Annotated in this window: 99 protein-coding genes, 4 tRNA genes, 1 pseudogene and 1 riboswitch (1 of these 105 running past the window's edge); of the genes and pseudogenes, 68 read left to right on the top strand and 36 right to left on the bottom strand. The window is 67.3% G+C overall.

Annotated features, from left to right (window positions below; translation table 11 throughout):
- From ACFVVC_RS05575 to ACFVVC_RS05565, 3 genes are all read left to right on the top strand, one after another.
- Positions 1–139, top strand: partial view of an exonuclease SbcCD subunit D gene (locus tag ACFVVC_RS05575; RefSeq protein WP_387450037.1) — the 3' portion only. The gene continues 1,040 nt to the left of window position 1, outside the view; only the last 139 of its 1,179 coding nucleotides appear in the window; the start codon falls outside the window, past its left edge; its stop codon occupies positions 137–139.
- Positions 136–3,240 (top strand): AAA family ATPase, encoded by a 3,105-nt coding sequence (locus ACFVVC_RS05570; protein ID WP_387450035.1) that lies wholly within the window; start codon positions 136–138, stop codon positions 3,238–3,240. Before ACFVVC_RS05575 ends, ACFVVC_RS05570 begins: the two co-directional genes overlap by 4 nt.
- An 83-nt stretch (positions 3,241–3,323) precedes the next feature.
- Positions 3,324–4,667: an MFS transporter gene (locus tag ACFVVC_RS05565; RefSeq protein WP_387450033.1), complete on the top strand. Its 1,344-nt coding sequence runs from the start codon at positions 3,324–3,326 to the stop codon at positions 4,665–4,667.
- Between the two features lie 31 nt (positions 4,668–4,698).
- Here ACFVVC_RS05565 and ACFVVC_RS05560 read toward each other — a convergent pair whose 3' ends face one another.
- On the bottom strand, positions 4,699–5,433 hold the full coding sequence (locus ACFVVC_RS05560; RefSeq protein WP_387450031.1) for an IclR family transcriptional regulator: 735 nt from the start codon (positions 5,431–5,433) through the stop codon (positions 4,699–4,701).
- Positions 5,434–5,684: 251 nt separating this feature from the next.
- On the opposite strand from ACFVVC_RS05560, the gene ACFVVC_RS05555 reads away from it, so the two are divergent.
- Positions 5,685–7,019 carry an MFS transporter gene (locus ACFVVC_RS05555; protein WP_387450029.1) on the top strand — a complete coding sequence of 445 codons (1,335 nt, stop codon included), beginning with the start codon at positions 5,685–5,687 and terminating at the stop codon, positions 7,017–7,019.
- 28 nt (positions 7,020–7,047) lie between these two features.
- On the opposite strand, the gene ACFVVC_RS05550 is transcribed toward ACFVVC_RS05555, so the two are convergent.
- The 3 genes from ACFVVC_RS05550 to ACFVVC_RS05540 form a co-directional block, all read right to left on the bottom strand.
- A complete protein-coding gene (locus ACFVVC_RS05550; RefSeq protein ID WP_387450027.1) occupies positions 7,048–7,749 on the bottom strand; it encodes a phosphoribosyltransferase in 702 nt (233 codons plus the stop codon).
- A gap of 68 nt (positions 7,750–7,817) precedes the next feature.
- A complete protein-coding gene (locus ACFVVC_RS05545; RefSeq protein ID WP_387450025.1) occupies positions 7,818–8,645 on the bottom strand; it encodes an alpha/beta fold hydrolase in 828 nt (275 codons plus the stop codon).
- Between the two features lie 79 nt (positions 8,646–8,724).
- Positions 8,725–10,122, bottom strand: a complete 1,398-nt coding sequence (locus tag ACFVVC_RS05540) for an amino acid permease (RefSeq protein WP_387450023.1) — start codon at positions 10,120–10,122, stop codon at positions 8,725–8,727.
- 276 nt (positions 10,123–10,398) lie between these two features.
- On the opposite strand from ACFVVC_RS05540, the gene ACFVVC_RS05535 reads away from it, so the two are divergent.
- Genes ACFVVC_RS05535 through ACFVVC_RS05515 form a run of 5 tightly spaced genes read left to right on the top strand, consistent with a single transcriptional unit; the run spans position 10,399 to position 16,313 of the window.
- Positions 10,399–11,109 carry an NUDIX domain-containing protein gene (locus tag ACFVVC_RS05535; RefSeq protein ID WP_285247595.1) on the top strand — a complete coding sequence of 237 codons (711 nt, stop codon included), beginning with the start codon at positions 10,399–10,401 and terminating at the stop codon, positions 11,107–11,109.
- Positions 11,106–12,410 (top strand): quinolinate synthase NadA, encoded by a 1,305-nt coding sequence (nadA, locus tag ACFVVC_RS05530; protein WP_387450020.1) that lies wholly within the window; start codon positions 11,106–11,108, stop codon positions 12,408–12,410. Before ACFVVC_RS05535 ends, nadA begins: the two co-directional genes overlap by 4 nt.
- Positions 12,410–14,236 (top strand): L-aspartate oxidase, encoded by a 1,827-nt coding sequence (gene nadB, locus ACFVVC_RS05525; protein WP_387450018.1) that lies wholly within the window; start codon positions 12,410–12,412, stop codon positions 14,234–14,236. Before nadA ends, nadB begins: the two co-directional genes overlap by 1 nt.
- Positions 14,229–15,143 (top strand): carboxylating nicotinate-nucleotide diphosphorylase, encoded by a 915-nt coding sequence (nadC, locus tag ACFVVC_RS05520; protein WP_387450016.1) that lies wholly within the window; start codon positions 14,229–14,231, stop codon positions 15,141–15,143. The genes nadB and nadC overlap by 8 nt, the downstream gene beginning before the upstream one ends.
- Positions 15,144–15,146: 3 nt before the next feature.
- Entirely contained in the window at positions 15,147–16,313 is a 1,167-nt protein-coding gene (locus tag ACFVVC_RS05515; RefSeq protein WP_387450014.1) for a cysteine desulfurase family protein, read from the top strand.
- Between the two features lie 17 nt (positions 16,314–16,330).
- Here the strand turns inward: ACFVVC_RS05515 and ACFVVC_RS05510 are convergent, their stop codons facing one another.
- Both ACFVVC_RS05510 and ACFVVC_RS05505 read right to left on the bottom strand, forming a co-directional pair.
- Positions 16,331–16,819: a GtrA family protein gene (locus tag ACFVVC_RS05510; RefSeq protein ID WP_387450012.1), complete on the bottom strand. Its 489-nt coding sequence runs from the start codon at positions 16,817–16,819 to the stop codon at positions 16,331–16,333.
- Positions 16,820–16,919: 100 nt separating this feature from the next.
- Positions 16,920–17,582 (bottom strand): DUF1684 domain-containing protein, encoded by a 663-nt coding sequence (locus ACFVVC_RS05505; protein WP_387450010.1) that lies wholly within the window; start codon positions 17,580–17,582, stop codon positions 16,920–16,922.
- Positions 17,583–17,730: 148 nt separating this feature from the next.
- Between ACFVVC_RS05505 and ACFVVC_RS05500 the strand changes: the two genes are divergently transcribed.
- Together ACFVVC_RS05500 and ACFVVC_RS05495 are read left to right on the top strand one after the other, a co-directional pair.
- Positions 17,731–18,537, top strand: coding sequence for a hypothetical protein (locus ACFVVC_RS05500; protein WP_387450008.1), 807 nt, complete (start codon positions 17,731–17,733; stop codon positions 18,535–18,537).
- Positions 18,538–18,608: 71 nt separating this feature from the next.
- Positions 18,609–19,415 (top strand): transglutaminase family protein, encoded by an 807-nt coding sequence (locus tag ACFVVC_RS05495; RefSeq protein ID WP_387450006.1) that lies wholly within the window; start codon positions 18,609–18,611, stop codon positions 19,413–19,415.
- Between the two features lie 28 nt (positions 19,416–19,443).
- On the opposite strand, the gene ACFVVC_RS05490 is transcribed toward ACFVVC_RS05495, so the two are convergent.
- The 8 genes from ACFVVC_RS05490 to bcp all read right to left on the bottom strand — a co-directional run bounded on the left by ACFVVC_RS05490 (position 19,444) and on the right by bcp (position 29,500).
- A complete protein-coding gene (locus ACFVVC_RS05490; protein ID WP_387450418.1) occupies positions 19,444–19,911 on the bottom strand; it encodes a MarR family winged helix-turn-helix transcriptional regulator in 468 nt (155 codons plus the stop codon).
- Positions 19,911–21,020: an LLM class flavin-dependent oxidoreductase gene (locus ACFVVC_RS05485; protein ID WP_387450004.1), complete on the bottom strand. Its 1,110-nt coding sequence runs from the start codon at positions 21,018–21,020 to the stop codon at positions 19,911–19,913. Before ACFVVC_RS05485 ends, ACFVVC_RS05490 begins: the two co-directional genes overlap by 1 nt.
- A gap of 189 nt (positions 21,021–21,209) precedes the next feature.
- Positions 21,210–24,443 carry an efflux RND transporter permease subunit gene (locus ACFVVC_RS05480; protein WP_387450002.1) on the bottom strand — a complete coding sequence of 1,078 codons (3,234 nt, stop codon included), beginning with the start codon at positions 24,441–24,443 and terminating at the stop codon, positions 21,210–21,212.
- Between the two features lie 66 nt (positions 24,444–24,509).
- The gene (locus tag ACFVVC_RS05475; protein ID WP_387450000.1) at positions 24,510–26,012 is read right to left on the bottom strand and encodes a malate:quinone oxidoreductase; all 1,503 of its coding nucleotides are present in this window, start codon (positions 26,010–26,012) and stop codon (positions 24,510–24,512) included.
- A gap of 79 nt (positions 26,013–26,091) precedes the next feature.
- Positions 26,092–27,759 (bottom strand): ABC transporter substrate-binding protein, encoded by a 1,668-nt coding sequence (locus ACFVVC_RS05470; protein WP_387449998.1) that lies wholly within the window; start codon positions 27,757–27,759, stop codon positions 26,092–26,094.
- A 163-nt stretch (positions 27,760–27,922) separates the two neighbouring features.
- The gene (locus ACFVVC_RS05465; RefSeq protein ID WP_387449996.1) at positions 27,923–28,615 is read right to left on the bottom strand and encodes a fasciclin domain-containing protein; all 693 of its coding nucleotides are present in this window, start codon (positions 28,613–28,615) and stop codon (positions 27,923–27,925) included.
- 232 nt (positions 28,616–28,847) lie between these two features.
- Positions 28,848–28,929: transfer RNA gene (locus tag ACFVVC_RS05460), tRNA-Leu, on the bottom strand.
- Positions 28,930–29,026: 97 nt separating this feature from the next.
- A complete protein-coding gene (bcp, locus tag ACFVVC_RS05455; RefSeq protein ID WP_387449994.1) occupies positions 29,027–29,500 on the bottom strand; it encodes a thioredoxin-dependent thiol peroxidase in 474 nt (157 codons plus the stop codon).
- Positions 29,501–29,596: 96 nt separating this feature from the next.
- Here bcp and ACFVVC_RS05450 point away from each other — a divergent pair, with 96 nt between their 5' ends.
- Complete coding sequence (locus ACFVVC_RS05450) at positions 29,597–30,052, top strand: MarR family winged helix-turn-helix transcriptional regulator (RefSeq protein ID WP_387450416.1); 456 nt, start codon at positions 29,597–29,599, stop codon at positions 30,050–30,052.
- A 139-nt stretch (positions 30,053–30,191) separates the two neighbouring features.
- On the opposite strand, the gene ACFVVC_RS05445 is transcribed toward ACFVVC_RS05450, so the two are convergent.
- The 3 genes from ACFVVC_RS05445 to ACFVVC_RS05435 all read right to left on the bottom strand — a co-directional run bounded on the left by ACFVVC_RS05445 (position 30,192) and on the right by ACFVVC_RS05435 (position 32,863).
- Entirely contained in the window at positions 30,192–30,836 is a 645-nt protein-coding gene (locus tag ACFVVC_RS05445) for a hypothetical protein (RefSeq protein WP_387449992.1), read from the bottom strand.
- A gap of 470 nt (positions 30,837–31,306) precedes the next feature.
- A tRNA-Lys gene (locus tag ACFVVC_RS05440) sits at positions 31,307–31,382 on the bottom strand.
- 515 nt (positions 31,383–31,897) lie between these two features.
- Complete coding sequence (locus tag ACFVVC_RS05435) at positions 31,898–32,863, bottom strand: hypothetical protein (protein ID WP_387449990.1); 966 nt, start codon at positions 32,861–32,863, stop codon at positions 31,898–31,900.
- Positions 32,864–33,119: 256 nt separating this feature from the next.
- Between ACFVVC_RS05435 and ilvD the strand changes: the two genes are divergently transcribed.
- The 10 genes from ilvD (at position 33,120) to ACFVVC_RS05385 (ending at position 48,093) form a co-directional block, all read left to right on the top strand.
- Positions 33,120–34,838 (top strand): dihydroxy-acid dehydratase, encoded by a 1,719-nt coding sequence (ilvD, locus tag ACFVVC_RS05430; protein WP_387449988.1) that lies wholly within the window; start codon positions 33,120–33,122, stop codon positions 34,836–34,838.
- A gap of 295 nt (positions 34,839–35,133) precedes the next feature.
- A complete protein-coding gene (locus ACFVVC_RS05425) occupies positions 35,134–37,041 on the top strand; it encodes an acetolactate synthase large subunit (protein WP_387449986.1) in 1,908 nt (635 codons plus the stop codon).
- A gap of 2 nt (positions 37,042–37,043) precedes the next feature.
- The gene (ilvN, locus tag ACFVVC_RS05420; RefSeq protein WP_018760055.1) at positions 37,044–37,556 is read left to right on the top strand and encodes an acetolactate synthase small subunit; all 513 of its coding nucleotides are present in this window, start codon (positions 37,044–37,046) and stop codon (positions 37,554–37,556) included.
- 83 nt (positions 37,557–37,639) lie between these two features.
- Complete coding sequence (gene ilvC, locus ACFVVC_RS05415; RefSeq protein ID WP_285243951.1) at positions 37,640–38,665, top strand: ketol-acid reductoisomerase; 1,026 nt, start codon at positions 37,640–37,642, stop codon at positions 38,663–38,665.
- 125 nt (positions 38,666–38,790) lie between these two features.
- Positions 38,791–40,380 (top strand): phosphoglycerate dehydrogenase, encoded by a 1,590-nt coding sequence (gene serA / locus ACFVVC_RS05410; protein WP_109045023.1) that lies wholly within the window; start codon positions 38,791–38,793, stop codon positions 40,378–40,380.
- A gap of 217 nt (positions 40,381–40,597) precedes the next feature.
- Positions 40,598–43,396, top strand: a complete 2,799-nt coding sequence (locus tag ACFVVC_RS05405) for an ABC transporter permease (protein ID WP_387449984.1) — start codon at positions 40,598–40,600, stop codon at positions 43,394–43,396.
- Positions 43,393–44,148, top strand: coding sequence for an ABC transporter ATP-binding protein (locus tag ACFVVC_RS05400; protein WP_018760051.1), 756 nt, complete (start codon positions 43,393–43,395; stop codon positions 44,146–44,148). Before ACFVVC_RS05405 ends, ACFVVC_RS05400 begins: the two co-directional genes overlap by 4 nt.
- A 36-nt stretch (positions 44,149–44,184) precedes the next feature.
- Positions 44,185–45,738 (top strand): methionine--tRNA ligase, encoded by a 1,554-nt coding sequence (gene metG, locus ACFVVC_RS05395; protein ID WP_387449981.1) that lies wholly within the window; start codon positions 44,185–44,187, stop codon positions 45,736–45,738.
- Between the two features lie 85 nt (positions 45,739–45,823).
- A complete protein-coding gene (locus tag ACFVVC_RS05390; protein WP_387449979.1) occupies positions 45,824–46,876 on the top strand; it encodes a 3-isopropylmalate dehydrogenase in 1,053 nt (350 codons plus the stop codon).
- A 104-nt stretch (positions 46,877–46,980) separates the two neighbouring features.
- The gene (locus ACFVVC_RS05385) at positions 46,981–48,093 is read left to right on the top strand and encodes a branched-chain amino acid aminotransferase (RefSeq protein WP_285247621.1); all 1,113 of its coding nucleotides are present in this window, start codon (positions 46,981–46,983) and stop codon (positions 48,091–48,093) included.
- A 76-nt stretch (positions 48,094–48,169) separates the two neighbouring features.
- Here the strand turns inward: ACFVVC_RS05385 and ACFVVC_RS05380 are convergent, their stop codons facing one another.
- A complete protein-coding gene (locus ACFVVC_RS05380; protein WP_387449977.1) occupies positions 48,170–48,763 on the bottom strand; it encodes a hypothetical protein in 594 nt (197 codons plus the stop codon).
- A 136-nt stretch (positions 48,764–48,899) separates the two neighbouring features.
- Between ACFVVC_RS05380 and ACFVVC_RS05375 the strand changes: the two genes are divergently transcribed.
- From ACFVVC_RS05375 to ACFVVC_RS05360, 4 genes are read left to right on the top strand one after another with little or no spacing between them, the layout of a single operon-like run.
- Positions 48,900–49,727, top strand: coding sequence for an MBL fold metallo-hydrolase (locus ACFVVC_RS05375; protein WP_387449975.1), 828 nt, complete (start codon positions 48,900–48,902; stop codon positions 49,725–49,727).
- A 5-nt stretch (positions 49,728–49,732) separates the two neighbouring features.
- The gene (locus ACFVVC_RS05370) at positions 49,733–50,509 is read left to right on the top strand and encodes a fumarylacetoacetate hydrolase family protein (protein ID WP_387449973.1); all 777 of its coding nucleotides are present in this window, start codon (positions 49,733–49,735) and stop codon (positions 50,507–50,509) included.
- Between the two features lie 57 nt (positions 50,510–50,566).
- Positions 50,567–52,081 (top strand): glutamate--tRNA ligase, encoded by a 1,515-nt coding sequence (gltX, locus tag ACFVVC_RS05365; RefSeq protein ID WP_387449971.1) that lies wholly within the window; start codon positions 50,567–50,569, stop codon positions 52,079–52,081.
- Positions 52,081–52,827 (top strand): HAD family hydrolase, encoded by a 747-nt coding sequence (locus tag ACFVVC_RS05360; RefSeq protein ID WP_387449969.1) that lies wholly within the window; start codon positions 52,081–52,083, stop codon positions 52,825–52,827. The genes gltX and ACFVVC_RS05360 overlap by 1 nt, the downstream gene beginning before the upstream one ends.
- Before the next feature lie 21 nt (positions 52,828–52,848).
- Here the strand turns inward: ACFVVC_RS05360 and ACFVVC_RS05355 are convergent, their stop codons facing one another.
- Positions 52,849–54,408 carry a hypothetical protein gene (locus tag ACFVVC_RS05355; RefSeq protein ID WP_387449967.1) on the bottom strand — a complete coding sequence of 520 codons (1,560 nt, stop codon included), beginning with the start codon at positions 54,406–54,408 and terminating at the stop codon, positions 52,849–52,851.
- 299 nt (positions 54,409–54,707) lie between these two features.
- Here ACFVVC_RS05355 and ACFVVC_RS05350 point away from each other — a divergent pair.
- The 4 genes from ACFVVC_RS05350 to ACFVVC_RS05335 all read left to right on the top strand — a co-directional run bounded on the left by ACFVVC_RS05350 (position 54,708) and on the right by ACFVVC_RS05335 (position 58,547).
- Positions 54,708–54,779: transfer RNA gene (locus ACFVVC_RS05350), tRNA-Gln, on the top strand.
- 128 nt (positions 54,780–54,907) lie between these two features.
- Positions 54,908–54,983, top strand: a tRNA-Glu gene (locus tag ACFVVC_RS05345).
- 187 nt (positions 54,984–55,170) lie between these two features.
- Positions 55,171–56,934, top strand: coding sequence for a dynamin family protein (locus ACFVVC_RS05340; RefSeq protein ID WP_387449965.1), 1,764 nt, complete (start codon positions 55,171–55,173; stop codon positions 56,932–56,934).
- A complete protein-coding gene (locus ACFVVC_RS05335) occupies positions 56,931–58,547 on the top strand; it encodes a GTPase (RefSeq protein ID WP_387449963.1) in 1,617 nt (538 codons plus the stop codon). Before ACFVVC_RS05340 ends, ACFVVC_RS05335 begins: the two co-directional genes overlap by 4 nt.
- On the opposite strand, the gene ACFVVC_RS05330 is transcribed toward ACFVVC_RS05335, so the two are convergent.
- Together ACFVVC_RS05330 and ACFVVC_RS05325 are read right to left on the bottom strand one after the other, a co-directional pair.
- Positions 58,544–59,092, bottom strand: coding sequence for a DUF1697 domain-containing protein (locus tag ACFVVC_RS05330; RefSeq protein WP_387449960.1), 549 nt, complete (start codon positions 59,090–59,092; stop codon positions 58,544–58,546). The two genes, ACFVVC_RS05335 and ACFVVC_RS05330, sit on opposite strands and share 4 nt — an antisense overlap.
- 55 nt (positions 59,093–59,147) lie before the next feature.
- Positions 59,148–59,867, bottom strand: a complete 720-nt coding sequence (locus tag ACFVVC_RS05325; protein ID WP_009356552.1) for an IclR family transcriptional regulator — start codon at positions 59,865–59,867, stop codon at positions 59,148–59,150.
- Positions 59,868–59,980: 113 nt separating this feature from the next.
- Here ACFVVC_RS05325 and leuC point away from each other — a divergent pair, with 113 nt between their 5' ends.
- The 6 genes from leuC (at position 59,981) to ACFVVC_RS05295 (ending at position 66,515) form a co-directional block, all read left to right on the top strand.
- Positions 59,981–61,453, top strand: coding sequence for a 3-isopropylmalate dehydratase large subunit (gene leuC / locus ACFVVC_RS05320; protein ID WP_387449958.1), 1,473 nt, complete (start codon positions 59,981–59,983; stop codon positions 61,451–61,453).
- Positions 61,454–61,462: 9 nt separating this feature from the next.
- Positions 61,463–62,065, top strand: coding sequence for a 3-isopropylmalate dehydratase small subunit (gene leuD / locus ACFVVC_RS05315; RefSeq protein WP_387449956.1), 603 nt, complete (start codon positions 61,463–61,465; stop codon positions 62,063–62,065).
- Positions 62,066–62,212: 147 nt separating this feature from the next.
- Positions 62,213–63,538 carry a UDP-N-acetylglucosamine 1-carboxyvinyltransferase gene (murA, locus tag ACFVVC_RS05310; protein ID WP_285243968.1) on the top strand — a complete coding sequence of 442 codons (1,326 nt, stop codon included), beginning with the start codon at positions 62,213–62,215 and terminating at the stop codon, positions 63,536–63,538.
- Between the two features lie 9 nt (positions 63,539–63,547).
- A complete protein-coding gene (locus ACFVVC_RS05305) occupies positions 63,548–64,318 on the top strand; it encodes a lysophospholipid acyltransferase family protein (protein ID WP_387449954.1) in 771 nt (256 codons plus the stop codon).
- A complete protein-coding gene (locus ACFVVC_RS05300) occupies positions 64,315–65,364 on the top strand; it encodes an NAD(P)H-dependent glycerol-3-phosphate dehydrogenase (protein ID WP_387449952.1) in 1,050 nt (349 codons plus the stop codon). The genes ACFVVC_RS05305 and ACFVVC_RS05300 overlap by 4 nt, the downstream gene beginning before the upstream one ends.
- A 2-nt stretch (positions 65,365–65,366) precedes the next feature.
- Entirely contained in the window at positions 65,367–66,515 is a 1,149-nt protein-coding gene (locus tag ACFVVC_RS05295; protein ID WP_387449950.1) for a D-alanine--D-alanine ligase family protein, read from the top strand.
- Between the two features lie 49 nt (positions 66,516–66,564).
- On the opposite strand, the gene ACFVVC_RS05290 is transcribed toward ACFVVC_RS05295, so the two are convergent.
- Positions 66,565–67,068 (bottom strand): DUF3515 domain-containing protein, encoded by a 504-nt coding sequence (locus tag ACFVVC_RS05290; RefSeq protein WP_387449948.1) that lies wholly within the window; start codon positions 67,066–67,068, stop codon positions 66,565–66,567.
- 69 nt (positions 67,069–67,137) lie between these two features.
- Here ACFVVC_RS05290 and thiL point away from each other — a divergent pair, with 69 nt between their 5' ends.
- Genes thiL through rsmD form a run of 4 tightly spaced genes read left to right on the top strand, consistent with a single transcriptional unit; the run spans position 67,138 to position 72,110 of the window.
- Positions 67,138–68,184 (top strand): thiamine-phosphate kinase, encoded by a 1,047-nt coding sequence (thiL, locus tag ACFVVC_RS05285; protein ID WP_387449946.1) that lies wholly within the window; start codon positions 67,138–67,140, stop codon positions 68,182–68,184.
- Between the two features lie 22 nt (positions 68,185–68,206).
- A complete protein-coding gene (locus ACFVVC_RS05280; protein ID WP_387450414.1) occupies positions 68,207–69,193 on the top strand; it encodes a DAK2 domain-containing protein in 987 nt (328 codons plus the stop codon).
- Positions 69,183–71,453 (top strand): ATP-dependent DNA helicase RecG, encoded by a 2,271-nt coding sequence (locus ACFVVC_RS05275; RefSeq protein WP_387449944.1) that lies wholly within the window; start codon positions 69,183–69,185, stop codon positions 71,451–71,453. The genes ACFVVC_RS05280 and ACFVVC_RS05275 overlap by 11 nt, the downstream gene beginning before the upstream one ends.
- 42 nt (positions 71,454–71,495) lie before the next feature.
- On the top strand, positions 71,496–72,110 hold the full coding sequence (rsmD, locus tag ACFVVC_RS05270; protein ID WP_387449942.1) for a 16S rRNA (guanine(966)-N(2))-methyltransferase RsmD: 615 nt from the start codon (positions 71,496–71,498) through the stop codon (positions 72,108–72,110).
- A 4-nt stretch (positions 72,111–72,114) separates the two neighbouring features.
- On the opposite strand, the gene ACFVVC_RS05265 is transcribed toward rsmD, so the two are convergent.
- Together ACFVVC_RS05265 and ACFVVC_RS05260 are read right to left on the bottom strand one after the other, a co-directional pair.
- Positions 72,115–72,903, bottom strand: a complete 789-nt coding sequence (locus ACFVVC_RS05265; RefSeq protein WP_387449940.1) for a spermidine synthase — start codon at positions 72,901–72,903, stop codon at positions 72,115–72,117.
- Positions 72,903–74,132, bottom strand: a complete 1,230-nt coding sequence (locus tag ACFVVC_RS05260) for an aminotransferase class I/II-fold pyridoxal phosphate-dependent enzyme (protein WP_387449938.1) — start codon at positions 74,130–74,132, stop codon at positions 72,903–72,905. Before ACFVVC_RS05260 ends, ACFVVC_RS05265 begins: the two co-directional genes overlap by 1 nt.
- Before the next feature lie 43 nt (positions 74,133–74,175).
- Here ACFVVC_RS05260 and coaD point away from each other — a divergent pair, with 43 nt between their 5' ends.
- The 5 genes from coaD to mutM all read left to right on the top strand — a co-directional run bounded on the left by coaD (position 74,176) and on the right by mutM (position 77,283).
- Complete coding sequence (gene coaD, locus ACFVVC_RS05255; protein ID WP_026264218.1) at positions 74,176–74,676, top strand: pantetheine-phosphate adenylyltransferase; 501 nt, start codon at positions 74,176–74,178, stop codon at positions 74,674–74,676.
- Positions 74,677–74,798: 122 nt separating this feature from the next.
- Positions 74,799–75,323, top strand: coding sequence for a YceD family protein (locus ACFVVC_RS05250; protein ID WP_387450412.1), 525 nt, complete (start codon positions 74,799–74,801; stop codon positions 75,321–75,323).
- A 36-nt stretch (positions 75,324–75,359) separates the two neighbouring features.
- Entirely contained in the window at positions 75,360–75,563 is a 204-nt protein-coding gene (gene rpmF, locus ACFVVC_RS05245; RefSeq protein ID WP_009356569.1) for a 50S ribosomal protein L32, read from the top strand.
- Positions 75,564–75,583: 20 nt separating this feature from the next.
- Positions 75,584–76,312: a ribonuclease III gene (rnc, locus tag ACFVVC_RS05240; RefSeq protein WP_387449935.1), complete on the top strand. Its 729-nt coding sequence runs from the start codon at positions 75,584–75,586 to the stop codon at positions 76,310–76,312.
- 5 nt (positions 76,313–76,317) lie between these two features.
- Positions 76,318–77,283: a bifunctional DNA-formamidopyrimidine glycosylase/DNA-(apurinic or apyrimidinic site) lyase gene (gene mutM, locus ACFVVC_RS05235; protein ID WP_387449933.1), complete on the top strand. Its 966-nt coding sequence runs from the start codon at positions 76,318–76,320 to the stop codon at positions 77,281–77,283.
- A 25-nt stretch (positions 77,284–77,308) separates the two neighbouring features.
- Here the strand turns inward: mutM and ACFVVC_RS05230 are convergent, their stop codons facing one another.
- The 3 genes from ACFVVC_RS05230 to ACFVVC_RS05220 are packed head-to-tail and all read right to left on the bottom strand — an operon-like array spanning position 77,309 to position 82,025.
- Complete coding sequence (locus ACFVVC_RS05230; RefSeq protein WP_387449931.1) at positions 77,309–78,304, bottom strand: NAD-dependent epimerase/dehydratase family protein; 996 nt, start codon at positions 78,302–78,304, stop codon at positions 77,309–77,311.
- On the bottom strand, positions 78,301–81,009 hold the full coding sequence (locus ACFVVC_RS05225; protein WP_387449929.1) for an alpha/beta fold hydrolase: 2,709 nt from the start codon (positions 81,007–81,009) through the stop codon (positions 78,301–78,303). The genes ACFVVC_RS05230 and ACFVVC_RS05225 overlap by 4 nt, the downstream gene beginning before the upstream one ends.
- The gene (locus ACFVVC_RS05220; protein WP_387450410.1) at positions 81,003–82,025 is read right to left on the bottom strand and encodes a 3-oxoacyl-ACP synthase III; all 1,023 of its coding nucleotides are present in this window, start codon (positions 82,023–82,025) and stop codon (positions 81,003–81,005) included. The genes ACFVVC_RS05225 and ACFVVC_RS05220 overlap by 7 nt, the downstream gene beginning before the upstream one ends.
- Positions 82,026–82,250: 225 nt before the next feature.
- Between ACFVVC_RS05220 and smc the strand changes: the two genes are divergently transcribed.
- Together smc and ftsY are read left to right on the top strand one after the other, a co-directional pair.
- Positions 82,251–85,838 carry a chromosome segregation protein SMC gene (smc, locus tag ACFVVC_RS05215; RefSeq protein WP_387449927.1) on the top strand — a complete coding sequence of 1,196 codons (3,588 nt, stop codon included), beginning with the start codon at positions 82,251–82,253 and terminating at the stop codon, positions 85,836–85,838.
- Positions 85,839–85,922: 84 nt separating this feature from the next.
- Positions 85,923–87,128 (top strand): signal recognition particle-docking protein FtsY, encoded by a 1,206-nt coding sequence (ftsY, locus tag ACFVVC_RS05210; RefSeq protein WP_387449925.1) that lies wholly within the window; start codon positions 85,923–85,925, stop codon positions 87,126–87,128.
- A gap of 66 nt (positions 87,129–87,194) precedes the next feature.
- Here ftsY and ACFVVC_RS05205 read toward each other — a convergent pair whose 3' ends face one another.
- A complete protein-coding gene (locus ACFVVC_RS05205; RefSeq protein WP_387449923.1) occupies positions 87,195–88,436 on the bottom strand; it encodes an MFS transporter in 1,242 nt (413 codons plus the stop codon).
- Between the two features lie 225 nt (positions 88,437–88,661).
- Between ACFVVC_RS05205 and ACFVVC_RS05200 the strand changes: the two genes are divergently transcribed.
- Both ACFVVC_RS05200 and ACFVVC_RS05195 read left to right on the top strand, forming a co-directional pair.
- A complete protein-coding gene (locus ACFVVC_RS05200) occupies positions 88,662–90,017 on the top strand; it encodes an ammonium transporter (protein ID WP_387449921.1) in 1,356 nt (451 codons plus the stop codon).
- On the top strand, positions 90,014–90,352 hold the full coding sequence (locus tag ACFVVC_RS05195; RefSeq protein WP_285243988.1) for a P-II family nitrogen regulator: 339 nt from the start codon (positions 90,014–90,016) through the stop codon (positions 90,350–90,352). Before ACFVVC_RS05200 ends, ACFVVC_RS05195 begins: the two co-directional genes overlap by 4 nt.
- Positions 90,353–90,478: 126 nt before the next feature.
- On the opposite strand, the gene ACFVVC_RS05190 is transcribed toward ACFVVC_RS05195, so the two are convergent.
- On the bottom strand, positions 90,479–91,897 hold the full coding sequence (locus ACFVVC_RS05190) for a glucose-6-phosphate dehydrogenase (RefSeq protein WP_387449919.1): 1,419 nt from the start codon (positions 91,895–91,897) through the stop codon (positions 90,479–90,481).
- Positions 91,898–91,981: 84 nt separating this feature from the next.
- Here ACFVVC_RS05190 and ffh point away from each other — a divergent pair, with 84 nt between their 5' ends.
- Both ffh and ACFVVC_RS05180 read left to right on the top strand, forming a co-directional pair.
- Complete coding sequence (ffh, locus tag ACFVVC_RS05185) at positions 91,982–93,565, top strand: signal recognition particle protein (RefSeq protein WP_387449917.1); 1,584 nt, start codon at positions 91,982–91,984, stop codon at positions 93,563–93,565.
- Positions 93,566–93,607: 42 nt separating this feature from the next.
- A complete protein-coding gene (locus ACFVVC_RS05180; protein WP_387449915.1) occupies positions 93,608–94,342 on the top strand; it encodes an alpha/beta fold hydrolase in 735 nt (244 codons plus the stop codon).
- On the opposite strand, the gene thiC is transcribed toward ACFVVC_RS05180, so the two are convergent.
- Positions 94,339–96,177, bottom strand: coding sequence for a phosphomethylpyrimidine synthase ThiC (gene thiC, locus ACFVVC_RS05175; RefSeq protein ID WP_387449913.1), 1,839 nt, complete (start codon positions 96,175–96,177; stop codon positions 94,339–94,341). The genes ACFVVC_RS05180 and thiC overlap by 4 nt on opposite strands.
- Positions 96,173–96,280, bottom strand: a riboswitch (TPP riboswitch). (Overlaps the previous gene by 5 nt.)
- An 80-nt stretch (positions 96,281–96,360) precedes the next feature.
- On the opposite strand from thiC, the gene ACFVVC_RS05170 reads away from it, so the two are divergent.
- The 17 genes from ACFVVC_RS05170 (at position 96,361) to ACFVVC_RS05090 (ending at position 109,691) form a co-directional block, all read left to right on the top strand.
- A complete protein-coding gene (locus ACFVVC_RS05170) occupies positions 96,361–97,443 on the top strand; it encodes an amidohydrolase family protein (protein WP_387449911.1) in 1,083 nt (360 codons plus the stop codon).
- Between the two features lie 101 nt (positions 97,444–97,544).
- Entirely contained in the window at positions 97,545–98,420 is an 876-nt protein-coding gene (locus tag ACFVVC_RS05165; RefSeq protein ID WP_387449909.1) for a VOC family protein, read from the top strand.
- A 161-nt stretch (positions 98,421–98,581) separates the two neighbouring features.
- A complete protein-coding gene (locus ACFVVC_RS05160) occupies positions 98,582–99,037 on the top strand; it encodes a hypothetical protein (RefSeq protein WP_387449907.1) in 456 nt (151 codons plus the stop codon).
- Between the two features lie 219 nt (positions 99,038–99,256).
- Positions 99,257–99,679 (top strand): 30S ribosomal protein S16, encoded by a 423-nt coding sequence (gene rpsP / locus ACFVVC_RS05155; protein WP_018768286.1) that lies wholly within the window; start codon positions 99,257–99,259, stop codon positions 99,677–99,679.
- Between the two features lies 1 nt (position 99,680).
- A complete protein-coding gene (locus ACFVVC_RS05150; RefSeq protein ID WP_018759999.1) occupies positions 99,681–99,923 on the top strand; it encodes an RNA-binding protein in 243 nt (80 codons plus the stop codon).
- A gap of 102 nt (positions 99,924–100,025) precedes the next feature.
- A complete protein-coding gene (gene rimM / locus ACFVVC_RS05145; protein WP_387449904.1) occupies positions 100,026–100,571 on the top strand; it encodes a ribosome maturation factor RimM in 546 nt (181 codons plus the stop codon).
- Entirely contained in the window at positions 100,572–101,384 is an 813-nt protein-coding gene (trmD, locus tag ACFVVC_RS05140; protein ID WP_387449902.1) for a tRNA (guanosine(37)-N1)-methyltransferase TrmD, read from the top strand.
- A gap of 244 nt (positions 101,385–101,628) precedes the next feature.
- Positions 101,629–101,988 (top strand): 50S ribosomal protein L19, encoded by a 360-nt coding sequence (gene rplS / locus ACFVVC_RS05135; protein WP_308930670.1) that lies wholly within the window; start codon positions 101,629–101,631, stop codon positions 101,986–101,988.
- Positions 101,989–102,072: 84 nt separating this feature from the next.
- Entirely contained in the window at positions 102,073–102,750 is a 678-nt protein-coding gene (lepB, locus tag ACFVVC_RS05130; protein ID WP_387449900.1) for a signal peptidase I, read from the top strand.
- The gene (gene lepB / locus ACFVVC_RS05125; RefSeq protein WP_387449898.1) at positions 102,751–103,578 is read left to right on the top strand and encodes a signal peptidase I; all 828 of its coding nucleotides are present in this window, start codon (positions 102,751–102,753) and stop codon (positions 103,576–103,578) included.
- Between the two features lie 2 nt (positions 103,579–103,580).
- The gene (locus tag ACFVVC_RS05120; protein ID WP_387449896.1) at positions 103,581–104,369 is read left to right on the top strand and encodes a ribonuclease HII; all 789 of its coding nucleotides are present in this window, start codon (positions 103,581–103,583) and stop codon (positions 104,367–104,369) included.
- Positions 104,370–104,417: 48 nt separating this feature from the next.
- A complete protein-coding gene (locus ACFVVC_RS05115) occupies positions 104,418–104,744 on the top strand; it encodes a DUF2469 domain-containing protein (protein WP_018759992.1) in 327 nt (108 codons plus the stop codon).
- A gap of 102 nt (positions 104,745–104,846) precedes the next feature.
- Positions 104,847–105,203 (top strand): YraN family protein, encoded by a 357-nt coding sequence (locus ACFVVC_RS05110; protein ID WP_285244001.1) that lies wholly within the window; start codon positions 104,847–104,849, stop codon positions 105,201–105,203.
- A complete protein-coding gene (locus tag ACFVVC_RS05105) occupies positions 105,203–106,747 on the top strand; it encodes a YifB family Mg chelatase-like AAA ATPase (protein WP_387450408.1) in 1,545 nt (514 codons plus the stop codon). The genes ACFVVC_RS05110 and ACFVVC_RS05105 overlap by 1 nt, the downstream gene beginning before the upstream one ends.
- 98 nt (positions 106,748–106,845) lie before the next feature.
- Positions 106,846–107,979: a DNA-processing protein DprA gene (gene dprA, locus ACFVVC_RS05100; RefSeq protein WP_387450406.1), complete on the top strand. Its 1,134-nt coding sequence runs from the start codon at positions 106,846–106,848 to the stop codon at positions 107,977–107,979.
- Between the two features lie 46 nt (positions 107,980–108,025).
- A complete protein-coding gene (locus tag ACFVVC_RS05095) occupies positions 108,026–108,952 on the top strand; it encodes a tyrosine recombinase XerC (RefSeq protein WP_387449893.1) in 927 nt (308 codons plus the stop codon).
- A 235-nt stretch (positions 108,953–109,187) separates the two neighbouring features.
- Entirely contained in the window at positions 109,188–109,691 is a 504-nt protein-coding gene (locus tag ACFVVC_RS05090) for a DUF3145 domain-containing protein (RefSeq protein WP_387449891.1), read from the top strand.
- Positions 109,692–109,802: 111 nt separating this feature from the next.
- Here ACFVVC_RS05090 and ACFVVC_RS05085 read toward each other — a convergent pair whose 3' ends face one another.
- The 6 genes and pseudogenes from ACFVVC_RS05085 to ACFVVC_RS05060 form a co-directional block, all read right to left on the bottom strand.
- On the bottom strand, positions 109,803–111,038 hold the full coding sequence (locus tag ACFVVC_RS05085) for a beta-ketoacyl-[acyl-carrier-protein] synthase family protein (protein ID WP_387449889.1): 1,236 nt from the start codon (positions 111,036–111,038) through the stop codon (positions 109,803–109,805).
- Between the two features lie 173 nt (positions 111,039–111,211).
- On the bottom strand, positions 111,212–111,457 hold the full coding sequence (locus tag ACFVVC_RS05080; protein WP_009359314.1) for an acyl carrier protein: 246 nt from the start codon (positions 111,455–111,457) through the stop codon (positions 111,212–111,214).
- A gap of 76 nt (positions 111,458–111,533) precedes the next feature.
- Positions 111,534–112,595, bottom strand: coding sequence for a beta-ketoacyl-ACP synthase III (locus ACFVVC_RS05075; RefSeq protein WP_387449887.1), 1,062 nt, complete (start codon positions 112,593–112,595; stop codon positions 111,534–111,536).
- A complete protein-coding gene (locus ACFVVC_RS05070) occupies positions 112,592–113,521 on the bottom strand; it encodes an ACP S-malonyltransferase (protein WP_387449884.1) in 930 nt (309 codons plus the stop codon). Before ACFVVC_RS05070 ends, ACFVVC_RS05075 begins: the two co-directional genes overlap by 4 nt.
- 88 nt (positions 113,522–113,609) lie before the next feature.
- The gene (locus tag ACFVVC_RS05065) at positions 113,610–114,854 is read right to left on the bottom strand and encodes a PucR family transcriptional regulator (RefSeq protein WP_387449882.1); all 1,245 of its coding nucleotides are present in this window, start codon (positions 114,852–114,854) and stop codon (positions 113,610–113,612) included.
- 156 nt (positions 114,855–115,010) lie between these two features.
- Positions 115,011–115,343, bottom strand: a pseudogene (locus ACFVVC_RS05060) (pyruvate dehydrogenase (acetyl-transferring), homodimeric type); the annotation flags it as partial.

Genomic DNA, 115,343 nt, shown 5'->3' with positions numbered 1-115,343 from the left:
GCTTGCAGACGCCCCGGACGACCTCGCCGTGTGCTGCGGCTTCCTGGAACACGTGCGTGGACGCAGCGCGGACCAGGACGAAAAAATGGCGCTCGCCGCCGCGTTGGAGAACGTCCGTCTGCTGGAGGCCTCGCGGTGAGGATCCATCATCTGCGCCTCTCCGGCTTCGGTCCGTTCGCCGGAACCGAGGACATCGATTTCGACCGCCTCAGCGCCCACGGCCTGTTCCTGCTGAATGGCCCCACGGGCGCCGGCAAGACGAGCGTTCTCGACGCCATCTGTTTTGCCCTCTACGGATCCGTTCCCGGTGCCCGGCAGGACGGCAAACGGCTCCGCAGCGACCATGCGGAGCCCGGCCAGGAGCCGGCCGTAACCTGCGAATTCTCCGCCCAGGGGCGCCGCTTCGAGGTGACCCGCTCGCCCGCATGGGACAAACCCAGTGCACGCGGCAGGAACGGCTTCACCACCCAGCAGGCCAAAACCCTGCTCCGTGAACGGATCGGCGGAACGTGGGTGGAAAAATCTGCCCGCAATGACGAGGCCGGCGCGGAGATCTTGGCCCTGCTGGGCATGGACCGTGAGCAGTTCACCCGGGTCGTCATGCTGCCGCAGGGCGATTTCGCCGCCTTCCTCAGGTCCAAGGCCGCCGACCGCCTTGACTTGCTGCAGAAACTCTTCGGGACGCAGCGGTTTGAAGCGCTCGAACAGGAACTGTCCCGGCAGGCGGCCGCGGCCAAGGAAGACGTCGCGGCCCTGGTCGGGCAGCTGGGCATCCTTGCCGCCCGTGCCGAAGCCGAGGCCGCCCCGCTCCAGCTTCCGCAGGACGGGGCCCCAGGGGCAGACGATACCGCCGGCCGGCTCGACTGGTTGCAGGCCGCCGTTGCGGCGCGCCTGGCAGAGCTCACGGAGCACGCTGCGAACGCGACATCCCTCAGCCAGGACCGCCGCAGCGAAGTGGAACGGGAAACCGCACGGCACGAGCGGGCCCGGAAACTCCAGGCGGCCACGGTGCGGCAGCAGGCCGTGAAGGACGGGGCGGTCCGGCAGGAAGAACTCGCCGCCCGGCTCGGCCGGCACCGCGAGGCCGAGGTCCTCCAGGGGCAGCTGCAGGCCGTGGACACTGCCGCCGGCAAAGTGCGGAGCGCCGAGGCCGCCGCTGAGGCCGCCATGACCCTCCTCAGGATGGCTGCCGCAGACGGCACCGAACTCGCCCAGCTCAACTTGGGCGCGGATGGGGCTGCAGCCTCGCCGCCGGTCCAAACCAGCAAGGCCCGCGCCGGCCGCAACGCGGTGGAAATTGTGCCGGGGGCCACGCAGGAGCTGGTCCGGCTGCGGTCGCTGCTGGCCGTCGTGGAAGCACGGCTCCCGGATGAGCAGAGGCTGCAGGACCTGCGCGGACGGCTCCGCAGCCTGGCCGGCAGGCAGGACGAACTCAAGCTGCACGTGGAGACGCTCGGAAGCCGGGCAGCTCAGTTGCTGGCAGAGCGGGGACTCCTGGCCGGAACCATGGAACAACTGGAGCCCCATGCCGCCGAAGCCGCGCTCCGCCGGAAGGAGGCAGCTGCTGCCGCGGAACTGCTCGGAGTGGTCCGGCGGTACGGGACGGCTGTGAAGGGCCGGGACCTCGTCAACGCCCGCTTCGAGGACTCGCGGGAGAACCTGCTGGAGGCGAAAAGCCGTTGGCTGGACCTGCGGGAGGTCAGGCTCGCCAATGCCGCGTCCGAGCTTGCTGCCAAACTGGTGGCCGGCGAGCCCTGTCCGGTCTGTGGAAGCGGGGAACATCCGGTGCCGGCAGGATCCGGCACGGGAGGGCCGTCGCTGGCCCAGGCCGAGGAAGAGGCCCATGCTGCCTATGAAACGGCTGAGGCAGCCCACAGCGCTGTCAGCGCCGAGCGTGCCGAGGCCGAGCAAACGGTGGCCGTCCTCGCCGGACAGGGCGGGACCGTCCCCGTGGCCGAGGCCCGCGCAGGGGCTGAGGAGGCGCTGGCTGCGGCAGGGGCCGCCGAGCAGGCCGCGGCGGAGCTGCGGGATAAACGGCAACGGCTGGACGCACTCGATGCGGGTATCGAACAGGCCCGCGCCGCGCTGTCAGACGCGGAGGCTGAACTGTCCCACACCGTTGTCCTGCTTGCCGACCTCGCCGAACAGGCTGCCGCACTGGACTCGGCCCTTGCCGGCCTGCGGGGAAACCACGGCAGTTTGAACCGGCGGCTGCGGGCCCTTGAAGACGCCGTGGCGGTCCTGGACAAAGCCGTTGAAGCGCATTCACGGCTGGAAACCGTCCGGGCACAGGCCGCGGAGGCGGAGGAGAACCTGGAGCTGGGCCTGCCGGGGACCGGTTTCGCCTCCGCCGCCGATATCCGCAGCCGACTGCTGGGAACTGCGGACGTGGCAGCACTCGAAGCTGCCGTCCGCACGGCCAGGGATGAAGCTGCCCGGGTGGCCGGGCTGTTCGAGTCGGAGGACCTGGTGCTGGCCATGGCGGAAGCCGGCGACGGCTTTGCACCCGACGATGAACGGCTGGAATCACTCCGCACCCAAGCTGCTGCCGCGCACCATGACGCCCGGGAGGCTGATCTCGCAGCCGGCCTGGCTCGCCGGTGCCTGGCGGCACTTGCCTCAATCGCAGCGGAATATGAGGACCTGGTGTCTTCCTCCCGGGAGCCGGCGGAGCGGGCGCAGATGCTCGCCGGACTGGCCGATGCCACAGCGGGCAGGGGCGAGAACACCTACCGGATGAGCCTGAACAGCTATGTCCTGGCCGCGCGGCTGGAACAGGTGGCCCTCGCCGCCTCCGAGCGCCTGGTGGCCATGAGCGATGGCCGCTACCTGTTGCAGCATACCGACGCCAAGGCGGCGCGCGGCGCCAAATCGGGGTTGGGCCTTGAAGTGGTGGACCAGTGGACGGGCTACCGCCGGGACACCTCCACACTGTCCGGCGGCGAATCCTTCATGGCCTCGCTGTCGCTGGCCCTGGGCCTGGCGGATGTGGTCCAGCAGGAGTCCGGCGGCGTGGAAATTGAGACCCTCTTCGTTGATGAAGGCTTCGGCAGCCTGGACGAACAGTCCCTTGAACAAGTCATGGACGCCCTGGAAGGCCTCCGCGACGGCGGCCGGGTGGTGGGCCTGGTCAGCCATGTGGCCGAGATGAAACAGCGGATTGGCACCCAGTTGCAGGTGCTCAAGAGCCGGAACGGCTCCACCCTGCGGATCTCTGAAAGCGTGGACGCACTTTCCTGACCCCGGCGGCTATACTGGACCGCGTTACCGGGTTGCGCGCATCGGGAGGAGGGACGATGCGCAGTGACTGAACGAGCCCGGAATTGACACCTCATACCACCCCTTCAACCACTCGCGACGTCCCGGCCCGAGGCACGGATGCTTCCGCCCGGGACGATGCTGCCCGGGATTCCGGTGGAACGGCAGAAGGCCGCTTCGCGCGCCTCCCCGAACTCGCCGGCAGGACTTTTCTTCCGCTGGGACTTTTCGCGCGGCTGCCGCTGGCCATGCTGACCGTCGGCACACTGACTTTGGTCACCTCCGTCAGCGGCTCCTTTGCCGCCGGCGGGACGGCCGCTGGCGCAGTAGGCATAGGCTCGGCACTGGGTGCGCCCTTCCTTGGGGCGCTGGCCGACAGGCGGGGACAACGCCCCGTGCTGCTGGTGTCGGCAGTGCTCAACACGGTGGCCGTGCTGGTGCTGGTCCTGGCAGCCCTTGCTGCCGGAAGGACCGGTGGATTTCCGTTGGCGGTCCTGGCAGCGGCCTTGGCTGCCGGAGCAACATGCCCGCAGGTGGGCCCGCTGGCCCGGGTCCGGTGGATGGCACTGACAGCTGGTGCACCAGGTGCCGGCGCCTCCGCCGGCCGCGCCCAACTCGACCTGGACACTGCGCTCTCCTACGAAAGTACTGCTGACGAAGTGACCTTTGTCCTGGGGCCCGCGCTCGTGGGAGTACTTGCCAGCCTTGTGGCGCCCTGGCTGCCGCTGGTCATGGCCGCGGCCATGACCATCACGCTTGTCCCGGCCTTCGCGGTTCACCCCACCCACCGCGCCGTGCCGGTCAGCCGGCATGCCCGGGGCAGGAAAGGCGCGGGTGCTGCGACATCCCGAAAGCTGCCCTTGGCCGTGGCCCTGCCCGTCGTGGCGATGGTCTGTATGGGCACCTTCTTCGGTTCCACCCAGGCAGCCCTCAGTGCCTTCGCCGGCCCTTTGGCGGGTACGGAGATCGCGGGACTGCTGTACGCGGTCATGGGCTTAAGCTCTGCAGCCGCTGCGCTCTCGGTTGCCTACTGGCCGCGCCGGGCAGGCTTGGCGCTGCGCTGGGTGCTGTGCGCGGTCCTCATGGCAGCGCTTGCCGTCCTGCTGCTGTTGCCGTCGTCGCTGCCCGCGATGGCGGCAGTCCTGCTGGTCCTTGGGCTCCCGGTAGGGCCGGTTATGGTCACGGTCTTTGCCGTCGGCGGCACCTTGGCTCCCGCCGGCCGGCTGGGCACCGTGATGACCGGCCTGGCCAGCGGCATTGTCGCCGGTACGGCGGTCGGCTCGGCCGTTGGCGGGCAGCTGGCCCAGCTCCACGGGGCCGGCACGGCGTTCTTTGTCCCGATGTGCGCCGCGGTGGCGCTGGCGCTGCTCGGTGCGGGTACCGCCGTCGTACTCCGCCGGCGGCGCTGACCGCCGAACCCATGGCCGGCGGTCCGCAGCCTCAGGCCAGTTGGCTCTCGATCCGGGCCGCGCTCTCGGCAATCGCGGTACCCACGGCGTCGGGGTCATGGGCCGACCGGATGTAGACGACGGCGAGGGCGGCCGGCCGCCCGCCGGGCACCCGCACAGGCGCCGCCAAGGAGGAAACTCCGGCGATGACCTCGTCGTGGCTGGCGGAGTATCCCTTCCGGCGCGCCTCGGTGGCCTCCGGACGGTAGGGGATCCCGGTCTCCAGCCTGTTCCACTCGGCCTCCGTCAGGGCGGACTGGATGGCGATCCCGGGTGCGCCGGCGTTGATGGGATGCCGGGTCCCAGGGTGCTGGGCCACGGTGGCTCCGGAGTGCCGCGGCTCCACCGTGACCAGGGTGATGCAATCGTGGTGGTCCCACACGGCAACGAACGCCGTCATGTTCAGTGAGTTTGCCAGCTGGGTCAGCTCCGGAAGGGCGGCGCTCTGGAGGTTGCGGGAGACGCCGCGGGCCAGGACGGCGAGGCCAGGTCCGGGCTGCACGCGGCCCGCGTCATCGCGCACCAGGAGCGAATGGTCTTCCAAGGTACGCAGGATCCGGTAGGCGACGGAGCGGTGGACACCCATGGCGTCCGCAAGCTCGGCAATGGTCAACGGTCCCGGCGCTGCCGCCAGGATCTCGAGGGCACGGATACCGCGCGACAGGGTCTGGGACGGGGAAGCCTGCGGCAGGGCCGCTCCGGCCTGCGCTGCGGCGGGAGGAGTCATGTGTCCATCCTAGGTTGCCGAAACTGCAGGCACAGGACCCTTGTCGTCGCAGCATCGTGACTGTATTGTCCTCTATACGAACAGTGAGTTCAATTATCGAACACTCGGTTTGCGGCGGACTCCACCCAAGCCCGCCCCCCGTGTCCAGCATCACGTTTTCGTAGTACCCTGCTAACTAACTGACCGTTCTGTCGGTAATTCATGAAGGCGTCCGGGCTGCACCGCTGCCCAATAAAAACAATGGAGTTTAAATGACCACACCTTCCAAGGTGGACACACCCGCCGGCCCCAGCAGCCGGACTGAGGAGCGCAAGGTCCTCGCAGGCACCCTCGTGGGCACCACTATCGAGTGGTACGACTTCTTCATCTTTGCCCAGCTGACCGCAACGCTGCTGTCACCGCTGTTCCTGGCGCCGCTCAACGAGTCCAACCCGGGCCTGGCGCAGATCCTGTCCTTCGCCCTCATCGGCATCAGCTTCCTGTTCCGCCCCTTGGGTGCCGTTATTGCCGGGCACCTCGGCGACCGCCTGGGACGCAAGGCCATGCTGGTCTTTACCTTGGTGATGATGGGTGCGGCCACCGCACTGATCGGCGTGCTCCCCACCTACGCCCAGATCGGCGCGTGGGCCCCAATCCTGTTGATCGTGCTGCGCATCATCCAGGGCTTCTCGGCCGGCGGTGAATGGGGCGGGGCCGCGCTGATGGCGGTTGAACACGCCCCCAGGAACCGCCGCGGCCTGTTCGGCGCCTACCCGCAGATCGGCGTCCCGGTGGGCATGATCCTGGCCACCGGCCTGTTGTTCTTCCTCAACACCGGCATGTCCAAGGAAGACTTCGCCGCCTGGGGCTGGCGGGTGCCGTTCCTGCTGTCCATCGTGCTGATCGTGGTGGGGTACCTGATCCGACGCGCCGTGGCCGAGAGCCCGGTCTTCCAGGAAATGGCCCTGCGGAAGAAGGAGAGCAAGGCGCCCCTGGGCGAACTGGTCCGCAACCACAAGAAGCCCGTCCTGTACTCAACGATGATCTTCATCGGCAACAACGCGGCCGGCTACCTGCTCATCGCCTTCTTCATCTCCTACGCCACCAAGACGCTGAAGATGCCCACCCCGCAGATCCTGCTCGCCACCACCCTGGCGTCCTTCGGCTGGCTGATCTTTACGCTCGTGGGCGGCTGGTTGTCCGACCGGATCGGCCGCGTCAAGACGTTCCTGATCGGCTACACCATCGTGTTCGCCTGGATGATCCCCATGTTCGCGCTGATCGACACCAAGGACATCGTCCTGTACGGGGTGGCCCTGTTCGTCCTGACCGTTGGCCTGGGCCTCTCCTACGGCCCCATGTCCGCCATGTATGCCGAGATGTTCCCCGCCGAAGTGCGGTACTCCGGCATCTCCATCGGGTACGCCTTTGGCGCCATCCTGGGCGGAGCCTTCGCCGCCACCATCGCCGAATCCCTGCTGCAGTCCACCAAGTGGGCCGGTTCGATCGGCATCTACATCATGGTCCTGTGCGTCATCTCCGCGGTCGGCGTGGTGCTGGCCAAGGAAACCAAGGGCCGGCCGTTGGGCGTCAGCAGCCACCACTAACACTGTTGCCTGGCCGGCTTGCCGGTCCTCAGCCCCGCAGGCCCGGACTTTGCTCCGGGCCTGCGTCGTGTGGCACGGGCTGTCCCTGCCGCAGCAAGGTGACGGCGTCGGCATCGGTCAACTGCCCGAAGTGCCGGTAGAAGCTGCCCACGGCCCGGAATTTACCCGGCAGGTGCAGGCATACGACGGCGTCGCACACGCGCTCCAGCGAGGCTTCGGCATCAACGGAACCCACCGGAGCTGCGGCCACCACGGTTGCCGCACCGCCGGCGCGCACGGCCTCGACGGCGGCCCGCATCGTGGCGCCGGTGGCCAGGCCGTCATCCACGAGCAGGACTGCCTTGCCGGCCAGGTCCATTCCGGTGCCCGGATACAGGGCGGCCCGGCGCAGGATTTCGCTGCGTTCACGGGTCTCCACGTCATCCAGCGACTCCTGGCGAACGCCGTGCTGGAGGACCCGCTCCAGCAGGGGCTTGTTGATCAGCCGGACGATCCGTCCGTGTGCCCAGGCCAGTGCGCCGTAAGCGGCTTCCTCATAGCCGGGGATCCCCAGCTTCCGCACCAGGACGGTGCCCAAGGGTAGGCGGAGGGCCTGTGCTGTGGCCGCCGCTACCGGGACGCCGCCGCGGGCCAGGCCAAGGACTACGGTGTCGGGCCGCTCGTGGAACGCTGAAAGCGCGGCAGCCAGGCGCACCCCCGCGTCCGTGCGGTCCTCAAAACGCGTCGCCATCTGTCCCTCCCCGCCGGTCAGGCCCGGCGTGAACGAAAGCACGAGGGGCGGCCGCGTGCCGCCGGTCGCTAGACACCCAGGAAGGAAATGGCGGCCTGCTTGAAGGCCCTGCTGGTGATGGCGTTGGTGTGGTTCCGGCCAGGGAGGAGCAGTTGCTCGGGCATGGACCCGGCGCTGCGCGCCAGTTCGGCGAGGTGGGGCAGCGTGCCGGCGCGGTCGTCCTTGTCCCCGGCAACCAGGAGCATGGGAACGTGGGGTACCGCCTCGGCGGGGTCGTAGGGCTCCGCCTTGATGGCTTCCACCAGCGACAGCAGGGCGAAGATGTTGTTGCTTGGCAGCAGCAGCGCCATCTTCAGCAGCTGGGCCGTTGATTCGTCGGCGATCGGGGTGCCGTCCGCCAGGTAGTCCTGGGCGGCCCGCAGATCGAAGGCTGCCAGCGGGTCGGTATTGTTCGGTCCGCCCAGCACCAGCCTGTGGACGAGTTCCGGCTGGGTTGCTGCGAACTCCCAGGCGAGCCGGGAACCCAAGGAATATCCCACCACGTCCAAGCCGCTGGAAGGATCGCCGTCGTGCAGCGGGCGCGCACCGGCGTCGAACGCCGCCTGAAGCAGGTCCGCCCTGATCCTGCTGGGGGAGTAGGAGTCCCGGTCCTCCGGGGCACCGCTGCGGCCATGGCCGGGAAGGTCCACGGTGATGACCCGCCGCCCCGCCTCAAGCAGGGCGGCCACCCAGCCAGTGTCCTCCCAGTTGAGTTTGGACGAGGAGGAGAACCCGTGCAGCAGGAGCACCGGCCGGAGCCCGGCGTCCTCGGCGGGCTCGTGCACCGCCACAAAGAGTTGCGGGTCGGTGCCCTCGACGGTGTGCGCCTGCTGCTGTCCGGTGTGCCTGCCGCTCATGGTGTCAGTTCCTCATCAGGTACGGCGCCCAGGCGGACCCGGCGCGTCGGTGCGTCTTCCTTGGAAAGGTAGTTTCACTCTACCTGTTGGCAGGCCGGTTCCGGCTGGTGAGCCGGGCGCCGAAACCGCAGGCCAGCGCGATGCCGGCGACCAGGCCCAAGGTGCCCAGGAGCTGGGCCCGGCTGGCCTCGGCGCTGAAGCCGACGGCGAAGATCAGGCCCAGCAGGACCAGTCCAAGAATGGTCAAGCCGGGGAATCCCTGCATCCGCAGCGGCAGTGGAACCCCGTCCCGGTCGGCGCGGCGCCGCAGGATCAGCTGGGACACCAGCGCGCTGCCCCACACCACCAGGCAGGTTGAGCCCACCAGCTGGAACAGCGCGGGCAGGACCCGGTCCGGGAACAACAGCTCCAGCACGGTGGCGATGAAGCCGAAGGCCACCGAGACCGCGACGGCAAGGATGGGAACGCCGGCGCCGTTGAGGCGGGCGAGGATGCGCGGCGCCTCGCCGCGTTGCGCCAGTGAGTACGCCATGCGTGATGCGCCGTAGAGGTTCGCGTTCAGCGCCGAGAGGAGGGCGACGACGGCCACCAGGGTAAGGGCGGTGGAGGCGCCTGGGATCCGGGCGGCATCGAGCACTCCTGCGAAAGGCGAGGCAAGGCCTGCGGACGTGGCCGGAAGGACCGCGGCGATGACGAAGACCGAACCGATGTAGAACACCAGGATCCGCCACACCACGGTCCGGATGGCTTTGCCGACGCTGCGCTGGGGATCCTCGGTCTCGGCCGCGGCGACGGAGACGATTTCGGTGCCGCCGAACGCGAAGATCACCACGAAGAGGGCAGAAGCCACCCCGCCCAGTCCCTGCGGCGCAAAGTTGGAGGTCAGGTTTGTCGCGCGGGGGGACTCGACGCCGGGCAGCAGGCCCAGGAGCAAGGCGGCGCCGACGGCCAGGAACAGAACGATGACGGCGACCTTGAGGATGGCGAACCAGAACTCGAATTCGCCGAAGTTCCGGACGCCGGCCAGGTTGATTCCGGTGAACACCACCATGAACAGCAGTGCCAGCGCCCAGACCGGAACCACTTGCCAGACGGAGAACAGCAGGCCGGCCGCGCCCAGGGCCTCGGCCGCGATCACCACCACCAGTTGAAGCCACCAAAGCCACCCGATCGTGGCTCCCGCCGTGCGGCCCAGGGCACGTGCGGCGTAGACCGAGAACGCTCCGCTGTTCGGGTTGGCGGCTGCCATCTCACCCAGGGCCCACATCACCAGGATGATGAGCGTTCCCGCCACCAGGTAGGAGATGAGGACCGCCGGGCCTGCCGCCTGCACCCCGGCGCCCGATCCCAGGAACAACCCGGCACCGATGGCGCTGCCGAGCCCCATCATGGTGAGCTGGCGCGGCTTCATGCTGTGGCCTGCCGGAGCCTTGCGTGGCGCTGTGGTGGATGTGGTCGGGGCGGACTTCATCGTCATGGGGCAGTAAACCTTCTTGGGGTTGGTTCGGGGGTCCGGCCCCAGGGGCCGGAGGTCCTTTTGGGACCACTTGAATTTACCGCTTCCGGCAGCCTGCCAAAAACGCGCACCCCGTCCCGGCGTCCGGCCGCGGCTTCCCGGGGACGCGTCGGCGCTTCAGCTGCTGCCGCGGAAACATTTCCCTTTCCGTCCGGCGGGCCGTAAAATTAGTTTTGGTCAAAGTGACTATAACTGGATGGAGACCCCGGGGGCGGGGCATTGAAAGGCGGTGCGACGGTGTACTCCAGCTCAGCCAATGTGTCCGAGCGGCAGGCCGCGCCGCCGTCGCTCGCCATCTCGACGGTGATCTTCGCCCTGCGCCCCAGTGCCACCTCTGGCCGCCCCACGTTGTGGTTGCCGCTGGTCCGACGGATCAGGGAACCTTTCAAAGGCCTCTGGGCGTTGCCGGGCGGCCCACTGAGCCACGACGAGTCGCTGCAGGACGCCGCTTCCAGGAACCTCCGGGAAACCACGGGACTGAGCCCCAGCTACCTCGAGCAGCTGTATGCGTTCGGCGGCCTGCACCGCTCACCCACCCAGCGTGTGGTGTCGATTGTCTACTGGGCCCTGGTCCAGCCCACGGAAGCGGCGCTCGCGGACGAATCCGAGAATGTCAGGTGGTTCCGGGCCGACCGTCTGGGGGACCTGGCCTTCGACCACAACGCGATCGTCGACTATGCCCTCTGGCGCCTGCGCAACAAGCTCGCCTACGGTTCCATCGCCTACCACCTGCTGGGGGAGTACTTCACCCTCGCCCAGGTCCGCGAAGTCTACGAAGCCGTCCTGGACCGCCAGCTGGATCCCGCCAACTTCCGCCGCCAACTCAAGTCCACCCCGGAAATCGAAGAAACCGGGGAATACCTCCAGGGCGGCAAGCACCGCCCGCCACGCCTCTACCGCTACACCGGCCGGCCAGGCCTTGACCCAGACAACAGGAGCACACCATGAGTAGCGTCAATACGGCAATCCAGCTGATCACGCGCGAACAAGCCGAAAAGGGCGCCGCCGCGGAGCGCAGCACCTGCAGCCCGGCACTGGCGAAAGGCCCCTGGGACTACGACCTCGCCGAGGCGCTCGCAGGTACTCCGGCCTACGGTCCGGGCGCATCGAGCGCCGATCCCGCTCCCGCCTCCACGCCACGCCAGGGCCAGCTGCCGGAGGAATACAAGCTGGCCGGCGATGCCGAACTGGGTGAACGGATCAGGGCGGCCAAGGCCACCCTGGGTGAGCGTGCCGTCATCCTGGGCCACTTCTACCAGCGCGACGAGGTGGTCCAGTACGCCGACTTCGTGGGTGACTCGTTCCAGCTCGCCAACGCAGCCCTGACCCGGCCGGAAGCGGAAGCGATCATCTTCTGCGGGGTCCACTTCATGGCCGAGACGGCGGACATCCTGTCCACCCCGGAACAAGCCGTCATCCTGCCCAACCTCGCGGCCGGCTGCTCCATGGCGGACATGGCGGACGAAGACTCCGTCGAGGAATGCTGGGAGCAGCTGGCAGAAATCTTCGGCACCGAGCCCGACGCCGAAGGCCGGGTCCCGGTCATCCCCGTCACCTACATGAATTCCTCCGCAGCCCTGAAAGCGTTCTGCGGCGAACACGGCGGCATCGTCTGCACCTCCTCGAACGCCAGGACCGTCCTGGAGTGGGCGTTCCAGCGCGGGCAGCGGGTGCTGTTCTTCCCCGACCAGCACCTGGGCCGCAACACCGCCAAGGCGCTGGGCGTTCCCCTGGACCAGATGCCCATGTGGAACCCGCGCAAGGACCTCGGCGGCAACGACGAACAGGCACTGCTCGATTCCCGGGTGATCCTCTGGCACGGCTTCTGCTCCGTGCACAAGCGGTTCAATGTGGCGCAGATCGAGAAAGCCCGGGCCGACTTCCCGGGCGTGCAGGTCATCGTGCACCCCGAATGCCCCATGGAGGTGGTGGACGCCGCCGATTCAGCCGGCTCCACCGACTTCATCAAGAAAGCCATTGCGGCCGCCGCCGAGCCCACCACGTTCGCCATCGGCACCGAAATCAACATGGTGAACCGGCTTGCCGCCGAGTACCCGCAGCACACCATCTTCTGCCTGGACCCGGTGATCTGCCCCTGCTCCACCATGTACCGCATCCACCCCGGCTACCTGGCCTGGGTCCTGGAGGAACTGGTCGCCGGCCGCATTGTCAACCGCATCACGGTGGACAAGGATGTGCAGGCCAACGCCAGGACGGCACTCGAGCGCATGCTCGCTGCGAGGCCCTAATGACCCGCCAGCCCGGTAGGCCGGCGGGTCGCCTCGCCGTCGTGGGCAGCGGCATCGCCGGCCTCTACGCTGCCCTGCTCGCCGCGGACGCCGGTGCGGACGTGGTGCTGCTGACCAAAGGCGCCCTGGAAGACAGCAACACCTGGTACGCGCAGGGCGGCATCTCGGCAGTGCTCGACGAACCGTCGCCCGGGGACACCGTCGCCGCGCACATCGCCGACACCCTCCGCGCCGGGGCAGGGCACTGCAACGAGGCCGCCGTCCGGCTGATGTGCACCGAGGCGCGCGAGGACATCGCCGGGCTCCAGCGGTACGGGGTCCGCTTCGACGCCGCGCACGACGACGGCCCGGCGCTTGGGCTCGAAGCCGCACACAGTGCCCCGCGCATCCTGCACGCCGGCGGGGACGCCACGGGGGCGCGGGTGGCCGCTGCGCTCATCCAGGCGGTCCGGGACCGGCGCGACCGCGGCACGCTCCGCATCCTTTCCCAAGCCCAGGCAACCGCCCTGGTCACCACAAACGGCAGCGTCAGCGGAGTCGAATACCTCCAGGCGGGCCGGCCGTCCGTCCTGGCGGCCGACGCCGTCCTCCTGGCCAGCGGCGGAGCAGGCCAGCTGTTCGCCCAAACCACCAACCCGGCCGTCGCCACCGCGGACGGGCTGGCGCTCGCCGTCCGCGCCGGCGCAGCCGTGAAGGACCTCGAATTCTTCCAGTTCCACCCCACCTGCCTGGTCAGTTCCGCCACCGCCCACCCCGGCCGGCTGGACGGTCCGCTGCTGATCTCCGAGGCGGTCCGCGGCGAAGGGGCCACCCTGCTGGACGCCGGCGGCAGGCGCTTCATGCAGGCCTACCACCCGGACGCCGAACTCGCGCCCCGCGACGTCGTCTCACGCAGCATCGCCTTGCACCTGGCCAAACTCGGCGACCCCAACGGCCACGTCTACCTTGACGCCCGCGGCATCGAACAGGCCAGGGGTGGGGGCTTCCTCAGCCGGCGGTTCCCCACCCTCACCAGGAAAACCCTCGAAGCCGGCATCGACTGGACCCGTGAACTGGTTCCCGTCGCCCCTGCCGCCCACTACTGGATGGGCGGGGTGGCCACCGACCTCGCCGCCCGCACCAGCGTCCCCGGCCTCTACGCCGCCGGCGAAGTTGCATGCACCGGCGTCCAAGGTGCAAACCGGCTGGCGTCCAACTCGCTTCTTGAGGGACTCGTCTTCGGCCGCCGCGCTGTTGAAGACTTCCTCTCCGGTGCCCTGGGCTGGGACGCGCCCCGCGGCTGCGATGCTCCGCGTGCTCCCCACGATCTCCCTAACCTCGCAAGCTCGGCCAGGGAACCCGGATCGTGTGGGCCCACGGCCGCGGGCGGCCTCCGCTTGACGCACGCTTCCGCAGCCCTGCCGCGAAACGCGGGTCCGCGTGTCACCGTCCCTGCTGCTTTAGAAGGCGCGGCGGATCGCTCAGGTGGGCCAGGCGGAATTTGGCCGTCCAGCTTCGGCGGGGATAGGGAGGTGGGGGAACCCTTTTCGCGGGACGCTCTCCGGCGCCTGATGACTTCCCATGCCGGCGTGCTGCGCTCCGGGCATCTGTTGCGGGAGGCGGCCGCCACGCTTGAGTCCTGGGCCGCGGTCGTCCGTCCTGCTGGCTCATCCTCTCCTGACCCTGCGGGGCACGAGGACCGGAACCTTCTGCTGGCCGCACGGCTGCTGGTGGCTGCCGCGCTGGACCGCACCGAATCGCTGGGCGCCCACTACCGCAGCGATGAAGCCGCCGAACCCGAGAACACCTGCCCTCCGCGCCCGAAAGCGAGCCTGCTCCATGACTGAACCCGCCGTAATCGACCACACCGCTGCCGTGCGTCCCCTCGACCTGACCCTTCCGGCCGCCCCCGTGCGGGAGATCCTGGAGCGGGCCTTCGCCGAGGACGCACCCTCCGGCGACATCACCTCCCAACTCCTCATCCCCGCCGGAGCGCGGGCCACAGCCGTCCTCAACGCCCGTGTACCCGGCATCCTCAGCGGGGCCACCGTCTTCCGGGACGCAATGGAACTCGTGGACCCTGCCACCCGGGTGGAACTTCTCGTGGCGGATGGCCAGGCATTCGACGCCGGCACGCACCTGGCCCGGGTCAGTGGAACCGCGCGTTCGGTGCTGCTGGCGGAACGCGTGGCGCTCAACCTGGTCCAGCGGATGTCCGCGATCGCCACCAAGGCTGCCGCGTTCGTCCGGCTCACCGAGGGCACCCGCGCCCGCATCACCGACACCCGCAAAACCACCCCCGGCCTTCGCGTCCTGGAACGCTTCGCCGTCCGGTGCGGTGGCGGCTCCAACCACCGGTACAGCCTGTCGGACGCCGTCCTGGCCAAGGACAACCACCTGGCCGTGATGACCGGCGGAGACCCTGCCAAACTCACCGGGCTCCTGCTGGCAGCCAAGGCACAGCTGGGACACACCACCCACTTCGAAGTGGAAGTCGACCGGATGGACCAGATCGAGCCCGTCCTCGCGGCAGGGGTGGACACCATCATGCTGGACAACTTCACGGTGCCGGAACTGCAGGCCGGAGTGGCCCTGGTTGCCGGACGCGCCCTGGTGGAAGCCAGCGGCAACGTCAACCTCGAGACCGTCGGGGCGATCGCCGGCACCGGTGTGGACGTCATCTCGGTGGGGGCGCTCACGCACACCGTGGCCGCCCTGGACCTGGGCCTGGACGTCGAACTGACTGCCGGGTGACCCGTGATTTTCCTTGATGCCGCCGCCACCACGCCCGTCCGCCGCGAGGTGCTGGACGCCATGTGGCCCTACCTCACCGGCGGGTTCGGGAACCCCTCCAGCCACCACACGCTCGGCGAGGCAGCGGCGGCGGCACTGGCCGGGGCACGGTCCGCCGTGGCCGCCGTCCTGGGCTGCCGTCCGGGGGAAGTGGTCTTCACCTCCGGCGGGACGGAAGCGGACAACCTTGCCGTCAAAGGAATCGCGCTGGCCCGGCAGGCCGCAAACCCGCGACTGGACCGGGTGGTGATCAGCGCCGTCGAGCACCCTGCGGTGGAGGAATCCGCCCGGTACCTTGAGCGGTTCCACGGGTTCGCTGTGGACGTGGTGCCGGTCGACGAGTCCGGCCTGGTCAGCCCTGATGCCCTCGCCGCGCTGCTCGGACCGCGAACAGCACTGGTCAGCGTCATGTACGCCAACAACGAGGTGGGTACCGTGCAGCCCATCGCCGCCCTGGCGGAACTGGCCCGCAGCCATGGCATCCCGTTCCACACCGATGCCGTCCAGGCGGCCGGCTGGCTGCCGCTGGACACCAGGGCGCTGGGAGTGGACGCGATGAGCATCTCGGGGCACAAACTGGGCGCTCCCAAGGGGTGCGGGATGCTCTACGTCCGCAGCCGCACCAGGCTCGAACCGGTGGTCCACGGCGGGGGCCAGGAGCGCGGACGCCGCTCAGGCACAGAAAACGTGGCCGGTGCGGTGGGCCTGGCCGCCGCGCTCACCCTGGCCCATGCGGGGCAGGAGGAGCAACGTGACAGGGTGGCCGCCCTGCGCGACCGGTTTATCGCAGCGGTGCTGGAAGGCGTGCCGGACGCCGTCCTCACCGGCCATCCCACCGAACGGCTGCCGTCGGTGGCATCGTTCTGCTTCCCGGGCACCAGCGGCGAATCGGTCCTCCTGGAGCTGGAACGCCGCGGAGTGGTGTGCTCCAGCGGTTCGGCCTGCGCTGCCGGCTCCGATGCTCCCTCGCCGGTCCTCACTGCCCTGGGACTCTCCGCAGAGCTTGCCCAGACCGCCGTCCGCTTCAGTTTCGACGCAGCGGTAACCCGGGAGGAACTGGACCACGCCGCCGCAGCCGTCAGGGCCGCCGTCGCGAGTGTCAAAAACCTTGGCGCGGGCCAAGGCCGCTAGCGGATCCGTGCACCGGGTCAGCGGTGCCGCGCGCGGCGGAAGATCCAGTGCCGCAGCATGCTGAACCGCACGGCGGTGGCCAGGAAGCCGGACAGGGTGGTTGCCACCAGCTCGTCCCCCACGGTGGCGTCCGGGTTGATCCAGTGCAGCACGCCCAGGCTGCTGCCGGTGATCACCAGTGCCACAGCGATCACCACCAGCCCGTTGAGGTGGTCGCGGGTCCGCCGTTGTCCACCGGCAATCTTAAACGTCAGCCGCCGGTTCAAGGCCGTGTTCAACAGTGAGGTAAGGACCAGGGCCACCGCGTTGGCCAGCTGCGCCCCCAGCCACGGACGCAGCAGGGCGTACAGCCCAAGTGAGGCGGCGGTGCAGATGATGCCGACGCCGGTGAACCGGAGCAGTTGCCGGATGACCGGAAAGCGCAGGACTCCGCGGTAGTGCCTGGTGGCGGGAAGACGGCGGGGTGGCGTCTCTTGGACGGCGGGGGCGGACGTACCGTCCCTCACGCGGTTCCACCGGGGGCGCTGATAGCGCCGGGTTCCGGGGACAGCGGGCGGTCCAGCGGGGACACGGCATGCAGCATGCGCGTTGGGGAGCAGGCCATGGTCAGTACAGTTCGCCCACGGGAATGTCCACTGCCAGCCGGTTCGACGGCCCGGGCAGCGGGCAGGCCCAGGCCTCGTTGTAGGCGCAGGAGGGGTTGTAGGCGAAGTTGAAGTCCACCACGAACATAGCGTTGGGGCCGGTGCCCTGGACACCATGGAAGGCGCCCTTGATGGTGTCCAGCAGGTAGCGGCCGGCCCCGTAGGTTCCACCGGGCTGGCCGGCAGTCGCATCCCGGAACGGGACGAAGATGCCGCCGCCGTACCCGTGGATCTTCCAGACTCCAAGCTGGCCCATTTCGGGCAGGTCGAACGTGCCCAGGCGCACGAAGTGGACCACGCCGTCGGTCCCGGTGTCCACGTTCATCTGCCGGCCGGCGCCTTCCTTGGTCAGCGGGACGTGGAACCGGTAGATCGGATCGTAGTCCGCCGTCTTCAGCCCCGAGAAACGTGCCTTGTCCGCTGCCGTGAGGGCGGACGCAGGGTGGGTAGCGAACATGAGGTCGCGTTGATGGCGCCAGTACGAGTGCGCCTCGGCGGGGTCCTCCGCGGAGATCTTGCGGACGTTGTCATAGAGGGCAAAGGTCCTCAGCCGCCAGTCGGCGATGTCAAGGGCGGACATTTCCGCAGGATTCTCTTCGGCTGCGCCGTGCTGCTCTTCCGCCATAGCCTCCAGCCTAGTCCCCGGCCATGGCAGGTAGCGTCCGACGGCGACACGCCGGCCGGGTGCCCGGGTGGCGGACCGGGGGCGCCGGCCCCGAAACGCCGCCCGGGCCACCCACGGAAGGGGGCACGGCACGGTTAGGCTGGCTGCCATGACAGGCAAGGCAACATTGACCGTTCTCGCCCGGATGTCCCTGGTCGCCGCCGCGCTCCTGCTGGCAGGGTGCTCGGGACCCCAGGCCGGCAGCGGACCGGGCTGGACGGCGCAGCCGGACGCTTCCGGAACCAGCGGATCGGGAGCGGCAGCGGCATCGCCGGGTGCGTCAGGCAGCGCCTCCGCTTCTGCGTCCGCGACGCCCTCCGAACCCCAGGGCGCCGCAACGGCATCCTCGTGGAAGACCTTCTCGGACCCGGCGAAGACCGTGAGCTTCGACCTGCCGCAGGACTGGATCGCCCAGTCGGTGACGCCGGAGCAAGGCGTACTCCCCGGGGGCCTGAAGATCGAGGTCAAGAAGCCCGACGGGACGTTCGTCGCAGCATTGCGGACGGGACTGCCCTCGTCTGCCGCCGGCTGCCCGGACAATGCCAGGCACCCCTACACGGTGATCAGCAGCGTGCCCTTCGACCTGGCCGCCCAGGGCGGGGAGGGAACCATCCCGCCGCGGATGGTCTACCGGGTGATTCAGGGCTACCGCTACTTCGGCTCCTACGGCATCACCAACCTGGTGGGCGGAACCGACGGGCAGGCGTGCGAGCTGCGCAACGTGGTGCGCGGACCGGCCGGCAAAGGCGACTACTCCTTTGGCGACGTGGTGACGTTGAAGGCCTTCGCGCCAGACGAGAAAGTGGCCCCGGCGATGCCGTTCGACACCGTTGCCCAGGCCGCCCAGTACGTCAACGGAAGTTCCGACTTCGCCAACGTACAGCGGATGCTAATGTCGCTGAAGGTCAAAAACTAGTCCCGCTGCCCGCACTCACCCGGTGCCGGGGACCGCGACTTTCCGTCCGCCCCCAACACCCCCGGAGAGACATGGAACGCTCTGTTTCCGCACGCCTGGCCTTCAGGACCACCGCCCATACCAAAGTGGCCATGGCCATTGCCGCGGCGAGGAACAGCGGCTATTCGTCCTTTGAGGAATCCCTGTCCGTCACGGCGGGCGGAGCGGACGTGCCGCTTACGGAGGTGTCCGACCACCACGGTGGCCGGTTCCACTACATGGAGTTCGACGAACCCACCGAGGTCGCTGTGGAATATACCGCCACAGTGGCCGGACGCGCCGTTCCCGAAGTGGCGGAGCTGGCGGACCGGATCCGGTATGTCCGCCCCAGCCGCTACGCGGAATCCGACCGGCTGCTGCCCACCGCCTACGCCGAATTCGGCGGGATCCATGGGGCCGCCCTGCTGCATGCGGTCCGGGACTGGGTCAACGGCGAGCTGCGTTACATCAGCGGTTCCTCCCGGGGCACGGACGGGGCAGTGGAGACCTTGCTGAGCCGCCGCGGCGTGTGCCGGGACTTCGCGCACCTGGCCATTGCCCTGCTCCGTTCCAAGGACATCCCCGCCCGCCTTGCGGCCGTCTACGCCCCCGGCCTCAGCCCGATGGATTTCCATGCGGTGGCGGAAGCCTATGTGGACGGTGCCTGGCATGTCATTGACCCCACAGGGCTTGCCCCGCGGGAATCGATGCTCCGGATCACCGCGGGCCGGGATTCGTCGGACACGGCGTTCCTTTCCACCGTGGGCGGCAGCCTGACCCTGACCCAGCTGCGCGTCACGGCCGTGGTCAACGGCGGGTTGCCGGTTGAGGACCCGTCCCGGCTGGTGGCGCTGGGCTGACGCCGGGCGCGCCTGCCGGGCGCCGGGATTACCGGGGCAGGGGGCCCAACGAGGCGCGCAGCTTGTCGGTGAGCCGCATGAGTTCCTTTTGCTCTGCCGCCGTCAGCGCGGGAGCCACCAGCGCGGAGATGTCCCGGACGTGCTCGCGGCCGATTTCCTTCTGGAGCTCCCGGCCTTCGTCCGTCAGCTGCAGCAGCACGCCCCGGCCGTCTTGGGGAGCGGCCATCCTGGAAACCAGGCCGCGCTTCTCGAGCCGGTCCACCAGCCTGCTGAGGCTGGACTGGCTGAGCAGGACGTTGTCGTTCAGCTCGTTGAGCCGCAACCAGCCCGAAGGGCAGCGGGACAGCGTGAAGAGGACGTCGTATTCGTTGACGGCCAGCTTGCGGAACGCCGGCCCGGACTGCAGCTTGCGCATCACCGCAACCTGCGCCCGGAACAGTGACTCCCAGGTTTCGGCCGCCAGCCGGACCGGCGAATCGGATCCTTGCGCGGCCATCATGCCTCCGAGGTGGCTTTTTCGGCGTCTTGGGCGGCCAGCAGCGCGGCGACCCGCCCGGCGTGGGTGGGCGGCTCGGGAACCTGTGCGGGCTTGCGCGCCGCGTACTCCTTGCGCAGCGTGGGCAGGACTTCCTCGCCGAACAGGTCCAGCTGCTCCAGGACGGTCTTCAGCGGCAAGCCGGCGTGGTCGATCAGGAACAGCTGGCGCTGGTAGTCGCCGAAGTACTCGCGGAAGGTCAGGGTCTTCTCGATGACTTCCTGCGGGCTGCCGACGGTCAACGGAGTCTGCGAGGTGAAGTCCTCGAGTGAGGGGCCGTGGCCGTACACCGGAGCGTTGTCGAAGTACGGGCGGAATTCCTTCACCGCGTCCTGGGAGTTCTTCCGCATGAAGAACTGGCCGCCCAAGCCAACGATCGCCTGGTCCGCCGTGCCGTGGCCGTAGTGCTCGTACCGCTCGCGGTAGAGGCCGATCAGCTGCTGGTAGTGCTCCTTGGGCCAGAAGATGTTGTTGGCGAAGAAACCGTCACCGAAGTAGGCGGCCACCTCTGCGATCTGAGGCGTCCGGATGGAGCCGTGCCACACGAACGGGGCCACCCCGTCCAGCGGCCGGGGCGTGGACGTGAAGTTCTGCAGCGGGGTGCGGAACTTGCCGGACCAGTTCACGGTGTCCTCGTCCCAGAGCTTGCGCAGGAGGCTGTAGTTTTCGATGGCCAGCTCAACGCCGTCCTGGATGTTCTTGCCGAACCAGGGGTAGACAGGCGCGGTGTTGCCCCGGCCCAGGACAAGGTCCACGCGTCCGTCGGACAGGTGCTGGAGCATGGCGAAGTCCTCGGCGATTTTCACGGGATCGTTCGTGGTGATCAGCGTGGTGGCCGTCGAGAGGATGATGCGTTTGGTCTGCGCTGCGATGTAGGCCAGCGTTGTGGTGGGGGAGGAGGAGAAGAAGGGCCGGTTGTGGTGCTCGCCCAGGGCGTAGACATCCATGCCGATCTCCTCGACCTTCTTGGCGATGGCCACCGAGGCCTTGATGCGTTCGTGCTCGGTGGGGGTGCGGCCCGTGGTGGGATCCGTGGTGATGTCGCTGACGCTGAAAACACCGATCTGCATGATGTGCCCTTCCGTTCCTGGACTTGCTGGCTTGGTTTAAGTGTAAACCAATTTAGATGCATTTGCATCTATCGCCTGCTGTAACGCCCGGGTGCGGTGAATATTCCTGCCGCACGCAAGGCCGGACATCCCCGAACGCGGCAGTGCCCGTACTGCCGGGGCGGTACGGGCACTGGAGCACTGCAGGTCCTACTCGGCGCCGCCGGGGGCGGCGCGGCGGCCGCTGAGTTTGGGAATCTGGCCGGTGGTCCAGTCCTTGAACTCTGCATCGACGTCGGACCCGGGGCCGCGTTCAGGGCGGGCCTGAAGGTCCTTCAGCAGCGCCTTTTTCTCGCGGCGACCCTCCACCAGGCGGTACAGCACGGGAACCAGGATCAGGGTCAGGGCCGTGGAGGACACCAGGCCGCCGATCACCACCACAGCCAGCGGCTGCGAGATGAAGCCACCGCCGCCCGTTAAGCCAAGGGCCATGGGGGTCAACGCAAAGACCGTGGCCAGCGCCGTCATGAGGATGGGCCGCAGGCGCTGCCGGGCGCCGTGCGTAATCGCGTCCGCCACGTTCATTCCCGGTTTACCCTCACGCGGCTGGCGGTACTGGTTGATGAGGTCGATCAGCACGATCGCGTTGGTGACCACGATGCCCACCAACATCAGCATGCCGATCAGGGACGGCAACCCCAGCGGAACTCCTGTCAGCAGCAGGAGCGCCACGGCTCCGGTGGCCGCGAACGGCACGGAAACGAGCAGGATCAAGGGCTGGATGAGGGATTTGAAGGTGGCCACCATAATCACGTAAACGATGGCAATGGCAGCCAGCAGGGCCAGGCCAAGCTGCCGGAATGACTCCGCCTGCTGGGTGGTCGCTCCGCCGATCGTCGCAGTGACGCCGGCAGGCAGCTGGACGTCCGCCAGTCGCTTTTGGACCTCGGTGTTCACCGCCCCCAGGTTGGAGCCCGACGGCGTGATGGACACCCTGGCGGTGCGCTCACCGTTGCTGGCGGTGATGGAGACGGGGACGTCCACCTGCTCCACGGAGGCAATGCTCCCCAGCGTTACCGGCTTGCCGCCGGCCGGCAGCGGGATGTTCCGGACCGCGTCGATGCTGGAGAATTTGGTGCCTTGGCCGATGCGGACCGGGTAGTCATTGGTGTCGATCCGGACCGTGCCGGCGGGAATCGGGCTGATGGTGGAAGCCAGGACCCCTGCCACCTGTTGCTCGTTCAGTCCTGCGGCCACGGCCTTTGCCCTGTCCACCTTGACCTGCACCACAGGGTTGCTGGCCGCCAGGTTGCTGGCCACCTCGCTGGTGCCGGGAACGCCGGACATGGCCGCAACCATGGTGTCGCTGGCGGCCTGCAGGTCGGCGCTGGTGGCGGCCTTCAGCGTGATGTCCACAGTTGACGAGGTGCCGAAGCCGCCCTGCTGGGTGCCCACGGAGATCTTGCCGGAATCAGGCACCTTGGCCAGCTCGGTCCGGACGGTGTCCTGGAGCCGTTCCTGGTTGGCCTTTTCGTCAGTGACCACAGTGAACGTGGAGTTTGAAGACCCGGTGGAGGTAAGCGCGGCGAACCCGGCCTGCGCATTGCCCGACGTCACCTGGACGTCCCTGATGCCGTCGATGCCGCGCAGGACCTCCTCGAGGCGGATGGCTGCGGCGCTGGTGTCGGCGAGGCTGGTTCCGGCAGGCAGCACCTGGCGCACGGTGAGGCTGTTCTGTCCCGAGTTCCCCAGCAGGTTGGTTGCCAGCAGTGGCGTCATGGCACCCGTGGCGCCGAGTACCAGGACGGCGGCCACCAGGGTGATGACCGGGTGTTTCTGGGTGGACCGGAGGATGGGCAGGTAGCCGCGCTGCAGGCGGCTGCGCTGCTCGGCGTCGTGCGCCTTTGCTTTGGCGTCCGCGGCAATCCGGCGGGACTCGGCGGAACCGGCCGGTGCCCCTTCCGGGGCGCCCTTGGGGTTTTTGAGGAACCAGTAGGCGAGCACCGGAACGATGGTCAGGGACACCAGCAGCGACGCCAGCAGCGCCATGGTGACGGTCAGGGCAAACGGCCGGAACAGTTCCCCGGCCAGATCGCCGACGAAGGCAATCGGCAGGAACACGGCCACCGTCGTCAGCGTGGAGGCCGTGATGGCCCCGGCCACCTCCCTGATGGCGGTGAGGATCGCCGTCGACTTCTCCTCGCCGTAGCTCAGGTGCCGCTTGATGTTTTCGATGACCACGATGGAGTCGTCCACCACGCGGCCAATCGCGATGGTGAGCGCGCCGAGGGTCAGGATGTTCAGCGAATAGCCGGTGCCCGAAAGACCGATGAACGTGATGAGCAGCGACAGCGGGATGGAGACGGCGGTGACCAGCGTGGAGCGGGCCGACATCAGGAACAGCAGGATGACCGCCACCGCGAATCCCAGCCCCAGCAGCCCTTCCGTGGTGAGGTCCTTGATGGACTTTTCGATGAACGGTGCCTGGTCGAAGACGGGGGTGAAGTTTGCGTTCGAGCCCAGCTCCGCCTGGAGATCCTGCAGGGAGTCCCGCACCGCGTGGGAAATCCCCACCGTGTCGCCTTCGGGTTTCTTGGTGACGGAAACGGCCAGGGTCTCGGCCCCGTTGGTGCGGGTGATGGAGGTGCGTTCGTCGTCCTTGAGCGAGACGTCGGCCACCGAGCCGACGGTCGCTGCGTTCTTCGCCCCGGCCAGCGGAAGGGCCTTGATGGCGTCAAGGGAATCCACCGGGCTGCCGATCTGCAGCGAGAGGGTCTTTCCCTGGTCCTCGAGGGTTCCAGCCGGGACCAGGGCCCCGTTATTGGAAAGGGCGTCCTTAATCGCGGTCACGCCCACGCCCGCGGCGGCGAGGGCATCGGTGCGTGGCAGGATCTCGATGTGCTGGGACGCGCCGCCGGTCACGTCGGCGCTGCGGACGCCGTCGATCTTCTGCAGCCGGGGCACGGTCAGGCGCTGCAGGTCGGCGTTCAGGTCACTCAGGGACTTGTCCGAGGACACCGCCAGGAACACGATGGGGAAGTCGCTGATGCTCCCGGCGATGGCTTGCGGCTGGACATCGCTGGGAAGGGTCCGTTTGGCGTTGGAGATCGCGCGGTCGATCTGGTTCCGGGCCCGGTCCAGATTCGATCCGTAGGTGAACACCAGCGTGATCTGGGAGACGCCGGTCCGTGACGTGGAGGAGGTGGATTCCAGCCCCTCCACGCCGTTCAGCGCCTTTTCCAGCGGGCCGCTGACCTGCTTGTCCACCACTTCCGGCGACGCGCCCGGCATGGAGCTGAGCACGGTGATCTGCGGGAACTCAATAGACGGGATGAGCTCCTGCTTCAGCGAGGACATGGTGATCACGCCGAAAACCGAGGCAAAGACGGTGATCAGCGCGATCAGGGCCCTGTTGGCAAGGGAAAGGTGCGCCAGCCGGAACATGGCTGCCCTCCTGGGGGTTTAGTGACTGGTACATGCCCTGGGTGCCAGCCGCTGGCCCCGGCAGGGTCAATGGCTGGCGGAAACGCTCTCCAGTTGGAGGGACTTGGCCGTGGCCCGTTCCAGCTCCGCGGCCAGATCCGGATTTTCATCCAGCTTGACCCCGTAACCGGGCATCATGTCCTTGAGCTTGGACTGCCAGCCCTTGAAATTCCGGGGGAACGTCTTCTGCAGCAGTTCAATCATGATGGGGACAGCGGTGGAGGCTCCGGGCGAGGCGCCCAGGAGCGCGCCGATGGAGCCGTCGCGGCCGGCGATCACTTCGGTTCCGAACTGAAGGATGCCGCCCTTCTGCGGATCTTTCTTGATGATCTGCACACGCTGGCCGGCGGTGATAAGTTCCCAGTCCCCGCCCTTCGCCTCGGGGTAGTACTCGCGCAGTGCTTCGACCTTCTGGTCGTGCCGCTTTGCCACTTCCTTGACCAGGTAGGCGGTGAGGTCCATGTTGTCCTTGGCCACCGCGAGCATCGGGATGATGTTGCCCGGGCGGATGGACAGCGGCAGGTCCAGGTAGGAGCCGTTCTTGAGGAAGTTCGTGGAGAAGCCGGCGTATGGTCCGAACAGGAGCGAGCGCTTGCCGTTGACGTAGCGGGTATCCAGGTGCGGCACGGACATGGGCGGGGCACCAACCGAGGCCTGGCCATATACCTTGGCGCTGTGCTGGGCGGCGATGGTCTCGTCCGTGCAGCGGAAGAACTGCCCGGAGACGGGGAAGCCGCCGTAACCCTTGCTTTCGGGGATGCCGGAGGCCTGCAGGAGGTGCAGGGCACCACCACCGGCGCCGACGAAGACGAACTTGGCGTGGATCTTGCCGTGCTCCCCGGAACGCGGGTGCTTCAGCGTCAGGTCCCAGCCGCCGTCGGACGCGCGGGAGATGCCGGTGACGTCGTGGCCGTAGTTGATTTCGACGCCGTTGTTCCCCAGGTAGCCGGTGAGCTCACGGGTCAGTGCCCCGAAGTCGACGTCGGTTCCCTCGGCAGCCCGGGTGGCGGCGACGCGCTGCTTGGGGTCGCGGCCCTTGACGATCAGCGGCGCCCACTTGGCGATCTGTGCGTGGTCCTCGGAGTACTCCATGGACCGGAACAGGGTGTGCGGCTTCAGGGCCTCGTACCGGGTCTTCAGGAACCGGGTGTGGTCCTCGCCGATCACGAAGCTCATGTGCGGGACAGTGTTGATGAAGCCCTTGGGGGAGCCGATCAGGTTGTTGTCCACCAAGTGGGACCAGAACTGGCGGGACAGCTGGAACTGTTCATTGATGAGCAGCGCCTTGTTGGGGCTGACCGAGCCGTCTTTGGCTGCGGGGGAGTAGTTCAGTTCGCAGAGGGCCGCGTGGCCCGTTCCCGCGTTGTTCCAGGGATCTGAACTCTCGAGCCCCGGCTGGTCCAGCCGTTCGAACAGGGAGATGGTCCAGTCCGGCTCCAGCTGCTTGAGGAATGCCCCCAGCGTCGCGCTCATGATGCCGCCGCCTATCAGGACAACGTCGGCATGTGGGGTCTTGGAAATGAAAGTCACGATCAGTCTCCGATTGCAGCGGCTCTGGCTGTCACAGAATATCCCCGCGCAGCGGTCATACTGAAATTGGACCGGCCCGTCAAGGCTTTAGTTGGACCTTCGTAAAAACTTCATTTAAGACCGGCGACGCCGGGTAGCTCAGGACCCGGTCCGAAAGGGCAAGGGCGGAGATGGGAAAGGCGATGGGGACGGCCGGCACCGTCGCCGCGATCTGGGAGTTGATGGTGTGATACAAGTCATCACGCTCCTTGCCGTCGGGCAGGCCGCGGGCCCTGTTGATTTTCGAGAACACCTGCGGATCCTGGTACCCGAATTCGCCGTTCTTCTCTCCGAACAAAGGGCCGACGAAGTTGTCGGCGTCCGAGTACGAGCCGTTCCAGCCGAGGATATGCAGGGCGTGGTCGCCGGGGGACTGGACCTTTTGAAGGTAGCCATCCGACCAGTCGACCGGGACGGGCCGGATGTTGAAGCCGACGGCGGTGAGCTGGCGGCTGAGCTCGGCGTAAACCTTCTCGGGGGTCGGAAGGTAGGGCCGGGTGACGTTCAAGGGATAGTAGAACTTGAGTTCCTCGCCCGCGTAGCCGGCGTCCTTGAGGTAGCTCTTGGCCTTTTCCGGATCATGGCCCAGCTCCGGGGCGTCGTTGTTGAATCCGCTGATCTTGGGCGGGACGAACTGCGTGGCTTTGGCAGTGTTGTCGATGAAGAACTTCCGGATCAGGGTTTCCTTATCGATCGCGAGCTCCACCGCCTGCCGGATCTTCTGGTTTTGCAGCACCGGGACATCCTGGTTCATGCCCACGTACATCACGGAGAAGGGGTCCCGCTGCACGATCTGCTTGCCGCGCTTGACCAGCTGGTCGAAATTCCCCACTGTCACGGCGTCATAGCCGTCGATTTTTCCGTCCAGGAGGGCCTGGAGGCGGGTTTGCGGGTAGTTGTAGGCCAGGAAGTTGATGGTGGCGATCTGGCCGCGGTCGCCCCAGTAAGTCTTGTTGCTGGCCAGGGTCACGTTGTCGCTGCCCCAGGCGGCGAGCGAGAAAGGCCCAGTGCCGACCGGGTTGGTGGCAAAAACGGACAACGCCTGGCCGCCGCGGTTTTGGTCAAGCACGTCGGCCTTGCCGGCCGCGAGGGCGGCGGGGGAGGCCATCGCAAAGGCGGGCAGCGTCAACGCCTGGAGGAACGCGGTGAAGCGCTGGGTAAGGTCGATCTTCACCGTGTCCGCTGCCACCGCGGTGCAACTCTTGAAGATGGAGAGGCCGGCTTCGTCCGAGTGGGCCTTGAAGACACCCTTGAAGGAGCTTCCCGGTGCCTGCTTCCGCAGTTCGGCGGGAAAGGCGAACCAGCGGTTGAAGTTGGTGCAGACGGCGTCGGCGTTGAATGGGGTGCCGTCGTGGAAGGTGACGCCGGTCCGGAGCTTGAAGGTGTAGCTGCGGCCCTCGTTGGATTCGTTCCATTCGGTGGCCAGCAGGGGCGTGGGCTTTCCCGTGGTCTGGTCCACGCCGACGAGGCCCTCCATGATTTGCCGCGTGATGCGCTGGGACTCGACGTCGTTGGACAATGCCGGGTCGAGGCCCAGTGGCTGGGCGGCGGTACCGAAGCTGAAGGTGGCTTCCGGTTCCGCGGGCGTGGAGTTGTTCCGGCCGGTCGTGGGAGAGGGCGACGGTGCGCCTGTGCACGATGTCACGCCCAGCGCCATGAGGACGGCGCCGGCCTTGAGGGCAGTCCGCCGCGATGTACTGCTGGGCACTCGTTTATCACCTCTGGATCCTGCCGGCTCCGCCGCTTGCGGGCCGGGACCCAGTCTAGTGGACAGGACTTGGTCGCTGCCCGGAGCCGGACACGCCAATGCCGGGCCCCTGGAAAACCAGTGGAACCCGGCTTGGTCGAAGGACGCCTGTTGCCTGGGTCGGCTACTTGGGCATCAGCACGGAGTCGATCAGGTAGACCGTGGCGTTCTTGGTCTTGACGCCGCCGCAGATGACGTTGGCGTTGTCCACCTTGAGGTTGTTTCCGCTGCCGGTGACGGTGACGGAGCCGCCCTCGACGGTGGCGTGGGTGCCGGCGATCTTGTCAGGGGTGATCTGGCCGGGAACAACGTGGTAGGTCAGGATCTTGCTCAGCAGGGCATCGTCCGTCTTCAGGGTGTCGATCGTGGCGGCGTCAATCTTCTTGAAGGCGTCATCCACCGGGGCGAAAACAGTGAACTCGCCGCCGTTGAGGGTGTCCACCAGGTTGACCTTGGGGTTGAGCTTGCCGGACACCGATGCGGTCAGCGTGGTGAGGATGGGGTTGTTGGAGGCGGCGACGGCCACCGGATCCAGGGCCATGCCGGCTACCGAGCCGGCGCCGGTGGGAACCTTCTGGGCGTAGGCGGCGCAGCCAGGGCCGACCAGGTTCGCTGCCGGGTCCATGCTGCCGGCGGAGGATTTGGCCGATGCGCTGGCGGATGGTGAGGCCATGCTCGAGCTGGGGGCGGAGGACATCGGCGCCGAAGATGCCGAGGACCCGGAGGTGCTGCCCGAACCGCCACATGCGGTAAGGCTGAGCAGAGCGGCCGCTGCAACGCCTGCAACGGTGAAAGTGGTGCGCTTGAAGGTCTGCATTTCAGTACTCCTTGGATCGTTTAGCCTGCTGCCCTTGGAGCGGTGTCCGTGGCTTGCAGTCTGATTTGGGGGTAAGCACCTGCCCTTGGCTGGTGTCTCATTGGCTATTCGGCCGGTGGGCGGAAGTGGATGGGTGGATCCTTGGAGTTTTTCTATTCGGGGCACGAACCGGCAGGAGGGGGCGCGGTTTAAAGCAAAGGATCCCCCGGCCGAAGCCGGGGGATCCGCTGTGTGCGCAAGGGGGGACTTGAACCCCCACGCCCGAAGGCACAGGAACCTAAATCCTGCGTGTCTGCCAATTTCACCACTCGCGCGCAGGCTTCCGGCCATGAACGCCAAGCGTTCGACGGCGGGATGCCAGTGTCCATTGTAGCGTCGCGCCGGCAGGGTGTTCCGGCAGCCGCGGCGTGGTCAGGCGTCCAGGTTGAGGTCCCGCCGCAGCTTGGCCACGTGGCCGGTTGCCCTGACGTTGTACTGTGCCAGGGAAACGTTGCCGTCGGGATCCACCACGATGGTGGAGCGGATCAGGCCCTGGTATGTCTTTCCGTAGTTCTTCTTTTCGCCCCAGGCGCCGTAGGCTTCGGCCACTGCGTGGTCCTCATCGGAGAGCAGGGGGAACGTCAGGGCTTCGTTTGCGGCAAATTTTGCCAGTTTTTCGACCGGGTCAGGCGAAATGCCCAGGACGTCGTATCCGGAGCCCTGCAGGGAGGCAAGGCTGTCGCGGAAGTCGCAGGCTTCCTTGGTGCAGCCGGGCGTGGACGCTGCCGGATAGAAGTAGACAATGGTGGAGCGGCCGGATGCCGGGTCCAGGCTGACCTCCTTCCCGCTTGAGTCCTGCAAGGTGAATGCGGGTGCTTTGTCGCCGGTAACGAGTCTTTCAGCCATTGTTTTTCTCCTTGTTGCGGGCGGGACACAACAGCCTAGTAAGCGGGTGGGGCGAGTGCTAATCGGCACTTGGTTATACTGGCTGCTATGCCTGATATGGATCACTGGCCCACAGGGCGCCTCCTGTCCACTGCTGCGCGCCTCGTTGAACACTCCTGGAACGAAAAACTTGGTGCCATCGGACTCACCCACGCCGGTGTTATCGCCATAGAAGTGCTGGCTGCGCAGGGGCCCATGACCCAGGCCCAGCTCGCCCAGTATGTCCGCGTCCAGGCCCAGACCATGGGCAAGACGCTCAGCCGGCTTGAGTCCCATGGCCATATCGCCCGGGTCCGGAGCACCTCGGACCGCAGGAGCCACGTGGTCTCGCTGACCGAACGCGGCAAGGAAGCGGTGGCCCAGGCGGTGGAGATGGAGCGTTCGGTATTGGCCTCAGCCTCGATCGATCCCGAGGTCCTGCGCCAGGAGCTCAAAGCCGTGGTCCGCGAACTTGCCAGCCAGTTCGCCACGACGCCAAGCAACGCCGCTGCGCTGGTGGACTCTGCCAAGTAACCGGCTTTTCCATAACGCCTTACAGAGCGTGGCCCCGGCATAGGAATGCGGGGTCACGCTTTTTTGTGTCCGGCGGCCACATTGTTATGTGCGCAGCGGAGCACGTGGAGGTCTTCATCAGCGGCCGCCGGTGAAGTGGCTACAACCCTGCCGGAAAGGTGAACGTGGCGGGGACCGGGGCTGGTGCCGCGCCGTGGAACAGGACGACCTCGTCGTGGGCTTTTAGGACCACGTCGGAGATCTTCCCGTCGTGCGGAACGCCGTTGACGGCCACGCTCCAGCCGTCCTGGGCGGAGTGTGGCGTTCCGGGCGTGGGGTCGGTGCCGTCCAGGACACCCCATTCGGTGAGGAACTGCCCGAGCGTGTAGGTGGCGCCGGCGGTTGGTGCTTCGATGTGGATGATCCCGGATTCGTCATGGCTGTGCAGCGCGGAGATCCCGTTGGGCTTGCCGGCCGGGGTGAAGCTGAAGCCGATGTCCGCCGGGACGGGGACCGGCTTGCCGTCCACGAGGACGTCCAGGTGCGCATGGAAGTGCTCTGCAGCGCCTTCGGCGTTGAGGACCTGGAGCCCGGCGGCCTTGATCCGGTCACCGCCGCCCTGTGGCTTCAGTTCCCATCCGGTGGATGCCGCTGCGGAGGCTGCCGGGGAGGAAGCGGTGGGCGGAGCTGTCGTGCCGGGCGTGGGCACGGCCGTGCCAGGGCCGGGGGTGACGGTCGCGGAACATCCGGCGACTGCCAGGGTGATACCGGCGAGGGCAGCGGTGACGGCGAACTGTTTTTTCAACTGAGGCTACTTTCAATCAGGAACGGGTACCCGGTCATGTGTGCCGAACCCAGGGCTCCCGGCTTTACCCGGTTACAGCCCGGGCAGGGCAGCGGGTCACGCTGACAGGACATCATGGCCACCCGCAAGAAGACCAGCCACAGCGTCGCCCGGCCTGGCGAACTCGTCCGGCAGTGTGTCGAGTTCGCCGCGTCCGTCGGCACGTACCCCCTTGGGCGCCGGCCGCCAACTGCTTGACCCACCCAGGAGTCTCATGACGGATCTTTAGTCTCATGAGGCGAGGTTAGCGGAGGGCCCTGCCAATCTTCTTGGTCTTCAGAGCAGATGCTGAGCCGCGTGCGGCTAATCCCGCGGCTCCAGGAGGAATTGGCCCCCGACGAGTGTTACCCCCAAAGTGACACTTCCGTGGCAAGCGCAAAACGAAACCCCGCCTTTACGTGGCTGCTCGGCCAGTAAAGACGGGGTTTCTTTGGTGCACCCCCCGGGACTTGAACCCGGAACCCATTGATTAAGAGTCAATTGCTCTGCCAATTGAGCTAGAGGTGCATCTTCTTTGCTTCGATCTTTCGGGCTTTTTCTTTCCCGTTGATCTCCGCAACGACATGAAACTCTACACGAACTTCCGGTGCAAGTGAAATCGGCGCCCACGGAGGAGCTGCCGTCACCGCCGCAGCTCCAAAACCGGCACGAAATCAGGGTTTTCGTTGTTCGTCATCAGCCACAATCCACCGTTCGGGGTCCGGACTACCTGCCTGATCCGCCCGTCCATCCCTGTGAAATAGGCCACAGGATTGCCTGCCTCGGTGTCGTGGAGGGGGCGGCATTGCCGAAGGGGTTCCCGGGCGCCCACTCCCGGGCCTTTGCCCAAGGTGGCGGCTTGTCCGTGGCCGACCGAATTCAACAGCGCGGTTCCACGCTGGGAGATGTACGCCGTGCGGTCCGGGAGGAAGACCGCCGTCCATGAGGCGGCCGGCTGCACTTTCAGCTTTTCCTCCACCTCGAGGACGGAGATGGGCGGACTGGCGGTGGCGGGGCGCGCCTTGCCTCCGCCCCACCTCCTCCTAGAGCCGTTTGCGGCGCGGAGAGCGGAAGCCGGCAGCCTCGGCGTGCGCTGCAGACTCGAACCAGACTTCCGCCCGGGTCTGCTCGTAGTCGGGATGTCCTTCTTCGTAGTAGACCATCGCAGCGGCGTCTCCCTTGACGCTGTAGTCCGCGGGACCGCTTCCGTCGGCGGCCGGCGACGCCGAGCCTGCCCCGTAGGGTTCCTCTGCCGCAAGGTGGCCGGATGATTCGGCCGCCGCTTCGCTGCGCTCCGGGGCGGCATCGCGGTGGTGGCCTGCTGCTTCCTCCACCAGGGCGGAGGCCTCGGCGCGGTCCGTCGCTTCAGCCGGCGCGGTTTCTTCCACCGCGGCGGTTTCGGCGCCGGGCAGCGTCGGGGCGTGGGGTGCCGTGTATTCGTCATGATGGACAGGTGCGGGGGAGCGGTGCTCCTGGGAATCCTGCTGCCAGGGGCCAGCTTCACCCGGGGCGGCCCCCGCGGCGGGCGGGGGTGCCTGCGATGCTGAGGCCGTTGCCGGTGCATCGCTGCTGGCGGCCGGTGTGTGCCGTGACCCGGACGGGCCGGCCTCTGACCATTGGGTTTCCCACTCGGCTTCATCCTGCAGCCTGCGCTCCTCGCGGTCGCCGGGAGAGGATGTGCCGTCATCGGCGTCGGAAGGGTCCCGGACCGGGGTGTCAGGGGCCTCGGCAACCGGGGGTGTCGCCGTCCGTGGCGACGCCGACGAATCCGCCGGTTCCTCAGCCGTTGCCGGGGCTGCCGGTTCGGCGGCGCCGCCGAAGCCCGCTGCCGTGGGTATCCCGGTGGTGGCGGCAGCCTCGGCCGACGCCGCGGCGCTGCCTCCCCCCAGGGCGCCATCAGATCTGGTGCCGGAGGCGCCCGGCACGCTGGTCGTTTTGTTTCGCTTCAGCAGCCACCAAACGACTGCCGCGACAACAATGATGAGAATGATCCAGAAAAGAATGTCCATGGCAGGCCTCTCGATCCGGGCGGCGGGGTGTCCTGTCCCCGACGCTACGTCGGGCAGCCACTGCTGTCCAGAGAAGCCGCAGGCCGCCGGCCGGCGTCCACCCCAGTCGCACGGCCGGGCGGCAGGAGCCTCGAACGCCGGTGCCGTCTCACCATGCGAGACGTCAGTCCACTATTTGGCAGTTTTTTGCCGTTATTTCAACGGGAGGCTGATTTGACGGTCGTCGGGCCGCGGTGCGCGTCCTAGACTTTCCCCTATGAGTGACGCCCAGACCGCAACCGAGAACACGCCTGACATCAAGCCCCGCAGCCGCGTCGTCACCGATGGAATCCACGCGGCGCCTGCGCGCGGCATGTTCCGTGCGGTCGGCATGGGCGATGACGACTTCGCCAAGCCGCAGATCGGCGTGGCGAGCTCATGGAACGAGATCACCCCCTGCAATCTCTCCCTGAACCGCCTCGCGCAGGGCGCCAAGGAAGGCGTCCACGCAGGCGGCGGGTTCCCCATGCAGTTCGGCACCATTTCGGTTTCGGACGGCATTTCCATGGGCCACGAGGGAATGCACTTCTCCCTGGTCTCCCGCGAAGTCATCGCCGACTCCGTGGAGACCGTAATGCAGGCGGAGCGGATCGACGGTTCGGTCCTGCTGGCCGGCTGCGACAAGTCCCTGCCCGGCATGCTCATGGCAGCCGCCCGCCTGGACCTGGCCAGCGTCTTCCTTTACGCCGGTTCCATCATGCCCGGCTGGGTGAAGCTCGAGGACGGCTCCGAAAAGGAAGTAACACTCATCGACGCCTTTGAAGCGGTGGGTGCCTGCGCCGCGGGCAAGATGAGCATGGAAGACCTCACCCGGATCGAAAAGGCCATCTGCCCCGGTGAGGGTGCCTGCGGTGGCATGTACACGGCCAACACCATGGCGTGCATCGGCGAGGCGCTGGGCATGTCCCTCCCCGGCTCGGCCGCCCCGCCCTCGGCAGACCGCCGTCGTGATGAATTTGCCCGCAAGTCCGGCGAAGCGGTGGTCAACCTGCTGCGCCTGGGCATCACCGCCCGCGACATCATGACCAAGAAGGCCTTCGAAAATGCCATCGCCGTCACCATGGCGTTCGGCGGCTCCACCAACGCCGTCCTTCATCTGCTGGCCATCGCGCGCGAAGCCGAGGTTGAACTGACCCTCGATGACTTCAACCGCATCGGCGACAGGATTCCGCACCTGGGCGACCTCAAGCCCTTCGGCCGCTACGTCATGACCGACGTCGACAGGATCGGCGGAGTGCCCGTCATCATGAAGGCCCTGCTCGACGCCGGCCTGCTGCACGGCGACTGCCTCACCGTTACCGGCAGGACCGTCGCCGAAAACCTCGACGCGATCAACCCGCCGGACGTTGACGGCAAGATCCTGCGCGCACTGGACAACCCGATCCATAAAACCGGCGGCATCACCATCCTGCACGGCTCAATGGCTCCGGAAGGCGCCGTCGTCAAGAGCGCCGGCTTCGACGCCGACGTCTTCGAGGGCTCAGCCCGCGTCTTCGAGCGTGAGAAGGGCGCCCTGGACGCGCTCGACAACGGCGAGATCAAGGCCGGCGACGTCGTCGTCATCCGGTACGAAGGTCCCAAGGGCGGCCCCGGCATGCGGGAAATGCTGGCGATCACCGGTGCCATCAAGGGTGCCGGCCTGGGCAAGGACGTCCTGCTGCTGACGGACGGCCGCTTCTCCGGCGGAACCACCGGCTTGTGCATCGGCCACGTTGCGCCGGAAGCGGTCGACGGCGGCCCGATCGCCTTCGTCAAGGACGGCGACCGGATCAGGGTGGACATCGCCGCGCGCACGTTCGACCTGCTGGTGGACGACGCGGAACTTGAGGCCCGCAAAGTGGGCTGGGAGCCGCTTCCGGCCCGCTACACCAAGGGAGTGCTCGCCAAGTACGCCAAGCTGGTGCACAGCGCCAGCCAGGGCGCCTACACCGGCTGACGTTCGATTTCGGCTGGTCCTTCCGAGATAGGATCAAAGAGTGGACAGTGTTGTCCACATGGTGAGATAGGGTTGTTGCTCGTTGACACCCATCACACCAGAGGGAAAACTGAACGCATGACTTTCGTTACCGGCATCGTCGTCGTCCTTACCAAGCGCGTGGCACATTAGCCTCTACTGGTAACGAACCGTCACGCGCGAACCCCTCACAGAGCCACCAGGCTGAGGGGTTTTTTTATTTCCCGCCTTTCCAGCCACGTTCCAACACCAGAGAAGATCCACAAGGAAGAGTCCGATGAGCAAAGGATCGCCCATCAGCCCCTCGCTGATGGCCACCAAGTCCGCTGGAGCCGCCAAGGCTCCGGAACGCGCCGACCGGACGGCTGAGCATGCCGCCGTCGTCGCCGACCTTGCTGCCGTCTCTCCTGTCCTTGGGCCGAACAACGTCGTACCCCCGACGGTGATGACCGGCTCGCAAGCAATCGTCCGTTCGCTCGAAGAACTCGGCGTCGACGACATTTTCGGTTTGCCTGGTGGCGCGATCCTGCCCACCTACGACCCCTTGATGGCCTCCACCATGAACCACGTGCTGGTCCGTCACGAACAGGGAGCCGGCCACGCCGCGCAAGGCTACGCCATGGTTACCGGGCGGGTTGGCGTCTGCATCGCCACCTCGGGTCCCGGCGCCACCAACCTCGTTACCGCCATCATGGATGCCCACATGGACTCCGTGCCCCTGGTGGCCATCACCGGCCAGGTCGCCAGCGGCGTCATTGGTACCGATGCATTCCAGGAAGCCGACATCGTGGGCATCACCATGCCGATCACCAAGCACTCGTTCCTGGTGACCGACCCCAACGACATCCCGCACGTCATGGCCGAGGCCTTCCACCTGGCCTCCACCGGCCGTCCCGGCCCCGTCCTGGTGGACGTTGCCAAGGACGCCCAGGTGGGGCAGATGACTTTCTCCTGGCCGCCGCGGATCGACCTGCCCGGCTACCGTCCGGTCACCCGGGGCCACAACAAGCAGGTGCGCGAGGCGGCCAAACTCATCGCCGCTGCCTCCAAGCCGGTCCTGTACGTCGGTGGCGGCGTGGTCAAGGCGCATGCCTCCGCGGAACTGCTCGCCCTCGCCGAGGCCACGGGTGCCCCCGTGGTGACCACGCTGATGGCAAAGGGCGCGTTCCCGGATTCCCACCCGCAGCATGTGGGCATGCCGGGGATGCACGGCAGCGTTTCTGCCGTCACGGCCCTTCAGCAGTCGGACCTCCTGATCACGCTCGGCGCCCGTTTCGATGACCGCGTCACGGGTGTGCTGCGCACCTTCGCACCCCATGCCAAGGTCATCCACGCGGACATCGACCCCGCGGAGATCTCCAAGAACCGCACCGCCGATGTCCCCATCGTCGGGTCGGTCAAGGAGATCATCCCGGAACTGACGGAAGCCGTGCGCAGCCAGTTCGAAACGTCCGGCACGCCGGACCTGACCACCTGGTGGGCCTTCCTGAACAACCTCAAGGAAACCTATCCGCTGGGCTGGACGGAACCGGACGACGGCCTGATCGCCCCGCAGAAGGTCATTGAGCGGATCGGCAAGCTGACCGGGCCCGAAGGCGTGTACGTGGCGGGCGTTGGCCAGCACCAGATGTGGGCTGCCCAGTTCATCAAGTACGAGCGCCCGCACGCCTGGCTGAACTCCGGCGGCGCCGGCACCATGGGCTACGCCGTTCCCGCGGCCATGGGCGCCAAGGTGGGCGAACCTGACCGGGTGGTCTGGGCCATCGACGGCGACGGCTGCTTCCAGATGACCAACCAGGAGCTGGCCACCTGCGCCATTAACAAGATCCCCATCAAAGTTGCCGTCATCAACAACTCCTCGCTGGGCATGGTGCGCCAGTGGCAGACCCTCTTCTACGAGGGCCGCTACTCCAACACCGACCTCAACACCGGCCACGACACCGTCCGCATCCCGGACTTCGTCAAACTGGGCGAGGCCTACGGCTGCGCCTCGTTCCGCTGCGAACGCGAAGAGGACATCGACGCCACCATCCAGAAGGCACTCGAAATCAACGACCGCCCCGTGGTCATCGACTTCGTGGTGAGCCCCAACTCCATGGTGTGGCCGATGGTCCCCTCCGGAGTGAGCAATGACCAGATCCAGGTTGCCCGAAACATGACCCCGGAATGGGAAGAGGAAGACTGAGCATGAGCCGCCACACACTTTCCGTCCTGGTTGAGGACAAGCCCGGCGTCCTGACCCGCGTGGCGAGCCTGTTCGCCCGCCGCGCCTTCAACATCAATTCCCTGGCCGTCGGCCCCACCGAAGTGCCGGGCGTGTCCCGCATGACCGTGGTGGTCGACGCCGACGGTGACCTCATCGAGCAGGTCACCAAACAGCTCAACAAGCTCGTCAACGTGATCAAGATCGTTGAGCTGACCCCAGAAACTTCCGTACAGCGCGACCACATCCTGGTCAAAGTACGTGCGGATGCCGCAACACGCCTGCAGGTAACCCAGGCCGCAGACCTGTTCCGTGCCTCAGTGGTGGACGTGTCCACCGACTCGGTCGTCATTGAGGCCACCGGCCATCCGGAAAAGCTCACAGCCCTGCTTTCAGTGCTGGAGCCCTTCGGCATCCGCGAAATCGTGCAGTCCGGCACCCTGGCCGTTGGACGGGGATCCCGCTCCATGAGTGACCGGGCCCTCCGTTCCGCCTAGGCACCAGCCCGGGCGGGACCTGGCGCCCGTAACCGCAGCACCGCAAGACCACTATCTACAACCACTCAAGAGGAGTTACGCAAGTGACTGAAATGTTCTACGACGACGACGCCGACCTTTCCATCATCCAGGGCCGCAAGGTTGCCATTGTGGGCTACGGCTCGCAGGGCCACGCCCACGCGCTGAACCTGCGCGATTCCGGCGTCGAGGTCGTTATCGCCCTGAAGGAAGGCTCCAAGTCGATCGCCAAGGCCGAGGACGCCGGCTTCACGGTCAAGAACGTTGCCGACGCCGCCGAATGGGCCGACGTCATCATGATCCTGGCGCCGGACCAGCACCAGCGCGCGATCTACAACGACTCCATCAAGGACAAGCTGACCCCCGGCAAGGCCCTCGCCTTCGCCCACGGCTTCAACATCCGCTTCGGCTACATCCAGGCCCCCGAGGGCGTTGACGTCATCCTGATCGCCCCGAAGGCGCCGGGCCACACCGTCCGCCGCGAGTTCGAAGCCGGCCGCGGCATCCCGGACATCATCGCCGTCGAGCAGGACGCCTCCGGTTCCGCCTGGGAGCTGGCAAAGTCCTACGCCAAGGCCATCGGCGGCACCCGCGCCGGCGTCATCAAGACCACCTTCACCGAAGAAACCGAAACCGACCTCTTCGGCGAGCAGTCCGTACTCTGCGGCGGCGTGTCCCAGCTGATCCAGTACGGTTTCGAAACCCTCACCGAAGCCGGCTACCAGCCGCAGATCGCCTACTTCGAGGTGCTGCACGAGCTCAAGCTCATCGTTGACCTCATGTGGGAAGGCGGCATCGCCAAGCAGCGCTGGAGCGTCTCGGACACCGCCGAGTACGGCGACTACGTCTCCGGCCCCCGCGTCATCACCCCCGAGGTGAAGGAAAACATGAAGGCCGTCCTGGCCGACATCCAGTCCGGTGCCTTCGCCAAGCGCTTCATCGAGGACCAGGACAACGGCGGCGTCGAGTTCAAGGAACTGCGCGCCAAGGCTGAACAGCACCCCATCGAGGCCGTGGGCCGCGAGCTGCGTTCCCTGTTCTCCTGGCAGCAGCAGGACGTGGACTACGTGGAAGGCTCCGCAGCCCGCTAAGGCCGCCAGCCCAACCACGCAGACCGCAGCGGTGAGGCCGGGTTCACACTTAACAATGTGAGCCCGGCCTTTCCGTCGGCCTAGACTTGTTTCCATCCCCAGGACTGCAACGCAGAGGATCAGCCGTGTCAAAACCCGTAGTACTGCTCGCCGAAGAACTTTCCCCCGCCACCGTCGAGGCCCTCGGCCCGGACTTTGAAATCCGCCAGACTGACGGCGCAGACCGTTCCCAGCTGCTCTCGGCGATCAGTGACGTAGATGCCATCCTGGTCCGCTCCGCCACCCAGGTGGACGCCGAAGCCATCGCCGCCGCCAAGAACCTGAAGGTCATCGCCCGTGCCGGCGTGGGCCTGGACAACGTTGACATCAAGGCGGCCACCCAGGCCGGCGTCATGGTGGTCAACGCCCCCACGTCCAACATCGTTTCCGCCGCCGAGCTGACCGTGGGCCACATCCTCAGCCTGGCCCGCCACATCCCGCAGGCCAGCGCAGCCCTCAAGGACGGCGAGTGGAAGCGCTCCAAGTACACCGGCATCGAGCTGTTCGAAAAGAAGATCGGCATCATCGGCCTCGGCCGGATCGGCGCCCTCGTCGCAGCCCGCCTCAAGGGCTTCGACACCAAGATCCTGGCCTACGACCCCTACATCACCTCCGCCCGCGCGGCGCAGCTTGGCGTGCAGCTGGTCACCCTGGACGAGCTCCTTGCCCAGTCCGACTTCATCACCATCCACATGCCCAAGACGCCTGAGACCGTGGGCATGCTCGGCGCGGACGCCTTCAAGAAGATGAAGAGCACCGCCTACGTGGTCAACGTGGCCCGCGGCGGCCTCGTGGACGAGGAAGCCCTCTTCACTGCCCTGCAGGACGGCGAAATCGCCGGCGCCGGCGTCGACGTCTTCGCCAAGGAACCCAGCACCGACCTGCCGTTCTTCAAGCTCGACAACGTTGTGGTGACCCCGCACCTGGGCGCCTCGACCGACGAAGCCCAGGAAAAGGCCGGCGTCTCCGTGGCCAAGTCCGTCCGCCTGGCGCTGGCCGGCGAACTGGTGCCGGACGCCGTCAACGTTGCCGGCGGCGTCATCGCACCCGACGTCCGCCCGGGCATCCCGCTGATCGAAAAGCTGGGCCGCATCTTCACCGCGCTGACGCACGCCTCGCTCACCCAGTTCGACGTCGAAGTGGCCGGCGAAATCTCCTCCCTGGATGTCAAGGTGCTCGAGCTGGCCGCGCTGAAGGGCATCTTCGCCGACATCGTGACCGAGCAGGTGTCCTACGTCAACGCACCTGTCATCGCCGAACAGCGTGGCATCAACGTCCGGCTGATCACCACCCCCGATACCGAGTCGTACCGCAACGTCCTGACGCTCCGCGGCGCCCTGAGCGACGGCAGCCAGATCTCCGTGGCCGGTACGCTCACCGGACCCAAGCAGGTGGAGAAGCTGGTGGGCATCAACGGCTTCGAAGTCGAAATCCCCATCAGCGAGCACCTGGTGGTGGTGGCCTACACCGACCGCCCCGGTGTCATCGGCACCATCGGCCACATCCTGGGCATGAACAACATCAACATCGCCGGCATGCAGGTTGCACGTTCCGACGAAGGCGGCCAGGTCCTCGCCCTGCTGACCATCGACAGCTCCGTTCCCCAGCAGGTGCTGGACGCCATCAAGGCCGGCATCGGCGCTGAAATGGTCCGGGAAGTGGACCTGGAAGACTAACGCGACACACCGGCCGAAACGCCGAAGCCGCTCCTCCGCGCGGGCACGCCCGGGCGGAGCCACGTATGATTGGCCGGTCTGCTTACAATGGCTTGGTCCTGGTTCAGGACCGTAGCCGGCAGACCGGCCAATACCTTTTGCACATCCGTCCGCCATTGCCCACGTCTGCCCGGGCGGTTGGAAGTGTGCGCACGCAATCCAGGTTTCAGGGAGTTCCATGAACGCCGTCCAGAGGTTCATCAGAAGCAGGGTGCTGCTGTTGACCGCGGCCATCTTGATCGCAGCCATGTGCTTGTCGGTCGTCGTCCAGAGCCAGTCACAGGCCGCGCTCAACAGGACAATCGACGAAAATTCGAGGGGGCTCTACGACATCCTGGTCCAGGCCAAGGCGCCCTCCGGAGCACTCCTCCAGCCCGAGATCGCAAACGGCGCCGGCGGCATCGGCTTCGACCAGCTGGACTCCATCCGGAAACTCTCCGGCACGTCCGTTGCCGCACCCATCAGCCTCGTCTCGCGGGTAACCCAGAACCTGGAGACGCCCCGGCTCGACGCCATGGACTACCTCGGCTACAACGCCGGGCTGGCCGGCACCGCCACCGCCGACCAGGCCGCAGGCGCCACCGCCCCGAACCAGTGGCCGGCGGCCGAATCAGTCCTCAGCGACACTGCCAAGAAGTACCGGCTGACCGCCAGCGCCGTGAGCTCGGACGGGAACTCCGAGCAGACCCTCTTTAAGACCACCGCCGAAGGCTCCCTGGGCAAGGCACGCCTCGTCGAAGAGAAGGCCCAGGGCGGCAGCAGCATCCGCATCGCCGCACCGGCAGGGGAGACCGGCATCAAGTTCCCCAACCCCGCCGGCGGCTCCGAGCACAACCTCTTCAACCTCTCCGTGGCTCTGCCGCTGGCCCCCGAGGTCACCGAATCCGTCGTGGCAGTAGACCCGGCGTCCGAACGGGCCCTGCTGGGCTCCGCAGGCGACTTCCTGGCCCCGCTGGAAAAGGCGCCCCCCGCCGACGCCCGTGACGCCGGTGCCGTGGGACGGTACCTGGAAGGCCTCTTCACCAACGGCATCAGCATGGACCAGCTCAAGGAAGGGCCGGACTTCCTGGGCGTCAAGCTCAAGTACTGGGCCCCCCTGATGACCCAGTACCAGCAGGCCAAGCGCACCGGCCAGCTCACCGGCGGGTCACAGGCCGTGCCGCTGATCGTCCGCTCGGGCACGTCGCTGGACCTGAAGTACAACGTCAAGATCGAGGAAGTCGACGACGCCGGCAAGGTGGTCAAGGACGTCGGTACCGTGTCCAAATCGCTGGGCAAGGATTACCTGCCGTTCGTGTCCAAGGACCCCTTCGCGCTGTCCTGGCCCGGCTCCACCGACCACTCGTCCCTGCTGGGCAACAACGGCAACTTCAACCAGGGCCTCTACACGCCCGCCAAGTGGAGCACCAATTTCGCCGGCGCTCCCAAGTACACCGACGGTGACACCGCCGCCAACGGTGCGGTGGACAAGACCGCAGTTCCCGGTGACTGGGTAACCGTGAACCGGCTGCCGGACAAGGCCGCCAGCGGTGCCCCCGTGGACCAGACCCAGCGCGATCCGGTGGACGAGCGTTCATACCGGGACAACCTGTCAACCGGCCAGCAGCAGCCGGCCCAGCCGCTGCCCATGGTGTACGGCACGTTCGACCCCGCTGCCGTGGCCGCCGCCTCAGGTGACGTCAACAAGCTTCCGCTTGGCGGCTACGACCCCACCCCGTTCACCCTGGTCAAGGACGCCGCTGGCAAAGATGTTCCCGCCGCGGAACTGAAGCCATCCTTGAGTGCCACGGGACTGGCAAGCCAGTCTGCCGGTGCGATAACCGACTACTACGGCCTCGCGGCAGCCCGCGGCTACAAGCAGAACGCCGCAGTCATCGACGCCGTCCGCGTCCGGGCCAAGGCTCCGGGCAGCTGGAAGGAAGCCCAGCCTGAGGTGGAGAAGCTCGCCGCCGAAATCCGTGCCATGGGCCTGGACGCCACCATCGTGGCAGGTTCGGCCCGCGAGGACACCAGCATCGCCGTCCCCGGTTACTCCAAGGACGGAGCGGGCAAGGAGTCCCCGCTGGGCACGGTCCAGCAGTCCTGGGTCCGGCAGAATGCCGCCGACGCCGTGGCCGGATCACTGTCCGGAACCAACGTCACCCTGTTGTTCCTCACCCTCTGCGGCGCAGCCCTGCTGACCGGGGCGTCAACCGTCAGCTACATCCGGAAGCGCCGCAGCGAGGCCGGAACTCTGCGGGCCATGGGCTGGACGCAACGGCGGATCCGCACCTGGGTCCTGGAGGAGTTCGGCGTGGGTGCCGTCCTGCTCGCCGCCGCCGGGGTCCTGTTGAGCTTGTTGAGCTGGAGCCTGCCGACCGCCCTGGTGTGCGCCGCCGTCGTGGTCCTCTACTGCGGCGCGGCCCTGTTCGCCGCGCAACAGCTGCGCCATCGTGACGTGATCGACCAGGAACCGCAGCATGACGAGCGGCTCATTCCGGTCGATTCGCCGCTCACGTTCGCCAACCGGCAGCTGGGCACCAACAAGTTCAACACCCTGTCCCTGGCCGTGGCGGTGGGTGTGTTCGGCGCCGCCGTCGGCGGCCTGATCGCCCTGCTGATCGACATTCCGCGGGCCGCGGGTGCCAGTGCCCTGAGTGGACTGGCCGCGGCCAGCGTCACGCTGCCCAGCATCCTGCTGGCCGTGGCCGGCGTGGCTGTGGGGCTGGTGCTCACGCTGGTGACCGGCCGCTTCGAGCTCAACGCCAAGCGCCAGTACCTGGGCATCCTCCAGGCGATGGGGTGGAACCCGGACATGCTTCGCCAGGTGCGTTTGTTCGAGAACGCGCTGGTGGGAACCGTGGCCTTGCCGCTGGGCGTGCTGGGCGCCCTGGGCATCGGCCTGCTGCTGGCACCCTACGCGGCCATCTGGGCCGCCGTGGCCGGGCTGGTGGCTGTACTTTGCTGGATACCAATTGCAACGAAAGTGGTCCAATGACAAACCCGACGAATGTCCAGCGCAGCCGCCGGAGCGGCTCCACTGAGGTCCCCCTGCAGACCCGGGCCAACACCATCGTCAAGTCCGCCGATCACGCCACCCCGCTGGAGATGCGCGATATCACCATCCGGTACGGTGGCGGAAAGGGCGGCGCCGAGGCAGTCAGCGTGGTGGAGGGCTTCGACCTGACCCTGCACGCGGGGGAGATGCACTGCGTCGCCGGCCGAAGCGGTTCGGGCAAGACCAGCATCCTGACCGTTGGCGCGGGGCTGACCCTGCCGACCTCGGGCCGGGTCTTCTGGGAAGGCGATTCGCTCGAAAGCATGGGCGACGACGAAATCGCCGACCGCCGCCGTGCGCTTATCGGCTACGTGGACCAGGGCGGGGCCCTGATCGACGGCATGAGTGCCCTGGAGAACGTGCTGCTGCCCGCAGTGCCCGACGGCGAAGTGGAGCAGCGGCGCGACATGGCCAAGGACCTGCTGGACCTGGTGGGTCTTGGCCGCCGCATGCGGCACCGCCCGGCCCAGCTCTCCGGTGGTGAACGGCAGCGCGTGGCCATCGCCAGGGCACTGATCCTGGGCACCCGGGTCCTGGTGGTGGACGAACCCACGGCCAGCCTGGACCGCGCCTCCGCCAACCGCATCATCAGCATCCTGAAGGACACCACCTCTGACGGCATCGCCGTCCTGGTGGCCTCGCACGACCACGAACTGGTCCGGCTCAGCGATACCCTGACAGAACTGATCTAGCCCACCCGCTTACGCACCGAAGGTAACCGTCCGACCGTGACTGCTTCAGAGAAAACGCCGTTCTACATCACCACGGCCATCACCTACCCCAATGGCGTGCCGCACATCGGCCACGCCTACGAGTACATAGCAACCGACGCCATGGCGCGCTTCAAGCGGCTGGACGGCTATGACGTGATGTTCCTGACCGGCACCGACGAGCACGGCATGAAGATCGCCCAGGCCGCAGAGAAGGAAGGCATCACGCCCAAGGAACTGGTGAACCGGAACGCCGAGATCTACAAGGCGGCGCACGCCGCCCTGGGCGTCAGCTATGACCGGTTTATCCGGACCACGGATGAGGACCACTACGCCGCGTCCCAGGCCATTTGGAAGAAGATGGAAGCCAACGGCGACATCTACCTCTCCAAATACGAAGGCTGGTACTCCGTCCGGGACGAAGCCTTCTACGGCGAAGATGACACCGTGGTGAAGGACGACGGCGTGCGCTACTCGAAAGAGACGGACACCGAGGTGACCTGGACGGCTGAGGAGAGCTACTTCTTCAGGCTGTCCGCCTACCAGGACAAACTGCTGGCGCTGTACGAGGCGCACCCCGAATTCGGCGCGCCGCAGTACCGGTTCAACGAGGTCATCAGCTTCGTCAAGCGCGGCCTGGAAGACCTGTCCATCAGCCGGACCACATTCGACTGGGGCGTCCCCGTTCCGGGCAACGACAACCACGTCATGTACGTGTGGGTGGATGCGTTGACCAACTACCTCACCGGCGTGGGCTACCCGGACGTCGACTCCGAAAAGTTCCGGAGGTACTGGCCTGCCGACGTGCACGTCATCGGCAAGGACATTTCCCGCTTCCATGCGATCTATTGGCCGGCGTTCCTGATGAGCGCCGGGCTGGAACTGCCGAAGCGTGTCATGATCCACGGATTCCTGAACAACAACGGGGTCAAGATGTCCAAGTCCCTGGGCAACGTGGTGGCCCCCGCCGATTTCGTGGCCCGCTACGGCCTGGACCAGGTGCGCTTTTTCTTCCTGCGTGAGGTCCCGTTCGGGGCGGACGGCAGCTACAACCATGAGGCCATCGTGGGCCGGATGAACTCGGACCTGGCGAACAACTTCGGCAACCTTGCCCAGCGGTCCCTGTCCATGGTGGCCAAGAACTGCGGCGCCGCAGTCCCCGCCCCCGGCGGGTTCACGGCCGCGGACACCGCCATCCTGGCCCAGGCCAACGGGTTGCTCGACGCCGCACGTGCCGCCTTCGACAAGCAGGAATTCAGCCGCGCCCTGGAGGCCATCTGGGCCGTGCTGGGGGACACCAACGCCTACTTCGCCGAGCAGGCGCCCTGGGTGCTCCGGAAGACGGACGTCGAGCGCATGAACACGGTGCTGTACGTGACGCTGGAGGTGCTGCGGATCGTGGCGATCCTCGCCCAGCCGGTGATGCCCGGCGCCACAGCGAAGCTCCTGGACGCCCTGGGCCAGCCGGAGGGCGCCCGCCAGTTCGCCGCGATCGCCACGCCGATCGTTCCCGGTACGGCGCTGCCCGCTCCCGTTCCCGTGTTCCCCAAATTCGAGGAACCCGCAGAATAGGGCGCTAACACGCGGGAGGATGCGCTCCTGTCCACATTCTGGGATAGGTTGACCAGCATATGGATGACTTGGCTACCCTGAAAACATGAGCGCATCCTCCATCGATCTTGCAGTTATTCCCGGCGACGGCATCGGCCCCGAAGTCATTGCAGAGGCCCTCAAAGTCCTCGAAAAGGCTGTGGCCGCGGAGGGCGTGCAGCTGAAGCCGACGCATTACGAGCTCGGCGCCGAGCATTGGCTCGCCACCGGCGAAACCCTGCCGGACCACGTCCTGGCGGACCTGAAGACGCGCGACGCGATCCTCTTCGGCGCCGTCGGTGCCGCCCCGGGCGACACCCGCATCCCGTCCGGAATCATCGAGCGCGAGTTGCTCCTCAAGCTCCGCTTCAGCCTGGACCACTTCGTCAACCTGCGGCCCTCGCGGCTCTACGGGACCGTCGGCAGCCCGCTGGCAAACCCCGGGACCATCGACTTCATCGTGGTGCGTGAAGGAACCGAGGGGCCCTACGTAGGAAACGGCGGCACACTGCGCGCCGGAACCCCGCACGAGGTCGCCACCGAAGTGTCCCTGAACACCGCGCACGGTGTGGAGCGCGTGGTCCGCGACGCCTTCCGCCGCGCCAGCCTCCGCGAACGCAAGCACGTCACCCTGGTCCACAAGCACAACGTCCTGGTCTTCGCCGGGCATCTCTGGAAGCGCACCGTCGAAGCTGTCGCCACGGAATTCCCCGGGGTCACCCACGACTACCTGCACGTTGATGCCGCCACCATCTTCATGGTCACGGACCCGTCCCGCTTCGACGTGATCGTCACCGACAACCTGTTCGGCGACATCATCACCGACCTCGCCGCTGCCATCACCGGCGGCATCGGCCTGGCGGCGTCCGGCAACATCAACATGGACCGCACCGCGCCCTCCATGTTCGAGCCCGTCCACGGTTCCGCGCCGGACATCGCCGGCCAGGGCAAGGCCGACCCCACCGCTGCCATCCTCTCCGCAGCACTGCTGCTGGACCACCTGGGCTACGCCGAAGCCGCACGCCGGATCGAAGCCGCTGTTGTTGCGGACGTCGAGAAGCGCGACGGCACCGCCCGCAGCACCAGCGCCGTCGGCGACGCCATCGCCGCCGGACTCTAGCCCACGCCGGAGGCCCCGGCATCGGGCGTAAGCTTGACTCGAATCACCAAATGCCGCCTCGCTGTTCAACGCTGAACCCCGGGGCGGCCGATCGTGGAGGAACCATGACTCAGACCGCCCATGGCGTCGAATTCACCCGGCAGCCTTCGGAGAACCCGAAGTCCGCCGAAGAGCGTGCAGCCATCCTGGCAAACCCGGGATTCGGCAACTACTTCACCGACCACACCGCCATCGTCGACTACAGCGTTGACGCGGACGGCAACGGCGGCTGGCACGATGCCCGGATCGAGCCCTATGGCCCGATCGTCCTTGACCCTTCCGCCGCTGTGTTCCACTACGGCCAGGAAATCTTCGAGGGACTCAAGGCGTACCGGCACGCCGACGGCTCCGTCTGGACCTTCCGGCCCGAGGCGAACGCCGCCCGGCTGAACAAGTCGGCCCGCCGGCTGGCCTTGCCCGAACTGCCGGCCGAATACTTCCTCGGGGCCATCCGCGAACTGGTGGCTGCCGACAAGGAATGGGTGCCCTCCGGCGACGGCGAAGCCCTCTACCTGCGCCCCTTCATGATTGCCACCGAGGCGTTCCTGGGTGTCCGCGCCGCCCGCGAGGTGTCCTTCCGGGTGATCGCCTCTCCTGCCGGCAACTACTTCGGCGGCGAACTCAAGCCGGTCTCCATCTGGATCTCGCGCCAGTACGCCCGCGCCGGCCGCGGCGGCACCGGCGACGCCAAGTGCGGCGGCAACTACGCCGCTTCGCTCATCGCGCAGCAGGAGGCCGAAGCCAACGGCTGCAAGCAGGTCCTGTTCCTCGACCAGGCCAATGACAACGCCGTGGAAGAGTTGGGCGGCATGAACGTCTTCTTCGTCATGAAGGACGGCTCCCTGGTTACGCCCGCCCTCACCGGCACCATCCTGGAGGGCGTCACCCGGATGTCCGTGATCCAGGTGGCCAAGGACATGGGCCGCGACGTTGCCGAGCGGAAGATCACCCTTGACGAGTGGCGCGACGGCGTGGCCTCCGGCGACATTGCCGAAGTGTTCGCCTGCGGCACCGCGGCTGTGATCACCCCCATCGGGGTACTGAAGGATGCCACCGAGTTCATCGGCTCCGAGGACGCCAAGGCCGGGGAAACCACCATGGCCATCCGCGAAAAGCTCCTGGGCATCCAGACCGGCGCCGAACCTGACACGCACGGCTGGCTGACCCGCCTGGCCTAGGCACACCACGCGCGACGGCGCCTCCCGGACTTGGGTCCGGAAGGCGCCGTTTTGCGTTGCCGCAGGCGGTGCCGGGTCAGCGGCGCGCGGCTTTCCGGGCAGCGTTCTTCATCGCTTTGCGGGACACGGGCTTGAGCGCCTTGCGGGCAGCTTCCTCCGCCAAGGCGCGGTTGCGCCGGGCGTCGATGAGGTCGTTCCAGAGCGTGGTGGCGAACACGCCGCCATCCTGGGCGTAGACGTCGTAGGGGTAGCCGGCGTAGACGGTGGGGGTGGAGCCGCTGCTGAACAGGTCCTTGCCGCCGGCCTGTGCCACTGCGTCGCCGACAGCCCACGTCCTGGTCAGGTGGCGGATGAGGTTTTCCTGGACGAAGACGGCGGCGTCACCGGATCGGGAGGCCTGGTCCAGCAGCGCCTGCAGGTCCGCGGCGATCAGTGCGGCGCCGGCCTGGTCAGCAGGCGCGGGGGCGGCGGAGAGTTCCGCCGTGATGCCCGTGACGGCATCCGTCCAGTCGGTTGTTTCGCGGAACTTCTTCCACGTGGGAAACCAAATGATGCTGCCCGTGGCGTGGTTGTGGATGTGCAGGAGGCCGGTGGCCTTTTCGGTCGCCGAGTGGTCGTGGCCGTCCGCGTCCGCTTGGGCGAGAAGGTCGGCGAGTGATGGTGTGCTCATGGGGCGGTGTCCGGCTTCCTGGTGGAGATCACTGTGCTGTCACAGGTTGCCAACCCGCGCAGGCAGCCGATCTATTCCGCCTGCGCCTTACCGGGAAGGGGTGGGGCAGGGCGGGGCTTGATGCAAGGATGGATCAGTGACCCCAGTTACCGGCCCCGGCCTGCAGCGCAGCTCCCACCTCACCCAGTTCATCCTGGCACCCAACCCGGGTCCCATGAGCCTGGACGGCACCAACTCCTACGTCCTGCGCGCCCCCGGCCACCCGTCCGTCGTCGTGGTGGACCCCGGCCCGCTGGACGAAGCCCACCTGGCCGCCGTTGCCCGGTCCGGCGTCGTCGAACTGGTCCTGGTCACGCACCGGCATGCGGACCATACTGCCGGTTCGGCCCGCCTGCACGAACTCACCGGAGCGCCGGTACGTGCGGCTGACCCCGGCCACTGCCACGGCGGGGGAGCCCCACTGGCCGACGGCGAACTGATTCAGGCAGCGGGAGTAGACATCACGGTGCTGGCCGCCCCCGGCCACACTTCGGATTCCGTGTGCTTCCACCTCGCGGCCGACGGTCAGCACGGCTCGGTGCTGACCGGGGACACCGTCCTGGGCAGGGGCACCACCGTCCTGGACTTTCCGGACGGCACGCTGGGGGACTACCTCGCCACTTTGGACCGGCTGGAGGCAATGGGGAACGCGACCGTGCTGCCGGCCCACGGCCCGGTGCTGCCGTCCCTGCGGGACATCGTCCGGGACTACCGCCGGCACCGCGAGGAACGGCTGGCCCAGATCCGTGCCGCGCTCCGCAGCCTGGGCGGGGACGCATCCGTGCGTGAGGTGGCGGACGCCGTCTATGCCGGCGTCGACCCTTCCGTCAGGCGCGCCGCCGAACTGTCCGTGGCCGCACAGCTTTCCTACCTGCGCGGGCCCGAGGGCGGCAGGCAGGACGGCGCCGGCGAAACGGTAGGGTAGGAACCATGCGTATTGCGAGGTTTGTTGTCGATTCCGATCCCCTGTACGGCGTTGTGGAAGGTGATAGCGGCAGTGAGGAAGTCACTGTCATCCACGGTGACCCCTTCTTCAACGGTGTGGAGCGCACCTCCGTGCGCCACAAGCTGGAGGACGTCCGCCTGCTGGCGCCCATCATCCCGCGGAGCAAGGTCATCGGCGTGGGCCGGAACTTCGTGGAGCACGCGCATGAGCTGGGCAACGAAGTGCCCGCCCAGCCGCTGCTGTTCCTGAAGCCAAACACCGCTGTGGTGGGACCGAACGACCCCGTGGTCCTGCCGGAGTTCTCCGAAGAAGTCTCCTTCGAAGCCGAACTGTGCGTGGTGATCGGCAGGATCTGCAAGGACGTCCCCGAAGACCGCGTTGACGATGTCATCTTCGGCTACACCTGCGGCAACGACCTCACCGCCCGCGATGTCCAAAAGACCGACCTGCAGTGGACCCGGGCCAAGGGCTTCGACACCTCCGCTCCGCTGGGCCCGTGGATCGAGACCGATCTCGACACCGAGGACCTGCGGATCCAAGGCCGGCTCAACGGGGAAATCCGCCAGGACGGCAGCACCAGCCAGATGATCCGCGGCGTCCGGGAGCTCGTGTCCGTCGTCTCGCACGCGTTCACCCTGTTGCCCGGCGACGTCATCATGACCGGAACACCGGCGGGCGTGGGACTGGTCAAGGAAGGCGACCGCTTCGAGGTGGAGATCGAGGGCATCGGCCGGTTGTCCAACCCGATTGTCCGCCGCTGACGCTGGCTTACGCGCGGAAGGCCGGAGGGCGGCCAGGCGGGTAAAGTTGGAGCCACTATGACTATCGCTTCTTCGTCGCTTGCCGCCTCCATTCCTCCCGTCACCGCAGAGACACCCGTTCGCGTCCGGTTTTGCCCTTCACCAACGGGCACCCCGCACGTCGGTCTGATCCGGACCGCGCTCTTCAACTGGGCCTACGCCCGCCACACCAAGGGCACCCTGGTCTTCCGGATCGAGGACACGGACGCGGCACGGGACAGCGAAGAAAGCTACCACCAGCTGCTGGACGCGCTGAAGTGGCTGGGCATCGACTGGGACGAGGGTGTCGAGGTGGGCGGCCCGCACGAACCGTACCGGCAGTCCCAGCGCGGCGACATCTACCAGGACGTCATCAAGCGCCTGCACGACGCCGGATTCATCTACGAGTCCTTCTCCACTCCGGAGGAGATCGAGGCACGCCACCGCGCCGCCGGCCGGGACCCGAAGCTGGGCTACGACGGCTTCGACCGGCATCTGACCGAGGAGCAGCTGGCACAGTACCGGGCCGAGGGCCGGCAGGCCGTCCTGCGCCTGCGCATGCCGGACGAGGACATCACATTCACCGACCTGGTCCGCGGCGAGATCACGTTCAAGGCCGGATCCGTGCCCGACTTCGCCGTGGTGCGTGCCAACGGTGCCCCGTTGTACACCTTGGTGAACCCCGTGGACGACGCCCTGATGGGGATCACGCACGTGCTCCGCGGCGAGGACCTGCTCAGCTCCACGCCGCGCCAGGTTGCCCTGTACCGGGCCCTGTACGCGGTCGGCGTTGCCGAATACATGCCCGAGTTCGGCCACCTGCCGTATGTGATGGGCCAGGGAAACAAGAAGCTCTCCAAGCGGGACCCCGAGTCCAGCCTCTTCCTGCACCGCGAGCGGGGCTTCATCCCGGAGGGGCTGCTGAACTACCTTTCCCTGCTTGGCTGGTCGCTGAGCGCCGACGAAGACATCTTTACCGTCGAACAGCTGGTGGAGCACTTCGACATCCACGACGTCCTGGGCAACCCCGCGCGTTTCGACCTGAAGAAGGCCGAGGCCATCAACGGCACGCACGTCCGGATGCTTGAGCCCAAGGTCTTCCGCGACCGGGTGGCGCACTACCTGCGCGACGCAGGCCTGGTGGGGGAGATCCTGACCGACCGCGAGGAAGAAATCCTCACCGAAGCCGCGCCGCTGATCCAGGAGCGCATCACGCTGTTGGGTGAGGCGCCGGACATGCTTGCTTTCCTGTTCAAGGCGGACGACGCCGTCGACATCGCCGACGACGCCCGCAAGGGCCTTCCGGAGAACCTTTCCGAGGTGCTGGATGCGGCACTGGCCGCGCTCGAACCGGTGGCGGACTGGACGGCGGAGAACATCCAGGCTGCACTCAAGCAGGCCCTGGTGGAGGACATGGGCATCAAGCCGCGCCTCGCGTTCGGGCCTGTCCGGACAGCTGTTTCCGGCCGGCGGATCTCGCCGCCGCTGTTCGAATCGATGGTCATCCTGGGCAAAGAATCCTCCCTGCGCAGGCTCCGCGCCTTCCGCGGCTGATGACCGCCCCAAGCGAGGCCCGGTCTGGTGCACAGCGCACGCCCTTTGGCGTGGTCAGGGGCATCCTGTTCGACATCGACGACACCCTGGTGGACCTTGAATACTCGATGACCACCGCCCTGCGCGAGGTCAGTGAACACCTCCTGCCCGGCCTGGACCAGGCCGGGTGGGAGCGGTTCGGGCGGATTTTCACGCATGAGACCACGCACTATTACGACCGCTACCTCGCCGGCGAGCTGACGTTCAACGAACAGCGCCTCCTCCGGGGCCGCGCAGCCCTGGGCCACTTTGGCGTGGAATTGGCCGACGGCGATGAATCGCACCGCTGGCTGGCCGCCTACGTGGAAAAGCAGCCGTCCTACGTGAAGCCGTTCCCGGACGTTTCGCCGCTCCTTGACGTTTTGGACGCCGCCGGGATCCCGTACGGCGCCGTCAGCAACAACGTCCACGATTACCAGCGTGCCAAGCTGGACGGCGCCGGCCTTGAACGCGTAAAGCACCTCGTGGGAACGGACACCCTGGGCGTGGCCAAGCCGGATCCGGCCATTTACCTCGAAGGGGTCAGGCTCCTGGGCACCGTCCCTGCGGAGACGATGTACGTGGGCGATAACCGGCTGCTGGACGCGGAAGGCTCGACGGCGGCCGGCCTGGTTGGCGTCTGGCTCAACCGGAACGCTGAGACCGCGGCCCACTTTGGTGGAACCGCGGTCACCACGTTGGCGGACCTGCTCCCTCTCTTCGCGTAGGTCCTGGCCGGGCTGCCTTCGTCAGGCGGCCTTGAGCCGGGCGGCGCGGCGAAGGATGAGATACCCGCCGACGGCGGCCCCCACCAGCAGGGCGATCAGCAGCAATGCCGTGACGGGGCTGTCCAGCCAGGACGACGGCGACACGGCGGCCACCTTCGTGTGCAGTTCCTGGGTTCCGGCCGCGATCCTGGCATTGCCCTCCGCGAGCTTGCCGGCGCCGTCGGCGAGCCTGCCCGAACCGTCATCAAGCTTCCCGTTGCCGTCGGCGAGTTTTCCGGTTCCATCTGCCAGCTGGGCGGACCCCGACTGCAGCTGGCCCGTGCCCTGGCTCAGGGTGGTGGTGCCCTCCGACAGCGCCTCGGTCCCGGCCAGGAGTCCCGGGTTGGCGGGGTCGCCGCCGCCATTCACGCCGGCACTGAGCTTGGTGGTGCCGTCCTGGAGGTTGTTGGCGGCGTAGATCAGCCCGGGGCTCTCGGAATCGCCGGGGACGCCATCCATGCCGGTCCGGATCTTTGCCGTGCCGTCCGCCAGCATCGAGGTACCCAGCACGACGCCGGGGTTTTGGGGATCCGTGGCGTTGAGCTTCTCCGCCAGGGTGGCGAAGCCCGCTTTCAGCCGGCCGGCGCCGTCATCCAGCTGGGCGGCTCCCGCGGTCAAACTGCCGGTTCCGGCCTTGAGCTGCCCGGCACCGTCGTTTAGCTTTGCTGCTCCCGCATCGAGCTGCCCCGCTCCTGCGTAGGCGCGCCGTCCGCCGTCGGCCAACTTGGCGATCTGGTCCTTGATGACGGCAAGGGGAACCAGCCCCTGGGGCCCATTTGCTGCGGCCTCCAGCTGGTCCAGCCCCTGGCTGAGCGCAGCCAGCCCGTCGCCCTTCGTGGGATCGTTGCCGGCGCCGGGGTAACCCTTCAGCTGCGCTGTTCCGTTCTTCAACGCCGTTGTCCCTGCGCTCAGGCTGGTGGCACCGGAGTCGAGCTGACCTGCGCCTGCCGCGAGCCGGCCCGTCCCCGCTGCCAGCTGTCCTGCACCGTCGGCAAGGTTGTTGGGTGCGTTGCCGGCGGCGGTGGGGGTGAGCGCGGCGGAAAGTGCCACAGCGCCGGCCTGGAGCTTCCGGGCGCCGTCATCCACCTGGTAGACGCCGGGAACGAGTTTGTTCAGGACGTCATTTTGCAGCTTGGTGGTGCCGGCATGCAGCTTGTCCACTCCGGGGGCGAGCTGGTCCCGGACGCCTGAGTAGATCTTGCCGGCGCCCGATTGCAGGGCGAGGGCTCCGTTGTTGAGTTGGCTGGTCCCGTCCTTGACCTTGAGCGATCCGTCCTGCACTTGCGCGGCGCCCTTGTTCGCTGCGCCCGCGCCCGCTGCCAGCTGGCCGGAACCGTCCTTGAGCTGGGCGGCGCCTGCCGCGGCTTGTTCCGCCCCGTCCATCAATTGGGCGGAGCCGTTGGCGATCTGGCCCGTGAGATAGGTGTAGAAAGCGAGGAAGAGGACCAGTAAGAGGGAGAGGGCCATGATGGCGATGAATTGTGGCCGGGGTTTGCGGGTTGCGGATGCAATGGTTGCTGTACGGGTTGTCAACGCTGACACTTCCTAACTTCCGCCGGACAGCGATGTCCGGTGGCGAAACCGTGATTGGCAGGGCGGTCCCATGACCTCGTGGGTGCCCTTGGTGACAGGGCGGGGGGCTTGTTACCGATCGGTAACTTACTCGAGGGTAACCATAATGCTGGATAACGGGCAAGGGTTTGGATAGTTCCCTTTTGCGGGAACCGGAGGCGCGGGGCGCGGCGGATTTGTGCGAGCCCGAAGTCTCGGGTAAAGTAATTTCTCGTGCTGAGGCGCACGGAGCGGGGAAAATGCCCTGAAATCCGGCCCGAAAGTGCCATTGGGATATGGTGTAATTGGCAACACTACGGTTTCTGGTACCGTCATTCTAGGTTCGAGTCCTGGTATCCCAGCTCTGGTTTGAAGCCCATGCGGGCCGAAAAAACAGTAGGTTTCCACTCGGTTCACCGATTTGAAACCACGGCAAAGTGTGTGAAATACTCACTGAGCCGAGCAGCCGAAATGCTGCCGGAAAGTACACGGCCCCATCGTATAGCGGCCTAGTACGCCGCCCTCTCACGGCGGTAACGCGGGTTCGAATCCCGCTGGGGTCACCATGGAATGGTCCCGGGCATCAGCCCGGGACCATTTTTGTTTGTCCGGAAACTTCTGGCGAATAATCCCCGCTCAATGGACTAAACTCCTCGTCCTACGGCGGGGAGTGGACCTCCGGGCGGGGAATGCGCCGCGGCGGTGACGCGCCGTCGCAGTTCCCGGCAACAGCTGAACTGGCATGATGTTGCTGTGACCTCCCACGACGAGCACCGCCGCCCCGCCCGGCCGGAGCAGGACATTCCAGCACTGACGCTGCTGGAGGAGATCCGCAACGGCCTGGACGATGTCACGCTGCCGCTCGCCCTGCCCGCTGCAGACCGCGCCCGCCGCGAAACGGCAGCTGTGAAGGCGCAGCTGGACGATTACATCCTCCCCCGGTACCGGAGCCTGGACGCCCCGCTGCTTGCCGTCGTCGGCGGTTCCACGGGTGCCGGCAAATCCACCCTGGTGAACGCCCTCGTGGGGCACCCCGCCACCAAGGCCGGAGCCATCAGGCCCACCACCCGCCAGCCCATGCTGCTGCACAACCCCGCCGAGGCCGCCTGGTTCGAAGGCGGGCGTGTCCTGCCGGGGCTGGGCCGGATCCGAGGAACCCTGGCCACCGGCCCGGAATCTGCCCGCAGCGGTGAGGCCGCCGATGCCGCCGCGGCGCTGGTGCTGCTCGCGGATCCGGCTGTGCCAGCGGGAATAGCCCTGCTCGACGCCCCCGACGTCGATTCCATCGCAGACCAAAACCGCCTGCTCGCCGGTCAGCTGCTGGCTGCAGCTGACCTGTGGGTTTTTGTCACCACAGCCAACCGGTACGCCGATGCGGTCCCCTGGAAGCACCTGCTTGACGCCGCCGCCCGCGACATCACCGTGGCGGTGGTCCTGGACCGGGTGCCGCCCGGAGCGGAAGAGGAGGTCAGCCAGGACCTCCGGGGACTCCTCGACCGGGAGGGACTGGCCAAAAGCCGGCTGTTCATCCTCGCCGAAACGGGGCTGGAGCCGGGCGGAATGCTGCCCGCCCGCGCCGTCGATGAGCTGAAGGAGTGGCTGGCGGCCCTCGCAGCCGATGCCCCCGCCCGGGCCGCCGTGGCACGCCGGACGTTGACCGGCGCCGTCCGCGCACTGGCGGGGAGGATGGCCGGCATTGCCGCGGCCGCCCGCGAGCAGGACAAGGCAGCAGTCCGCCTGGAAGCGGACGCTGAAGCCGCCTACCGGGAGGCCGCCAACCGCATCCTGGCGGCCACCCGCGACGGAGCACTCCTGCGGGGAGAAGTGCTGGCCCGCTGGCAGGACTTCGTGGGCACGGGGGAGTTCTTCCGCGCACTCGAACAGAACGTGGGGCGTTTCCGGGACCGCCTGGGGGCGTTCTTCCGCGGGGAGCCTGCCCCCGCAGTGCGGGTTGAAGCCGCCATCGAAACCGGACTTCAGGCGGTGATCATCGATGAAGCAGCGAACGCCGCGGAGGACACCGACCGGCGCTGGCGCTCAGATCCGGCAGGCCGCCAACTGCTGGGTACGGAGGACCTGTCCGGCACGGCCGCGGGCTTCGCAGACCGGGCAGCAGCCGAAATCCGGGCCTGGCAGGAAGCGCTCATGGAGTTGATCCGCACTGAAGGGCAGGGCAAACGCACCCAGGCCCGCTGGCTGTCCTTCGGCATCAACGGGCTGGGGGCCGCACTGATGATCGTGGTGTTTTCCATGACCGCCGGACTGACCGGTCTGGAAATCGGCGTGGCCGGGGGAACCGCCGTGGTGGGCCAGCGCCTGCTGGAGGCAGTCTTCGGCGAGGACGCAGTGCGGCGCATGGCTGACAAAGCCCGTGACGACCTGGCCACGCGCTGCCGCCTCCTGCTGGCGGACGAAGAACAAAAGTTCCTGCACCGGCTGCCCGCGGAGGACCCGGCCCAGGCGCGGCGGCTTGAAGCGCAGGCCCGCGAATTGGCCCGCCTGGCGGAGGCCGCGTGAGCCGGCATGGCGGGACCCGTGTGGCCTCCCGCCTGGACGGCCGGCTCCAGGCGCTGGCGGACGCCCGGGAACTGGGGGAGGATGTCCTGCCGGACGAAACACTCCTCCACGTAGCCGGCGTCCTGGAGCGCGCAAGTTCCCGGCGGTCACTGTCCGCGGACCACACCGTGGTGGGCTTCTTCGGGGCCACGGGAAGCGGCAAGTCCTCCCTGTTCAATGCCGTCAGCGGAGCGGAAATTGCGACAGCGGCAGCCCGCCGGCCCACCACATCGGAACCGCTGGCAGGCGTGTGGGGAGCGGCGGGCAGCGAGCCCCTGCTTGACTGGTTGGAAGTGGCAAACCGGCATCACGCGGCTCCGGTGGACGGCTTTGCCGACGAACAGACCGGCTTGATCCTGCTGGACCTTCCCGACTTCGACTCGACGCATGCGGCCAACCGCGGGATCGTGCAGCGGATGGTAAGCATGGTGGACGTCCTGGTCTGGGTGCTGGACCCGCAGAAGTACGCGGATGCTGCCGTCCACCACGGATTCCTGGCGCCGCACTCTTCCCACGGCGCCGTGACGATGGTGGTCCTGAACCAGGTGGACCGTCTGCCCGCCGCTGACGTGCAACCGGTAATCGATTCGCTGCACGCGATCCTTGCCGGTGAGGGGCTGGGGCAGGTACGGATCCTGGCGTCATCCGCCGTGGCAGGGACTGGGATCGCCGGGATCCGCGCGTCGATCCGCAAAGCAGCCCTGGAGCGCCAGGCCCAGGCCCGGCGGCTTGAGGCCGATGTCACGACGGCGGCGGAGGGTTTGCGGCGGGCTTCCGGCGACGGGGAAGCTGCCGGGGTGCGTACGGCCGCAAAGACGCGGCTGGCGGAGGAACTGGCGGTGGCGGCAAATGTCCCCGCCGTGGTGAGGGCCGTTGGGCAGTCGTACCGCCTGGAGTCCGTACGGCGCACTGGCTGGCCCGTGACCCGCTGGCTCTCCAGGTTCCGGGCAGACCCGCTGCGGCGGCTCAACCTGCGCCGCAGCGCTCCCGCTGCACTGAACAGGACATCACTGCCGCCGGCAGGCGCCCCGGAGCGGGCCCGCACTGATGCGGCAGTCAGGGAATTCGCGGACACGGCCAGTGACGGAGCGCCGGGCCCATGGCGGGCGGCTGTCAGGAGTGCCGCGCGGGCCGGGCGGGACCGCCTGCCCGATGCCCTCGACCAGGCCATTGCCGGAACCGACCTCGGCGCCAACCGCAGTGCCTGGTGGTGGGGTGCCTTCAACGTTGCGCAGTGGCTGGCGCTGCTGACCGTCCTGGGCGGCCTGGGATGGCTCGGGGTCCTGGCCGGGCTGGGCTATCTCCAGCTGCCTGTCCCGGAGGTGCCGCACGTTCAGGGCTGGCCAGTGCCCACCGTGATGATCGCCCTCGGACTGGTGCTGGGGATGTTCCTGGCCGTCACCGGGAGGTTCATAGCGGCAGGAGCAGCCCGGGCGCGGGCGGCACGGGCACGACGCCGGCTCAACAGTGCCGTTGCAGCGGTGGCCGGGGACCTGGTGGTGGTCCCGGTGGAGAAGGAGATTGCCAGGCTGGCCGCCTTCAACATGGCGCTGACGAAGGCGGGAGCCGCCTAGGAGTCCGCCGCCAGCGCTGCCGCTGCATCCCGGACCTTGACCAGCGTCCGCAGGTTGCGGGTGGTGGTGGCCGCCTTGAACCTGGATTTCGAGCTGATCTTGCTGAAGGGGCTGTCCAGGGTGCCGCCCACCGGGGCCAGCCACGCCAGCGCTTCAGCTCCAAGGCGCTTCTGGTCCTGGCCGCCTATGGCTGCGCCGGCCGCTTCCAGTTCGTCCAGGACGGCGGTATCGGACGAGAAGGTGATGTAGGTGTGGGTGGATTTGTCGTCCTCGGGATAAGGGCAGGCGTCCACCAGTTCGGCCACCCGTCCGGCCTCCACGACGACCACCCAGGCTTCGTAGCCGAACGCTGCCCGGAGGCATTTTTCGGTTCCGCGTTTGACGCCGGTTGCGTCCAGGCTGCTGGTCAACACCACGTTTCCGCTGGCCAGGAGGGTCTTGGCATCGGCGAACCCCGAGTCTTTCAGCGCGTCCCGAAGGTCCGCCATTTTGATGTTGATTCCGCCAACGTTGATTCCACGGAGGAAGACTGCGTAGCTGCCCATGCGCACAGCCTAGTGCCCGCGGGGTGCGCCGGAGTGGAAAACGGGACGGATCCCCTTAGTCGTTGTTCTTGCGCAGGGCTTCGGTGAGGATGCGGCCGGCGTTGCAGACCACCTCTGCGTGCAAGCGCCCCGGCTGGCGGGTCAGCCGCTCGATCGGGCCGGAAATTGAGACGGCGGCGATCACCCGGCCGGACGGTCCCCGCACCGGCGCGGAGACGGAGGCGACCCCGGGCTCACGTTCGCCGAGGCTCTGTCCCCAGCCGCGTCGTCGTACGCCTGCCAGGACGGTGGGCGTGAAGCGGGCGGACTGCAGGCCCTCGAGGAGACGGTCGTGGTCCTCCCAGGCGAGCAGCACCTGGGCGGCAGAGCCTGCCTTCATGGACAGCTGCGTTCCCACCGGGATGGTGTCGCGCAGGCCGATGGGGCGTTCGGCGGATGCAACGCAAACACGCCAGTCGCCCTGCCGGCGGAAAATCTGGGCGCTTTCGCCCGTGGCGTCCCGCAGTTGCATGAGGACGGGACCGGCGGAGGCGATCAGGCGGTCCTCGCCGGCGGCCGAGGCAAGTTCCACGAGCCGGCTTCCAAGGACGAACCGGCCCTGGATATCGCGGCTGACCAGCCGGTGGTGGACGAGAGCCAGGGCGAGCCGGTGGACGGTGGGCCGGGCCAGGCCGGTGGCGGCCACGAGCTGTGCCAGCGTGGTGGGGCCGGCCTCGAGTGCATCGAGCACCTGGGCTGCTTTATCAATGACGCCGACTCCACTAGAATTGTCCATGTAATGATATTGCCGTCTCAATATCTGAGATGCAAATCTTTCGGCTGGCGCAGTGCGGAGCCGTCCTGATTCAGTTGGACTCATCAGCCAAACAGCAGTGAAGGGAGATGGCCATGGCAAAGACATTGGCCGAGAAAGTCTGGGACGCGCACGTGGTGCGCAAAGGCGACGGCGAAGGAGCCAACGCCCAGCCCGACCTCCTCTTTATCGATCTCCACCTGGTCCATGAAGTTACCTCCCCGCAGGCCTTCGAAGGCCTGCGGCTCGCCGGCCGCCCGCTGCGCCGGCCGGACCTGACGATTGCCACCGAGGACCACAACACCCCCACGCTGGACATCGACAAGCCTATTGCCGACCTCACCAGCCGGACCCAGATCCAGACCCTGCGCAACAACTGTGCCGAGTTCGGCGTCCGCCTGCACAGCCTGGGCGACGCCGAGCAGGGCATCGTCCACGTGGTCGGTCCGCAGCTTGGCCTGACCCAGCCGGGGATGACTGTGGTCTGCGGTGACTCCCATACCTCCACCCACGGTGCCTTCGGCGCCCTGGCCATGGGCATCGGCACCTCCGAGGTGGAACACGTCATGGCCACCCAGACCCTGTCGCTGAAACCCTTCAAGACCATGGCCATCAATGTCGAGGGCACGCTGCGCCCGGGCGTCACCGCCAAGGACATCATCCTCGCCGTGATCGCCAAGATCGGCACCGGCGGCGGCCAGGGCTACGTCCTGGAATACCGCGGCTCCGCCATCCGTGCGCTCTCCATGGAAGCACGGATGACCATCTGCAACATGTCCATCGAGGCCGGTGCCCGGGCCGGCATGGTGGCGCCGGACCAAACCACCTACGACTACATGTTGGGCCGGCCGCACGCTCCCCAGGGCGCCGAGTGGGACGCCGCCGTCGACTACTGGGACACCCTCCAGACTGACGACGACGCCACGTTCGACGTCGAGGTGGACCTGGACGCCGACACGCTGGAGCCATTCGTCACCTGGGGCACCAACCCCGGCCAGGGCGTCTCCCTCTCGCAGTCCGTTCCCAACCCGGCGGACTTCGGCGACGAGAACGCCAAGGCCGCCGCCGAACGCGCCCTGCAGTACATGGGACTCGAAGCCGGCACGCCCATGAAGGACATCCGCGTGGACACCGTCTTCCTGGGCTCCTGCACCAACTCCCGGATGGAGGACCTGCGTGCGGCGGCCGACATCATCCGCGGACGGCAAAAGGACCCGAACATCCGGATGCTGGTGGTCCCGGGCTCCGCACGCGTCCGCCTTGAAGCCGAAGCAGAAGGCCTGGACAAGGTCTTCAAGGACTTCGGCGCCGAGTGGCGCTTCGCCGGCTGCTCCATGTGCCTGGGCATGAACCCGGACCAGCTGGAGGTGGGGGAGCGCTGCGCCTCAACGTCCAACCGCAACTTCGAAGGACGCCAGGGCAAGGGCGGCCGCACCCACCTGGTTTCCCCGGTGGTGGCCGCCGCCACCGCGGTCCGCGGCACGCTCAGCTCGCCGTCGGACCTCGACCCGGCCCCCGAACCGGTGGTTGAGCCTGTCGAAACCCCATCCGCAAGCCACGCAGCCTAGGACAGCACAATGGAAAAGTTCACCAAGCACACCGGCGTTGGCGTCCCGCTGCGCCAGAGCAACGTCGACACCGACCAGATCATCCCCGCGGTGTACCTCAAGCGCATCACCCGGACCGGGTTCGAGGACGCCCTGTTCTCCGCCTGGCGCAAGGACCCCTCGTTCATCCTCAACCAGGAGCCCTTCACCACCGGCTCGGTGCTCGTGGCAGGCCCTGACTTCGGCACCGGATCCTCCCGGGAACACGCCGTCTGGGCGCTGAAGGACTACGGTTTCAAGGCCGTCCTGTCCTCCCGCTTCGCCGACATCTTCCGCGGCAATTCCGGCAAGCAGGGCCTGCTGGCCGCCCAGGTGGCGCAGGACGACATTGAACTCATCTGGAAAGAGCTCGAGAATGCGCCGGGAACCGAGGTCACGGTGGACCTTGAGTCCAAGACCGTGGTGTGCGGCACCATCGTGGCGCCCTTCGAGATCGACGACTACACCCGCTGGCGGCTCCTTGAAGGCCTGGACGACATCGGGCTGACCCTCCAGCACGAAGCTGACATCACCGCCTACGAGGCTACCCGGCCCAGCTTCAAGCCGAAGACGCTGCCCGCCCGGCTTTCCTAGCACGCGGGAACGGGCGCGGCGGCAGGAAATACCCCGCCACAGACTGCCGCCGGCGCCCGCTTATTTCGGTTCGGTAACGCGACCTCCTATGCTTGGTTGGAGCCTTTGCAAGGATTTGTGGGCTAGTGATCGTGAGGAAACCGGTATATGAGTAGTGTTCTGACAATCCGCGGCGGAGTCCCGCTTACAGGCCGCGTCAGCGTCCGCGGGGCAAAGAATCTTGTACCGAAGGCCATGGTGGCAGCACTGCTGGGCAACGAACCCTCGGTGTTGCGCAACGTGCCGGAGATCAAGGACGTCGAAGTCGTCACGTCCCTGCTGCAGCTGCATGGCGTGACCGTGGACAAAGACCCTGTCAGCGGAGACCTCACCCTCGATCCGACGTCGGCCAAGACGGCCTCCAGCACGGCCATCGATGCGCACGCCGGTGATTCCCGGATCCCCATCCTGCTGTGCGGCCCCCTGATCCACGCGATTGGGGAAGCGTTTATTCCTGATCTGGGCGGCTGCAAGATCGGCGACCGTCCCATCGACTACCATCTGGACGTCCTGCGCCAGTTTGGCGCCGTCGTGGAAAAACGTCCCGGCGGAATCCACATTTCGGCACCGAAGGGACTGCACGGAGCCAAGATCTCGCTGCCGTACCCGTCCGTCGGGGCCACCGAACAGGTCCTCCTCAGCGCCACCCGCGCGGAGGGCATCACGGAGCTGTCCGGTGCCGCCACCGAGCCGGAGGTCATCGACCTGATCGCCGTACTGCAGAAGATGGGCGCCATCATCAGCGTCCAGACGGACCGGACCATCCGGATCGAGGGCGTCCGCGACCTCGGCGGCTACAACCACCGCGCGCTCTCGGACCGCAACGAGTCCGCGTCCTGGGCCTCGGCCGCCCTTGTCACCCGTGGTGACATCTTCGTTGAAGGCGCATCCCAGCGCGACATGATGACCTTCCTGAACACCTACCGCAAAGTGGGCGGCGGAATGGACATCGGCGAGGACGGCATCCGCTTCTACCACAAGGGCGGCAAGCTCAACCCGCTGGTCCTTGAAACGGACGTGCATCCCGGATTCATGACGGACTGGCAGCAGCCCCTGGTGGTCGCATTGACCCAGGCCGAGGGCGTTTCAATCGTCCACGAAACGGTGTACGAGAACCGCTTCGGCTTCACCGATGCCCTCATCCGGATGGGCGCCAGCATACAGGTCCACCGTGAGTGCCTCGGCAGCGTCCCGTGCCGGTTCGGGCAGCGCAACTTCCTGCACTCGGCGGTCATCTCCGGCCCCACCCAGCTGAAGGGAACCGACATCGACGTGCCGGACCTGCGCGGCGGGTTCAGCCACCTCATTGCCGCCCTGGCCGCCACCGGAACGTCCCGGGTTACGGGCATCGACATCATCAACCGCGGCTACGAGCGCTTCACCGAAAAGCTCGCCGGCCTCGGTGCCGACTTCGACATCGCCACCACGAAGTAGCGGCGGACCGTGAAGGAATCGGCCAAAAGCAGGGCCACGTTTGTGTTCATCGCCGGGATTGCCCGCCCGCTGCTGAACTTCATGATGGCAAAAAAATGGGAAGGCACCGAGAAACTGCCTGCCGGCGGCTTCATCGCCGCGCCCAACCACTGCACCGAGATCGACCCCCTGGTTGTGGGACACATGCTCTACAACCAGGGGCGTGCCCCGCACTTCCTTGCCAAGGCCGGCCTGTTCAAGGTCCCAGGCCTGGGCTGGCTCCTGAACGCCACCAAGCAGGTCCCCGTTGAGCGTTCGACGACGGGTGCGAACCGGTCGCTGCAGGTGGCCCAGGAGATCGTGGCCGAGGGCGGAGCGATCATCATCTACCCGGAGGGCACGTTGACCCGCGACCCTGCGCTCTGGCCCATGAAAGGCCATACCGGTGCGGCCAGGCTCGCCCTTGAAGGCGGAATCCCCGTGGTGCCGATTGCCCATTGGGGCGCCCACGAAGTGTTCCCCCGCTACGGCAAGCGGTTCCACCTGTTCCCGCGGAAGCTCTCCCGGGTTGTGGTGGGGGACCCGGTGGACCTCAGCGCCTTCAGCGGCCGCCCGCTGGACAAGGCGACACTGACCGAAGCCACCGAGGTCATCATGGCCGCCATCACCGGCCTGCTGGCCGGCCTTCGCGGCGAACAGCCGCCCGCTGAACGCTGGGATCCGGCCAAGCAGCAACAAGCCAAGCACGGACGTTTCATCGAACGCGGACAGCAGTCCGGCCCGGAAACGGAAGCCCAGTGACCGTTGACCGAAGGCCTGGATCGGCCCGGACCGTGGCTGTCCTGGGCGCCGGTTCGTGGGGTACCACGTTCGCGAAGATCCTCGCTGACGCAGCCGGCGCCGCAGGGACCCCGCGCGAGATCAAGGTTTGGGGCAGGCGCGCCGAAGTGGTGGACCAGATCAACCAGGGCCACCGCAACAGCGACTACCTCAAGGACATCGTCCTCCCCGCATGCATCACCGCGTCCACCGACGTCCGGGCGGTACTGGCCGGGGCCGATCTTGTGGTGGTGGCCGTCCCCGCACAGTCCCTCCGCCCGCAGCTGCGGGAATGGAAGGACATGATCGAGCCCGGAGCCGTCGTCGTATCCCTCATGAAGGGGCTCGAACTCGGCACGGATGCCCGCATGAGCGAGGTCATCCAACAGGAACTGGACCTGCCGTCCGAACGCATTGCCGTGGTCTCCGGGCCCAACCTGGCCATGGAAATCGCGCGGGAAGAACCGACGGCATCGGTGGTGGCCTGCACGGATTCCGCCACCGCCGGGTGGCTCGCCAGGACCTGCACGGCACCCTACTTCCGCCCCTACACCACCTCGGACGTCGTCGGCGTCGAAATCGGCGGCATCGTCAAGAACGTGATCGCCCTTGCCGTCGGCATCTGCGAAGGCAAGGAAATGGGAGACAACACCAAAGCCTCGGTCATTACCCGGGGCCTGGCGGAGACCTCCCGCCTCGCCCTGGCGCTCGGCGGCGAAGCCAAGACCATGGCCGGCCTTGCCGGGCTCGGCGACCTTGTGGCGACCTGCTCGTCCGCCTTGTCCCGGAATCACACTGCGGGCCGGCTCCTCGGCCAGGGACTGACCCTTGACGAGGTGGGCCGCACAATGACCCAGACCGCCGAGGGCATCAAGTCCGGCCAGGCCGTGCACGAACTTGCCGGTAAGCTCGGCGTCGAAATGCCTATCACCGCCGCCGTCGTCGCGGTGCTGGCAGGCAAGCTGTCCGTTGACCAACTGGGGCCGGTTCTGCTGTCCCGGGAATTGAAACCTGAAGGCGATTACTGACCATGTCACAAGACACACCCACCACAGGGGAAACGGCGAGCAGCAGGAAACCGCGGGTAGCCGTGCTGTTCGGCGGCCGTTCCAGCGAGCATGCCGTAAGCTGCGTGACGGCGGCCGGCGTGCTCGGCGCCATCAACAGGGACAAGTACGAGGTCATCCCGATCGGGATCGCCAAAACCGGGCAATGGGTGCTGGCACCGGCCGATACCGCGCAATGGTCCCTGGCGGCCTCATCGTTGCCGGAAGTATCGCCCTCTGCCCAGACCGTGACCCTGGCCGAAATCGGCGGCGAACACCAGCTGATTGTCGCTTCGCCGAACCAGGTCCCCCAGGAACTGGGCGCCGTGGACGTTGTCTTCCCGCTCCTGCACGGACCCTTCGGCGAAGACGGCACCATCCAGGGGCTCCTGGAATTGTCGGACACCCGCTACGTCGGGGCCGGCGTCCTGGCATCCGCCGTCGGCATGGACAAGCACTACATGAAAGTGGTCTTCGAGGCTGCCGGGCTGCACGTTGGCCCCTACGTGGCGGTCACCGACAGGCAGTGGCGCAATGATCCCGAATCCGTCCGCAAGCAGGTGGACCGCCTGGGCTTCCCCGTCTTCGTCAAGCCCGCACGCGCGGGCTCGTCCATGGGCATTACCAAGGTGGACTCCCTCGATGACCTCGACGCCGCAATTGAGGAAGCACGCCGGCATGACCTCAAACTGGTCATCGAGGCCGGAATCGTGGGACGCGAGATTGAGTGCGCGGTGCTGGAGGGCAGGGGTACGGACGCTCCCCGGACATCGATGCCTGGCGAGATCTCAGTCGCCGGCGGCACCCACGAGTTCTACGATTTCAACGCCAAGTACGTCGAGGACGATGCTGCCGCGCTGAGTTGTCCGGCGGACATCCCGGCGGAAGCCATCTCGCGGGTCCGTGAGCTCGCGGCGCTGGCTTTCGATGCCGTGGGAGCTGAGGGCTTGAGCCGCGTCGATTTCTTCTACACCCCCGACGGTGAGCTGATCATCAACGAGATCAACACCATGCCCGGGTTCACGCCCAAGAGCATGTACCCGCAAATGTGGGCTGCCTCCGGACTTGGCTATGCTGACCTGATCGATGAACTCATCCACCTGGCGCTGCACCGGAAGACCGGCCTCCGCTGAACCCCTCGGGCTGAACCGCGGGCCCAACCCGGTGGTTGAGCCGCAAAACCTACTTGCTCTGCGGGAGGTTCTGCAGGTCTTCCTGGCCAACGCAGTTCCGCACCGACGGGACCTTCGCGGCGGCGCCGGACAGGTCCGCGAGAACTGTGGCGGAGCTGATCTTGTCAGGGTCCATCAGGATCTCGGTGGCCGGTTCCCGGCCGTAGGTGGTCAGGGTCCACACCGGATCGCCTTCCTTGATAACCCAGTCGACGCCGTTGACGGTCACACAACGGTCTGTCGTCGGCCCCGGCACGTTGACGCCGCAGCGCAGGATGACCAGCGACGGATCACCCCACGCGGCAGTTCCCTGGCTGTTGGTCTTCCGCAGCCGGGAATCGCCAATAGCATCCGGCAGGGCCACCATCATCGGTGCGCAGGCAGGGTTGGCCGCGTCCTTGGCTGCGGTGACGTCAACCGCGGGGGAGCACGCAGTCAAGGACAGGGCGGCGACTGCCCCAAGAACTGCCATCCGGGTGGCACGGGCGGGCAGGGGCAGCTGGGGATGGTGCATGATTCCAGCCTATCGCCGCCGGTGCCCCCGCCAGGACACGATGTCGGCCGGTCGCGGTAGCGTAGTGGCGTGCCTGAAGACCTCCGAAACCGCGTTGACCGCCAGCCCACCGTCGCCGGCCTTTCCGAAGCAGACCTGCTGGCCCGGATCTTCCCGCGCCTCCGAATGGAGGGATCCCACACGGCAAGCACGTTGCTGGGCCCCGGGGATGATGCCGCTATCGTTGCTGCCCCGGACGGCAAGGCCGTGGTCAGCATCGACACCCAGGTCCAGGACCAGGATTTTCGCCTCCTCTGGCCCAACGGCTACAGCACCACCGGATACGACGTCGGGTGGAAAGCCGCCGCGCAGAACCTCAGCGATATCAACGCGATGGGCGCCACGGCCACTTCGATGGTGGTCAGCCTCACGCTGCCGGTGGACACGCCGGTCACCTGGGTGGAAGAGCTGGCGGACGGGCTGACAGCCGGAATCCGGGCACTCGGAGCCAACGGATGTTCCGTGGCCGGCGGGGACCTGGGCCGCGGCCGCGAAATTTCCGTGACGGTCGCCGTCCTGGGAACGCTCGACGGCGGCCGGGCTGTCCTGCGGTCCGGCGCCCGGCCGGGAGACGTCCTGGCCTTGGCTGGAACCGTCGGGCACGCCGCCGCCGGCCTGGCCCTGCTTGAATCCGGCGTCGCCGCGGACACCCTCGGCCCCGCCGAACGGATCTTCCTCGACCTGCAATGCCGGCCCCGGCCGCCCCTGGGAGCAGGGCCGGCTGCACGGGTGGCGGGGGCGACGGCCATGCTTGATATCTCGGACGGACTCCTGCGGGACGGACAGCGGCTGGCCGCCGCCAGCAACGTCGCCGTCGACCTCGATCCCGCCCGGCTGGCGACCCTTGCCGAACTCCTGCGCCCGGCCGCAACCCTCCTGGCCGCGGACCCGGCACTTTGGGTGCTGGCCGGCGGCGAGGACCACGGCCTGCTGGCCACTTTCCCGGCCGGCATTCAGCTGCCACCGGGATTCACTGCGATAGGCTCGGTACATGCACTCGGAACCGACGAAGGCCCGGGCGTCCTGATAGCGGGCCGGGCCGCAGACACCGGGGGATGGGATCACTTTGCACACTAAGGTTGCCGCCAACGCGCTGGCGATGAAGAGGTGGCTGGGCAAGGCGGAAACGGCCCTGGGCAACCACAGCGACCGGCTTAACGCCATCAACATCTTCCCGGTGGCTGACGGCGATACCGGTACCAACCTCTACCTCACCGTTCGCGCCGCAGCCCGCTCGCTGGTGCTCACCGACGACCAGCCGGCTCCGGTGGACGTCGGGGAAGTCCTCGCCACGGCGGGGCAGGCGGCCATGGAGGAAGCACGGGGAAACTCCGGCACCCTTTTCTCCGTGTTCCTGTGCGCGGCGGCCGAGCCCCTGGCCGGCCACACCAGGGTGACGTCCACGCTCCTGTCGGCCGCACTGAACCGCGCCCAGATCCGTGCCTGGTCCGCCCTCAGCGATCCTGTTCCCGGAACCATGCTTTCTGTCATGGAAGCAGCTGCCCGAGCCGCCGCAGCCGTGGACGCGGCCCAGGACGGGGACGACAGCAACCACGCGCTGGGCCTTGCCCTGGACGCCGCGGTGGAGGGGGCCCTGGCAGCGGTGATCCACACCGAAGAGCAGCTCGATGCCCTGCAGTCCGCCCACGTTGTCGATGCCGGTGGCGTGGGAATGCTGCTCATCCTGGACTGCCTGCGCTCGGCGGTCCTGGGCGAGGAACTGCAGAATGAACTCCTCGACGGCCTGCACGGCTACGACGTCTCCGATCCCCACATCCACACCGCCATGCCCGACGCCGACGGCGTGGAAGTCATGTGCACCATCAGCCTGTCGCCGCTGAACGCCGCCACCCTCCGGCAGCGGCTGGACGAGATCGGCGAGTCCGTCATCATGAGCCAGGTGGGCAGCGGAGCCGACCCTGACGGGAACTACCGGTGGCGGGTGCATGTGCATGTGCCGTACCCGGACCAGGCCGTCGCTGTCATCAGGTCCCTGGGTGAACCGTCCCAGATCAGCGTCAGCGAACTTGCGCTGCCCCGGGACCCCGACATGGACGCAGTGAACACCGGCGGGCATGAACGCTGAGCTCGACCTGGCCCTGGAGCGGCGCATCGGCAAGCGCTCGGCAGCGGTCATTGACAAACACCTCGGGATCACCACCGTGGACGGGCTCCTGAATTACTTCCCGCGCCGCTACATGAGCCGCGGTGAGTTGACCCCCATCAGCGAACTGCCGCTGGACGAGGACGTCACCCTGATCGCCCGGGTGCTGTCCAGCAGCACGCGCACCATGCAGGCCCGCCGTGGAACCATCACCGACGTCATCGTCTCCGACGACGACGGTCAGCAGGGGCTCCGGCTGGTGGGCGGCCGCGACTTCCGCGGCAAGGTGCCCGGAACCCTCAAGATCAGCTTCTTCAACGGGTACAAGGCCAAAACAGAACTCCTGCAGGGGCGGCGCGCCCTGTTTTCCGGGAAGGTCACCAGTTTCAAGGGACAGCTGGGCCTGACCAACCCTGACTTCCAGCTGGTGGACGAAGACCCGTTCAGCGACAGTGGCCAGGACCCGGAAAAACTCGCCGCCATGCCCATCCCGGTGTACCCGGCCACCGCCAAGCTTCCCAGCTGGAAGATCCAGAAAACCATCGCCACGCTCCTGGAAACACTCGACCTCGACGCCCTGCCGGACCCGGTGCCAACTGAGGTTTCCGCCCGTGAAGGGTTTCTGCCGGTGTCCGGCGCCTACCGGTTGATCCACGCACCCGAGACCGCCGAGGACTGGCGCCGGGCCCGGGACCGCCTCCGCTACCACGAGGCCTTGGTACTGCAGTCAGCGCTGGCGCGCCGCCGCGCCCAGCTCGCAGCCGAGGAAGCCACCGCCCGCCGCCCGGTGGGCGACGGCCTCCTGGCTGCCTTCGACGGCAACCTGCCGTTCACGCTCACCGCCGGCCAGTCCGCCGTCGGCCAAACCCTCGCGGCGGAACTGGCGCGCGACACCCCCATGAACCGGCTGCTGCAGGGCGAGGTCGGCTCCGGCAAGACCGTCGTGGCGCTGCGTGCCATGCTGCAGGTCATCGACGCCGGCGGGCAGGCCGCACTCCTGGCCCCTACCGAAGTGCTCGCGGCCCAGCATTACGACTCCATCCGGCGCAGCCTTGGACCGTTGTCCGGCGACGGCCTGCTGGGCGGGCTGGCCGGGGAAGGCGGCCTTTCCGTGCAGGTCACGCTGCTGACCGGCTCCATGCCCACTCCGGCGCGAAGGCAGGCCATGCTGGACGCCGCCTCCGGGACGGCCGGAATCATCATCGGCACCCACGCGCTCCTGGGCGACAACGTCTCCTTCTACGACCTCGGACTCATCGTGGTGGACGAGCAGCACCGTTTCGGCGTGGAACAGCGCGACGCCCTCCGGGCCAAGGCGCGCAAGCCCCCGCACCTGCTGGTCATGACAGCCACCCCCATCCCGCGGACCGTTGCCATGACGGTTTTCGGGGACCTGGAGACGTCCACCCTCAGCGAGCTGCCCAAAGGCCGGGCCCCGATCACCACCCACCTCGTGGGCCTCGCGGAGAACCCCGCCTGGGCGGCGCGGATCTGGGCGCGCGCCCGCGAAGAGATCGATGCAGGGCGCCAGGTGTACGTGGTCTGTCCCAAGATCGGGGCTGACGACGACGGCGACTTCAGCCCCGGCGAGGCCGCACCCCCGGGGGCGGAGGGAGAGGAAGGGCGGGAGCTTGCGTCCGTCACCGCCGTCGTGGAGCACCTGCTGGCCGAGCCGTCGTTGGCGGGGGTGCCGCTTGCCCCGCTGCACGGACGCCAGGAGCCTGAGCTGAAAACGGAGACGATGGCCGGCTTCACCGCCAACCGGATCAAGCTGCTCGTCTCCACCACCGTGATCGAGGTCGGCGTAGATGTGCACAACGCCACCCTGATGGTCATCCTGGACGCCGACAGGTTCGGGATCTCACAGCTGCACCAGCTCCGCGGGCGCGTCGGCCGTGGCGGACTCCCCGGGACCTGCCTGCTGGTCACCGCCCTGGAGCCGGGGCATCCCAGCCGGCGGCGGCTGGAAGCCGTGGTGGCCACTACGGACGGGTTCGTCCTCTCGCAGGAAGACCTCAAGCTGCGCCGCGAAGGCGATATCCTGGGCGCTTCCCAGTCCGGCGGACGCTCCACCCTGAAACTCCTGCGCGTCCTGGAACATGAAGACGTCATCGCCCGGGCCAGGGAAGACGCCCAGCACATCGTCGGCGGGGACCCGCTGCTGGCAGGCCACCCCGAACTCGCCGATGCCATCGAGAAGTACCTCAACCCCGAGAAGGAGGCGTTCCTTGAACGCGGTTAGCACGGCAGGGCCCCAGGGCGCGGGCGGACGGCGGCAGGCGCGATGACCCGGATTATCTCCGGTGCCGCGGGTGGTACCCCGTTGAACGCGGTCCCGGGCTCGTTGACCCGGCCCACCACCGACCGCGTCAAGGAAGCGCTGTTCTCCCGTCTCGACGCTTTTGACGTAATCTCGGGCGCCCGGGTTCTGGATCTGTACGCAGGCTCCGGTTCCTTGGGCGTGGAAAGTGCCAGCAGGGGAGCGCAGGCCGTGGACCTGGTGGAGTCCGACGCCAAGGCCAGTGCGGTGTGCCAGCGCAATGCGGACCTTATCGACGGCGTGCTTGGCCGCAAGACCGTCAGCGTGCACCGTTCCAAGGTGGAGCCCTTCCTTGACCGCGCGCCCGGCACCGCTGCCTGGGACCTGGCGTTCCTGGATCCGCCGTATCCGCTGGATGAAGGGGCGTTGGCCGCGGTGCTCCAGAAGCTCGCCGGCCACCTGGCAGCGGGGGCTGTTGTGGTGGTGGAGCGGTCGTCGCGTTCCCCGGAGCCGGAGTGGCCCAATGGGCTGGCGCGGTTTGCGGAGAAAAAGTACGGCGAGACCCGGTTGTGGTTCGCCGAGCCGTCCGTGCCCGACGCCATTTCCGCCGACGACCTGCCGGACGCGACCGAGGCGTAGGGCCCTAGGCCGAGAAAGGGTCCAGGTCCACTCCGGACAGGACCCGGGCAGGGTGTGGGCCGCGGGCGGCCAGCTCTGTTGTCCACGATTCCGGCCAGGGGCCCTGCGTCCCTGCCAGGATGACGTTTCCCGGGTACCGTGCGTCGAACATGCCAGCTTCTCCGAACGCCGCAACATCGGCCATGGCCTCGCGCATGGCCGCGACCTGGCTCCTGACCAGCGTGAGGGCGGGCTCGTCGCCCACGTTGACGATCAGCACCCCGTCCGGGCTCAGCCGGTCCCGCGCCTCCCGGTAGAAACCACTGGACGCGATGTGGGCCGGCGCTTCCGGCCCGGAAAAGATGTCCAGGATGACGACGTCGAACGTCAGTCCCGCGGCCAGCGTGCCAAGTGCCTCCCGGGCATCGCCGATCATGGTGGTCAGGTCCGTGCCTTCGGGCAGGGGCAGGTGCCGCAGCACAAAGTCCAGCAGTTCGCGTTCCAGCTCCACCGCGTACTGCGGTGAGCCGGGCCGGGTGGCCTGGATGTAGCGCGCAAGGGTCAGCGCACCGGCGCCCAGGTGCAGGGCCTTCACCGGTTCCCCTGCCGGTGCGGCGAGATCCACCAGGTGGCCGATCCTGCGCAGGTATTCGTAGAAGATCTCGTCGGGCCGGCTGAGGTTGACATGGGACTGCTCCGCTCCGCCGATGCTGAGCACATAGCCGCCGTCCGTGAACGCGTCCGGTTCGATGGTGGCGTGCTGGCCGGTGGTCCGCAGGTACCGGCTCGCAGTTCCCGCGGCGCCGCCGGTCATCAGAGCCTGCCGCGGAGCGTTGCCAGCCGTGTGGCTGCTTCCTCCAGGACGTCGGTCTTCTTGCAGAAGGCGAAGCGCAGCAGGCTTCTTGTCCGTTCCGCACCCTCGGGGTGGCAGAACACGGGAACCGGGATAGCGGCAACGCCCACCAACGCGGGCAGGCGCCGGGCGAGGTCCAGGGCATCGGTGATGCCGAGCGGCGCGGTGTCCACGTTGACGAAGTAGGTGCCGCGGGGTGTGAAGACGTCGAACCCGGCGTCTCTGAGCCCCGCGCTGAGGATGTCCCGTTTTTTCTCCAACGTGGCCGCGATGCCGTGGAAGAAAGCGTCCGGCTGGCCCAGGCCCGTGGCGATTGCCGCCTGGAACGGGGTCCCGGAACTGTAGGTCAGGAATTGCTTCACCGTACGCACGGCGGCCACCAGGTCCGCCGGCCCGGTGAGCCAGCCCACCTTCCATCCCGTCAGTGAGAACGTCTTCCCCGCGGAGGAGATGGTGATGGTCTTCGCGGCGGCTCCGGGCAGCGTTGCCACCGGGACATGGGGGACGCCGAACGTCAGGTGCTCGTACACCTCGTCGGTGACGATGATGCTGCTGTGCTTGGCTGCAAGGTCCACGACGCGCTGCAGGACGGCCTCCGGAAAAACGGCGCCGGTGGGATTGTGCGGGTTGTTCAGCAGTACCACCCGGGTGCGGTCGCTGAAAGCCGACTCCAAGGCGGAGAGGTCAGGCATGAAGTCCGGGGCGGCCAGCGGCACGGTCACATGGGTGGCGCCGGCAAGGCCGATGACCGCACCGTAGGAGTCGTAGAACGGCTCGAACGTCAGGACCTCGTCGCCGGGCCCGGCGAAAGCCAGCAGCGAGGCCGCGATGCCCTCAGTGGCCCCGGTGGTGATGATGACCTCCGTGGCGGGATCGGGGGTCAACCCGTAGAAGCGTTCCTGGTGCGCGGCCACCGCTTCGCGGAGTTCGGGGATGCCCTTGCCCGGTGCGTACTGGTTGGCTCCGGCGGCGATGGCCGCACGCGCCGCCTCCCTGATCTCCAGCGGCCCGTCCTCGTCCGGGAAGCCCTGGCCCAGGTTGATGGCACCCGTCTGGACAGCAAGGGTGGTCATCTCTTCGAAGATGGTGACGCCCAGTCCGCCGTCGGGTGCCAGCAGGTTGGCACCGAGCGCGGTCCGCTGCCAGGGAGCAGGTGCCAGGGGCGTGGAAAGTTCCCGTGGAGGATGCATCCAGTCATGGTATCCCGGCCTTTCCATGCGGTAGGTTCGGAGCATGAGACGCGCTGTGTGCCCCGGATCCTTCGACCCCATCCACAACGGCCATCTCGAAGTCATTGCCAGGGCTGCCGGCCTTTTTGACGAGGTCATCGTGGCCATCTCCACCAACTACGCCAAGAAGTACATGTTCACCCTGGAGGAGCGGCTGGACATGGCGCGCGAGACGTTGGCCTCGCTCAAGGGCATCGTGGTGGAGCCTGTCGGCGCGGGGCTGCTCGCCGAATACTGCCGCCACCGGGGGGTATCCGCCATCGTCAAGGGGCTCCGCTCGTCGTCGGATTTCGACTACGAGCTTCCCATGGCAACGATGAACCGGCAGCTGAGCGGGGTGGAAACGGTGTTCCTCCCGGCCGAGGCCAGCTACGTCCACTTGTCGTCCACCCTGATCAAGGAGGTGGCGGCGCTGGGCGGCAGTGTTTCCGATTACGTGCCCCGCTCGGTGCACCGCCGCCTGGTGACCGGCGAGCCTGGCCCGGACCAGCAGCCAAGACGGTAGGATGGATGGGTACTTCGGCGCCGCCGCATGCCGGTTTGAGTCACCATGGCTCTTCAGGCTAGGATGGTACGTCGGTCATATGTTCAACAGGAGTTCTCATTAAAAGAGATGCTGGTTCGCCCCTGGCGTTCGACGTCAAGGACCTCGGGCGCAGCCCGGGAAGCATGCGGACACTGAAGGAACATGTACCCGCACCAGGTGATCTTGGTGTGGCGCTCATTGGTGTTCAGGAAGGCTCGGATGTCGAGCTCGACCTGAGGCTTGAGGCCGTACACGAAGGAATCCTGGTATCAGGAACCGCTGCCGTCGAAGTAACCGGCGAATGCGGCCGATGCCTGGATCCCCTTGCGTATGACCTTGAGGTCAATGTGCAAGAACTTTTCTTCTATGAAGGTGCTGAGCTTTCGGACGAAGAAGAAGATGAAGAGCAACGTCGAGTCGAGCACGATGTAATCGATCTTGAACCGGTGTTGCGGGACGCGGTTGTCACCAACCTGCCGTTCCAGCCGGTGTGCCGGGAAGACTGCCAGGGCCTTTGCTCCGAATGCGGAGCTCGCCTGGAAGACGAGCCGGGGCACCACCACGAGGTCCTGGATCCTCGCTGGGCTGCCCTAGCTGATATGGCTAAGCCTGACCGGCAAAATTGATTTGTACGTGTTTGTCTAGAGAGAAATGAGTTAGCCGTGGCTGTTCCCAAGCGGAAAATGTCTCGCTCGAATACCCGCGCCCGCCGCTCGCAGTGGAAGGCGACCGCCCCCCACCTGGTGAAGACCGTTGAGAACGGCCAGGTCACCTACAGCCTGCCGCACCAGGCAAAGGTCGTTACCGACTCTGCTGGCACCGCGCTGTTCCTTGAGTACAAGGGCCGCAAGGTCGCTGACGTCTAATCGGCCCAACAGGCTGACTGATGTCTTCAACTGAAGAGCTTCTGAAGCGTCTCGGTGTCTCTATAGACGCCGGGACGCTTCGTCTTGCGCTCACCCACCGTTCGTATGCCTACGAGAATGGCGGCATACCCACCAATGAGCGGCTCGAGTTCCTGGGGGACTCCATCCTGGGCTTCTCCGTGACGGATGCCCTGTATCGGGACAACCCGGACCTGCCTGAAGGCGAGCTCGCCAAGCGCCGGTCCGCCGTCGTCAGCACCCGTGCCCTGGCCGGCATTGGCCGCAGCCTGGGCATTGGCGAATACATCTACCTGGGGCAGGGCGAAAAGCTCACCCACGGGAAGAACAAGGCGTCTATCCTCGCGGACACCATGGAGGCCCTCATCGGCGCCACCTACGTCTCCAACGACATCGAGACCGCACGCCGGCTGGTCATGCGGCTGATCGGCCCGATGCTGAAGGATGCCGCCGTCCTGGGCGCCGGAACCGACTGGAAGACCAGCATCCAGGAACTGGCCGCCAGCCGGCAGCTCGGAAGCATCCACTACGCGGTGGACGGCGCGGGCCCGGACCACGCCCGCACCTTCACTGCCGTCCTGAACATCGGCGGCAACGCCTACGGAAAGGGCTCAGGGCACTCCAAGAAAGAGGCCGAGCAGGAAGCAGCAGCCGACGCCTGGCGGGTGCTTTCCGGGGCTGACGCCCACGGTGGCGCGGACACGTCCGCCGGCTCCGCAGCCGCGAAGTAGCGTCCGTGCCCGAACTGCCCGAGGTTGAGGTGGTGCGCCGCGGCCTGGTTCGCTGGGTCCGCGGCAGGACGATCCAACGCGTCGATGTCCTGGACCCGCGCTCCATCCGTCGCCACGCCCTCGGGGCCGGAGACTTCATCGGCAACCTCGAAGGCGCCACCGTGTCCGACGTCGTCCGCCGCGGCAAATTCCTCTGGATGCCGCTGACGGACAACGGCGCCGGGCCGGGACATGCCCAACAGCACCAGGCACCGGCCGTGGCACTGATGGCGCACCTGGGAATGAGTGGGCAGCTCCTGATGCAAAGCCCCGGCGTGCCCGACGAGAAGCACCTCAAAGTACGGCTGGAGCTCAGCCCACGTGAAGGCATGTCGGACCAGCTGCGTTTCGTTGACCAACGGATCTTCGGCGGCCTTTTTGTTACTGACCTGGTGCCCACCGAGGACGGCGGCCCCGGCGGTCTCGCCGAATCACCGCTTCCGTTGATCGCAGCGGAAGCAGCCCATATTGCCCGGGACCCGCTGGACCCCGCATTCTCCTTCGACCTCTTCTACCAGCGCCTCCGGAAACGCAAAACCGGGCTCAAACGGGCACTCCTGGACCAGGGGTTGGTGTCCGGGATCGGCAACATCTACGCCGACGAAGCCCTGTGGCGCGCAAAACTGCACTTTGCGCGGGCCACCGATACGCTCCGCCGCGGCGAGGCCCAGCGTGTCCTGGACAGTGCCCGGCAGGTGATGCTCGACGCCCTGGCGGCCGGGGGCACCAGTTTCGACTCCCTTTATGTGAACGTCAACGGAGCTTCCGGCTACTTCGACAGGTCCCTCAACGCCTACGGGCGCCAGGGCGAGCCCTGCAAACGCTGTGCCGCAGCGGGAATCCAGTCGATGATCCGCCGCGAGCAGTTCATGAACCGTTCGTCCCACACGTGCCCGGTGTGCCAGCCCCGGCCGCGGAACGGCCGCTGGTAGGTTGCCGCAACAACGGCGCAATGCCTCATGACTTCCGGGTGCCTGCCGGTGAACCTGCCTGGTAATAGTCGGCAAGCCGCGCCAGTCCCTCGTCAAGCGATACCTCCGGAGTCCAGTCCAGGAGCCTCCGGGTTTCGCGCTGGTCGAACCAGTGGGCCGTGGACAGCTGCTCGGCAAGGAAGGCCGTCATGGGCGGTTCCTCCTCCCGGCCAAACCTAAGCCAGGCCCGTTCCACCACCGACCCCGCAATCCGCGCAAGCCTCCCTGGCACCGACCACGACGGAGCCGGCACCCCGCCGGCAGCGCAGATACCGGCCAACAGTTCGCCGACAGGCCGGGGTTCCCCATTAGTGACAACAAGGGCCCTGCCATGGACGTGCCGAATCCGGTCCAATGCCGCAACGATCGCGGCCGCTGCGTTGTCAACGAACGTGGTGTCGATCAGGGCAGCGCCGGCATCGAGCAGCGGCAGCCGGCCGCGCCCGGCCCGCGCCAGCACACGCTCCACCAATTGGGTGTCTCCCGGACCCCATACGACGTGCGGGCGCACCACGGTGACACGGAAGTCCGGGGCGTCAGCGGCGAGGGCCACCAGTTCCGCCCGGGCCTTGGTGCGCGAGTAGTTGCCATGCGCGTGTTCGGGGTCCGCCGGCTCTGCGCCTTGTCCGGCGATGGCGGCTCCCGTGTTGGCCACGGACGGGGAGGACACGTACACCACATCCCGCACCACAGCTTCGCGGGCGGCGTGGAGCAGGCGCCGGGTTCCCTGGACATTGACCTCGTCAAAATCCGCCGCGCGGCCGGTGAAGGAAACCTTGGCGGCAAGGTGGACCACTGCTTCCATGCCCTGCACCGCTTCCCGGACCGCGGCATCATCGGTGAGGGAGCCGCAACGGTCCGCGGCGCCGTCGACCCCTGATGGACGCCGCTGGAAGGTGGCCACGGTGTGTCCCCGCCGGATCAGCAACGCGGCCACCTCCCGGCCCAGGACCCCGCTCGCCCCGGTGACCAGGACCTTCATGGCGTCCCCGGACGGCCGCCGGCCAGCACCTTCGACGCCCAGCGGGACAGGCGCGTCCGGTCGATTTTGGCGTTGTGGCGGATATCGGTGGGCTGGGCGGGCACCACCAGGACTGCTGCCACGGACACGCCGGCCGCGGCTGCCACCGCGCGCACCTGTCCTGCCAGTGCTGGATCCGCAGGACCGGCCTTGCGGGCGGCCGGCACGGTTTCCACCACCGCGACGACGGCCTGGGTGCCCGCCGGCCCCACCCCGACGACGGCGGCCATGCGGACGCCGTCGAGGCATTCGATGGCCTGTTCGGTACCCACCGGCGTCACCACCGCCCCCGGAGCTGTCACGATGTGCGCCAGGCGCCCTTCCACCCACAGGCGTCCGTCGGCGTCGAAGTGGCCCACGTCCCCGGTGCGGTGCCAGCCGGCCGTGCCGGCGCTCGCCTGCTGGGTGAGCCAGAGCCGGTCGTAGGAGTCCTTGACATGCGGAGCGCTGACCAAGATCTCACCGGTGACGCCGGGCTCCGTCACGGGGCCGGCGCCGGGAGCGGTGCCGTCCGCGGGAGCGGTTCCGTCCGCGGCCAGCGGGAGGACGGCAACCCGGGCGCCATGCACGGGCCTGCCGACGCACACCCCGTTGCCTGCTCCCGCCACGGTCCCGGCACCGGCGGCCTGGATTTGTTCGAGGCTGATGTCGGTGACAGGCAGGGCTTCGGTCATTCCGTACGGCGTGTGCAGCGAGGCCCGGGGCAGCAACCGCTGCACCCCGGCGAGCAGGGGTTCGGGAACCGGGGCGCCGGCGGAGAGCAGCAGTTCCATGCGGGCCAACGCCGCGGCGCCCGCGGTGGGGAGGCCGTCTTGGGTGGCCAGGACGTTGCGCAGTGCCGCGGGGGAAGCGAAGACCACCGTTGCGTCAACGGCCGCTGCCGCCTCGGCGAGGGCACGTGCCGTCAAGGTACGCGGGGCGGTGACGTCCATGGCAGGCGTCACCGAGACGGTACCCAGGGCCGGCCCCAGCAGGGCGAACGGCGCGAAGCCCGCCACCAGCCGGTCACCTGGGTGGATCCCGAAGGTTTCCGCCACGGTGTCCCGCATCGCTGCCAGCTGCCGGTGCGTATAGACAACGCCCTTGGCTGGCCCGGTGGAACCGGACGTGAACAGTACGGCTGCCGGCTGGTCCGGGTGGGGCCCATCGCTGGGGCGGTGTCCACCCCGGGCACCTGCCCGTGCCAATGCGGCGAGGGAGGTTTCCACCCCGAGGATGCGGCGCTGCGCGGCGGGCAGGTCGCGCACGCTGACAAGCCTGGCAGCCCATCCGAGGGCCCGGGCTGCGGCCAGTGCCCTGTCGATCCCGATCAGGACATCCGGAGTGGCACCCTTCACAGCACGGCTCAGCCCCTTGGTGCCGAGACCGGCGTCGGCCACCACCACCACGGCCCCCAGGCGCAGGCAGGCATAGAGGGCCACCGTCAGGTCCACCCCGGGCGGGACCATCAGGCTCACACGGCTTCCGTTGCGGACTCCTATTCCGGCGAGTCCGGCGGACACCTCGGCAACGTTGTTTTCCAGTTCTTCCCAGCTGAGCGAGCGGGCAATACTGCCGTCGGGCGCCATCTCGGAAATGGCGGTCCCGCTGCCTGCGGGCCCGGCTGCCAGTTCACCGAGGAGCGCCCAGAGCGGGCGGAAAGTGTCCTGCCCCGCGGCCACGGCGTGGCTCAGCCCGGTGCCCTTGGTCCCGGAACTGCCGGCCGCCGCGGTTCCGTCCGTCCCGGGACCGCTGGCGGAGGCGTTCGCCGTGAGCCAGCCGAAAACGGCCGGTGCGATGTTCCGGTCTTCCGCGAGCAGGTGTCCGGCGCCCTCGTAGCGGTGCACCTTGGCCGCCGGGATGCGCTGGATGAGGTCCTTGAGGTACCGGTCGGAGAAGATCGGGTCCCGCGGGCCCCAAAGCATCAGGGCGGGGACCTTCAGTCCGCGCAGCCCTTCGGCCACACGGGTCAGCTCTGGGTGGCTGGGATGGGATGCGTCCACGGGGATATCGGCCACAAAGTTTCCCACGCCCTCGCGGCGGGAAGCCCCGCGGTAGGGGGCCATGTAGGCGGCCCGGATGTCCGGCGGCAGCGGCGGGCTGGCGAGCGAGTGCGTCACCCGCAGGAAAGCGTCCGACGTCGTGGTTCCCCACTTGTGCACGGCCGGGTGCAGCGCCAGGCGCAGCGCCGGCGGGATCCGGGAACTGCCGGGTTGGTGGACGGCAGTGTTGGTGAGCACCACACCGGCGAGCTGGTGCTGATGGGCCAGGGCCCAGCCGAGGCTGATGACGCCGCCCCAGTCGTGGCCCGCGGTAACCACCGGACCGTCCAGGCCCAGCGCGTCGGTGAGGTCGCCGAGGTCGCTGATCCTGTCGGCGAGGCGGCGGAACACGCCGGTGCGTTCGGAGAAGCCCATATCCAGTTGGTCCACCGCCACCACGCGCCATGGATGCGCCGGAGCGGTTCCCGCGGCAACGAAACTCCGCCAGAGGTAGGACCAGGTGGGGTTGCCGTGGACGCACAGCAGGGTTCCGGCCGGGGCAAGGCCCAGCCGCTCCAGCTGCGGGCCGTTATCGAGCACATGCCAGCGGTGCACCGTGCCTGCCGGGTCCGCGGCCGCGGTGGACGGAACATCGATCCGGCGCGACCACTCGGCGTCCACGCCCGGCCAGGCCGCGATCACCAAACGATTTCCAGCATTGCGGTGTTCAGGCCGGAACCGACGCCCATGCACAGGACCCTGTCACCGCTTCCCAGCGTCTGCGTCTCTGCGGCCAGCGTCATCGGCAACGACGCGGGGCCCACGTTGCCCCAGTGCGGGAAGGTGATGGGTACCTTCTCCGGATCAAGGTCGATCGCGTTGATGATCGCCTGGGTGTAGGCGTTGCTCACCTGGTGCGTGACGTAGCGGTCCATCTCCGCCCAGTCCCACTCCGGCTGTGCCTCGTGCCAGGCATCGACCACCAGCTGCAGGCCGCCGTCGAGCAGCCCCTTGGTGTCGGTGGCCATACCGTCGATGCCGCCCACGCAGAGTTCGTGGTGCTCCGTGCCGGCCCGCATCACGCCGCCCACAATCCGGTGGGCGCCCGGATGCTGGTCCGCTGGACCCAGGACGGCGGCGGCAGCCCCGGAGCCGAGCGTCAGCGTGGCGAACTCCCGGTTAAAGTCGTCACGCGTCGTTTCGGGGCGCTGCAGCCGGGCAAGTGTGGCCTCCTGGGTCAGCTGGGCATCCTCGCCATTGACGATCACCGCGTACCGGATCTGCCCGGAATCGATCATGTTGGCGGCCAGGGTCAGGGCGTTCACGAACCCCAGGCAGGCATTGGCGAGGTCGAAATTCATGGCCGACGACGGCAGGCTGAGTCCGTGATGGATCTTCACCGCAACCGAGGGTTCCAGGTTGCGCCGCGTCACCGACGTGTTGATCAGCAGGCCCACCTCCGACGCTTCGATGCCCGCCTCGGCCAAGGCCTTGGCGCCGGCCTCGATGGCAGCATCATCGAACGAGGTTCCCGCAGCCCACCAGCGGCGGTGCGTGATACCGGCCACGCGCTCGAGCAGCCGCGGCGGAAACTTCAGCCGCTGCAGGGTGGAGGCCAGCCTGCGGTCGAAATCCGTGGAACTGACGATCCGCGGAGCCTCGACGCTGCTCACGGAAAGCAGTGCGGTATTGCTGTGCCGGAAGGTTGCATTACCTGCCAATTCAAGCCCCTCTTCGTTTTGTCCTGCAGCCACGCGGTGACTGTACCCACATCGGTGCAGGCCCAAGAGCTTAACTATGCCTTTGCAACGCCCGATCACGCATATTGGCCGGGGCGCCGGCCCCGGCCGCGGAGTGCTGGACGGGAAATGTCGCTCCTGCGCAGTAGATTATAGGGAGCCGGTTCCAGCATCGTTCCCTACCCCCGCCAGGAGACCAGGAAAGCCTTGCACCTCAAAAGCCTCACCGTCCGGGGGTTCAAGTCCTTTGCGTCGGCCACCACCTTCGACTTCGAACCCGGCGTCACCGCCGTCGTGGGCCCCAACGGCTCCGGCAAGTCCAACGTGGTTGACGCCCTGGCCTGGGTGATGGGCGAGCAAGGCGCCAAGACCCTTCGCGGCGGCAAGATGGAGGACGTCATCTTCGCCGGGACGTCCGGCCGGCCGCCGCTGGGACGCGCCCATGTGTCGCTGACCATCGACAACACCGACGGCGCCCTGCCCATCGAGTACAGCGAAGTGACTATCTCACGGACCCTGTTCCGGACTGGCGGATCCGAGTACGCCATCAACGGTGCTGGTTGCCGGCTGCTGGACATCCAGGAGTTGTTGTCCGATTCCGGGCTGGGCCGGGAAATGCACGTCATTGTGGGCCAAGGGCAGCTGGACCGGGTCCTGCACGCGACCCCGGAGGACCGGCGCGGATTTATCGAGGAGGCCGCCGGCATCCTCAAGCACCGGCGGCGCAAGGAGCGGACGGTCCGCAAACTGGAGGCGATGCAGGCCAACCTCCAGCGGCTGACCGACCTCACGGGGGAGATCCGGCGCCAGCTCACGCCCGTGGGCAAGCAGGCGGAAGTGGCCCGCCGCGCCCAGCGCGTCCAGTTCGACGTCCGGGACGCCCGGGCACGCCTCCTGGCCGATGACCTTGTCCAGCTCCAGCAGGCCCTGGAACAGGATGTGGCCGACGAAGCCGCGCTCAAAGCCCGGCGGACCGCCGTCGAACAGGACCTTGAAGCCGGACGCAGGCGGCAGGCCGCGCTGGAACAGCTGGCCGCGGAGGCCACTCCACGGCTCAACGCTGCACGCGATACCTGGTACCGGCTGTCCACCGCCAGGGAACGGCTTCGTTCCCTGGGCACCTTGGCCACCGAACGAAGCCGCTTGCTGGGCTCCGACGACGCCCCGGCCCCTGCCGGGCGGGACCCGGAACAACTGGAACGCCAAGCCCTACGGGTGCGGCAGGAGTTGGCCGAACTCGATGCGGACATTGTGCGCCGGCGCGCTGTCCTGGGCGCTGCAAGCGCCGCGAAGGCGGAGGCCGAGCAGGCAGCGCGCGCCGAAGACCAGCGGCTCACCGCCCAGTTGAGGGCGGCCGCTGACCGGCGGGAAGGCCTGGCCCGCCTCGCCGGGCAGGTCGCGGCGGCACGGTCCCGGGTGGAGTCGGCCCAGGCGGAGCTGGGACGGCTCCGCGAATCCCTTGCCGCGGGCACCGAACGGCGTGCCAAGGCACAATCCGAATTCACGGCCTTGGAAAACCAGGTGGCGGGAGTGGAGGAGGGGGAAGAGTCCCTCGACGCCGAGTACGAGGCCGCCAGTGACGTGCTCGATGCGGTGCTGGGCGACATCGCCGGCCTCAAGAATGCCGTCAACGAAGGAATCCGCAAACGCGATGCCCTCGCCGCGCGCCTGGAAGCCCTGAAACTCGGCCTTGACCGCAAGGACGGCGCCCGGCATGCGCTGGAGGCCGGTCTGCCCGGCATACGTGGCAGCCTCCCGGCCGCCCTCAACGTGCAGGCCGGTTTCGAGGCCGCCATCGCTGCTGCACTGGGGCAGGCATCGGACGCCGTCCTCGTCCAGGACGCCGACACGGCGGCCGCGGTCCTGCAGGTCCTCAAAGACGACGACGGCGGCCGGGCGGCCCTCCTCCTCGCGTCCGCTGCCGTGGACCAGCCCCGGGACGCCCTGGACACGGAGCTTCCAGGCGAAGCCCGGTGGGCTGCCGGACTGGTGGACGGTCCGGCGATTGAGGTGGCACTGGTCAGGCACCTGCTGTCCGGATTCGTCGTCGTACCCGGCATTGGTGCCGCGGCAGCGCTCGTGGCCTCGCAGCCCGGCGTCACGGCTGTCACCCGGGAGGGGGACGTGTTTACCGCCGTCTCGGCGACCGGCGGTTCAGCCAAGGCACCGTCCCTCCTGGAGGTGCAGGCAGCCGTGGACGACGCCGGGCGTGAACTCTCGGCGGTTACGGCGGACCTGGAGCGGAACAGGTTCGCCCTGGCCGCCGCCGAGGCCAGGCGCACCGGGGCACAGGAGGCCGCGGACGCTGCCCTGGACCGGCTGCATGAATCCGATGCCCGGCTCGCCGCCGTCGCCGAACGCCTGGGGCACCTCAACTCCGTCCTGCGCAGCGCCGTCGGCGAAAGCGAACGGCTGGCGGCCTCCCTGGCCCGCGCAGAAGAGAACGTGGCCGCCGAGGAAGAAGCGCTCGCAGCCATCACCGCCCGGCTCGCAGCCGCCCAGGAAGCCCCCGTCGAGCAGGAACCCTCCACCGAACAGCGGGACGAGCTGGCGGGAGCCGCGTCTGCCGCCCGCGCCGCCGAGGTGGAAGCACGGTTGTCCCTGCGCAGCGCCGAGGAGCAGCTGGCAGCCACCGGCAACCGGGCAGCCTCACTGGAACGCGCGGCTGCCACGGAGCGCCGGGCGCGGGAGGAAGCGGCCGAACGCGCGCGCCGCCGCCGTATCCAGGCCCGGCGCGCCGCTGCCGTTTCCGCGGGGGTGGACATGGCGCTTTGCTATGTTGACGTCTCCGTCGAGCTCGCCCGGCACGAACGCGACCTCGCAGAGGAGAACCGGGAGTTGCGGGACCGCGGACTCCGGGACATCCGGGAGTCGAACGACGCCCTGGCCCGCGAACTGGCGGACCTCACTGACAATGTGCACCGTGACGAACTCGCCCGCGCCCAGCAGCGGGCCAGGATCGAGGCGGTGGAAACCCGTTCCGTGGACGAACTTGGCATCACGCCGGAGGCCTTGGTCGCGGAGTTTGGGCCGCACGTCCCGGTGCCGGTCCCGGCCGAAGAGTCCGGCGACAAATGGGCTGCCCTGCGTGCTCCTGTCGATGCCGGCGGCGAGGAAATCCGGGAAGGCAAACCCTACGTGCGGCAGGAACAGGAGAAACGGCTGCGGAAGGCCGAACGGGACCTCGCCAGCCTGGGCAAGGTGAACCCCCTGGCGCTGGAGGAATTCGCGGCGCTGGAGGAACGGCACCAGTTCCTCAGCACGCAGCTGGAAGACCTGAAAGCGTCGCGCCGGGACCTGCTGGACATCATCAAAGAGGTGGATGACCGGGTCCAGCGTGTGTTCGCGGAAGCCTTCGAGGACACCCAGGCCCAGTTCGTCAGGGTCTTTGAGCGGCTGTTCCCGGGCGGCGAGGGGCGCCTGGTCCTCACCGATCCCGCCGACATGCTGACCACCGGCATTGACGTGGAGGCCCGCCCCGCCGGCAAGAAGATCAAACGGCTCTCCCTGCTCTCCGGCGGCGAACGCTCCCTCACCGCTGTGGCCCTGCTGGTGGCCATCTTCAAGGCCCGGCCGTCCCCGTTCTACGTCATGGACGAAGTGGAGGCGGCACTGGACGACACCAACCTGGGCCGCCTGATCACCATTTTCGAGGAGCTCCGGGAGTCCAGCCAGCTGATCGTCATCACCCACCAAAAGCGGACCATGGAGGTGGCGGACGCGCTCTACGGCGTCACCATGCGGGGCGACGGCGTCTCCACAGTGATCAGCCAGCGCCTCGGCGCCGAGGTATAGCAGCTCCAAGGCCGCGGTATCGGGGCAGGTCAGGCGCCCTGCCGGCGCCCGGACCGGGCAGACCCCGTATGAGAAGCTAGGGGAGTGAATGACATCCTTCCCATTGTCCTGTCCATCCTTGCTGCCGTGGTGGTCATCGGCGCGCTGATCCCGGTCCTGATCAAGACGCGGAGGAACATCACCCGCTACCCGGACACCCGGGACGCGAACGATCCCGAGGTCCGCTCCGGAGGCGGCACGGCAGTCGATGACAGCACCGGAACCATCGAACGCGGGACCCCCGGCGGTGCCGGCCCCGACGTTGTCGACACCACCACCGTCCCGGATGATGCCGCCGGACTCGAAACCATCCCGGTCGAAACCCCGCTGCCGGTCGCAGGGCGCCTCACCCGGCTGCGGGAGCGGCTGGTCCGCTCCAACAACATCATGGGCAAGGGCCTGCTGGCCCTGCTGTCCAGCGACCGGATCGACGAAAGCGTCTGGGACGAGGTGGAGGAAACTCTCCTGCTCGCCGACCTGGGCACCGAACCCACCATGCAGCTGGTGGATGCACTCCGCGAGCGGGTCAAGGTCCTTGGCACCCGCACCCCCGACCATGTCAAGGCCATGCTTCGCGAAGAACTGATCAAACTGGTCGATCCCACCATGGACCGCAGCCTGAACGTGGAGCGGCATGCGGACAAGCCCGCCGTCATGATGGTGGTGGGCGTCAACGGCGTCGGAAAGACCACCACCGTGGGCAAGCTCGCCCGGGTCCTGGTGGCCGAGGACAAGGACGTCCTGCTCGGGGCAGCGGACACCTTCCGGGCCGCCGCCGCCGAACAGCTGGCAACCTGGGGCCAGCGGGTGGGCGTTCCCACCGTGAAGTCCGATATTGACGGCGCGGATCCTGCGTCGGTCGCCTACGAAGCGGTGAAGGCAGGCATCGAGCAGGAAGTCGACGTCGTCATGATCGATACCGCCGGCCGCCTGCAGAACAAAGTGGGCCTGATGGACGAACTGGGCAAGGTCAAGCGCGTGGTGGAGAAGCTGGCCGAGGTGGACGAGGTCCTGCTGGTGCTGGACGCCACCACCGGCCAGAACGGCCTGAACCAGGCGAGGGTCTTCGCCGAGGTGGTCAACATCACCGGCATCGTGCTGACCAAACTGGATGGAACCGCCAAGGGCGGCATCGTCGTCGCCATCCAGAGGGCACTGGGCGTGCCCGTCAAACTCGTGGGCCTGGGGGAAGGCGCCGACGACCTCGCCCCGTTCGATACCGAAAGCTTCGTTGACGCGCTGCTGAACTAGCCACGCCAGCCCGACTAGCTCGCATAAGTTGTCGTTTTGAGCCCTCAAAACGACGATAAGTGCGAGCTAGTTGGGTTTAACCCGGAGTGTTTCGCGGGTGGGCAGCCAGCCGCCGGCCGCCAGCAGCATCATGGCGCCGGTGACTGCGAACGCCCAGCCGAACCCCAGGCCGTCCGCCATCAGGCCGGCCGCGACCGGTCCCACGATCGCCCCGACGTCGGACGTCATCTGGTACGCGGCCAGCACCTTGCCGCCGGAGCGCCCGTTGCCGATCACGTCCGCCACGGCGGCCTGCTGCGCAGGACCGAAAAGACCTGATCCGACGCCGGCCAGCGTCGACGCCGCGAGGAACCAGGGCAGATCGTGGGTGATGCCGATCGACGCGGTTGACAGGCCGGCCACCACCAGCCCGGAGATCATCATGGGCTTGCGTCCCAGGGAATCCGCGAGCCGGCCCGAGAAGGAGAGGGCGGCAGCGTTCCCGGCGGCGAACACAGCCAGTGCCAGGCCTGCCGCCTGCGGCCCCGCCCCAAAGGCGGCCGCAGCGAACAGCGGGACCGTTGCCATCCGGACGCCGAAGGTGGCCCAACCGTTGGCGAAGCTGGACAGGAGCGCCGACCGGTAGGTTCCGATTGCCAGGGCATCGCCGAAGCGCATATCCGGTGCGCGCTCCCGGGCCTCGCCGGTGCCACGGCGCTGATGGCTCAACTGGGTCTGTACCACGAACGCTGCCACGAGCAGTGCCCCGGCGTAGGCCAGGAACGGGACCCGCAGGCCCAGCCCGGCCAGCAGTCCGCCCACGATGGGGCCGCAGACGTTCCCGATCAGGAACGCCGACGCGTAGGCGCCGGACACCCTCCCCCTGCTTTTCGGGGGCGCCAGCCGGACCACCAGGGCCATCGAGGCAACGGTGAACATCACCGAGCCGGCGCCACCCAGGCCGCGGAAGAGCAGGAGCTGCCAGTAGTCTTGGGCGAACGCGCATGCCGCCGTGGACAGCGCCACGATCAACAGACCCGCAACGTAGATGGGGCGTTCGCCACGTTTGCCGATCAGCGCACCCCCGGCCGGCGCGAAAGCAAGGCGCATGAACGCGAAGATCGCCACGATGACCGCGGCCTCGGTGTTTCCCACCCCAAAGGTTGTTGCGAATTGCGGCAATACGGGGGCAACAAGTCCGAATCCAAGGGCGATGAGGAACGCTGCGGCCAGCATCACCTTGATATCCCGCGGAAGCTTCTCCCGTTGCGGCCTCAGACGGGCCAAAATCCTTGCGGTGGCGCCGTTTACCGGGGGTGGTGCCGTCATGGTGCTGAAGTCCTTGCTGGAAAGGGAGCCGGGTGGCTGCGCGAGTGCGGAAACATAACCGTAACAAGGCGGATATGCACCATTTACTTCCTAGAGGTTGTTGTAACAGGCCCGCAATGTAAATCCTCCGCGGCCGAAACACGCCAACGACACACTCGTTACAGGACGCAATAAGGCGTTGGCAGGCGGACAAGTCCGCACCAAAAGCAAGAGAGGACGTAGGCCATGGAACTCACCGCAGGTCTCGTTTGGCTCCTGGTTGCGGCAGCACTCGTGCTGTTCATGACCCCGGGCCTGGCATTCTTTTATGGCGGCATGACGCGCGCCAAGTCGGCACTGAACATGATGATGATGAGCTTCGTCGCCATCGGAACGGTCGGCATCACGTGGGTGCTGTGGGGCGCCTCGATGTCCACGAGCAACGAGGACAACTTCTTCCAGATCTTCGCCAACCCGTTCAGCCACTTCGGCCTGCACAACTTCACGGATCCGGCGGACCTGCTGAAGGTGGGCTACGCCGCAACCTTCGCGATCATCACCGTGGCGCTGATCTCCGGTGCCGTCGCGGACCGCGCAAAGTTCTCGGCCTGGGTGATCTTCACGCCGATCTGGGCCACGCTGGTCTACGCGCCGCTGGCCTTCATGGTGTGGGGTGGCGGCCTGTTCTCCAAGGACGGCTGGTTCGGCCAGACCTTCGCTCCGGTCATCGACTTCGCCGGAGGGACCGTGGTGCACATCAACGCCGGTGTCGCCGGCCTGGTGCTGGTCCTGATCATTGGTAACCGGAAGGGCTTCGGCAAGGACCCGAACCACCGCCCGCACAACATCCCGTTCGTCATGCTCGGCGCAGCCATCCTGTGGTTCGGCTGGTTCGGCTTCAACGCCGGCGCCGCCGCCACCGTGGAGCAGGCCGGCCTGATCTGGATCAACACCCTGGCAGCCCCGGCCGCCGCGATGCTGGGCTGGCTCGCCGTGGAACGCATCCGGGACGGACACCCCACTTCGCTGGGCGCCGCTTCAGGCGTGGTGGCAGGCCTGGTCGCCATTACCCCGGCCTGCGCCAACGTCTCACCGCTCGGTGCGATTGCCCTGGGCGTCGTCGCCGGTATCGCCTCGGCCCTGGCCGTCGGCCTGAAGTTCAAGCTCGGCTATGACGACTCCCTGGATGTTGTGGGCGTCCACCTCGTCGCCGGTGTCATCGGCACCGTCGCCATCGGCTTCCTCGCCACCCCCGACCAGGGAGCTGCCGGCCTGTTCTACGGCGGCGGCTCAACCCAGCTGGTGGCCCAGGTCCTGGCAGCGCTGTTCTCCATCGCCTTCACCGCTGTGATGACCCTGATCATCGCCTACCCCATCCACAAGACCATGGGCTTCCGCATCTCCGAGCACCAGGAAATCACCGGCGCAGACCTTAGCCTGCACGCCGAGACTGCCTACGAGTTCGGCGTCGGCGGCCACGGTGGCAGCTTCCAGCCGCTGCACGACATGGTGACCGGCAAGAGCCAGGCGGAAAACCGGGAATCTGCAACCGGAACACAGCAGGCACAGCCGGCAACAGGCAAGGAAAGCGTGGGGGCATGAAACTGATCACTGCAATCGTCAGGCCGGAAAAGCTCGAGGCCATCCGGGAAGGACTGGAAGCCTACGGCGTGCAGGGACTGACCGTCAGCGCAGCCAGCGGCTACGGACGCCAGCGCGGCTACACCGAGGTGTACCGCGGTGCCGAATACAATGTGGATCTGCTTCCCAAGATCCGCGTTGAAGTCCTGGCTACCGACGAACAGTCAGACGACATCCTGGACGTGATCATCGCCAGCTCCAACACCGGCCGGGCCGGAGACGGCAAGGTCTGGACCATCGACGTCCATGAAGCAGTGCGGGTCCGGACCGGTGAACGCGGAGTAGCCGCCATCTAGGCGGAATACACCGTTCCTGCGGTCAGGAAAACTGGCCAGGAACACCTGAACGCATCAACACAGCGGGCGGGAACCGAAAGGTTCCCGCCCGCTGTGTTTCGTCCCGTGCCTCGTGCCGTTCCGTGATCAGTCCCCGCCGCCTGCTCCCGTTTCCCGATTGGTGGGCCAGGACGCCGGGCCGGCCGAACCGGCGTCGTACTCCTCCAACGGGACTTCGTCCTTCGCCCACGCCGTGAGCACCGGCTCCACGATCCGCCAGCAGTCCTCCGCGGTATCGCCGCGGACGGACAGCAACGGGTCTCCGGTCAGGACGCCCTCCAGCACCTCCCCGTACGGCAACAGGTCGGAGGCACTCAACTCCGCCTCCAAGGTGACCCGGCCCAGGCTGAAAATGTTCCCCGGGCCGTTGACGTCGACGTCGAACTCCAACGTGTCCGGGCCAAAGCCGATCCGCAGCTGGTTGGGGGAGTCCACCCCCGTGAAGCCCAGGGGCAGGTGGGGCACGGGAAGGAAGGTGACTACCGCTTCCTTGCGCTTGTCGCCCAGTGCCTTCCCTGAACGCAGGATGAACGGCACTCCCCGCCAGCGCCAGTTGTCGATATCCACCTGGATCTCTGCAAGGGTTTCCGTTCCGCGGCCGGCATCCACCCCCTCCTCCTTGGCGTAGTCGGGGACGGACTTCCCTGCAATCGAGCCCGCCGTGTAGCGGGCCCTGCGGGTTGTGCCGGTGAACGGTGGACGGACGCTGCTGGCCCGAAGCACGCTGGATACCGCGTCGCGGAGGTCGCGCTCGCCGATAGTGGCCGGAGGTTCGATGGCCATGAGGGCCATGACCTCCAGCAGGTGGCTCTGGATCATGTCGCGGAGTGCGCCGGCACCGTCGTAGTAGCGGGCGCGGCCCTCAAGGGCCAGGTCCTCGTCGAAGAAGATCTCCACCTTCTCCACGTGCTGCCGGTTCCAGACCGGCTCCAGGAAGTTGTTGGCAAACCGCAGGCCCAGGATGTTGAGCACTGTCGCCTTGCCCAGGAAGTGGTCCACGCGGTGGATGTGGTCTTCCGGAACCAGGCGCGCGAGCGTACGGTTCAAGGAGCGCGCCGACTCTTCGCTGGAGCCGAACGGCTTCTCCATGACCAACCGGGTGCCCTCCGGAACCTCCTGCGGCTGGAGTATCTCGCAGGCCTTCTGGCTGATGTGGGGCGGAAGCGCAAAATAGACGGCCACAGGGCCCTTGAGCCCTGCCAGCAGGGACGCAAGGGCACCCTTGGCCGTGACATCCACCTGGTGGTACGCCGTTTCCTTCTGCAGCGACTCGAGTGCTTCCTTCCCCCGGCCGTCCGCCGCGCCCGCTGCGGTGGCGAACGAGGACCGGACCCGCTCCTGCCACTGTTCCGCGGTCCACGGATCCGATCCGGCACCCACCAGCCGGAGTCCTTCGGCCCTGCCCGCCGCCGCCAGCCGGGCAAGGCCGGGAAGGAGGAGCCGGCCGGTGAGGTCGCCCGAGGCGCCGAGGATGAGCAAGGTCTGCACAGATGTTTGGCTCGTCATTTTGCCAGCATGCCACCTGACGCGGCTGACTTGATACCCTAGGTAGTCGAGTCCCGATCATCTCTTGAAAGAAGTTCACGGCGCGTGTTCAATTCACTCTCTGACCGGTTGACAGCAACCTTCAAAAATCTCCGCGGCAAGGGCCGCCTCACCGAGGCCGATGTCGATGCCACCGTCCGCGAGATCCGCCGTGCCCTGCTGGACGCAGATGTCGCCGTTCCGGTGGTCCGCGAATTCACCGGGAAGGTCCGTGAACGTGCGCTCGGCGCCGAGGTCTCGGCTGCGCTGAATCCCAGCCAGCAGATCGTCAAGATCGTCAACGAGGAACTCGTGGAGATCCTGGGCGGCGAAACCCGCAGGATCCGGCTGGCCAAAAACGGCCCCACCATCATCATGCTGGCCGGCCTCCAGGGTGCAGGCAAGACCACCTTGGCCGGCAAGCTGTCCAAGTGGCTCAAGGCCCAGGGCCACAGCCCCATGCTGGTGGCTTGCGACCTCCAGCGCCCCAACGCCGTCACCCAGCTCCAGGTGGTGGGCCAGCGCGCCAACGTCCCCGTCTTTGCCCCGCACCCCGGCGCCACGTCCACCGAGCTGGACCACCCTGCCGGTGACCCGGTCGCGGTCGCCCGTGCCGGCGTGGAAGAAGCCAAGCGCACCCTGCACGACGTCGTGATCGTGGACACTGCAGGCCGCCTGGGCGTCGACGCGGACATGATGGAGCAGGCCCGCCAGATCCGCCGCGCCATCGTCCCCAACGAAGTCCTCTTCGTGATCGACTCCATGATCGGCCAGGACGCGGTCAATACTGCCCTCGCCTTCGATGATGGCGTCAACTTCACCGGCATCGTACTGTCCAAGCTCGACGGCGACGCACGTGGCGGTGCCGCGCTGTCGGTCGCCTCGGTGACCGGCAAGCCGGTCATGTTCGCCTCCACCGGCGAGGGCCTGGACGATTTCGAACTCTTCCACCCGGATCGGATGGCCTCCCGCATCCTGGACATGGGCGACATCCTCACCCTGATCGAGCAGGCCGAAAAGTCCTGGGACAAGGACGAAGCAGCCCGGATGGCGAAGAAGTTCGCCGACCAGGAGGACTTCACCCTCGAGGACTTCCTCGCCCAGATGCAGCAGATCCGCAACATGGGCTCCATGAAGAAGATGCTCATGATGATGCCGGGCGCGCAGAACATCCGGCAGCAGCTGGAGCAGTTCGACGAGCGCGAAATCGACCGCGTCGAGGCCATTGTCAGGTCCATGACGCCGCACGAGCGCCTCGCCCCGAAAATCATCAACGGATCCCGCCGCGCTCGCATCGCCCGCGGCTCCGGCGTCCACGTCTCCGAGGTCAACGGCCTGCTGGAACGCTTCGCGCAGGCCCAGAAGATGATGAAGAAGATGGCCCAGGGCGGCATGCCGGGAATGCCCGGGATGCCGGGTATGCCCGGTGCCGGCGGGGGTGCGCGGAAGAACGCCAAGAACGCGCCGAAGAAGAAGGCGAAGTCCGGCAACCCGGCCAAGGCTGCGCAGGAACGCAAGGATGCCGAGGCCCGGCGCGCCAATGCAGGCAAGGCCCTGCCCACCGGTGCCGCGTTCGGCCAGCCGGGCGGCGACTTCGATCCCTCGCAGTTGAACCTCCCCAAGGGCTTCGACAAGTTCCTGGGCAAGTAGCAGTTCGCCACGGATGTCGGTGCCGTGGAATAGGGTTGGGTCATGTTCAAGCAGCGGGTAGTTTTCGTGCACGGCGCCGGTGCTTTCGGCGCCGCCGCGTGGCCCCGGCAGCACGGCATGGCGCTGTCCTTCGACGCCCTGTTCCTTCGCCGGCAGGGCTATGACGCCGTCGCGGAACCGGTGGAATCATCATTTGCCGAGGACACTGCCATCGTGCTGCAGTCCCTGGCTGACGATGGCCGCGGCGCCGCCGGCGGACATGTGGTGGCACACTCCCAGGGAGCCATCCCCGCCATGATGGCCGCCGTCGAACGCCCCGACCTCGTCTATTCGTTGACCCTGGTGGAACCGGCGTGCCTCTCGCTGACCGCGGAGCTGCCGGCAACCGCGGCACACATCAGCCTGATGAAGCCCCTCCTCGAGGTCCGACACAAGCTCAGTGACGAGGACTTCCAACGGGAGTTCGTCCGGCGGGTCTATGCCACGGACCTCCAGCAGCCCGCCACCACGGAGGAGAAACGGTCCGCACGCCGGCTGCGGCTCCAAGTCCCGTCGTGGGAAGCTCCCCTGCACATTGTTCCCGGCGTCCCCACCCTGGTCCTGACCGGGGGGTGGGAGCCGCTGTACGAGGAAATTGCCGGTTACCTGCGGGAGACCGGTGCCCTGCACCGCGTGGCTGCGGGCGGGCACCGGCCCCACGACTCGGTGGAAGGCGACCGGACCATCCGGCAGTTCATCAGCGGGGTCAGCCGCAGCGAGCCGGCCCGGGCCTCCTAGTTGCCGGCAGGCATCTGCAGTTCCGGCAGGTAGACCTTGCCGCCGGCGGCCAGGAACTCCTGGCTCTTTGCCCGCATCCCCGACGCCGCCGCCGTGAGTGCCGCTTGCGCCTCAGCCGAGCCATATTCATTCCGGATATCCTGGCTGATCCGCATCGAGCAGAACTTGGGCCCGCACATGGAGCAGAAGTGCGCTGTCTTGGCGGGTTCGGCCGGCAATGTCTCGTCGTGGAATGATTCCGCCGTCACCGGGTCCAGCGAGAGCGCGAACTGGTCGCGCCAGCGGAATTCGAACCGTGCCTTGGACAGAGCATCGTCGCGCTCGTGCGCCCCCGGGTGGCCCTTGGCCAGGTCCGCTGCGTGGGCCGCGATCTTGTACGTGATGACGCCGGTCTTTACGTCGTCTTTGTTGGGCAGGCCCAGGTGTTCCTTGGGCGTGACGTAGCAGAGCATGGCGGTGCCGTACCGGGCGATTTCGGTGGCCCCGATTGCCGAGGTGATGTGGTCGTAGCCGGGCGCGACATCGGTCACCAGCGGGCCGAGGGTGTAGAACGGCGCACCCTTGCACAGCTCCTGCTGCCGCTCCACATTTTCGCGGACCAGGTGGAACGGCACGTGGCCGGGGCCTTCCACCATCACCTGGACGTCGTACTCCCAAGCGCGCTGCGTCAGTTCGGCCAGCGTGTCCAGCTCGGCGAACTGCGCTGCGTCGTTGGCGTCCGCCGTGGAACCGGGCCGCAACCCGTCACCCAGGGAGAATGCGACGTCGTACTTGGCGAAGATTTCGCAGAGTTCGTCGAAGTGCGTGTACAGGAAGTTCTCCTGGTGGTGGGCCAGGCACCAGCCGGCCATGATCGATCCACCGCGCGAGACGATGCCCGTCACCCGGTTGGCCGTAAGCGGGACGTAGCGCAGCAGGACACCGGCGTGGATGGTCATGTAGTCCACGCCCTGCTCGCACTGCTCAATGACCGTGTCCCGGAAGATTTCCCAGGTCAGCGCGTTGGCCTCGCCGTTGACCTTTTCCAGTGCCTGGTAGATCGGCACGGTTCCGATCGGGACGGGAGAGTTGCGGATGATCCATTCCCTGGTGGTGTGGATGTCGTCCCCCGTGGACAGGTCCATCACCGTGTCCGCGCCCCACTGGGTAGCCCACTGGAGCTTGTCCACTTCTTCGGCGATGGAGCTCGTCACGGCGGAATTGCCGATGTTGGCGTTGATCTTCACCAGGAAGGCCTTGCCGATGATCATCGGCTCGGACTCGGGGTGGTTGATGTTGTTCGGGATGATGGCGCGCCCGGCGGCCACCTCGCTCCTGACCAGTTCCACGTCGCAGTTCTCCCGCAGCGCCACGAAGCGCATTTCCTGCGTGATGATGCCCTGCCGGGCGTAGTGCATTTGGGTTACTGTCCGGCCGTCGACGGCGCGGCGGGGCACCGGCCGGGCGCCCTTCCACTCCGCGGAGGCTGCTCCGCGGCGCACGGCCGAGCGGCCGTCGTCGAGCAGGTTGCGTTCCCTGCCGGTGTAGGCCTCGGTGTCCCCGCGCGCCACAATCCATTCGGCGCGGAAGGGCTGCAGCCCGCGCACGGGGTCGCTGCCGGGGCCCGCAGTCCGGTAGGTCCGGAAGGGGGGATTCGGCGTGCCGTTCGGCGATGGCTCAAGGGCGATTTCCGTCACCGGTACCCGGATCCCGGAACTGGCATCGTCGATCCATGCCAGGGAATGCGATGCCAGGGACTGCGTCACCGGCGGTGTGGATCCGGTGTCGGGACCGCTGGCCGAATCGGAACCGGACGGCAGCAGGGCAGGGTTCAACTGGGTGTTTTGCGTACTCAAGGGAATACTCACTTCCTTCGCCGGCATTACCCGGACAGGTTCAACGGTCGCAGGCTGCGTCAGCCCGATCTCAGCCCCTGCAAGGGCACCCGTGTGGTCAGCAACGAAGCTACCACAGCCCTCCGGAAGCCCGATGTAACAATCGATGATGCTAGCCTGACCGGGCAACGAAAGGATGCCCGGATGGCAGGAATCATTCACTTTCGCGGACCTGTCCTGGCTGCGCCGGAGCAGGTGCGGCACGGACTCTGGTCCGTGGACGGCACGCTCACTTTCCGCCGGCCCGCACCGCCACCTGACCGGGTACTTGACGGCTGGGTGTTGCCGGGCTTCGTGGACGCCCACTGCCACATCGGGCTGGGGCCGGCCGGTCCGGTGGAGGCCGCCGTGGCGGAGGCACAGGCGCTGGCGGACCTCAACGCCGGAACCCTGCTGGTCCGTGATGCCGGTTCGCCGGCCGATACTCGCTGGATGCAGGGCGGCAAGGAATTCCCGGTACTGATCCGCGCGGGCCGGCACATCGCCCGGACCCGGCGCTACCTTCGCGGCTTCGCCCACGAAGTCGAACCCGAGAGCCTCGTCGAGGCCGTGCGCAAGCAGGCCCGGGACGGTGACGGCTGGGTCAAACTGGTGGGGGACTGGATCGACCGGCGCGCCGGTGACCTGGCGCCCTCTTTTCCCGCCGCCGTCGTCCGCGACGCCGTCCGTGCCGCGCATGACGAAGGTGCGCGGGTGACGGCCCACTGCTTCGCCGAGGACACCCTGGACCAGATGCTCGACGCCGGCATCGACTGCATCGAGCACGCCACCGGGCTGCTGCCCCGCCACTTGCCCCGGTTCGCCGAGCAAGGCGTGCCGATCGTGCCCACCCTCATCAATATCGCCACGTTCCCGGACATTGCCGCCCAAGCGGAGCCCAAGTTTCCACGGTACGCGGCCCACATGAGGTCCCTCTGGGAGCGGAGGCTGGAGCGCGTAGCGCAGGCTTACGCCGCCGGCGTACGCATTTTCGCCGGAACGGACGCCGGCAGCGTCATCCGCCACGGCCGCATCGCGGACGAAATTCTCGCCCTGCACGGTGCGGGCCTGCCGATGGCTGCAGCACTGGATGCAGCGTGCTGGGCAGCCCGCCGCTGGCTCGGAGCGGACAGCCTGGAGGAGGGCGCACGCGCCGACGTGATCGTGTGCCGTGAGGATCCACGGGCGGTCCCGGAGACCATCGGCAGGCTGGAACACGTCGTGCTCGGCGGCCGCATTATTCAATGACTGAAAGGGGGGGTCCGGGACTTGGAATAAATTGAAGCTTCAAGTAATTTTAATAGGTGACAGGCCGCCATCGGGACGGCCGCCAATCCAAGGAGCCTCCAATGACCACAGCAGCCAACAGCCAGGACCTGCTTCCTGCCGACCTCGCCATGGGCACGGTGATGCTCAAGGTGGGGGACATGAAGGTCATGACCGACTACTACCAGCGCGCACTGGGCCTGGAGGTGGTGGCTGAGCAGGATGGCGGACTGTACCTCGGCCGTCTGGGCCGCCCGCTGGTCCACCTGGCCCCGGCTCCGGGGCTGAACCTGCCCGGCAGGGGAGAGGCCGGACTGTTCCACACCGCGCTGCTGTTTGAAAACCAGGCCTCCCTCGCCGCCACCATCGCCACGGCGGCGCAATACGAGCCGATGTCCTTCACCGGCAGCGCCGACCACTTGGTCAGCGAAGCCTTTTATTTCACCGATCCGGAAGGCAACGGCATCGAACTGTACTGGGACCGGCCGCGCAGCAACTGGTCCTGGAACGGGACGGACGTGGTGATGGACAGCCTCGCGCTGCCCCCGCAGCGCTACCTGGAGCAGCACCTCACTGAGGAATCGCTGGAAGGCCAGCGCGTGACGGCCGCAGGAGTGGGCCACGTCCACCTCCAGGTGGGAGACGTCCAGACGGCGCGTGACTTCTACGTGGGCACCCTCGGTTTCGAAAAGACGGCGGGCTGGCACGGGCAGGCATTGTTCGTTTCCGCCGGCCGCTACCACCACCACATGGCCATGAACGTCTGGAACAGCCGCGGCGCCGGCCCGCGCAAGGACACCCTTGGGCTCGGCGAAGTCCTCATCGAAGTTCCTTCAGGGGACGACGTCGGCGCCTTGGCCGACCGCCTCAAGGTCGCCGGAGTGGCTGCCCACCACACGGGCGCCGAGCTTCGGTTCGAGGATCCGTGGCGCAACCGGCTGCGGGTGGCCGTCCGCTGAGCTTGCTGCGGACGGAGGCCGGCCGGGGCCGCCAGTTGCCCCGTGCGCCCCGGCCCGGCGCGTGCGCCTGCCGGTCCACAGCTACTAGGCTGATTCCGTACGGCCGGGACGCAGGCTGCTCCCGGCTCGCAGTTCCGCCAACGGAAGAAGGGCAAACAGCCATGGGCTTCACCGAGATCTTTGTTGCCACCCATGACGCCGCGCTTAAACGCGCCGGCCTCCTTGATGCAGGGAGCGCGCCCGCGGCAAACGGCGGTCCTGACGGCCATGCCGTGCGGATCGAGGGAGTCAGTGACTTCGAAATCGAACAGCTCGGCGACCTCGCCGGGACTGCCGTTCACGCGGGCGGCGCCGACTATGAGCTGACCATGGTGGACGTCGCCAGTGACTCCCTCCTCGCAGTTCCGCCTGCCATGGTCCGTGCGCTGGCAGACCTCCTGTCCTACGAGACTGAAGGTGAGGGCAACGTCCTCGAAGACGTCGCCGAGCAGTGGGCCGCCCAGGACGACATGCCCTTCGGTGCGGCCCAGGCCCGGACTTACGTGGAGCAACTCGCCAGGCTCGCGGCCGGGCTGGACGACGCCGAACGTACCGGGCTGTACGTCTGGTCCGCCTGACCGGCGCTGCAGGGTCCATCCCGCGGCCGGCGGCGGCGCAAAGCGCCGCAACGCCAAGTCGAAATAAGTTCGCTGATCTGGCACAATAAACAGGTACTCGATCTGCGTGGCCCCTCTCTCCGCGTCCGGATCCTGTCCTTCGAGCCCGCAAGTACGGCCCGCCCCACGGGTGCAGAACGCCGGGTTCACCCCTTTTCTGAAACAGGAGTGACCACAAAAGTGGCCGTAAAGATTCGCCTTAAGCGCTTCGGCAAGATGCGCGCCCCGTACTACCGCATCGTCGTCGCGGACTCACGCACCAAGCGTGACGGCCGCGCCATCGAGGAGATCGGCAAGTACCACCCCACCGAAGAGCCCTCGTTCATCGAGGTCAACTCCGAGCGTGCCCAGTACTGGCTGTCCGTCGGCGCCCAGCCGTCCGAGCAGGTTGCCGCCATCCTGAAGATCACCGGTGACTGGCAGAAGTTCAAGGGCCTCCCGGGCCAGGAAGGCACCCTCAAGACCAAGGTCGCGAAGGAAGCTTTCGTTGCTCCGGAGAAGGGCTCGGTCATCATCCCGGAAGCCATCACCAAGAAGGCCTCCAAGTCTGACGCTGCCGAGGCCCCGGCCGACGCCGAAGCTGAGACCACCGAGGCTGAGTAGATTGCTGGCAGAAGCGCTGGAGCACCTTGTCCGCGGAATCGTTGATTCCCCGGACGACGTCAAGGTCAGTTCGAAGAACAACCGCCGCGGGGACACCCTCGAGGTGCGGGTTCATCAGGATGACCTCGGACGGGTGATTGGCCGCCAGGGCCGCACGGCACGCGCACTGCGCACCGTGGTGGCAGCACTGGCCGGCGGCGAACCGGTCAGGGTCGACGTCGTCGATACCGACCGCCGCCGCTGAGCGCTCGGCAACTTTCAGTTTCGCTCCGGCCCCTCCACCACCAGGTGGAGGGGCCGGAGTGCTTTCACCCCACACCAACCACAACCCGGAACAGAGGAACAGATGCAGCTTCAGGTGGCGCGGATCGGCAAGCCGCACGGCATTCGCGGGGAAGTCACGGTCCAGGTGCTGACCGATGCCCCCGAAGACAGGTTTGTCCCCGGCACGGAGTTCGTCGTTGAACCGGCCTCCTCCGGCCCCTTGACGGTGGACAGTGCGCGCTGGAACAAGGACATCCTGTTGCTGGGCTTCGCGGAAGTGACTGACCGCAACCAGGCCGAAACCCTCCGCGGAGCCAAGCTGTTCATCGAAACGGAAGAACTCGACGAGGATGACGACGAAGGCTGGTACGAGCACGAACTCGTCGGCCTCCAGGCGCGGGTCGGCTCACAGGTGGTGGGAAAGGTGACAGCCCTCGCCACCATGCCCGTCCAGGACCTGTTGACCGTGACCACCCCTGAGGGCGAAGAGGTCCTCATCCCGTTCGTGGAGCAGATTGTGCCCGAGGTTAACCTTGAGGAGGGCTTCGTCCTGCTCACCCCGCCGGACGGCCTCTTCGAACTGAACGCCGGCGATGCCGCATCCCCGGAAGCCGAAGGCCGGGAATAGATGCGGATCGACGTCGTCAGCATCTTCCCCGAATACCTTGCCCCGCTTGAGCTATCGCTGATCGGCAAGGCCCGCCAGGACGGGATCCTGGACCTGCACGTCCACGACCTCCGCAGCTTCACCACCGACAAGCACCGTTCCGTGGACGACACACCTTACGGCGGAGGTGCGGGCATGGTCATGAAGCCCGAACCGTGGGCGCAGGCCCTCTCAGCGGTGGCCCACGGCCGTCCCGATGCGCAGCACAAACCCGTCCTGATCGTTCCCTCTCCCGCCGGCGAGCGGTTTACGCAGGCCCTGGCCTATGAACTGGCCGACGAAGAGCACCTTGCTTTCGCCTGCGGACGCTATGAAGGCATCGACGAGCGCGTCATCGAGTGGGCCCAGGAGCATTTCACCGTCCGCCCCGTAAGCCTTGGCGACTACGTGCTCAACGGCGGGGAAGTCGCCGTCCTTGCCATGGTGGAGGCCATCGGCCGGCTCCTGCCCGGCGTGGTTGGCAACCCCGAGTCCCTGGTGGAGGAGTCACATTCCGATGGCCTGCTGGAATATCCGGTCTACACCAAGCCGTCCGTGTGGCGGGACCGCGAGGTCCCCGCGGTCCTGCTCAGCGGAAACCACGGCAAGATCGCGCAGTGGCGCCGGCACGAGCAATACCGCCGGACAGCGGAGCGCCGCCCGGACCTCCTGGACGCGTTCGACGCCGGCAATCTTCCGCGTGCGGACCGCACGGAACTGCATAACCTGGGGTACGACGTCGTGGCCGGAAGGTTGGCCCGCCGCCCGGACCCGGCGCCGGGGGAGCAGGAATAGCTCCCGTGCCGGCGCGGAATTGGCGTAGCCCTTCCACTGTGGCAAAATTGACCTTTGTGTCTGCTGGGTCCGCACCTGCCACAGGGGGTAGCGCGGCCAACAGCCGGACAACCGGCCCCGTCACCCATTGAAGCGGCCGGACCACACTACTTCGGCAGCAATAATCCGGCCCGCTCCCAGGCGGCCGGACTTTCCTGCCGTGACCCAAAGTGAATGACCTGTGGCGTTCACCAGGAGTGCAACCATGCATATTCTCGATTCCCTCGATGCAGCCTCGCTGCGCAATGATGTTCCCGAATTCCGCGCGGGCGACACCCTCAAGGTCCACGTGAACATCATCGAAGGCAAGAACTCCCGTGTCCAGGTGTTCCAGGGCTTTGTCCTGGGCCGCCAGGGCGATGGCGTCCGCGAAACCTTCACTGTCCGCAAGGTTTCCTTCGGTGTCGGCGTGGAGCGTACCTTCCCGGTGCACTCCCCGATCATCGACAAGATCGAGGTCGTCACCAAGGGTGACGTCCGCCGCGCCAAGCTTTACTACATGCGCGCACTGCGCGGTAAGGCTGCGAAGATCAAGGAAAAGCGCGACTTCGCCACCGGCAAGTAAGTTCCATTCGGACTTGTCACTTGGCTGGGACGCGGCCGTAGCCGGCAAGCGCCGGAGCAATCCACCAGCGCCAGGATACGGACCATGCACCAGACAAAACGCCAGCCCCGCACCATGGGCTGGCGTTTTGCGTTCCTGGCCCTGGTCCTTGCCGTCACCATCAGCGGCGTGGTGCGCTCCTTATGGCTCGATGTCTACTACATTCCCTCGGAGTCCATGGAGCCGCTGCTCCAAGGCGGCGACCGGATCCTGGTCTCCCGCACGGATTTCCAGGCCGACCCCATCAGGCGCGGGGACATCGTCGTCTTTGACGGACGCGGAACGTTCGCGCCCCTGAGCAGCGGCAGGGGACCGCTGATGGACGCCGCCACCGGACTCACCCAGTGGCTGGGCCTTACCGGGAGCGACACCACCTACGTCAAGCGGGTCATAGGCCTTCCGGGCGATACCGTGGCCTGCTGTGACGCAGGCGGCAAGGTCACCGTTAACGGGGTGCCGCTGGATGAGCCGTACATCTTTGCGGGGGAGGCCCCCAGCACGCAAAAATTCAACTCGGTGGTCCCCGAGGGCAGGCTGTGGCTGATGGGGGACCACCGGTCGGTATCCGCCGATTCGCGCAGCCTGCTGGGCGCTCCCGGCGGCGGCATGGTCCCGCTGGAGCGCGTGATTGGCCGGCCGGTCCAGATCCTGTGGCCCCTTGATAGATTTGCTCCAGTAGCACGGCCGCCAGTGGTGGGGCCGACAACACAGAACGGACGGTAAATGCCCGAGAACCCAGCGCGGAATCCTGAACCGCGCCATGACGGCGCCGCAGAAGACCAGGCCGTTCCAACCTCCGCAGAGCCCGGCGACAGTCCCGAGGCGGGCGCGCCCTCCCACCGGAAGGGCAGGTCCGGATCCAAACCGGCCGGCAAGGCCGCGGGCAACCCTTTGCTCGGGTGGCTCAAGGAAATCGCCACCGTCGTGGTCATCGCCGTTGTGCTGTCTTTCCTCATCAAGACCTTCCTCTTCCGGGCGTTCTTCATCCCGTCCGAGTCCATGGTGAACACCCTTGATGTGGACGACCGGATCTTTGTCAATCTCCTGGTCCCGGAGCCGTTTGCGCTCAGCCGCGGGGACGTGGTGGTGTTCCGTGACACCAAGGGCTGGCTGCCGCCAACAGCAGCCAAAACCCAGGGGCCGTTCACATGGGTCCAGGACGGCCTGACCTTCGTGGGACTGCTGCCCGACAACACGGACCAGCACCTGGTCAAGCGGGTCATCGGGCTGCCGGGCGACCACGTGGTGTGCTGCGACGCCGGCGGTAAACTGACCATTAACGGAACCGCCGTCGACGAGACCTACATCAACCCCGCTGAGGTCCCGCAGGTCCGCAACTTTGACGTCACCGTTCCGGAGGGCAAAGTGTGGGTGATGGGCGACAACCGGAACCATTCCGCGGATTCCCGGGCACACATGGAAAACGACGGTGGATTTATCGACCTCAAGGACCTTGAGGGCAAGGCGGCGGTCATTGCCTGGCCGCTGAACAGGATCAAGACCCTGGACAACTACCCGGACGTGTTCCGCAACGTACCGGCGGCCCGCTGACCATGCCATCCGCCACCCGCACCGTCCCCGCGGCAACACCGCGCACACGCGCCGGTGCCAAACCGGCGAGCGGGGCCAAGGCGCCCACACTGCGGCACGAGCGTACCTTCAAGGCCCAGGGCGTGCGGCTCCTGGCCGGCGTTGATGAGGTGGGCCGCGGTGCGCTTGCGGGGCCGGTCAGCGTGGGAATCGCCGTCGTGGACCTGGAGCGCCAGAAGCCACTGGCGGGCGTGCGTGACAGCAAGCTCCTCAGTCCGGCCGAGCGCGAGCGGCTGGAACCGTTGGTGCGGCGCTGGAGCGTCGCCGCGGCGGTGGGCCATGCCACCGCCGTTGAGATCGATTCGCTCGGCATCATTGCAGCCCTGCGGCTGGCAGGAACCCGTGCCTGGGGGGCCATCCTGGATGCCGGAGTCATCCCGGAGGCTGTGCTGCTGGATGGAAGCCACAACTGGCTCTCCCCGGCCGGGCAGCTCTCCTTCTTCGACCAGCCCGTGGTGGAAGCCGCCTGTGAAGCGCCCGTCCACACCAAGGTCAAGGCGGACATGCAGTGCCTGAGCGTGGCCGCAGCGAGCGTCATTGCCAAGGTGGAGCGTGACCGGATGATGCGCCAACTGCACCTTGAGTACCCGGATTACGGCTGGGACATCAACAAGGGTTACGCCACCGCAGCGCATCGGGACGTCCTGCGCGCAGCCGGACCCACCCCCTACCACCGGGTCAGTTGGCGGCTGCTTGGCGGTGAGTTGCAGGGCTCCGATTCCCCTGGCGAAGACGCGCGGGACCAAGCCTGAGTCCTGCCCGCGGCGCCAGCGCCGCCGGACATGGTGCAAGATGGAAGCATGAGTGCCGAGGATCTTGAGAACTATGAAACCGACATGGAGCTTCAGCTCTACCGTGAATACCGCGACGTCGTCGGCCTGTTCACTTACGTTGTCGAGACCGAGCGGCGTTTCTACCTCGCCAACCACGTGGACCTGCAGGCCCGCAGCGCCGACGGCGAGGTCTACTTCGACCTGACCCTCCAGGACGCCTGGGTCTGGGACGTCTACCGCTCGGCACGCTTCGTCAAGAGCGTCAGGGTCCTGACCTTCAAGGACGTCAACGTCGAAGAACTGCCGCGCAACGAAGAACTTGCCCTGCCCAAGGACGTGGACCTGGGTAACTAGCAGCTCCCCGACTTTCCCTCCACAGACAGGCCCTGTCCACATACGGCAGGGCCTTTCTGTGCCCTGCGGCCGCCCGCCTCCAAGCTGGTTCCGGAGGTAGAGATGAAATCGAAGGACCTGCTGGGCCGGCGCGGCGAAGACCTCGCCACCGGTTATCTGGAAACGCTGGGCATGCTGGTGGTGGAGCGCAACTGGCGGTGCGCCGAGGGCGAGATCGACATCGTGGCCCTTGACGGTGACGCGCTGGTCATCGCTGAAGTCAAGACACGCCGCTCCCTGGACTTCGGCCACCCCTTTGAGGCCGTGGGCCCGGAGAAGCTGGCACGCCTGCACCGGCTCGGTGCCGCCTGGTGCCGCGACCGGGAACTGCGGATGCCCTTGCGCCGCGTGGACGTTATCGCAGTGGTGGACGACGGCGGCGGGCACCCTGTCGTGGAGCACCTCAAGGGGGTGGGGTGATGGCCCTGGGGCGGACATACTCCATCGCGCTGGTAGGCCTGAACGGCTACGTGGTCGAAGTCGAGGCCGACATCGGACAGACGCTCCCGGCCTTCGTCATCCTCGGGCTCCCGGACGCGGCCCTCAACGAAGCCAAGGAACGGATCCGTTCTGCCGCGAAGAACTCCGGCATCCCGCTCAGCCGCAGGAAGATCACCGCCAACCTCATCCCGGCGTCGCTGCCTAAACGCGGTTCGGGGTTCGACCTCGCGGTCACCATGGCCGTGCTGAGGGCATCGAACGACGTCAAAGCCACCGGACGCACAGTCTTCATTGCCGAGCTCGGCCTCGACGGACGGCTGCGGCCCGTCCGGGGAATACTGCCCGCCGTGATGGCTTCGGTACAAGCCGGCTATCCGGACGTCGTGGTGGCGCAGGCAAACCTTGCCGAGGCTTCCCTCGTGCCCGGCGCCAGTGTCCGTGGCTACCGCACGCTGGCCCGCCTGGCCCTCGACTTCGGGGCGGACCCGCAGGAGCTCGCCCTGGACTTCGAACCGGACGACACTGAAGATCTCGACGACGGCCACCTGGTGACCGGGCCGTGTCCCGACATGGCCGACGTTGCCGGTCAGGGCGACGCGCGCCAGGCGTTGGAAGTGGCGGCCGCCGGGGCACACCACCTGCTCCTCACGGGGCCGCCCGGAGCCGGTAAGACCATGCTCGCGGAGCGGTTGCCGGGCCTTTTGCCGGATCTTGGCGACCATGAGTCCATGGAGGTCACGGCCATCCACTCGCTGTGCGGCCTGCCGGCGTCCTCGGTCCAGCTCCTGCGCCGCCCACCGTTTGAGAACCCGCACCACTCGGCCACTGCGGCGGCCATCATTGGGGGCGGTTCAGGGCTTCCGCGGCCGGGTGCCGCATCCCGCGCCCACCGCGGTGTGCTGTTCCTTGACGAGGCCCCGGAATATGAACGCCGGGTTCTGGATGCCTTGCGTCAGCCCCTGGAGAGCGGTGAGCTGGTGATCCACCGGGCGGCCGGGACGGCCGCCTACCCGGCCCGCTTCCAGCTGGTGCTGGCCGCCAATCCCTGCCCGTGCGGCAAGGCCTCCGGCAAGGGACTGGACTGCACCTGCACGCCTGTCATGCGCCGCCGGTACCTCGCCCGGATGTCCGGGCCCCTCCTTGACCGGGTGGACATCCAGTTGCAGGTCGAGAGGGTGTCCTTGGCCGAGTTCGGGCAAGCCGGCGGGGAAGAGGACACCGCCACGGTTGCCCGGCGGGTCAGGGCTGCCCGCGAGCGGCAGGGAGAACGGTTGCGGTGCTTTGGCCTGGAAACAAACTCCCAGGTCCCGGGGCGTATCCTGCGCGGTGATCTGCGCCTCGCTCCGGCATCCACCCGGATCCTGGACCAGGCCCTGGAGCGCGGGGTCCTGACCGCCCGCGGCTATGACCGTGTCCTGCGGTTGGCGTGGACCCTGGCTGACCTTGCCCGGCGGGACATACCGGACGCAAACGATATCGGACAGGCTCTTGGCTTGCGGCAGGCTGCCGCGGCGGTGGCTTGAGGAGGACGGCAAACGTGAACGAACTGAAGGAACTGCGCGTGGCAAACGATCCAGCAAAGGTTGACGAGCGGTTGGCCCGGGCAGCGTTGTCCCGCCTCATGGAGCCCCAGGACGCAGCAGGCCTCGCCCTCGTGCATGTAGCGGGGGCAACGGATGCCCTTCGGATTGCCACCGGGCGGGTCACGGCCGGAGCTGGCCTGGAGCGTGAAATCACCTCGTTGCTGGCTGACAGTGGCGCGAGCAACTGGGCGGGAATGGCTGCAGCTTTGAAGCGCTGGCAGCCCCGGATCCCAGACCTGGCGCCGGAACGTGACCTTGCCACGATGGCACGGCTGGGGGGCCGGCTGATCATTCCCACGGACGAGCTGTGGCCCTCGCAGTTGGCCGACCTCGGCATCCAGGAGCCGCTGTGCCTGTGGTGGCGGGGCCAGGAACAGCCGCTCCCGGGCGCAGCCTTGTCCATCGCCCTGGTAGGTTCCCGTGACAGCACCAGCTACGGGGCTGCGGTAACAGGGGATCTGGCATACTCTCTGGCGCAACGGGGCTTCACGGTAGTTTCGGGCGGAGCCTACGGGATCGATGCCCACGCGCACCGCGCCGCCCTCGCGGGAGGTTCCTCCGCCGTCCCGACCATCGCTGTGATGGCCGGCGGAGTGGACCGGTTCTATCCGTCCGGAAACGAAGACCTGCTCCGGGCCGTAGCCAACCAGGGCGCGGTGCTGGCGGAAGTACCGCCGGGATCAGCTCCCACGCGTTACCGGTTCCTTCAGCGGAACCGGTTGATTGCTGCGCTGTCATCAGTGACAGTGGTGGTGGAGGCACGGTGGCGCTCCGGTGCGCTGAACACCGCCCACCATGCCGAAACCCTTGGGCGGGCGGTGGGGGCGGTCCCCGGATCAGTCCACAGTGCCAACTCAGCGGGCTGCCACCGGCTCCTGCGGGACGGCGGCGCGGTCTGCGTCACCGATGCCGCGGAAGTGGCCGAACTTGCCGCCCCCAGCGGAGCAGGACTGCCCGAACAACGGACAGGTGCAGCGGCCGTGCAGGACGGGCTGACCCTGGAGGACCTGATCCTGCTGGACGCACTGCCGCTGCGTTCCACCACATCGGTGGAAAAGCTGTCGGCGGTGGCCGGGCTGGGGCAGGACTCGGTGCGGGCAGGCCTCGGCCGGCTGGGGCTGCTCGGGCTGGCCGTCTCTGAACGCGGCGGATGGAAACGAGGCAAGGTCTGACCGTGTCCGGCTGCGGCGAATGCGGGCAAACTGAGAAAGTGTAGGAGTGGACCAAGAAGAACTGCCTGACGCACTCTGCGCGGCACTGGACGCCTTTTCCGGCTACCTGTCGGGGGAGCGGGCCGTGTCGGAGCACACCCGGCGTGCCTACCTAGGCGACCTGCGGAGCCTTCTGGCGCACGCCGCATCCGAGGGCGCGGCCGGGCTGAAAGACCTCGAGCTCGGCACCTTCCGCCGGTGGCTCGGCAGCCAGAGCTCGGCGGGCGCCGCACGCTCTACGCTGGCGCGCCGGTCCGCTACGGCCAGGGCATTCACGGCCTGGGCCCTCCGGGAAGAACTTCTGGAGACTGACCCCGCCCTGCGCCTGAAAGCCCCCAAGCGTGAAGGATCGCTGCCGGGAGTCCTTCAGGCCTCCCAGCTGGGACGAATGCTGGAAGGGCTCGAAAAATCAGCGCTGGACGGTGACCCGCTGGCCGTGCGGGACCGTGCCGTCGTGGAGCTCCTTTACGCCACAGGCATCAGGGTCGGTGAACTTGCCGGGTTGGACGTCGACGACCTGGACCCGGACCGCCGGACGCTGCGGGTCATCGGCAAGGGCAATAAAGAGCGCACCGTGCCCTACGGGGTGCCGGCGGCCCTCGCTGTTGACGATTGGCTGCGGCGGGGCCGCCCTGCCTTGGCTACAAGCACCAGCGGGCCGGCGCTCTTCCTCGGCGCCCGCGGTGGCCGGATTGACCAGCGCCAGGTCCGAACCCTGGTCAACCGTCTTTTCGGTGCCCTGGGTGACACCTCCGCATCCGGGCCCCACGCATTGCGGCACTCCGCTGCAACGCATTTGCTCGACGGTGGAGCGGACCTGCGTGCCGTGCAGGAGATCCTTGGCCACAGCAGCCTGGCCACTACCCAGATCTATACGCACGTCTCGGTTGACCGCTTGCGGAAGAGCTACCAGCAGGCACACCCCCGGGCCTGAGAGTGTGGCTAATCGCACTGGCGTAATTCCACGGGGTACGGCACAATGAGAGTCACGTCCGGCAACTTTCAAGTCTCGCTTGAAGCTCTCTGAGCTTTATGCGGCTCAGCAAGTCCGGACACAGCTTAATCTGATACATCTGAATATCGGGAACCACCGCCGCAGTGCAGGGCACGGCAGTTCCATCCGGGCAGAGGTCGTTGGGGAAGACGTACCTAGAGCTATGGAGGATGGAATGTCTGTTGCAATGACCCGCGGTGTGCTGTTCGTTCACTCAGCCCCTACGGCCCTGTGCCCCCATGTCGAATGGGCAATCGGGGCCGTGGTGGACAAGCGGACGGACCTGGAGTGGACCCCGCAGCCCGCCGCGCCCGGAATGTTCCGTGCGGAGCTGTCCTGGACCGGAACCCCCGGAACGGGAGCCAAGCTGGCGTCCTGCCTCCGAGGCTGGGCCCACCTGCGCTATGAGGTGACTGAGGAGCCCACCCAGGGCGTGGACGGCGGCCGATGGTCGCACACGCCCGAGCTGGGGATATTCCACGCCGTCACCGACGTGCACGGCAACATCATGGTGTCGGAGGACCGCATCCGCTACGCCTACGAATCCGGTTCCGGCGACCCCGCGGCCGTCTACCACGAACTCTCGCTCGCCTTGGGCGAGGCCTGGGACGAAGAACTCGAACCGTTCCGCCACGCTGCCGAAGGTGCCCCCGTGCGCTGGCTGCACCAGGTGGGCTGACCGCCGTCGTTCGGCCGGACGGCCAGACAAGTATGTATCCATAGCACAGGAGGAGGCCCCGCCAGCCGGCGGGGCCTCCTCCTGCTGTCCGGGTCTTCTCCCGGACAGGTGCTAGATGCTGCGGATGGCCACGACGGCGTTGTGGCCGCCGAAGCCGAAGGAGTTGCTCAGTGCCACGATGTTCCCGGCGGGCAGGTCGCGGGCCGAGGTGACGACGTCGAGCGGGATCTCGGGATCCTGGTTCTCGAGGTTGATGGTGACCGGCGCTTTGCGCTCGTGCACGGCCAGGACGGTCAGTACCGCCTCAACAGCGCCGGACGCACCCAGGAGGTGCCCCATCTGCGACTTGGTGGCAGATACCGCCACGTTGTCCACGTGGCTGCCCAGGGCGGCACGCAGTGCCGTGTATTCCGGCTTGTCTCCTACGGGCGTAGACGTGGCGTGGGCGTTGACGTGCACGACGTCCTCGGCCTGGATGCGGCCGTCGAACATGGCTGCCTTGAGCGCGCGGGTGGCGCCGAGGCCTTGCGGGTCCGGTGCCGTGATGTGATAGGCGTCGGCAGTGACGGACGTACCCGCCAGCTCGGCGTAAATGCGCGCTCCACGGGCCAGGGCGTGCTCCTCGGCCTCAAGAACCAGGGCTCCGGCACCTTCGCCCATGACGAAGCCGTCACGGGCGATGTCGTAGGGACGGGAGGCGCGCTCGGGCTCGTCATTCCTGCGGGACAGTGCCTGCATGGAGGCGAATGCCGCCAAAGGCATGGGGTGGATTGCTGCTTCTGCGCCGCCGCACATCACCACGTCCGCCTTGCCGGAGCGGATCAGTTCGAGGCCAAGGTGCATGGCTTCGGTACCTGAGGCGCAGGCGGACACCGGAGTGTGGGCGCCGGCGCGGGCGCCAAGGTCCAGGCTGACTGCAGCGGCCACGCCGTTGGGCATCAACATGGGAACGGTCATGGGCAAGACCCGGCGAGGGCCCTTCTCCTTGAGGGTGTCCCAGGCATCCAGCAGGGTCCAGACCCCGCCAATGCCGGTGGCGAAGGCAACAGCCAAACGGTCCTGGTCGAATTCGGTGATGCCGGAGTCGGCCCAGGCCTCACGGGCTGCAATGACGCCGAACTGGGTGGAGGGGTCCATCCGCTTTGCTTCCACCCGGCTCAGGACATCCAGCGCGGGGGTGCTGCAGCGGGCAGCAAAATGGACGGGGAGCTCGTATTTGGCTACCCAGTCGTCCTCCAGGGTGCGGGCACCGGAGACCCCCTTGAGGGCGTTGTTCCACATGGTGGGTACATCGCCGCCGATGGGCGTGGTGGCACCCAGACCGGTAATGACTACTTTGCGCGTCATGGGATCACTCTTTCGTCGGTGGGGAATCCGCCTGCGCCAACCGCAGGGTCCCGCACATTTGATGATCGGCCAGTCCCGGTCGGGGGCACTGCGCCGGTTAGATGCGGCGGGCTGCCGATCCGGTCAATCCGGATCGGCAGCCCGGCCAAGCCGTGAAACGGCGAAAGCCTGGATTAGGCCTGTGCTCCGGCGATGAAGCTGACGGCGTCGCCGACAGTCTTGAGGTTCTTGACCTCTTCGTCCGGAATGCGGACGCCGAACTTTTCCTCGGCGTTGACCACGATGGTCATCATGGAGATGGAGTCGATGTCCAGGTCCTCGGTGAAGGACTTGTCCAGCTCGACGGCCTCCGGGGCCAGGCCGGTTTCCTCGTTGACGATTTCAGCCAAGCCGGCCAGGATCTCTTCGTTGCTAGCCATTGGTGGCTCCTTTTCTTGTATTGCCGGCAGGGGCTGCCGGAAACGGTCGGGTCGCGGTCGCGGCCCTTGGGCGTATCTAGGGAAGGACAATTACCTGCGCGCCGAAGACCAGCCCGGCACCGAAACCGATCTGCAGCGCCAGCCCGCCGCTCAGCCCGGGGTTCTCCTGCAGGAGACGGTGCGTTGCCAACGGGATGGAGGCCGCGGACGTGTTGCCGGCGTCGGCAATGTCCCGTGCCACTGTAACCGTCTCGGGCAGCTTCAGCTTCTTCACCATCTCGTCGATGATGCGCATATTCGCCTGGTGCGGGATGAAGGCAACCAGGTCTTCAGCCTCGACGCCGGCAGCGTCGAGCGCCTGCTGGGCAACTTTCGCCATTTCCCACACGGCCCAGCGGAAGACGGTCTGGCCGTCCTGGCGGAGCGTGGGGTAGAGTTCCTGCGCTTCCTCAAGGAGGGCAAGGTCGCCGGTGGAATCGGACTGTCGGGCCGCCATACCGAGGTCGCGGACATCCAGCAGGGAGCGGGTCATGCCGATCGCATCCCACTTGCTGCCGTCCGAGCCCCACACCGACGGGGCGATGCCGGGGGTGTCGGAGGGACCCACGACGACGGCGCCGGCGCCGTCCCCGAGCAGGAATGAGATGGTGCGTTCCCGGTTGTCGATGACGTCCGAGAGCTTTTCCGCGCCCACCACCAGGACGTACGTCGCGGCACCGGAACGGACCAGGGCGTCGGCCTGGGCAATGCCGTAGCAGTAACCGGCGCAGGCTGCGGAGATATCGAAGGCCGGTGCCGGCGTAGCGCCGATGCGGTCTGCCAGGCTGGCAGCGGCGGAGGGGGTCGCGTACGGGTGCGTCACGGTGGAGACGATGACGGCGCCGAGTTGTGAGGCTTCGATGCCGGCTTTCGCCATGGCCTCGCGGGCAGCGCCCTCAGCCATGTCGATCACGCTGACGTCCGCAGCCGCACGGTGCCGGGTCACGATGCCGGTGCGCTGGCGGATCCACTCGTCGGAGGAGTCGATCCACTGGCAGACGTCCTCATTCGTGACGATCACGTCCGGACGGTATGCCCCCAGCCCGAGGATCCGGGTGTGCTCGTGGATGGGCGCCTGCTTCAGCGTGGGGACGCTCATGCGTTGCCCTCCAGTTCTGCGAAAAGTGCCAGGGCGGCGGAAAGGTCCTCGGGGGTCTTGACGGCCACCGTCTTGACGCCGGGCATGCCGCGCTTGGCGAGCCCGGCCAGGGTGCCTGCAGGCGCGAGTTCGATGAGTCCGGTGACACCGCGCTTGACCATCGCGTCCATGCAGAGGTCCCAGCGCACCGGGCGGGAAACCTGGGCGATGAGGCTCTCGACGGCGGCACCGCCGTCGGTGACCTCGCCGCCGTCGTAGTTGGACAGCAGGGGCACTTTGGGGGCTACCGGGTTCAGTTGCGGTTCGAGCGCCTTCAGCGCGTCAACTGCCGGTGCCATGTGGCTTGTGTGGAACGCGCCGGCTACCTTCAACGGAATCACCCGGGCCTTGGCCGGCGGGTTCGCGGCCAGTACCTTCAACTGATCGAAGGTTCCTGCGGCGACGGTCTGGCCGGCGCCGTTGACGTTCGCGGGGGCCGCGCCGGCTGCCTCGATGGCTGCCAGGACCTCGGCGGGGTCGCCGCCAACGACGGCGCTCATGCCGGTGGGGGTGACGGCAGCCGCGGCGGCCATGCTGTTGGCCCGTTCGCGGACAAAGGTCATGGCTTCCTGCTCCGTCAGCACACCCGCGAGGGCGGCAGCGGTGATTTCACCCACCGAATGGCCGGCGAGGATGACCGGGAGGGAATTGAGCTCCACGTCGAAGAGGGAAGCCGCCGTGACCAGGCCTGCGGCGACGATCAGGGGCTGCGCCACGGCAGTGTCCTTGATGGTTTCCTCATCGGAGGTGGTCCCGTGGGCGATCAGGTCGATCCCCGCGATGTCGCTCAGGGCGGCCAGCTGGCCTGCCACCGAAGGAAGTTCCAGCCAAGGGGCCAGAAAACCCGGGGTCTGCGAGCCCTGTCCAGGGCAGACTATTGCAAGCACGTAACCAGCTTTCCAAATTACTGTGTGATCCAGCGGTGTTTCACCGCACCAAGCTCACGGGGTCAGGTTGTAGGAAGTCTACAATGACTCATGTCTGGTTCCGGGACGCCTGCCGTTCCGTGGCGGCCTTTGGCGGGGCAGAAAGCCGGCCCACCACGAGCGCTGCCTGCAGCACAAACGCCTCCCGCGGCAGCAGCGGGTCCCAGCCCGTTACGTCGCAAACGCGCTTCAACCGGTACCTGACGGTGTTGGCGTGGACGAAGAGTTCCCGCGCCGTGGCCTCCAGTGAATGTCCCAGTTCCAGGTAGGTTCCCAAGGTTTCCACCAGGCCGTTGGACGCTGCCACGAGGGGGCGGTAGATGTTCTTGACCAGGGAACGCCGTGCGGCGTCATCGCCGGAAATCACCCGTTCCGGCAGCAAATCGTCGGCGGCCACCGGCCGCGGCGCTGACGGCCACGCCCGGGCGGCGGTGAGCCCGGCAAACGCCGATTGCGCCGATCCGCTGGCCTCCAGCAGGGAACCCGCCTCCGGGCCGTAGACCACGGGGCCAGGTGCGAACATTTCGCTCAGCTTCACATAGGCCGATTCGCGGTCCTGCACCCCGCCCAGGATGAGGATCAGCCGGTCGCCCTGGATCCCCACCAGCGCGTCCTCTGCGAAACGCCCGGCCATCCGCCGCAGTTCGCTCACGTAGCTGGCGCTGGGTTCGGACGGCGAATTCCCCACCATGACCGTGAAACGCTCCTGCGCCTTCCAACCAAGGGCCGCAATGCGTGAACGGAGCGCGTCAGTGTTTTCGCCCCGAAGGATCGCATCCACGATCAGGGCTTCCAGCCGGGTGTCCCAGGATCCCCGCGATTCGGCGGCCCGGGCGTAGACGTCGGCGGCCGCGAACGCGACTTCCCGCGAGTACCTGAGGACTGCTTCGCGCAGGGATGGCTGGTCGGCCTCCGGCGCGATGACGGGAACCTGGTCTTCAACAACCTCCACCACGATCCTGATCAGCTGCAACGCTTTCTGCAGGCTGATGGAGCGGGTCAGTTCCGTGGGCGCCGTCCCAAAGACATCCGTCAGGATCCACGACGGTGAGCTGGGACGCTCGTACCAGGTGACGAACGCCGCGATCCCGTTCTGCGCCACCATGCCCAGCGCCGACCTCTCGTCGGCGCTGAGCCGGCTGTACCAGGGCAGAGACTGCTCGAGCTTGCGCATGGTGGTGGTGGAAAGCTGGCCGACGTTGGCCCGCAGCTGCTTAAGGGTTTCGGACTTCTCCGGCGTGACCTTCGGCGGTGTTGGTTTCCGCTTGGCCGATGGGCTGGCTGGTGCTGGCATTCTTTGAGCATACGGCCCCCGCCGCGCAAGCTCCATTTGTGCGAAGGCTACAATCCGCTTTGCGCTGCGTCACAGCTCACAGGCATCTTTGCAACGGACGACGGCGGCCCCCTCCAATGTGGAGGGGGCCGCCGCCGTTGCTGCTGCGGAGGGTTGTCAGGCCTCCCCGCCGGCGTTGCCGGTGGTGCCGGCGTTGACGTTCAGCAGCTTGTACTTCTCAATCGCCTTGACCGGGGCGTCGACGTCGACCTCGCCGCGGCGCGCCAGCATTTCAAGGGCACGGACCACGATGGAGTGGGTGTCGTTTTTGAAGTAGCGGCGGGCTGCTGCGCGGGTGTCGGAGAAGCCGAAGCCGTCGGCGCCGAGGGTGGCGAATTCGTTGGGGACGAATTGCCGGATTTGGTCGGGGATGGCTTTCATGTAGTCGGTGACGGCGACGATGGGGCCGGTGGCGCCTTCGAGTTGTTGGGTGACGAACGGGGTGCGGGC

It is taken from the genome of Pseudarthrobacter sp. NPDC058196, from assembly GCF_042882685.1.
Taxonomy (GTDB): domain Bacteria; phylum Actinomycetota; class Actinomycetes; order Actinomycetales; family Micrococcaceae; genus Arthrobacter.
This window is presented reverse-complemented; position numbering and strand designations above follow the sequence as displayed.

Excerpts from the sequence above, each read along its gene's own strand:
- ACFVVC_RS05380 (WP_387449977.1), bottom strand. The coding sequence starts at position 48,763 with ATGAGCACACCATCACTCGCCGACCTTCTCGCCCAAGCGGACGCGGAC.
- lepB (WP_387449900.1), top strand. The coding sequence starts at position 102,073 with ATGCACCAGACAAAACGCCAGCCCCGCACCATGGGCTGGCGTTTTGCG.
- ACFVVC_RS05265 (WP_387449940.1), bottom strand. The coding sequence starts at position 72,903 with ATGACCGGCGGCGCCGCGGGAACTGCGAGCCGGTACCTGCGGACCACC.
- ACFVVC_RS05425 (WP_387449986.1), top strand. The coding sequence starts at position 35,134 with ATGAGCAAAGGATCGCCCATCAGCCCCTCGCTGATGGCCACCAAGTCC.
- ACFVVC_RS05435 (WP_387449990.1), bottom strand. The coding sequence starts at position 32,863 with ATGGACATTCTTTTCTGGATCATTCTCATCATTGTTGTCGCGGCAGTC.
- ACFVVC_RS05545 (WP_387450025.1), bottom strand. The coding sequence starts at position 8,645 with ATGAGCGGCAGGCACACCGGACAGCAGCAGGCGCACACCGTCGAGGGC.
- dprA (WP_387450406.1), top strand. The coding sequence starts at position 106,846 with ATGGAGCCCCAGGACGCAGCAGGCCTCGCCCTCGTGCATGTAGCGGGG.
- rplS (WP_308930670.1), top strand. The coding sequence starts at position 101,629 with ATGCATATTCTCGATTCCCTCGATGCAGCCTCGCTGCGCAATGATGTT.
- nadC (WP_387450016.1), top strand. The coding sequence starts at position 14,229 with ATGACTGAACCCGCCGTAATCGACCACACCGCTGCCGTGCGTCCCCTC.
- trmD (WP_387449902.1), top strand. The coding sequence starts at position 100,572 with ATGCGGATCGACGTCGTCAGCATCTTCCCCGAATACCTTGCCCCGCTT.
- ACFVVC_RS05495 (WP_387450006.1), top strand. The coding sequence starts at position 18,609 with ATGGAACGCTCTGTTTCCGCACGCCTGGCCTTCAGGACCACCGCCCAT.
- rnc (WP_387449935.1), top strand. The coding sequence starts at position 75,584 with ATGTCTTCAACTGAAGAGCTTCTGAAGCGTCTCGGTGTCTCTATAGAC.
- ACFVVC_RS05200 (WP_387449921.1), top strand. The coding sequence starts at position 88,662 with ATGGAACTCACCGCAGGTCTCGTTTGGCTCCTGGTTGCGGCAGCACTC.
- gltX (WP_387449971.1), top strand. The coding sequence starts at position 50,567 with ATGACTATCGCTTCTTCGTCGCTTGCCGCCTCCATTCCTCCCGTCACC.
- ACFVVC_RS05540 (WP_387450023.1), bottom strand. The coding sequence starts at position 10,122 with ATGACGATGAAGTCCGCCCCGACCACATCCACCACAGCGCCACGCAAG.
- ACFVVC_RS05120 (WP_387449896.1), top strand. The coding sequence starts at position 103,581 with ATGCCATCCGCCACCCGCACCGTCCCCGCGGCAACACCGCGCACACGC.
- nadB (WP_387450018.1), top strand. The coding sequence starts at position 12,410 with ATGACCCGCCAGCCCGGTAGGCCGGCGGGTCGCCTCGCCGTCGTGGGC.
- ACFVVC_RS05180 (WP_387449915.1), top strand. The coding sequence starts at position 93,608 with ATGTTCAAGCAGCGGGTAGTTTTCGTGCACGGCGCCGGTGCTTTCGGC.
- ACFVVC_RS05230 (WP_387449931.1), bottom strand. The coding sequence starts at position 78,304 with ATGAAGGTCCTGGTCACCGGGGCGAGCGGGGTCCTGGGCCGGGAGGTG.
- leuC (WP_387449958.1), top strand. The coding sequence starts at position 59,981 with ATGGCAAAGACATTGGCCGAGAAAGTCTGGGACGCGCACGTGGTGCGC.
- ACFVVC_RS05500 (WP_387450008.1), top strand. The coding sequence starts at position 17,731 with ATGACAGGCAAGGCAACATTGACCGTTCTCGCCCGGATGTCCCTGGTC.
- ACFVVC_RS05170 (WP_387449911.1), top strand. The coding sequence starts at position 96,361 with ATGGCAGGAATCATTCACTTTCGCGGACCTGTCCTGGCTGCGCCGGAG.
- ACFVVC_RS05290 (WP_387449948.1), bottom strand. The coding sequence starts at position 67,068 with ATGCACCATCCCCAGCTGCCCCTGCCCGCCCGTGCCACCCGGATGGCA.
- ilvD (WP_387449988.1), top strand. The coding sequence starts at position 33,120 with ATGAGTGACGCCCAGACCGCAACCGAGAACACGCCTGACATCAAGCCC.
- rimM (WP_387449904.1), top strand. The coding sequence starts at position 100,026 with ATGCAGCTTCAGGTGGCGCGGATCGGCAAGCCGCACGGCATTCGCGGG.
- ACFVVC_RS05450 (WP_387450416.1), top strand. The coding sequence starts at position 29,597 with ATGGATCACTGGCCCACAGGGCGCCTCCTGTCCACTGCTGCGCGCCTC.
- ACFVVC_RS05505 (WP_387450010.1), bottom strand. The coding sequence starts at position 17,582 with ATGGCGGAAGAGCAGCACGGCGCAGCCGAAGAGAATCCTGCGGAAATG.
- leuD (WP_387449956.1), top strand. The coding sequence starts at position 61,463 with ATGGAAAAGTTCACCAAGCACACCGGCGTTGGCGTCCCGCTGCGCCAG.
- ACFVVC_RS05550 (WP_387450027.1), bottom strand. The coding sequence starts at position 7,749 with ATGGCGACGCGTTTTGAGGACCGCACGGACGCGGGGGTGCGCCTGGCT.
- ACFVVC_RS05555 (WP_387450029.1), top strand. The coding sequence starts at position 5,685 with ATGACCACACCTTCCAAGGTGGACACACCCGCCGGCCCCAGCAGCCGG.
- ACFVVC_RS05090 (WP_387449891.1), top strand. The coding sequence starts at position 109,188 with ATGTCTGTTGCAATGACCCGCGGTGTGCTGTTCGTTCACTCAGCCCCT.
- ACFVVC_RS05105 (WP_387450408.1), top strand. The coding sequence starts at position 105,203 with ATGGCCCTGGGGCGGACATACTCCATCGCGCTGGTAGGCCTGAACGGC.
- ACFVVC_RS05165 (WP_387449909.1), top strand. The coding sequence starts at position 97,545 with ATGACCACAGCAGCCAACAGCCAGGACCTGCTTCCTGCCGACCTCGCC.
- lepB (WP_387449898.1), top strand. The coding sequence starts at position 102,751 with ATGCCCGAGAACCCAGCGCGGAATCCTGAACCGCGCCATGACGGCGCC.
- rsmD (WP_387449942.1), top strand. The coding sequence starts at position 71,496 with ATGACCCGGATTATCTCCGGTGCCGCGGGTGGTACCCCGTTGAACGCG.
- ACFVVC_RS05080 (WP_009359314.1), bottom strand. The coding sequence starts at position 111,457 with ATGGCTAGCAACGAAGAGATCCTGGCCGGCTTGGCTGAAATCGTCAAC.
- ilvN (WP_018760055.1), top strand. The coding sequence starts at position 37,044 with ATGAGCCGCCACACACTTTCCGTCCTGGTTGAGGACAAGCCCGGCGTC.
- ACFVVC_RS05280 (WP_387450414.1), top strand. The coding sequence starts at position 68,207 with ATGAAGAGGTGGCTGGGCAAGGCGGAAACGGCCCTGGGCAACCACAGC.
- ACFVVC_RS05480 (WP_387450002.1), bottom strand. The coding sequence starts at position 24,443 with ATGTTCCGGCTGGCGCACCTTTCCCTTGCCAACAGGGCCCTGATCGCG.
- ACFVVC_RS05400 (WP_018760051.1), top strand. The coding sequence starts at position 43,393 with ATGACAAACCCGACGAATGTCCAGCGCAGCCGCCGGAGCGGCTCCACT.
- ACFVVC_RS05275 (WP_387449944.1), top strand. The coding sequence starts at position 69,183 with ATGAACGCTGAGCTCGACCTGGCCCTGGAGCGGCGCATCGGCAAGCGC.
- ACFVVC_RS05115 (WP_018759992.1), top strand. The coding sequence starts at position 104,418 with ATGAGTGCCGAGGATCTTGAGAACTATGAAACCGACATGGAGCTTCAG.
- ACFVVC_RS05330 (WP_387449960.1), bottom strand. The coding sequence starts at position 59,092 with ATGGGCAGCTACGCAGTCTTCCTCCGTGGAATCAACGTTGGCGGAATC.
- ACFVVC_RS05360 (WP_387449969.1), top strand. The coding sequence starts at position 52,081 with ATGACCGCCCCAAGCGAGGCCCGGTCTGGTGCACAGCGCACGCCCTTT.
- ACFVVC_RS05160 (WP_387449907.1), top strand. The coding sequence starts at position 98,582 with ATGGGCTTCACCGAGATCTTTGTTGCCACCCATGACGCCGCGCTTAAA.
- murA (WP_285243968.1), top strand. The coding sequence starts at position 62,213 with ATGAGTAGTGTTCTGACAATCCGCGGCGGAGTCCCGCTTACAGGCCGC.
- ACFVVC_RS05490 (WP_387450418.1), bottom strand. The coding sequence starts at position 19,911 with ATGGCCGCGCAAGGATCCGATTCGCCGGTCCGGCTGGCGGCCGAAACC.
- ACFVVC_RS05075 (WP_387449887.1), bottom strand. The coding sequence starts at position 112,595 with ATGAGCGTCCCCACGCTGAAGCAGGCGCCCATCCACGAGCACACCCGG.
- ACFVVC_RS05385 (WP_285247621.1), top strand. The coding sequence starts at position 46,981 with ATGACTCAGACCGCCCATGGCGTCGAATTCACCCGGCAGCCTTCGGAG.
- ACFVVC_RS05390 (WP_387449979.1), top strand. The coding sequence starts at position 45,824 with ATGAGCGCATCCTCCATCGATCTTGCAGTTATTCCCGGCGACGGCATC.
- ACFVVC_RS05205 (WP_387449923.1), bottom strand. The coding sequence starts at position 88,436 with ATGACGGCACCACCCCCGGTAAACGGCGCCACCGCAAGGATTTTGGCC.
- ACFVVC_RS05325 (WP_009356552.1), bottom strand. The coding sequence starts at position 59,867 with ATGGACAATTCTAGTGGAGTCGGCGTCATTGATAAAGCAGCCCAGGTG.
- ACFVVC_RS05085 (WP_387449889.1), bottom strand. The coding sequence starts at position 111,038 with ATGACGCGCAAAGTAGTCATTACCGGTCTGGGTGCCACCACGCCCATC.
- ACFVVC_RS05110 (WP_285244001.1), top strand. The coding sequence starts at position 104,847 with ATGAAATCGAAGGACCTGCTGGGCCGGCGCGGCGAAGACCTCGCCACC.
- ACFVVC_RS05190 (WP_387449919.1), bottom strand. The coding sequence starts at position 91,897 with ATGACGAGCCAAACATCTGTGCAGACCTTGCTCATCCTCGGCGCCTCG.
- ACFVVC_RS05560 (WP_387450031.1), bottom strand. The coding sequence starts at position 5,433 with ATGACTCCTCCCGCCGCAGCGCAGGCCGGAGCGGCCCTGCCGCAGGCT.
- ACFVVC_RS05485 (WP_387450004.1), bottom strand. The coding sequence starts at position 21,020 with ATGCAGATCGGTGTTTTCAGCGTCAGCGACATCACCACGGATCCCACC.
- coaD (WP_026264218.1), top strand. The coding sequence starts at position 74,176 with ATGAGACGCGCTGTGTGCCCCGGATCCTTCGACCCCATCCACAACGGC.
- nadA (WP_387450020.1), top strand. The coding sequence starts at position 11,106 with ATGAGTAGCGTCAATACGGCAATCCAGCTGATCACGCGCGAACAAGCC.
- ACFVVC_RS05260 (WP_387449938.1), bottom strand. The coding sequence starts at position 74,132 with ATGCATCCTCCACGGGAACTTTCCACGCCCCTGGCACCTGCTCCCTGG.
- bcp (WP_387449994.1), bottom strand. The coding sequence starts at position 29,500 with ATGGCTGAAAGACTCGTTACCGGCGACAAAGCACCCGCATTCACCTTG.
- ACFVVC_RS05065 (WP_387449882.1), bottom strand. The coding sequence starts at position 114,854 with ATGCCAGCACCAGCCAGCCCATCGGCCAAGCGGAAACCAACACCGCCG.
- ACFVVC_RS05370 (WP_387449973.1), top strand. The coding sequence starts at position 49,733 with ATGCGTATTGCGAGGTTTGTTGTCGATTCCGATCCCCTGTACGGCGTT.
- ACFVVC_RS05195 (WP_285243988.1), top strand. The coding sequence starts at position 90,014 with ATGAAACTGATCACTGCAATCGTCAGGCCGGAAAAGCTCGAGGCCATC.
- ACFVVC_RS05295 (WP_387449950.1), top strand. The coding sequence starts at position 65,367 with ATGTCACAAGACACACCCACCACAGGGGAAACGGCGAGCAGCAGGAAA.
- ACFVVC_RS05465 (WP_387449996.1), bottom strand. The coding sequence starts at position 28,615 with ATGCAGACCTTCAAGCGCACCACTTTCACCGTTGCAGGCGTTGCAGCG.
- ACFVVC_RS05405 (WP_387449984.1), top strand. The coding sequence starts at position 40,598 with ATGAACGCCGTCCAGAGGTTCATCAGAAGCAGGGTGCTGCTGTTGACC.